The organism is Citrobacter freundii complex sp. CFNIH9, assembly GCF_002903305.1.
GTDB lineage: Bacteria > Pseudomonadota > Gammaproteobacteria > Enterobacterales > Enterobacteriaceae > Citrobacter > Citrobacter portucalensis.
In genome coordinates, this window is the sequence record NZ_CP026242.1 from 168084 (window position 1) to 283426 (window position 115343).

General features: G+C 49.6%; 107 protein-coding genes (2 of these 107 cut by a window edge). 65 read left to right on the forward strand and 42 right to left on the reverse strand.

Going from position 1 to position 115343, the window contains the following annotated elements; translation table 11 throughout:
* From trbJ to C2U43_RS29975, 11 genes are all read right to left on the reverse strand, one after another.
* Nucleotides 1-620: the 5' portion of a P-type conjugative transfer protein TrbJ gene (gene trbJ / locus C2U43_RS28215; RefSeq protein ID WP_004883101.1), read on the reverse strand. Its footprint begins 118 nt before the window's first position; 620 of the gene's 738 nt are visible here — the first part of the coding sequence; the start codon lies at nt 618-620; the stop codon falls past the left edge of the window.
* On the reverse strand, nt 617-3067 hold the full coding sequence (gene trbE, locus C2U43_RS28220; RefSeq protein ID WP_004883099.1) for a conjugal transfer protein TrbE: 2451 nt from the start codon (nt 3065-3067) through the stop codon (nt 617-619). The genes trbJ and trbE overlap by 4 nt, the downstream gene beginning before the upstream one ends.
* A gap of 11 nt (nt 3068-3078) precedes the next feature.
* On the reverse strand, nt 3079-3351 hold the full coding sequence (locus tag C2U43_RS28225) for a VirB3 family type IV secretion system protein (protein ID WP_004883097.1): 273 nt from the start codon (nt 3349-3351) through the stop codon (nt 3079-3081).
* Nucleotides 3348-3731, reverse strand: coding sequence for a TrbC/VirB2 family protein (locus C2U43_RS28230; protein ID WP_004883090.1), 384 nt, complete (start codon nt 3729-3731; stop codon nt 3348-3350). The genes C2U43_RS28225 and C2U43_RS28230 overlap by 4 nt, the downstream gene beginning before the upstream one ends.
* Nucleotides 3728-4795: a P-type conjugative transfer ATPase TrbB gene (trbB, locus tag C2U43_RS28235; RefSeq protein ID WP_004883088.1), complete on the reverse strand. Its 1068-nt coding sequence runs from the start codon at nt 4793-4795 to the stop codon at nt 3728-3730. Before trbB ends, C2U43_RS28230 begins: the two co-directional genes overlap by 4 nt.
* A complete protein-coding gene (locus tag C2U43_RS28240) occupies nt 4792-5256 on the reverse strand; it encodes a ribbon-helix-helix protein, CopG family (protein WP_004883086.1) in 465 nt (154 codons plus the stop codon). Before C2U43_RS28240 ends, trbB begins: the two co-directional genes overlap by 4 nt.
* Nucleotides 5253-7268: a conjugal transfer protein TraG gene (locus C2U43_RS28245; protein ID WP_004883083.1), complete on the reverse strand. Its 2016-nt coding sequence runs from the start codon at nt 7266-7268 to the stop codon at nt 5253-5255. The genes C2U43_RS28240 and C2U43_RS28245 overlap by 4 nt, the downstream gene beginning before the upstream one ends.
* A gap of 282 nt (nt 7269-7550) precedes the next feature.
* A complete protein-coding gene (locus tag C2U43_RS28250) occupies nt 7551-7826 on the reverse strand; it encodes an EexN family lipoprotein (protein WP_004883082.1) in 276 nt (91 codons plus the stop codon).
* Nucleotides 7823-8767, reverse strand: a complete 945-nt coding sequence (locus C2U43_RS28255) for a LysR family transcriptional regulator (protein WP_004883081.1) — start codon at nt 8765-8767, stop codon at nt 7823-7825. The genes C2U43_RS28250 and C2U43_RS28255 overlap by 4 nt, the downstream gene beginning before the upstream one ends.
* Nucleotides 8768-8841: 74 nt before the next feature.
* Complete coding sequence (locus C2U43_RS28260) at nt 8842-9897, reverse strand: TolC family protein (RefSeq protein WP_223852552.1); 1056 nt, start codon at nt 9895-9897, stop codon at nt 8842-8844.
* Nucleotides 9839-10264, reverse strand: coding sequence for a hypothetical protein (locus C2U43_RS29975; protein ID WP_213191790.1), 426 nt, complete (start codon nt 10262-10264; stop codon nt 9839-9841). Before C2U43_RS29975 ends, C2U43_RS28260 begins: the two co-directional genes overlap by 59 nt.
* Nucleotides 10265-10373: 109 nt before the next feature.
* On the opposite strand from C2U43_RS29975, the gene C2U43_RS28265 reads away from it, so the two are divergent.
* From C2U43_RS28265 to C2U43_RS28290, 6 genes are all read left to right on the forward strand, one after another.
* Nucleotides 10374-11030: a TetR/AcrR family transcriptional regulator gene (locus C2U43_RS28265; protein ID WP_103286032.1), complete on the forward strand. Its 657-nt coding sequence runs from the start codon at nt 10374-10376 to the stop codon at nt 11028-11030.
* 50 nt (nt 11031-11080) lie between these two features.
* Nucleotides 11081-12196 (forward strand): efflux RND transporter periplasmic adaptor subunit, encoded by a 1116-nt coding sequence (locus tag C2U43_RS28270; protein ID WP_044256783.1) that lies wholly within the window; start codon nt 11081-11083, stop codon nt 12194-12196.
* Nucleotides 12197-12218: 22 nt separating this feature from the next.
* Nucleotides 12219-15335 (forward strand): efflux RND transporter permease subunit, encoded by a 3117-nt coding sequence (locus C2U43_RS28275; protein ID WP_004883075.1) that lies wholly within the window; start codon nt 12219-12221, stop codon nt 15333-15335.
* 190 nt (nt 15336-15525) lie between these two features.
* A complete protein-coding gene (locus C2U43_RS28280; protein ID WP_004883073.1) occupies nt 15526-15861 on the forward strand; it encodes a DMT family transporter in 336 nt (111 codons plus the stop codon).
* Between the two features lie 12 nt (nt 15862-15873).
* Nucleotides 15874-16491, forward strand: a complete 618-nt coding sequence (locus C2U43_RS28285) for a DUF3313 family protein (RefSeq protein WP_004883071.1) — start codon at nt 15874-15876, stop codon at nt 16489-16491.
* Nucleotides 16492-16790: 299 nt separating this feature from the next.
* Complete coding sequence (locus C2U43_RS28290; protein WP_023123864.1) at nt 16791-18101, forward strand: patatin-like phospholipase family protein; 1311 nt, start codon at nt 16791-16793, stop codon at nt 18099-18101.
* Here the strand turns inward: C2U43_RS28290 and C2U43_RS28295 are convergent.
* The 9 genes from C2U43_RS28295 to C2U43_RS29980 all read right to left on the reverse strand — a co-directional run bounded on the left by C2U43_RS28295 (nt 18094) and on the right by C2U43_RS29980 (nt 25755).
* Entirely contained in the window at nt 18094-20076 is a 1983-nt protein-coding gene (locus C2U43_RS28295) for a relaxase/mobilization nuclease domain-containing protein (RefSeq protein WP_004883068.1), read from the reverse strand. The genes C2U43_RS28290 and C2U43_RS28295 overlap by 8 nt on opposite strands.
* Nucleotides 20077-20512: 436 nt before the next feature.
* On the reverse strand, nt 20513-21112 hold the full coding sequence (locus C2U43_RS28305) for a S26 family signal peptidase (protein WP_004883067.1): 600 nt from the start codon (nt 21110-21112) through the stop codon (nt 20513-20515).
* Nucleotides 21109-21654, reverse strand: coding sequence for a DUF2840 domain-containing protein (locus C2U43_RS28310; RefSeq protein WP_004883064.1), 546 nt, complete (start codon nt 21652-21654; stop codon nt 21109-21111). The genes C2U43_RS28305 and C2U43_RS28310 overlap by 4 nt, the downstream gene beginning before the upstream one ends.
* On the reverse strand, nt 21651-21926 hold the full coding sequence (locus C2U43_RS28315) for a hypothetical protein (RefSeq protein WP_004883063.1): 276 nt from the start codon (nt 21924-21926) through the stop codon (nt 21651-21653). The genes C2U43_RS28310 and C2U43_RS28315 overlap by 4 nt, the downstream gene beginning before the upstream one ends.
* Nucleotides 21923-22561, reverse strand: a complete 639-nt coding sequence (gene parA, locus C2U43_RS28320) for a ParA family partition ATPase (RefSeq protein ID WP_004883061.1) — start codon at nt 22559-22561, stop codon at nt 21923-21925. Before parA ends, C2U43_RS28315 begins: the two co-directional genes overlap by 4 nt.
* Before the next feature lie 265 nt (nt 22562-22826).
* Complete coding sequence (locus C2U43_RS28330) at nt 22827-23669, reverse strand: replication initiator protein A (RefSeq protein ID WP_004883059.1); 843 nt, start codon at nt 23667-23669, stop codon at nt 22827-22829.
* Between the two features lie 26 nt (nt 23670-23695).
* On the reverse strand, nt 23696-23980 hold the full coding sequence (locus C2U43_RS28335; RefSeq protein WP_004883058.1) for a helix-turn-helix transcriptional regulator: 285 nt from the start codon (nt 23978-23980) through the stop codon (nt 23696-23698).
* A gap of 112 nt (nt 23981-24092) precedes the next feature.
* Nucleotides 24093-24860, reverse strand: a complete 768-nt coding sequence (locus C2U43_RS28340) for a DUF2285 domain-containing protein (protein ID WP_004883055.1) — start codon at nt 24858-24860, stop codon at nt 24093-24095.
* Nucleotides 24861-25203: 343 nt separating this feature from the next.
* The gene (locus tag C2U43_RS29980; protein ID WP_004883053.1) at nt 25204-25755 is read right to left on the reverse strand and encodes a DUF2958 domain-containing protein; all 552 of its coding nucleotides are present in this window, start codon (nt 25753-25755) and stop codon (nt 25204-25206) included.
* 118 nt (nt 25756-25873) lie between these two features.
* Between C2U43_RS29980 and C2U43_RS28350 the strand changes: the two genes are divergently transcribed.
* Nucleotides 25874-26167, forward strand: coding sequence for a helix-turn-helix domain-containing protein (locus C2U43_RS28350; RefSeq protein ID WP_064717570.1), 294 nt, complete (start codon nt 25874-25876; stop codon nt 26165-26167).
* Here C2U43_RS28350 and C2U43_RS28355 read toward each other — a convergent pair.
* Together C2U43_RS28355 and C2U43_RS28360 are read right to left on the reverse strand one after the other, a co-directional pair.
* A complete protein-coding gene (locus C2U43_RS28355; RefSeq protein WP_034138236.1) occupies nt 26164-26430 on the reverse strand; it encodes a hypothetical protein in 267 nt (88 codons plus the stop codon). The genes C2U43_RS28350 and C2U43_RS28355 overlap by 4 nt on opposite strands.
* Nucleotides 26431-26469: 39 nt before the next feature.
* Nucleotides 26470-26784 (reverse strand): DUF736 domain-containing protein, encoded by a 315-nt coding sequence (locus C2U43_RS28360; RefSeq protein WP_004883051.1) that lies wholly within the window; start codon nt 26782-26784, stop codon nt 26470-26472.
* Between the two features lie 69 nt (nt 26785-26853).
* Here C2U43_RS28360 and C2U43_RS28370 point away from each other — a divergent pair, with 69 nt between their 5' ends.
* Nucleotides 26854-27225, forward strand: coding sequence for a hypothetical protein (locus tag C2U43_RS28370; RefSeq protein ID WP_174330000.1), 372 nt, complete (start codon nt 26854-26856; stop codon nt 27223-27225).
* 369 nt (nt 27226-27594) lie between these two features.
* Here C2U43_RS28370 and C2U43_RS28375 read toward each other — a convergent pair whose 3' ends face one another.
* Nucleotides 27595-29661 carry a ParB/RepB/Spo0J family partition protein gene (locus C2U43_RS28375; protein ID WP_004883050.1) on the reverse strand — a complete coding sequence of 689 codons (2067 nt, stop codon included), beginning with the start codon at nt 29659-29661 and terminating at the stop codon, nt 27595-27597.
* Between the two features lie 80 nt (nt 29662-29741).
* Complete coding sequence (locus tag C2U43_RS28380; RefSeq protein WP_004883049.1) at nt 29742-30572, reverse strand: DUF932 domain-containing protein; 831 nt, start codon at nt 30570-30572, stop codon at nt 29742-29744.
* Between the two features lie 679 nt (nt 30573-31251).
* On the opposite strand from C2U43_RS28380, the gene C2U43_RS28390 reads away from it, so the two are divergent.
* From C2U43_RS28390 to C2U43_RS28410, 5 genes are all read left to right on the forward strand, one after another.
* Nucleotides 31252-31443, forward strand: a complete 192-nt coding sequence (locus C2U43_RS28390; RefSeq protein ID WP_004883046.1) for a type II toxin-antitoxin system RelB/DinJ family antitoxin — start codon at nt 31252-31254, stop codon at nt 31441-31443.
* Nucleotides 31444-31504: 61 nt separating this feature from the next.
* Complete coding sequence (locus C2U43_RS28395) at nt 31505-32914, forward strand: Shedu immune nuclease family protein (RefSeq protein WP_004883043.1); 1410 nt, start codon at nt 31505-31507, stop codon at nt 32912-32914.
* Nucleotides 32915-33019: 105 nt separating this feature from the next.
* The gene (locus tag C2U43_RS28400; RefSeq protein ID WP_004883041.1) at nt 33020-35158 is read left to right on the forward strand and encodes an AAA family ATPase; all 2139 of its coding nucleotides are present in this window, start codon (nt 33020-33022) and stop codon (nt 35156-35158) included.
* A 2-nt stretch (nt 35159-35160) separates the two neighbouring features.
* Nucleotides 35161-36960: a UvrD-helicase domain-containing protein gene (locus C2U43_RS28405; RefSeq protein ID WP_004883039.1), complete on the forward strand. Its 1800-nt coding sequence runs from the start codon at nt 35161-35163 to the stop codon at nt 36958-36960.
* Between the two features lie 288 nt (nt 36961-37248).
* Nucleotides 37249-37545 carry a hypothetical protein gene (locus tag C2U43_RS28410; protein WP_040113300.1) on the forward strand — a complete coding sequence of 99 codons (297 nt, stop codon included), beginning with the start codon at nt 37249-37251 and terminating at the stop codon, nt 37543-37545.
* Between the two features lie 5 nt (nt 37546-37550).
* On the opposite strand, the gene C2U43_RS28415 is transcribed toward C2U43_RS28410, so the two are convergent.
* On the reverse strand, nt 37551-38582 hold the full coding sequence (locus C2U43_RS28415) for an IS630-like element ISEc33 family transposase (protein WP_040113301.1): 1032 nt from the start codon (nt 38580-38582) through the stop codon (nt 37551-37553).
* A gap of 115 nt (nt 38583-38697) precedes the next feature.
* Here C2U43_RS28415 and C2U43_RS28420 point away from each other — a divergent pair, with 115 nt between their 5' ends.
* On the forward strand, nt 38698-39651 hold the full coding sequence (locus C2U43_RS28420) for a hypothetical protein (protein WP_139156502.1): 954 nt from the start codon (nt 38698-38700) through the stop codon (nt 39649-39651).
* A 239-nt stretch (nt 39652-39890) separates the two neighbouring features.
* On the opposite strand, the gene C2U43_RS28425 is transcribed toward C2U43_RS28420, so the two are convergent.
* The 7 genes from C2U43_RS28425 to C2U43_RS28455 form a co-directional block, all read right to left on the reverse strand.
* A complete protein-coding gene (locus C2U43_RS28425) occupies nt 39891-40958 on the reverse strand; it encodes a PDDEXK nuclease domain-containing protein (protein WP_004883035.1) in 1068 nt (355 codons plus the stop codon).
* Complete coding sequence (locus C2U43_RS28430) at nt 40955-42154, reverse strand: tyrosine-type recombinase/integrase (protein WP_022652142.1); 1200 nt, start codon at nt 42152-42154, stop codon at nt 40955-40957. The genes C2U43_RS28425 and C2U43_RS28430 overlap by 4 nt, the downstream gene beginning before the upstream one ends.
* A gap of 502 nt (nt 42155-42656) precedes the next feature.
* Nucleotides 42657-45113: an Ig-like domain-containing protein gene (locus C2U43_RS28435; protein ID WP_022652143.1), complete on the reverse strand. Its 2457-nt coding sequence runs from the start codon at nt 45111-45113 to the stop codon at nt 42657-42659.
* A 315-nt stretch (nt 45114-45428) separates the two neighbouring features.
* Entirely contained in the window at nt 45429-47816 is a 2388-nt protein-coding gene (locus C2U43_RS28440) for an Ig-like domain-containing protein (RefSeq protein WP_022652144.1), read from the reverse strand.
* A gap of 245 nt (nt 47817-48061) precedes the next feature.
* Entirely contained in the window at nt 48062-48238 is a 177-nt protein-coding gene (locus C2U43_RS28445) for a hypothetical protein (protein WP_022652145.1), read from the reverse strand.
* 14 nt (nt 48239-48252) lie between these two features.
* On the reverse strand, nt 48253-49929 hold the full coding sequence (locus C2U43_RS28450) for a DUF4942 domain-containing protein (RefSeq protein WP_015063091.1): 1677 nt from the start codon (nt 49927-49929) through the stop codon (nt 48253-48255).
* A gap of 265 nt (nt 49930-50194) precedes the next feature.
* A complete protein-coding gene (locus C2U43_RS28455) occupies nt 50195-51349 on the reverse strand; it encodes a ParB/RepB/Spo0J family partition protein (RefSeq protein ID WP_022652146.1) in 1155 nt (384 codons plus the stop codon).
* Nucleotides 51350-51760: 411 nt separating this feature from the next.
* Between C2U43_RS28455 and C2U43_RS28460 the strand changes: the two genes are divergently transcribed.
* Nucleotides 51761-52534 carry a DNA adenine methylase gene (locus C2U43_RS28460; protein ID WP_044256781.1) on the forward strand — a complete coding sequence of 258 codons (774 nt, stop codon included), beginning with the start codon at nt 51761-51763 and terminating at the stop codon, nt 52532-52534.
* 14 nt (nt 52535-52548) lie between these two features.
* Here C2U43_RS28460 and C2U43_RS28465 read toward each other — a convergent pair whose 3' ends face one another.
* From C2U43_RS28465 to C2U43_RS28480, 4 genes are all read right to left on the reverse strand, one after another.
* On the reverse strand, nt 52549-53370 hold the full coding sequence (locus C2U43_RS28465) for a hypothetical protein (RefSeq protein WP_015063094.1): 822 nt from the start codon (nt 53368-53370) through the stop codon (nt 52549-52551).
* Between the two features lie 266 nt (nt 53371-53636).
* Nucleotides 53637-54356, reverse strand: a complete 720-nt coding sequence (locus C2U43_RS28470; RefSeq protein WP_015063095.1) for a hypothetical protein — start codon at nt 54354-54356, stop codon at nt 53637-53639.
* Nucleotides 54353-54553: a hypothetical protein gene (locus tag C2U43_RS28475; RefSeq protein WP_022652148.1), complete on the reverse strand. Its 201-nt coding sequence runs from the start codon at nt 54551-54553 to the stop codon at nt 54353-54355. The genes C2U43_RS28470 and C2U43_RS28475 overlap by 4 nt, the downstream gene beginning before the upstream one ends.
* Nucleotides 54554-54570: 17 nt before the next feature.
* Nucleotides 54571-55644, reverse strand: coding sequence for a hypothetical protein (locus C2U43_RS28480; RefSeq protein ID WP_022652149.1), 1074 nt, complete (start codon nt 55642-55644; stop codon nt 54571-54573).
* Nucleotides 55645-56185: 541 nt separating this feature from the next.
* Here C2U43_RS28480 and C2U43_RS28485 point away from each other — a divergent pair.
* The 14 genes from C2U43_RS28485 to C2U43_RS28555 all read left to right on the forward strand — a co-directional run bounded on the left by C2U43_RS28485 (nt 56186) and on the right by C2U43_RS28555 (nt 72775).
* Nucleotides 56186-57061, forward strand: coding sequence for a RepB family plasmid replication initiator protein (locus C2U43_RS28485; RefSeq protein ID WP_015063098.1), 876 nt, complete (start codon nt 56186-56188; stop codon nt 57059-57061).
* A gap of 1050 nt (nt 57062-58111) precedes the next feature.
* The gene (locus tag C2U43_RS29525; protein ID WP_032610388.1) at nt 58112-58297 is read left to right on the forward strand and encodes a hypothetical protein; all 186 of its coding nucleotides are present in this window, start codon (nt 58112-58114) and stop codon (nt 58295-58297) included.
* Nucleotides 58298-58586: 289 nt separating this feature from the next.
* Complete coding sequence (locus C2U43_RS28495) at nt 58587-58940, forward strand: hypothetical protein (RefSeq protein WP_015063100.1); 354 nt, start codon at nt 58587-58589, stop codon at nt 58938-58940.
* A gap of 51 nt (nt 58941-58991) precedes the next feature.
* Nucleotides 58992-59309 (forward strand): type IV conjugative transfer system protein TraL, encoded by a 318-nt coding sequence (locus tag C2U43_RS28500; protein ID WP_022652151.1) that lies wholly within the window; start codon nt 58992-58994, stop codon nt 59307-59309.
* 11 nt (nt 59310-59320) lie between these two features.
* The gene (locus C2U43_RS28505; protein ID WP_022652152.1) at nt 59321-60106 is read left to right on the forward strand and encodes a TraE/TraK family type IV conjugative transfer system protein; all 786 of its coding nucleotides are present in this window, start codon (nt 59321-59323) and stop codon (nt 60104-60106) included.
* A gap of 2 nt (nt 60107-60108) precedes the next feature.
* Nucleotides 60109-61347 carry a TraK domain-containing protein gene (locus C2U43_RS28510; RefSeq protein WP_015063103.1) on the forward strand — a complete coding sequence of 413 codons (1239 nt, stop codon included), beginning with the start codon at nt 60109-60111 and terminating at the stop codon, nt 61345-61347.
* 1 nt (nt 61348) lies between these two features.
* Entirely contained in the window at nt 61349-61789 is a 441-nt protein-coding gene (gene htdO / locus C2U43_RS28515; RefSeq protein WP_015063104.1) for a plasmid transfer protein HtdO, read from the forward strand.
* Nucleotides 61779-63137: an IncHI-type conjugal transfer protein TrhB gene (gene trhB / locus C2U43_RS28520; protein ID WP_022652153.1), complete on the forward strand. Its 1359-nt coding sequence runs from the start codon at nt 61779-61781 to the stop codon at nt 63135-63137. Before htdO ends, trhB begins: the two co-directional genes overlap by 11 nt.
* A gap of 8 nt (nt 63138-63145) precedes the next feature.
* Nucleotides 63146-63652, forward strand: a complete 507-nt coding sequence (locus C2U43_RS28525) for a hypothetical protein (protein ID WP_015063106.1) — start codon at nt 63146-63148, stop codon at nt 63650-63652.
* A 105-nt stretch (nt 63653-63757) separates the two neighbouring features.
* Nucleotides 63758-64510 (forward strand): protein-disulfide isomerase HtdT, encoded by a 753-nt coding sequence (htdT, locus tag C2U43_RS28530; protein ID WP_185757620.1) that lies wholly within the window; start codon nt 63758-63760, stop codon nt 64508-64510.
* Between the two features lie 9 nt (nt 64511-64519).
* Nucleotides 64520-65470, forward strand: coding sequence for a TraV family lipoprotein (locus C2U43_RS28535; RefSeq protein WP_015063108.1), 951 nt, complete (start codon nt 64520-64522; stop codon nt 65468-65470).
* Nucleotides 65471-65478: 8 nt separating this feature from the next.
* Complete coding sequence (gene trhC / locus C2U43_RS28540; RefSeq protein WP_040113303.1) at nt 65479-68160, forward strand: IncHI-type conjugal transfer ATPase TrhC; 2682 nt, start codon at nt 65479-65481, stop codon at nt 68158-68160.
* A 2360-nt stretch (nt 68161-70520) separates the two neighbouring features.
* Nucleotides 70521-71774: a ParA family protein gene (locus C2U43_RS28550; protein ID WP_015063110.1), complete on the forward strand. Its 1254-nt coding sequence runs from the start codon at nt 70521-70523 to the stop codon at nt 71772-71774.
* Nucleotides 71771-72775, forward strand: coding sequence for a ParB family protein (locus C2U43_RS28555; RefSeq protein WP_022652164.1), 1005 nt, complete (start codon nt 71771-71773; stop codon nt 72773-72775). Before C2U43_RS28550 ends, C2U43_RS28555 begins: the two co-directional genes overlap by 4 nt.
* A gap of 185 nt (nt 72776-72960) precedes the next feature.
* Here the strand turns inward: C2U43_RS28555 and C2U43_RS28560 are convergent, their stop codons facing one another.
* The 4 genes from C2U43_RS28560 to C2U43_RS28575 are packed head-to-tail and all read right to left on the reverse strand — an operon-like array spanning nt 72961 to nt 75650.
* On the reverse strand, nt 72961-73353 hold the full coding sequence (locus tag C2U43_RS28560) for a hypothetical protein (protein ID WP_022652165.1): 393 nt from the start codon (nt 73351-73353) through the stop codon (nt 72961-72963).
* A complete protein-coding gene (locus C2U43_RS28565) occupies nt 73350-73871 on the reverse strand; it encodes a hypothetical protein (protein ID WP_015063113.1) in 522 nt (173 codons plus the stop codon). Before C2U43_RS28565 ends, C2U43_RS28560 begins: the two co-directional genes overlap by 4 nt.
* Complete coding sequence (locus tag C2U43_RS28570) at nt 73864-74703, reverse strand: hypothetical protein (protein WP_015063114.1); 840 nt, start codon at nt 74701-74703, stop codon at nt 73864-73866. Before C2U43_RS28570 ends, C2U43_RS28565 begins: the two co-directional genes overlap by 8 nt.
* The gene (locus C2U43_RS28575) at nt 74703-75650 is read right to left on the reverse strand and encodes a metallophosphoesterase (protein WP_015063115.1); all 948 of its coding nucleotides are present in this window, start codon (nt 75648-75650) and stop codon (nt 74703-74705) included. The genes C2U43_RS28570 and C2U43_RS28575 overlap by 1 nt, the downstream gene beginning before the upstream one ends.
* 372 nt (nt 75651-76022) lie before the next feature.
* On the opposite strand from C2U43_RS28575, the gene parM reads away from it, so the two are divergent.
* The 11 genes from parM (at nt 76023) to trhN (ending at nt 90862) form a co-directional block, all read left to right on the forward strand.
* On the forward strand, nt 76023-77057 hold the full coding sequence (gene parM / locus C2U43_RS28580; protein ID WP_015063116.1) for a plasmid segregation protein ParM domain-containing protein: 1035 nt from the start codon (nt 76023-76025) through the stop codon (nt 77055-77057).
* Nucleotides 77058-77082: 25 nt separating this feature from the next.
* Nucleotides 77083-77760 carry a hypothetical protein gene (locus C2U43_RS28585; RefSeq protein WP_015063117.1) on the forward strand — a complete coding sequence of 226 codons (678 nt, stop codon included), beginning with the start codon at nt 77083-77085 and terminating at the stop codon, nt 77758-77760.
* A gap of 564 nt (nt 77761-78324) precedes the next feature.
* Nucleotides 78325-78777 carry a hypothetical protein gene (locus C2U43_RS28590; protein WP_015063118.1) on the forward strand — a complete coding sequence of 151 codons (453 nt, stop codon included), beginning with the start codon at nt 78325-78327 and terminating at the stop codon, nt 78775-78777.
* Nucleotides 78767-79201 carry a hypothetical protein gene (locus C2U43_RS28595; protein WP_022652166.1) on the forward strand — a complete coding sequence of 145 codons (435 nt, stop codon included), beginning with the start codon at nt 78767-78769 and terminating at the stop codon, nt 79199-79201. The genes C2U43_RS28590 and C2U43_RS28595 overlap by 11 nt, the downstream gene beginning before the upstream one ends.
* Nucleotides 79202-79203: 2 nt before the next feature.
* Nucleotides 79204-79761: a hypothetical protein gene (locus tag C2U43_RS28600; RefSeq protein ID WP_022652167.1), complete on the forward strand. Its 558-nt coding sequence runs from the start codon at nt 79204-79206 to the stop codon at nt 79759-79761.
* 121 nt (nt 79762-79882) lie between these two features.
* The gene (rsp, locus tag C2U43_RS28605; protein WP_040113304.1) at nt 79883-84181 is read left to right on the forward strand and encodes an IncHI-type conjugal transfer protein RSP; all 4299 of its coding nucleotides are present in this window, start codon (nt 79883-79885) and stop codon (nt 84179-84181) included.
* Nucleotides 84182-84459: 278 nt separating this feature from the next.
* Nucleotides 84460-84972 (forward strand): IncHI-type conjugal transfer protein TrhF, encoded by a 513-nt coding sequence (trhF, locus tag C2U43_RS28610; RefSeq protein WP_015063122.1) that lies wholly within the window; start codon nt 84460-84462, stop codon nt 84970-84972.
* Nucleotides 84959-86467: an IncHI-type conjugal transfer protein TrhW gene (gene trhW, locus C2U43_RS28615; protein ID WP_015063123.1), complete on the forward strand. Its 1509-nt coding sequence runs from the start codon at nt 84959-84961 to the stop codon at nt 86465-86467. Before trhF ends, trhW begins: the two co-directional genes overlap by 14 nt.
* Before the next feature lies 1 nt (nt 86468).
* Nucleotides 86469-86600, forward strand: a complete 132-nt coding sequence (locus tag C2U43_RS30155) for a hypothetical protein (RefSeq protein WP_022652169.1) — start codon at nt 86469-86471, stop codon at nt 86598-86600.
* Between the two features lie 11 nt (nt 86601-86611).
* Nucleotides 86612-87667 (forward strand): IncHI-type conjugal transfer protein TrhU, encoded by a 1056-nt coding sequence (gene trhU / locus C2U43_RS28620; RefSeq protein ID WP_022652170.1) that lies wholly within the window; start codon nt 86612-86614, stop codon nt 87665-87667.
* 18 nt (nt 87668-87685) lie between these two features.
* The gene (gene trhN / locus C2U43_RS28625) at nt 87686-90862 is read left to right on the forward strand and encodes an IncHI-type conjugal transfer protein TrhN (RefSeq protein ID WP_015063125.1); all 3177 of its coding nucleotides are present in this window, start codon (nt 87686-87688) and stop codon (nt 90860-90862) included.
* Nucleotides 90863-90890: 28 nt separating this feature from the next.
* Here trhN and C2U43_RS28630 read toward each other — a convergent pair whose 3' ends face one another.
* Nucleotides 90891-91763, reverse strand: coding sequence for a hypothetical protein (locus C2U43_RS28630; RefSeq protein WP_015063126.1), 873 nt, complete (start codon nt 91761-91763; stop codon nt 90891-90893).
* 182 nt (nt 91764-91945) lie between these two features.
* Between C2U43_RS28630 and trhI the strand changes: the two genes are divergently transcribed.
* The 25 genes from trhI to C2U43_RS28760 all read left to right on the forward strand — a co-directional run bounded on the left by trhI (nt 91946) and on the right by C2U43_RS28760 (nt 114141).
* Nucleotides 91946-93754: an IncHI-type conjugal transfer helicase TrhI gene (trhI, locus tag C2U43_RS28635; protein ID WP_015063127.1), complete on the forward strand. Its 1809-nt coding sequence runs from the start codon at nt 91946-91948 to the stop codon at nt 93752-93754.
* Nucleotides 93755-94127: 373 nt separating this feature from the next.
* Entirely contained in the window at nt 94128-95003 is an 876-nt protein-coding gene (locus C2U43_RS28640) for a hypothetical protein (protein ID WP_015063128.1), read from the forward strand.
* 58 nt (nt 95004-95061) lie between these two features.
* Nucleotides 95062-95439 (forward strand): hypothetical protein, encoded by a 378-nt coding sequence (locus C2U43_RS28645; RefSeq protein WP_022652171.1) that lies wholly within the window; start codon nt 95062-95064, stop codon nt 95437-95439.
* 60 nt (nt 95440-95499) lie between these two features.
* On the forward strand, nt 95500-96486 hold the full coding sequence (locus C2U43_RS28650; RefSeq protein ID WP_022652172.1) for a hypothetical protein: 987 nt from the start codon (nt 95500-95502) through the stop codon (nt 96484-96486).
* Between the two features lie 59 nt (nt 96487-96545).
* Complete coding sequence (locus C2U43_RS28655; RefSeq protein ID WP_022652173.1) at nt 96546-97598, forward strand: ATP-binding protein; 1053 nt, start codon at nt 96546-96548, stop codon at nt 97596-97598.
* A gap of 38 nt (nt 97599-97636) precedes the next feature.
* The gene (locus tag C2U43_RS28660) at nt 97637-97906 is read left to right on the forward strand and encodes a hypothetical protein (RefSeq protein ID WP_032610391.1); all 270 of its coding nucleotides are present in this window, start codon (nt 97637-97639) and stop codon (nt 97904-97906) included.
* A 71-nt stretch (nt 97907-97977) separates the two neighbouring features.
* Nucleotides 97978-99105 (forward strand): DUF3150 domain-containing protein, encoded by a 1128-nt coding sequence (locus C2U43_RS28665; protein ID WP_015063132.1) that lies wholly within the window; start codon nt 97978-97980, stop codon nt 99103-99105.
* A 77-nt stretch (nt 99106-99182) separates the two neighbouring features.
* A complete protein-coding gene (locus C2U43_RS28670; protein ID WP_022652174.1) occupies nt 99183-101195 on the forward strand; it encodes a vWA domain-containing protein in 2013 nt (670 codons plus the stop codon).
* Between the two features lie 70 nt (nt 101196-101265).
* A complete protein-coding gene (locus C2U43_RS28675; protein WP_015063134.1) occupies nt 101266-101487 on the forward strand; it encodes a hypothetical protein in 222 nt (73 codons plus the stop codon).
* Between the two features lie 114 nt (nt 101488-101601).
* Nucleotides 101602-102834: a DUF7146 domain-containing protein gene (locus C2U43_RS28680; protein WP_032610499.1), complete on the forward strand. Its 1233-nt coding sequence runs from the start codon at nt 101602-101604 to the stop codon at nt 102832-102834.
* A 272-nt stretch (nt 102835-103106) separates the two neighbouring features.
* Nucleotides 103107-103631, forward strand: coding sequence for a hypothetical protein (locus C2U43_RS28685; protein ID WP_022652175.1), 525 nt, complete (start codon nt 103107-103109; stop codon nt 103629-103631).
* Between the two features lie 77 nt (nt 103632-103708).
* A complete protein-coding gene (locus C2U43_RS28690) occupies nt 103709-104587 on the forward strand; it encodes a hypothetical protein (RefSeq protein ID WP_015063137.1) in 879 nt (292 codons plus the stop codon).
* A gap of 67 nt (nt 104588-104654) precedes the next feature.
* Nucleotides 104655-105590: a hypothetical protein gene (locus tag C2U43_RS28695; RefSeq protein ID WP_015063138.1), complete on the forward strand. Its 936-nt coding sequence runs from the start codon at nt 104655-104657 to the stop codon at nt 105588-105590.
* Between the two features lie 77 nt (nt 105591-105667).
* Entirely contained in the window at nt 105668-106588 is a 921-nt protein-coding gene (locus C2U43_RS28700; protein ID WP_022652176.1) for a hypothetical protein, read from the forward strand.
* A gap of 73 nt (nt 106589-106661) precedes the next feature.
* Nucleotides 106662-107597: a hypothetical protein gene (locus C2U43_RS28705; RefSeq protein ID WP_022652177.1), complete on the forward strand. Its 936-nt coding sequence runs from the start codon at nt 106662-106664 to the stop codon at nt 107595-107597.
* Between the two features lie 176 nt (nt 107598-107773).
* Nucleotides 107774-108730, forward strand: coding sequence for a hypothetical protein (locus tag C2U43_RS28710; protein WP_022652178.1), 957 nt, complete (start codon nt 107774-107776; stop codon nt 108728-108730).
* A gap of 408 nt (nt 108731-109138) precedes the next feature.
* Nucleotides 109139-109408: a hypothetical protein gene (locus tag C2U43_RS28715; protein ID WP_015063142.1), complete on the forward strand. Its 270-nt coding sequence runs from the start codon at nt 109139-109141 to the stop codon at nt 109406-109408.
* Nucleotides 109409-109517: 109 nt separating this feature from the next.
* Entirely contained in the window at nt 109518-110054 is a 537-nt protein-coding gene (locus C2U43_RS28720; protein WP_223203164.1) for a hypothetical protein, read from the forward strand.
* Between the two features lie 7 nt (nt 110055-110061).
* Nucleotides 110062-110319, forward strand: a complete 258-nt coding sequence (locus C2U43_RS28725) for a hypothetical protein (RefSeq protein ID WP_015063144.1) — start codon at nt 110062-110064, stop codon at nt 110317-110319.
* Between the two features lie 73 nt (nt 110320-110392).
* Nucleotides 110393-110929, forward strand: coding sequence for a hypothetical protein (locus C2U43_RS28730; RefSeq protein WP_015063145.1), 537 nt, complete (start codon nt 110393-110395; stop codon nt 110927-110929).
* Nucleotides 110930-110945: 16 nt separating this feature from the next.
* Complete coding sequence (locus C2U43_RS28735) at nt 110946-111392, forward strand: hypothetical protein (protein WP_015063146.1); 447 nt, start codon at nt 110946-110948, stop codon at nt 111390-111392.
* Nucleotides 111385-111993: a hypothetical protein gene (locus C2U43_RS29985; RefSeq protein ID WP_015063147.1), complete on the forward strand. Its 609-nt coding sequence runs from the start codon at nt 111385-111387 to the stop codon at nt 111991-111993. The genes C2U43_RS28735 and C2U43_RS29985 overlap by 8 nt, the downstream gene beginning before the upstream one ends.
* Nucleotides 111983-112942 (forward strand): DNA replication terminus site-binding protein, encoded by a 960-nt coding sequence (locus C2U43_RS28750; protein WP_022652180.1) that lies wholly within the window; start codon nt 111983-111985, stop codon nt 112940-112942. The genes C2U43_RS29985 and C2U43_RS28750 overlap by 11 nt, the downstream gene beginning before the upstream one ends.
* A 10-nt stretch (nt 112943-112952) precedes the next feature.
* Nucleotides 112953-113861, forward strand: coding sequence for a hypothetical protein (locus C2U43_RS28755; RefSeq protein WP_022652181.1), 909 nt, complete (start codon nt 112953-112955; stop codon nt 113859-113861).
* Nucleotides 113797-114141, forward strand: coding sequence for a hypothetical protein (locus tag C2U43_RS28760; protein WP_015063150.1), 345 nt, complete (start codon nt 113797-113799; stop codon nt 114139-114141). The genes C2U43_RS28755 and C2U43_RS28760 overlap by 65 nt, the downstream gene beginning before the upstream one ends.
* A 24-nt stretch (nt 114142-114165) precedes the next feature.
* On the opposite strand, the gene C2U43_RS28765 is transcribed toward C2U43_RS28760, so the two are convergent.
* Nucleotides 114166-115343: the 3' portion of a tyrosine-type recombinase/integrase gene (locus C2U43_RS28765; RefSeq protein ID WP_015063151.1), read on the reverse strand. 4 nt of this gene lie beyond the right edge of the window; 1178 of the gene's 1182 nt are visible here — the last part of the coding sequence; its start codon lies off the right edge, out of view; it ends in the stop codon at nt 114166-114168.

Consider the following 115343-nt stretch of genomic DNA (forward strand, 5'->3'; position numbering starts at 1 on the left):
GCCGCCCTGTCTTGTGTGATCTGGAGCTGCTGGGCCTGGATGGACTGCTTGGCCTGCAAGGCGAGAAGCTGGTTCGTTGCCTGCATCGCTTGCAGCGCACCCGTGGCCGATTGGCTTTGGCTCACGAGGTCGGCCAGCGCGCTTTCGTCTTGCGTCAGGTTCTGCGACACCTGCGCCTGCATCCGCATCGCGGTGTGCAGGCCGTCGAGCGTGTTCTTCCAGCGTTCGCGTGCGTCCTGTGCCATGCGGTCGCCGCTGATGGTGGCGGCGTACTGCTCCGGGTACAGGCGCGAGAACGTGGCATCCATGCTCTGCACGTCGTAGGCCAGCCCTTGCGCCTCGGCAATCAGGCGTTCAGTCGTGGCGAGCGTCGAGCGCAGCCGGTTGACGATGTTGAAGTCGAGATTCGCCAGGTTGCGCGCCTGGTTCATCAACATCTGCGCTTCGTTCTGGAGCTGGTTGATCTGGTTGTTGATCTGCTCCAGCGTGCGGATGGCAGTCAGCGTGTTCTGCACCAAGTTGACGGGATCAACGAAAGTGAGCGCCGCCGCTGGCTGAGCGAGCATCAGCGAGCCGGCCAGCGCGGCGGCGAGCGAAACGGAAAGTACACGGGTCTTCATGGCGAAATCTCCAGGGGTTGAGTAGCGAGGAAAGAAGCCGCCGACGGCGAGGACGGCAGCAGGTCGGCGGCCCAATCGAGGCCGCGATGGCGTAGCCACGCACCGGCGAAGCCGGGAGCGCCGGCCTGCGTCAGCACTCGGTCAATGTCGCGTTGGTCTTGCGGTGTGGATGCGCCCGAGAAGGCGAGCGCGGCTGGCCCCAGGTCGAGGTCGAACAGACGATTGCCCAGGCGCGATTGGTAGTAGTAGTCGCGCTTGGGCTGCGCGGTGGCGACGATTTCGATTTGCCGACTGTTGAGGCCAAAGCCCTCGTAGACCGTGCGAATCTGCGGCTCGGTCGCCTGCGGGTTGGGCAAGAAAATCCGGCTCGCGCAGCTTTCGATGATCGCGGGCGCGATGGTCGAATCCTTGATGTCGGCAAGCGACTGCGTGGCGAAGATCACCGACACGTTTTTCTTGCGCAGAGTTTTCAACCATTGCCGGATGCGTGCCGCGAAGGACGGTTCATCAAGGAATAGCCAGGCTTCATCGAGAATCAGCAGCGTGGGAGCACCGTCGAAACGTGCATCGAAGCGGGCGAACAAGTAGCGCAGCACCGCTTGCACGGCGGCGGGGCTGTGCATTAGCTCTTCCATCTCAAAGCCCTGCACGTCGCCGCTGCCGAGCCGGTCGCGGTCGGCATCCAGTAGCTTGCCGTGCGCGCCGCCCAGCACATACGGCGACAATGCCTGCCGCAGCGCGTTCGATTGCAGCAGCACCGAAAGCCCGGTCATCGTGCGCTGCTCCACCGGCGCACCAGCGAGGCTGCCGAGCGCCGACCAAATGGCGGCTTTCTCGTCGGGGCCGACGGTCACGCCTTCATGCAGCAGGCGGCCTTCGATCCACTCGGCGGCCCAGGTGCGATAGCCTTCGCTGTCGATACGGGCCAAGGGCTGAAAGGCAATGGCGCCGTCCGCGCCGAGGTCGTAGTGTTCGCCGCCCAGGCCCAGCACCGTCGCCCGCATGGATCGCCCCATGTCGAAGGCGAAGATGCGCGAGCCGCCATAGCGGCGGAACTGCAAGGCGAGCATCGCCAGCAGGACAGATTTTCCCATGCCCGTCGGCCCCGCGACCAGCGTATGCCCCACGTCGCCGATGTGCGTCACCAGCCGGAACGGCGTCGCGCCATCCGTGCGCGTGACGATCAGCGGCGGGCCGTCGAGATGGGCGTTTTTCTCCGGCCCAGCCCACACGGCGGACACCGGCATCATGTGCGCCAGATTCAGCGTCGAGACGATGGGCTGGCGCACGTTGGCATAGGCATTGCCTGGTATGGACGACAGCCACGCATCGACTGCATTTAAGGTTTCGGGGATGGTGACGAAGCCACGTCCTTGGATGACACGTTCCACCATGCGCAGCTTTTCGTCGGCTACGGCAGGGTCGTCATCGAACACCGTCACCGTGGCGGTGAGGTAGCCGAAGGCGACTTGATCGCTGCCAAGCTCTTGCAAGGCGGCATCCGCGTCGGCCGCCTTGTTGCTGGCATCCGTGTCCACCAGCGGCGATTCCTGCTGGAAGATGGTTTCGCGCAGTAGCGCAATGACATTCTTCCGTTTCGCAAACCACTGGCGACGCAGGCGGCCCAGCTCCTTTTCCGCCTCGGCTTTATCGAGGCAGAGAAACCGGGTACTCCAGCGATAGGCAAAGCCCAGGCGATTGAGGTCGTCCAGCAGGCCCGGCCAGGTCGAGGTCGGAAAGCCCCGCACCGACACCACGCGCAGATGCTGGTCACCCAGCATGGGCGCAAGGCCGCCGACTAGGGCGGAATCGGCCAGCAGTGCGTCGAGGTGGAAAGGCACCTCGGGCACGGCCAGCCGGTAGCGCCGCGTGGACACCGTGGCGTGAAGATAAGTCAGCGTCGCGGCATCGTCCAACCAGACGATTTCTGGCATCACGCCATCGAGCAGGTCGAAAACCCGATCCGTTTCTGCCAGGAAGGCGTCAAGCCGACCGCGCCAGTCCACACCATCGCCCGGCGCGTGCTCGTAGAGCAGCTTGGCTGCACGAGCGCGGGATTCCTCCGGCGGCAGATAGGCTAGCGTCAGGTGATAGCTGCTTTCGTAGTGGTTCCCCGATTCCTCAAAGGCAGCGCGGCGTTCTTCGTCCACCAGCCAGGACAGCGGTTCGGGAAAGTCGGAATGCGGATAGTCCGCGGCCGACTGGCGCTCGGCTTCCACGAACAGCGCCCAGCCCGAACCCAGCCGGCGCAACGCGTTGTTTAGCCGTGCCGTCGTGGCGATCAATTCGCCCTGCGTGGCGCTGTCCAGATCAGGCCCGCGAAAGCGCGCCGTGCGCTGAAACGAGCCATCCTTGTTCAGCACCACGCCCGGCGCGATCAGCCCAGCCCAGGGAAGCCAGTCGGCCAGCAAGGCGGGCCGCTGGCGGTATTCGGCAAGGTTAAGCATGGCGGCGTCTCCTACACGTCCAGCAGCGGCTTGTGCTTGATGTGCCGGGCGAAGACCTGCATGAACTGCGGATCGACCCTCGCGCCCCACACGGCCAGCGAGTGACCGACGATCCAGAGCACTACGCCAGGAATCCAGAGTTGCAGGCCCAGCCCGACGGCAGCGGCTAGCGTGCCGTTGGCAATCGCCACCGTGCGCGGTGCGCCGCCCATCAAGAGCGGCTCGGTCAGCGAGCGATGTAGCGGCACCTCGAAGCCGGCCGCGAAGCTATCCGGGCCACTCATACGACAGCCCCGCCGGAGAAGCTGAAGAACGACAGGAAGAACGAGGACGCGGCGAACGCGATGCTCAAACCGAACACGATCTGGATCAGCTTGCGAAAGCCGCCCGACGTGTCGCCGAAGGCGAGCGCGAGGCCCGTGGCGATGATGATGATGACCGCGACGATGCGTGCCACCGGCCCCTGAATCGACTCCAGAATGGATTGCAGCGGGCCTTCCCACGGCATCGAGGAGCCGGATGCCTTCGCCGTGCCCGCCGTCATCAGCATGACTGCGGCCAGCAGCAGGCCGTGGTGCGCGGGGCCGGCCAGCCGCCGCAGGCGTGCGATGGTTGAAACCGGATTTACGGAATTACGGAAAGCGTGAACGTGCATCTGCGTCATGGCAGTTCTCCAGGTAGGTCAAGGGACGAGGAAGGCGCAGCGGCATCGGCTGCGAGAGGAACCGGCATCAGCTCGGGAAACGGTGTTTCCAGCGCGTCCGCCAGGCGATAGCCGGTGCCGTCGAAACCGACGACACGGGCGATGCTTTCGACGCGGCGCTTGCGGCCACGCCCGGCGATGTGGATCACGACGTTGACCGCCTCGGCGATCAGCGCACGCGGTGGGTTCACCGCCACTTCAAGAATCAACTGTTCGAGGCGCAGCAGCGCGCCCAGCGCGGAACCGGCGTGGATGGTGGCGATGCCGCCGGGGTGGCCGGTGCCCCACACCTTAACCAAGTCCAGGGCTTCGCCGCCGCGTACCTCGCCGACGATCACGCGGTCGGGGCGCAGGCGCATCGTGGCCCGCACCAGCTCGGTCATAGACACGACGCCAGCGCGGGTGCGCAGCGGCACATGGTCGCGGGCTGCGCATTGCAGCTCGATGGTGTCTTCGAGCACAAGCACGCGGTCGCCCGTGGCGGCGATCTCCGCAAGCAAGGCATTGGCGAGTGTGGTTTTGCCGCTGCTCGTCGCCCCGGCGATCAGGATGTTCTGGCGCTCACGCACGGCGCGGCGCAGGAACTCGGCCTGGCCTGTGGTCAAGATGCCGTCGGCCACATAGCGATCCAGCCCGATGATGCTCACGGCGCGCTTGCGCAGCGCGAAGGCTGGGCCGGGCGCTGCGGGCGGCAAGATGCCCTCGAACCGCTCGCCGGTTTCGGGCAGCTCGGCGGTCAGCAGCGGCCGCCCGCGATGCACCTCTGCGCCGACGTGCGCAGCCACCAGCCGGATGATGCGTTCGCCATCGTCTTGGGACAGCTCCACGCCCAGCGGCATGCGGCCCGATGACAACCGATCCACCCATAGGGTGCGGTCGGGGTTGAGCATGATTTCCACCACGTCGGGGTCGGCCAGCGCAGCGGCGATGACTGGCCCCATTGCCGTGCGCAGCATCTGGATACGGCGATCCAGAGAGGTTGCGGCGGATGAGAGTTCGGGCGGGGTTTGCGGAATGGCGCTCATGAGGCACGCTCCTGCGCTTCAGCCAGTGCCTCCGCGTCATCCATTCGCGCCGGGTCTGGGTGCAGTTCTTCCACAACGTCGCGCACCAGGCTGCGGCCACGCAGCAGGTGGCGGCCGAGCCGCTCCACGAATTGCTCGAAACGCGCTTTGCCTTGGGCGCGAGCTGCGTCCTGATGGGCTTCGGGAATCGGGGTGCTGACGGTCAGGAAGTAGCGGATGAACAGCGCCAGTGTTTCGATCTGGATGTTCTGGTCGCGCTCCATGCGCTCGGCCTGCCGCGACAGGCGATCGAGCCGCTTGGCGATGGCCGCCTCGCGCTGGTCGCCAGCATCGGGCGATAGCCACGACGCGAGCGCCGCCGCGACAATGGACGACTTGGACACGCCTTTCTTGGCGGCCAGTTCTTCGAGACGCTTGGCGTGCTCGGGCTGAATGAACAGATTGAGGCGGTATTGGCTCATAAGTCGATTCCGTCGTTGGGGTCGAGGGAAGCCAGCCGGGCCGTGCGCTGCATGGCCGGGTCGAGCTGGCCGGGAAGCGGCAGCGGCAGGTCGTCGTCGTCATCGAGCAGAGTCAGGTCATGGCCGGCGAGCAGCGGTTCGGGGCTGTATTCGCTGACTTCGGATAGCTCCGGCTGTCGGCGTGGGCCGCCGTCATCGGCGGTGCCTGTGCCATCGCCGGACAGGCCCGCAGCCCGGACCGTTGACACGGCTGGGATCGATAGGCCGCTCCAGTCGTCGGGCCGGGCCGGTGGCGCGTCCGCGTATTGCCCGGCCGCGAGCACAGGCGGCGGTAAAACGCGGTTCTTGAAATTCGCGTCGGCGTAGTAGCGCAGCTTCTTGGCCTTGATCGGTGCCACGCTGGACACCATCACCACAGCTTCCTCAGTCGGAAGCTGCATCACTTCACCGGGCGTCAGTAGCGGGCGGGCCGTCTCCTGCCGCGACACCATGAGGTGCCCCAGCCACGGTGCCAATCTGTGCCCGGCATAGTTGCGCTGCGCGCGCAGTTCGGTAGCGGTGCCAAGCGTTTCGGAGATCCGTTTCGCAGTGCGTTCATCGTTGGTGGCGAACGTCACGCGGACATGGCAGTTATCCAGAATCGAATGGTTCTGGCCGTAGGCTTTGTCGATCTGGTTGAGCGATTGGGCGATAAGAAAACTGCGGATTCCGTAGCCCGCCATGAAGGCAAGCGCCGTCTCGAAGAAGTCCAGGCGGCCCAGCGCCGGGAACTCATCGAGCATCAGCAGCAGCTTGTGGCGGCGTTCGATGCCGTCGCTGCCGTCGAGCGATTCGGTGAGCCGTCGGCCGATCTGGTTGAGGATCAGGCGAATGAGCGGTTTCGTCCGCGAAATATCCGAAGGTGGCACTACCAGATAAAGCGACACCGGATGCTCGGACGCGATCAGGTCGGCGATACGCCAGTCGCAGCGCGAGGTGACTTCGGCCACCGTGGGGTCGCGGTAGAGGCCCAGGAACGACATGGCGGTGCTCAACACGCCGGAACGCTCGTTGTCCGACTTGTTGAGCACTTCGCGCGCCGCCGAAGCGACGACTGGATGCGGGCCACCACCTTCCACGTTCACGAGGTGCTGTGTGGTCATCATCCGGTGCAAGGTCAGCTCGAAGGGGCTGGCCGGATCGGAGAGGAAATTGGCGACGCCGCGCAGCGTCTTGTCCTCGCCCGCGTAGAGCACATGCAGGATGGCCCCGACCAGCAGCGCGTGCGAAGTCTTCTCCCAATGGTTGCGCTTCTCAAGCGCGCCTTCTGGATCGACCAGAATGTCGGCTATGTTCTGTACGTCACGCACTTCATGTGCGCCGCGCCGAACTTCTAGCAGCGGGTTGTAGGCCGCCGACTTCGCATCGGTCGGATTGAACAGCAGGCAGTGTGAGTAGCGTGAGCGCCAACCTGCGGTGATCTGCCAATTCTCGCCCTTGATGTCGTGGACTACGGCGGATGCAGGCCAAGAAAGCAGCGTCGGCACCACAAGGCCGACGCCTTTGCCTGAGCGCGTGGGCGCGAAAGTGAGGATGTGTTCCGGGCCTTCATGCCGAAGGTACTTGCCATCGTGCTGACCGAGGAACACGCCGATCGGCTGCGTAAGGCCGGCTTTGCGAATGTCCTCCGTACTTGCCCAGCGTGCCGAGCCATAGGTCGTGACTAGGCGTGATTGACGAGAGCGCCAGATCGACATGCAGACTGCGACCACCACCGCCAGCAAGCCACTGCCACCCGCTATGGCACCGCCCGTGTCGAAAACGCGTGGCGCGTAGGCATCGAAGAAGAACCACCACTCAAACAGCTTCCACGGGAGGTAGATCGGTGTGCCGAGGAAATCAAACCAGGGGGAGCCAAGGCGTACCTGATAGCCAAGGGCTGCTGCCGTCCATTGTGTGGCGCCCCACACACCCGCGATCACGATGCCGAATACCACGGCTATCTGACCGAACAGCACATTCGTACCTTGCATAGCCCCGCCTCCAATCTCTCCTACGCTGATTCCCTTGGGAAACGCGGCTTAGAAATGTGCCGCAGGCGTCAGGATCGGTGCTGGCTTAGTGCCGGTCAAAGACCGTTTGGGGCAGAAAGGTCGATAAGAAAGAATGAATTCGCGCTGTGTCTAGCCAGGGAGTGACTCCGTAAGCGCCGGCGAATATCAGCGTGCCGAACAGAAGATTCAGGCAGACTAGCGAATTGCTGAATTGCTGAATTGCTGAATTGCTGAATTGCTGAATTGCTGAATTGCTGAATTTCAGAATTTGGGGGATTCTTTGGGCGGTGTGTATGGCGTTTTTCCGTCACCGTAGAACCGCTTACGTGTTGCCTCCGCTACCCGGTTGCAAAGCAGTTCGCCCAAAGTAGGCCGATCCGTCTTGCATTGCTGGCGCAACTTCTTGAGCTGTTCCGGGTCTGCCACCAGCTCTTCTACTGTCGGGGTTTTCTTTTCTGCACTAGTGGCTTTGTGCGGTTTATCAGATTGACCGCATGCGACTAGCATTGCAGCGACGAGCGTGATGGCGAGTCTCATGGCATCAATTCCTCCGGAAGATCGGGATTTCGGCTTTTTGTTGACCTGAGAAACTCTGGCAATTCGATGGCCTGTACTCGCTGAATGAAGCGCGCAAGCTCGTCAAACGGATCGCCTTCAAGTCTGAGTAGATAGGTCGTCAAAGGTGGTACGCGTGTCGAAAGCGGCCTCGCCACGACTCCTGGCTCTCGGGAGGCTGCAATGTGTGCAGCCCCTGTAAGTCCGAGTGCAAAACCGGCAGATACCAACGCCATCATCAGGTCGAAAGTGGTAACCCGCTCGGCAACTAGAGGCTGCATTTCAGCCCGGCTAAGTACTCGCTCAATGTGCTTGGCGTGGCCCTCGCACACTTGAGGATCAGATAGCACTAGCGGGTAGCGCAGCAGTTCATCCAATGGAATTCGCTTAAGAGCCAGCAACGGATGCCGAGCTGGCAGCGCCACCATAAGCGTGTCAGTCCACGCGGGAAGTGCGACGATTCCATCACCTACGTCGTCGGACTGTGCAAAGCCGACGTCATACAGGTCGTCGTGCAATCCTTTGATTTGTTGGGATAGTGGCACCTCAAAAAAGCGAATCTCAACCTCGGGCTCCTCCTCGCGACACAACGCCAATAGGGCTGGTAAGCACAGTAGTGTTGCGCCGTCTGACAAGGCGACGCGGAGTTGTCCATGAAAGCCATTTTTTGCTGCCTTCACGCAGTCCCGCGCCTGTTGCAAGGATGCGAACACCCGAGGTGCGTGCTCCATGAGCATCAACCCAGCTCGTGTCAAACGCGTGCTTCTCGTGTTCCGAATAAAGAGCTGTGCTCCTAACTCCTCTTCGAGTTCTTTGATCGTGCGAGACAGTGGGGACTGCTCAATATGCAGTTTCGCAGCGGCGCGAGCGAAGTGAAGTTCCTCGGCGAGCGCCATAAAACAACGTAGATGTCGAATTTCCATGCGTCCCCTACTAATCGTCGATCTATTCAGTATTTAAAACTCGCTGCCATGCTGCGTTCTTCCAACTCAAGGACTCAGGGTGAAGATTGCAGATTCACATGCTCTGGCGAACCAGAAAGCGCTTTAGCGAGAACACCCCATTGCACGGCTGCGTCGGCGCGAGCACGGACCAGAGCCGCTCGCTGGGACAAGGTGCCACGCTCCGCTTCTGCAACAACGGTCGCATCCACCTGTCCCGCCTCAAAGAGGCGTCGACTGCGGTCAAGGAGTCGATCAGCGACGACAAGACCATCGACCTGATGCTGCAGAGAAGTCCGCTGGGTCTGCCAGCCCAGATAAGCGTTCTCCACATCCTGAAGCGCAAGCAAAACCGTGCGTTCCAGGTCAGCCTGTGCGCCGCGACTGCGTGCTGAGCCCTCGTCGATTCCCGCTTGTATTGCTCCACCGTCAAAGATCGGAAGCGTCACACCCAAGCCCAGAGAGAAAATGTTCCCTGCCACACGTGTTCCGTTGTTCTCGAAGCGTTGGCGCCCACCACTCAAATCGAGCACAAGTTTGGGGAGCCGCTCGCCTTCTGCTGCGTTCCATCGCGCCGTCGCCGCTGCAAGACGCGCCTGCGCGGCTCTGACGTCGGGGCGCTGCTGCAGCAATTCGCCTGGCACGCTTCTGGGAGTCCAATCGGGCATGGTGAGAGAGGCAAGCGCAGGACCGCTGCCAAGCGCCCCCGGAATCCGGCCAACGAGCACATCCAAGGCATGCGTTGCTTCGCCGCGTACGCGTCGCAACTGCTCTTGCTCCACCCGGAGGGCGATGACCTCGGAACGCGTGCGTTCAATGTCAAAGCCCGTAGCTTGACCTGCCTTGAACTTCTGCTCTGTCAGACGCTCAAGGCGCTCGGCGACTTGAAGTCGCTCTTTTGCCAGATCTTCCAGCTCTGCCGCCTGCCGCTGCTGCAGTGCAGCGGACACTGTCTCAAAGGCGATCTGCCAACGTGTCGCGAACCAGTTCTGTTCGACAGCAACTGCGTCCATCCGTGCGCCATCAGCGGCATGCGAGAGGCGGCCCGCTAGATCAACTTCCCATGAAGCCGACAGCGGAAGCCTGGCATCGCTGCTGATGGTCGGTGCCAAAGAAAAGTCGCGCGCGCGTTGCTTGGGGCGTGAGCGCCAAGCTAGGGAACATTGAAGCGCGTGTACGTCGGGTGATCGCCACAGCTTCATCAATCCGCGCTCTTGCAATAGCGAGATCGGTGTTGTGCTCCAGCGCGTTGCGCACCAGCGCGTCAATCAGCGGATCACCGTACGCCGTCCACCACTCGGCCGGGAGTGCTTGTGCTGGCACCTGCTGCACAGCCAGACCCGCTTCGTTCATGAATTTGGCCGGAACCTCAACGCGTGATGTCTCCACCCTGTGAGGCGAGTGGCTGCACGCGGCGAGAAGCGTGATCGATAGGAATGCAACAGCAGTAAGGCCGCGGCGGGCGTAGGGATCGGACATGTTGAGCCACTAGGTTGTGAATTGAGGAGGCCGTCTTGACGGGCATAGTTCATGGCGTGTACTATACCGTCCAGACGATTCAAAAATCAAGCATCTTTGGAGTTTCACCATGGCAACTCGTATGAAATCAAGCCCAGAGGAGTCGCATTCGGCGGACAACGGCGCTGAAGCCCCCTCCATCTCTAAGAAAGCGCAACAAACACGGGAGCGCATCCTTCAAGCTGCGCGTGACGTAGTCATGGAGGGAGGTGCCGGGCACCTAACGCTTGACGCGGTCGTTGCACGGGCAGGAATGAGCGTTGCACGGGCAGGAATGAGCAAAGGTGCGTTCCTGTACCACTTCAAGACCAAGCGCGATCTGCTCCTCACGATGATTGATGACCAGGTCTCGGCGTTTGATGGCGGGCAGGAAGAGCGAGAGCTGCCATTCGTCGGCGATCCAGACCCTTGGCTATCCAGCCAGGTCTCGGCTATGCCTGACGGCGGGATGCAAAAGATGAGCGCTGCATTGCTGGCGGCCGTGGCTGAAGACCCCACGCTGCTTGAGCCTGTGCGCGGCTGGTACCGCAGGCAGTACGAGAACGCGAGCAAATCTCCACGCGGCACCGATATCGCCGGAATCGTTCTATTTGCCTTGGACGGAGTCTTCCTCGCCGAAATGATGGGTTTTCCGACGTTTGCTGCCGAAGACCTTTCTCGACTCATGCACACCCTCCAGGCGCTCGCCCGCGGCGAACTGGAACTCACCCCTATTGATAAACGCTGATGAAAGGCCTTCCCGTGTCTTGCACTCCCTTTAAATCCCAGTCCTGGCAAATGCAGAAAGTCGGCCTCGCGTTTGTTCTGCTCGCATCGCTTGCCGGCTGTGATAGTCAGAAGGAGCCTGCTTCCGATCCACCGCGAGCGGTCAAGCTGCTCACGGTGGGGGATGTAGGTTCTGTGGCCAATCGCATTGAATTGAGTGGTCTAGCTCGCTCCAGTGAGCGGAGTACCTTGGGGTTCGAGACTGGCGGGCGTATCAGCAAGCTTCATGTGGACGTGGGAGATCGCTTCTCTCGCGGACAGCTTCTGGCTGAGTTGGATGTTCAGCCCGAGCAACTCCGCCTAGAACAGGCTCGGGCGACACTCGCTGCTGCGGAAGCCGCATTGGCAGACAGAATCGTGCAGACAACGCAGCAAAGGGGGCTGCTTGAGGGCAACGTAATCTCCCCGGCTGCATTCGAGAGTGTGAAAGCACAGTTGGTTGCAGCTGAAGGCCAGGTGCGCAATGCAAAGGCCGCATTCGGCCTTGCCGAGCGTGCGCGAAGGGGGGCCGCCATTCATGCGCCATTCGACGGCGTCGTCGCGGAGAAACTCGCTCTGCCGTTCACAGATATTGCAGCCGGAGCGCCGGTGCTTCAAGTGGATGGACTACGCAGCGGCGTAGAAGTCCTTGCGACTGCATCGACGACCCAGGCGGCAAATATCAAAATTGGGCAGGTCGCCGAACTGCGCCTGAGCGAGTCAGCAAGTCCCGTTCGTGCTTCGGTACAACGCATCGGCTTGCGTGCTGAAAATGGCTCACTTTTACCTGTCGTGCTCGTTCCTCAAGATGCTACTCTTGCGCGCAGTCTTCGACCCGGGTCTGCCGTTCAAGTATTGCTGAAGGCACCGGAAGCGAAGGATGCCTCACCAGATCGTCTGATGCTTCCCTATTCGGCACTGGTGCTCAGTGAGAAAGCAGGACAAGCCGCAGTGTTTGTATATGACGTGACCGGAAAGAAGGTGCACCGCCGGGAAGTGCAATTCCAGAGCGAGCCAGGCGGCGACAACGTTCGCGTTGTGGGCGGCCTGAAGCGCGGCGAGATGGTAGTCGCGGCTGGCGCGAGTTGGCTGACGAACGAGCAACAAGTCACCCCACTCAAGGCCACGACCCAATTGGCCGGACGCTGACCCGCTACAGGAAGACTTCGCTATGAAGATCACAGAAATGGCGCTGCGCGCCAGCAGACTCACCTACCTTGCCGCGGTCATCATTCTTGTTGCCGGCATTGCCACGTTTCTCAATTTCCCTTCGCAGGAAGAGCCATCGGTCACGATTCGAGATGCGGTTGTTGCCGTTCTGAACCCTGGCATGCCAGCCGAACGTGTTGAGCAGTTGATCGCGCGTCCGATCGAGGAGCGTTTGCGGGAGCTGGCCGAGGTCAAGCGTGTAACCACAACCGTTCGCGCGGGCGGGGCCGTCATACAGGTCACGATCTGGGAGCGGTACACCGACCTAGCCCCCATATGGCAGCGCGTTCGCGCGAAGGTTGCCGATGCTCAGCCTCTGCTTCCACAGGGTACGTTGGGGCCATTTGTCAACGACGACTTCGGCCGTGTTGCCGTGGCCTCCATTGCGGTGACCGCGCCGGGCTACTCCATGGGCGAAATGCGTGTGTCGTTGAAAGAGATGCGCGATCGCCTATACGCGCTTCCCGGCGTTGATCGCATCAGCTTCTACGGCTTGCAGGAAGAGCGCGTCTATCTCGAATTTGATCGACCAAAACTAGCCCAGCTTGGATTGACCCCACAAGGGGTGATCGATCAACTCGTTAAACAAAACGTCGTGCTTTCAGGCGGGCAAATCGCCATCGGTGGCATCAACGCTTCGCTGGCTGTTAGTGGAGAGGTTCGCGACGCCGCTTCGCTGCGCGCGTTGCCGATCATGATGGCGCAAGCTCAGGGTGCGCGCGGTGCTTCGCCTGCTCCTTCAATCTCACTGGGAGAGCTTGCGCGCGTGCAGGTACAACCTGCAGATCCTCCCGAGTCTGCTGCAGTCTATAAGGGCCAGCCTGCCGTAGTGATGGCAGTGTCCATGACCTCGGGCCAGAACGTGGAGCAATTCGGCGTAGCCCTCAAATCCCGTGTGGCCGAGCTTGAGAAACTTCTGCCCGCAGGTTTCGAGCTCTCCTATGTGACATTCCAGGCAGACGTCGTCAAACGTGAAATGGGCAAGATGAACCAGGTGATGATCGAAACGATTGTCATCGTGCTCGGCGTCGTCGTCCTTTTCCTGGGATGGCGCACAGGATTCATCGTCGGGATGATCGTGCCGCTTACCATTCTGGGGGCACTGATCGTGATGCGCGCGCTGAACATCGAGCTGCAAAGTGTTTCGATGGCAGCCATCATCATCGCTTTGGGGCTCTTGGTAGACAACGGCATCGTGATTGCCGAAGACATTGAACGGCGCTTGGCAGCCGGTGAAGACCGCAAACAGGCTTGTCTCGAAGCGGGTCGTACCCTCGCACTGCCGCTGCTGACGTCCTCATTGGTTATCGTCATCGCCTTCTCCCCGTTCTTCTTCGGCCAGAGTGCGACGAGTGAGTATCTGCGCTCTCTCGTCATTGTCCTCGCGCTCACGTTACTCGGATCTTGGCTGTTGTGTCTGACCGTCACTCCACTGCTGTGCTACCACTTCACCAAAGTGCATCATCAACCGGCGAATGACGCGCAAACCTACAACACACGCTTCTATCGCGGCTATCGCAAGTTGCTTGAGTGGGTGCTTGACCACAAGGCGATCTACGTTGGTGTGATGACGGGTGCATTGGCCGTAGCTCTGTACGGATTCACGACACTGCCATACGACTTCTTGCCGAAGTCCGACCGAGTTCAATTCCAAATACCGGTGCAGCTCGCCCCTGGAACGGATTCACGGCTCACTCTTGCCAAAGTGAAGGAAGTGAGCGGCTGGCTCGGTGATCAAGAAATCAACCCCGAAATCACGGATCACATTGGCTACGTCGCTGACGGTGGGCCGCGCTTCATCCTTGGGCTCAATCCCCCATTGCCAGCATCGAACATCGCGTACTTTGTCGTGACGGTCAAGGCAGGCACCAACATTGACGTCGTGATTGCCCGAACTCGGGCTTACTTCGCGCAGCATCATGGAGATGTACGCGCAGAGCCTCAGCGGTTCTCGCTAGGCACTACCGAAGCCGGCACAGCCGTCTACCGGGTCAGTGGGCCGGATCATGAGGTGCTGATGAATGCGGCGGCGAAAATTGAGTCCGCGCTACGGGAGCTGCCAGGTACGGCCAACATCAAGAACAACTGGGATACCCGTGTCGGCCGTCTCGATGTTCGGGTCGATCAAGATCGTGCGCGACGTGCTGGCGTCACCACCGACGACATAGCTGCCTGGCTTGGCACCCGCTACATCGGCCAGTCGATCTCTGTGATCCGAGATGGCGATACCAGCGTGCCAATCGTGATGCGCGGGACGTCCAATGATCGGCGCAGCACTGCGGACGTTGGTTCGACGACCATCTATCCAGCGTCGGGTGGCCAGCCGGTTTCCCTGGCGCAAGTGGCCGATGTCACGCTCGCTAGCGAGCCGTCTGTGATCCAGCGCCGCAATCTCATTCGTACAGTCACAGTTCAGGGGCAGAACACCGCATACACCGCGCAAGAGATCGTGGATCACCTCGCACCTCGGATCGCCGCAATTGAACTACCTGCAGGCTATGCCATAGAGCTTGGTGGAGAAATTGAGGAATCGGCTGAATCGAATGCATCGCTCACGCACTACATGCCGTTCGCTCTTCTGGCGATGTTGCTGCTATTCATCTGGCAGTTCAACTCCTTCCGCAAGCTGATCGTGATTCTCGCAACGATTCCCTTCACGTTGATTGGGGTCGTGATTGCACTGAAGGCAACAGGCACTCCTTTCAGCTTCATGGCGACATTCGGGGTGCTTGCGCTGTTCGGAATCATCGTCAACAACGCCGTTCTTCTGCTCGAACAAATTGAACACGGCCTCTCGGAAGGTCTCGCCCGACATGAAGCCCTGGTGGGAGCTGCGATGCAGCGGCTGCGTCCAATCGTGATGACCAAGGTGACCTGTATCGCGGGTCTCGTGCCCCTGATGTTGTTTGCGGGGCCGCTGTGGAAGGGCATGGCCATCGGCATGATCGGTGGTCTCGCACTTGGCACGCTCGTGACGCTTGGCCTGATTCCGTTGCTCTACGAGGTGCTGTTCGGAATGAAGTGGCCGGGCAGCAAACGGAGTCACGAGGCGGTACAACAACCAGTGCAACCGGTCTGATCCCTCAGCGTAACTGTCCACACGCTTCCCCCGATCTCTCTCGTGGCCGGAGAGATCGGGGAGACAGATTCTCGCCATCAGAGAGTTTAAGAAGAAATCAGAAGCAGAGCGAATTGACCGCCTACTGCCTATTCTTTGATGCTTTGATGCTTTGATAATCAATTTTCACTGAATAGATTTGGAGAAATATATGAACCCGTTGTCATGGAATCCATGGTTGGTTCTACTGATTGCCGGCCTGTTCGAAATCGGTTGGCCACTAGGCCTCAAGATGGGTGCGGCCAATGCAGCGATGCGCTACGTGGGGCCGGCGATTGCAGTTGCCTGTATGGCAGCCAGCGGCTTTTTCCTATGGTTATCTCTTAAACAGATCCCCATAGGAACAGCTTATGCGGTCTGGACCGGCATCGGTTCGCTGGGCGCGTTTTTCGTGGGCGTGTATGTGTTCGGCGATACCGCCTCCTTGATACGTTGGGTTGGAATTGCGCTGGTTGTTGCTGGCATCGTCTGTCTGAAAATGGGATAAATGAAAATATATATGAAACGCCCTATTTCATTAATCCATTTTGTGCTGCTGGCAGGCCTCACGGCAACCTTATCTGGCTGTGCTTCAAACGGAATGACTCGATCAGGGTTTCTTGGTGATTACGATGTATTGGGAAAAACGAAGTACGAAAATGTTCTGCTCTTCAAGGCGCCAGGCTTTGAACCCAGTCGTTACCGGGAAATATTAGTCGAGGATGCTCAGGTAGTGACGGCAACTGGACGCATAGGTGGGCTTGAAGCTGAGCAAGTGCGAGAGCTTCTCGATCACGTCAACAGTGAACTGCGACATCTCCAAACTAAGTCCGAAGCTCCCGCATCGTCAGGCCGCATACGTGTGCGTGTGGCAATTACGACCATTGAGACGCCCAATAGAGCAGTCAACACCCTAACGACGTTGCTTGTTGGACCAGTGACAACTGGGGGAGCTAGTTTGGAGTTTGAGGCAGTAGATGAACAAACAGATCGTCGGGTGGCTGCTGCTAGCTGCTTCGAGCACGGCAACGCTCTCGCGGATTTCAAAGGCTCCTACACACTGCTCGGGCATGCAAAGTCTGCAATCACCACCTGCCTTGAACGGATCAATAGCGCTTGGAGAAGTGCTGGCTCGTGAATAGCTGCTATTCCATAACTTCGCGCGGATCGCGAGGAGCCTCATCAAGGGGATTCGTAGGGTGCCGTTCTTGTAACGTCTGCAGCATTCTGGAGTGGCTCTGCTTCGTCGCAAAATTGCCGGCGTTTCTCGTTCTTGTCTATTCGAAACGCTGCGTGGTGCTGCTTGCAGAGGTAAAGCGCCTGGAGGTGTGTAAATTCACACGATGGAGTTTGGCCGGTGTGCTGGCAACGGTAGTTCTGACAGGGTGTTCCACTTACCGTCCTTGGATCAACCCGACACTTTCCGACGCCGCCTTAATGTCTCTCGCCGAGAACGACCAACGCATCAGGCCGTCGGAGGTCAACCAACCGGTGGTTGTAGCGGTGACACTGTCAGGCGGGGGCGCTCGGGCGGCGGCCTTCGGCCTGGGCGTGCTGCGCGAACTCAAGGCCACACGCTTCGCGCTAGAGGGCCAGGAGACCACTCTGTTGGATCAGGTGTTCCTGGTCAGCGGAGTGTCGGGGGGCAGCATCCTTGCCGCGCACTTCGCGGCCTTCGGCGATGCCACGCTGACTCGTTTCGAGCCGGATTTTCTGCTTGTGCCTTTTGAGGGGCGACTCATACGTGAAGCTCTGTGGCCTGAGCGTCTTTATAGACTAACTTCACCTTGGTTTGGGCGCAGCCAGATCCTGGCTCAACGCTTGGACGAACTTTTTGAAGGCCGCACCTTTGGTGACGTGCGCCGACGACCGGGCGCGCCCGAACTGATGATCACGGCAACCGACCTCACGACCGGTGCCCCTTTCGATTTCACCACCGAGCAATTCCGGCTAATCTGTTCCGACCTCGATGCAACGCCGCTGTCTTTCGCGGTGGCGGCCTCGTCGGCAGTACCGCTGGTGCTGTCGCCCGTAACGGTGCGAAACAACGCCAATACCTGTCCGCCGCCTCTCCGATCTTTGCCTGTCAGAGGGCAAAATTACAGATCACGCATCCTGCAAAGCGGCATAGACAGCTACCTCAATGCGCACGATCGGCCCTATATCCACCTCGTGGACGGTGGTGTCTCCGACAACCTCGGCGTACGTCTGATGCTAGACCGGCTAGTAGCTTCGGGCTCAATGAGCGCCAATTTCTCGGAGGTCAAGCCCGGAAGCTTGCGCCGACTCGTGTTGGTGACGGTGAACTCCGAACGAGGACTGAGCGAGAGAGTGGACAGTAGCGACCGAGTTCCCAGCACGACGCAAGTACTTGAGTCGCTGATCTTCGGTGCCGGCGCTCGCGAGACCCAGGTGACGCTGGCCATGCTTAACGACGACCTGCAACACTGGCGTTCCGAGATTGTCCGCACCCGTGGCCAAGCGGACAGCCCCTTTGCGGCCGACGCAGAAATCTACGTAGTAAGCGTAAGTCTGAACGACGTGCCGGACGACAAGATCCGGCATTCGCTGCTGCGCGTGCCCACAGCCTTCACGATCGAGGCTACGGATGTCTTGGACCTGCAAACTGCGGGAGGCGAAGCACTGAGGCAATCCAAGGAGTTTATGGCATTGATTGAATCTCTAAGAAGAATCACAGCAGCCAAGCAGACTGCGCCTGGTACTCAGCTTCCCTTGATATCTAACTGATACCGATACTGGGCTTTCGTCCAAGTTCCCAAGAGGCACTTCCGCCGATAACCTTTGCGGCAAGCTGTTGTCCCAGTCGCGGCTCAATTACCGGCCGCCACGGCACAAGGCTGAACCCCATGCCGTCATCGAGCATCGCGTAGCGCCCGCTGGCGAGCATAATGGAACGCCGGTAGATACCGGCTACGCGCTGCCCGTCGGCCACCGGGCGATGCTCTAGGCCGGTTTCCGCCGCAATGTCTTTCGCGGCCTGCACTAGTTCCCGATTGCGTAGCGTGCCCAGCAGGTTGCGCGCGAGGATGACGCGCTGCCCGCGGCGCTGTGCCAGCCCCTGTTCTTCGAGGAAATCGGCTCGCTGCTGTATGGCCTGCTTGGTATCACCGCCAAAGCCCAAGTTGCCCAGCCCACGGCCACCGCCGATCAGTTGCTGGTCAAGCCAAGTCGCGCCGATGACGCGGGCCTGCCGTTCAATAGGAAGGTGTGATTTCAGCTCTACGGCTACATCGCCCAGCCGTTGCGCGTCGTATTGGCGGCCACGCTCGGCCAGGTCGTCCGGTACCTTCCATAGCCCTTCGGCCACGCGCTCCACGATGCAAGCCCGGCGCAGGGCTTCCAGCCGCCGGACATGAGCGGCGACGACTTCCTGCGGGTCGCGTCCGGGCGTAGCCCGGCCCTGCTCGATTACCAGGTGATGATCGGTGCGGTACAGGCCATCGCTCGCCAGCGAGGCGATGTTCTTGTCGGCCGTGCGCACCTCAGTCGAACCCTTCACCTCTACCACAGCGCCCGTGGGATAGTTCGCCAGTTCGTCGCGGGCGTTCAGTGCAACGTAGTGGGCCTTACCGTCCGTGCCGTCGATGATCAGATAGCCTCGGTCGTGCAACTCATCGGCAAGCCCCTTCGCGGCCACGCGGCCGATGAGGCTGCGACCATCGTCGCCCGGCTCGAACACCGCCAGCTCACGCGGCTGGCCGCTCATGGCCCGCTGCATCGTTCGGATGATGTCGCCACGCTCACCCAGGGCACGCAAGGTCTTCTCGGCATCGGCATGAATGGCCCAGGTGCCGGGCTGCACCTCGTCGGCTAGGCCCAGGCGCTGCAAGCGTTGCAGGCGGCCGATCAGCAGCAGGCGCTGGCGTTGCAACCTCGGCTCGTTGAGCCGTTCGACATGCACCCGGCCATCCTCGCCGGTCTCGCGCTGCAAGGTGCGATCCAGGCTCGTCCACCGCTCCTGTTCCACCTCGCGCCTCAAGGTCTGCTGAATCTCCAGTTCGGTGCGCGGCCCCAGCCACTCGGTCGCCAGCTCGGCGGCGCGATGGCGGAAGCCGTGGGCGATGTAGTCACCCGCGATGATGAGGTCTTTGCCGGTGTCGTCGCGCCCGCGCACGATCAGGTGGGTGTGCGGGTTGTCGGTGTTCCAGTGATCCACCGCCACCCAATCCAGCCGCGTGCCCAGGTCGGCTTCCATGCGGCTCACCAGATGCCGGGTGTAGGTGCGCAGGTCGTCCAGCTCGGCCCCGTCCTCGGGCGAGACGATGAAGCGGAAATGGTGCCGGTCGTCGGCGCAGCGTTCCTTGAAGGCGTCCAGATCGGCTTCGTCGGCCTGTGGCCCGTAGCCCCGGCCCGGTTCGCCATCGCGACCCGCGCCGTCGCGCTCGATGTAGCGCAGGTGCTTGGCGAGCGATTGCGGGCTGGCCCGCTGGTGATTGACCAGCAAGGTCTTGATGGTCACGCGCCGCGACATGGGCATTAGCTTCGCCCCGGCGAAGCGCGCCGCCGTGTGGCCACGTCCGAGCCGAGAGCCGGGCCGCTGGCCGGTGCCAGCCGCGCCAGGACGGCGTACTGCCGACTTGCCGCTGCTGGCTTTGCCGGCCTGCTTGAGCACCTTGGAAACGAAGCTCTGCCCCTGGCCCTTGCCCCGGTTCTTCGGGGCGCTGGGGCGCACGCGAAAGTCGTCGTCGCGGCTGTCGGTCATGGCTGCGCTCCCCGCAAGCTTGGGCGTGTCCTGTCGTGCGAAGCACGCGGACATGCCAGCATTGGCGCGACCCTCGCGCCAAACGCGGCACGGTGGCGAAGCCGCTCCGTGCCGCGTTCCCCCCATGTGCTGACTGGCTTTCGACGCGGCCAGGTGCCGCGTCCTTTTGTCTTGCCTTCCGCCTTTGCCCTTCGCTGTCGCTCCAGGCAACGGCGGCCCGGCGGCGCTGCTGCGTGAACAGACAGCGCGCCGGCGAAAGCGCCAATGGCCGCAGGCCGGGCGCGTTCGAGGCAAGACGCCTGAACGTTGGACGGCTGCGCCGGATGCTGCGCGACGTGCGGTGCGAATGCACCGGCACGACAGGCGCAGCGACACTGAAGCAGCCAGCAGAACGACATGCCCGATGGCACGTCAGAGCGCAGCGAATCGGCGGCCATCATGGGCGTATCTCCGGCCACACCGGATGCGCAACGCCGATCACGGCGGATGCGCTGACCGGGCCGAAATAGCGGCTGTCGAACGATGCTGGATTCGTCACGCTCAACAGGAGCAGTTCGCCCGGTTCAAGGCGGCGGCAAAGCTGCAAGGACGGCAGCGCCCGGCCCAGCCGGTCGGCGGGCAGTACGGCGGCCGAAGGCACGCCGTCGATGCGTACCTGACCGGCGACGATGCAGACGTGTTGCGGCGCGACCGCGCCCACACGTTTGAGCAGCGGAACGCGCGTCGGCAGGTAGCCGCGCTGCGCAGCGAGCGCGGCAGCCGTGGCCGGAAGCGGCACCAGCACGATGCTGTCCACGGACAACGGACGTGGCAGCGAGGCGGTGCGCGGGTCGAACGGGTCAATGCGATACCAGCCGACCGCCACGCTGTCGGACGGGTTGTAGGTCAGACGCGGCAGCGGCGACACGAAAGCCGCCCAGGCCAGCGCAGCGAAGCCGATGGCGGCCAGTGTCGCCAGCACGATGCGAGCGCGCAGGCGTGAGCGAGGACGCGGCGCCACGTCGGGCGCGTTGGGTGTGGTGGTCGGGGCGGTCATGGCAGCACCTTCCCGGCCAGCCAGGCGGTATGCCGCTCGGTGGTGTATTCGGGCAGCGCAAGGCGAGCCGCAAGACGGTTGCCCAGCGTGCGCCAGTACGCCGGCGACACGTCGATGGCAGCGATGCCCAGCGCCTCGATGCCGTCGATGCGCTCCAGCACGGCGCGCACGTTGGCATCGCCTTCGGTGTGTAGGAGCAAGCGCGCGCCCGGCTGAACACCGGGGATGCGCTGCGCCGCGTCCAGCGGTGTGCAAGCCTGCATCACCATGAGTTGCCAGCGGATCGTGCCGTAGTCGTTGGCCTGCCAGCGGATGCGGCAGAGCATCGCGCCCGGCAGGAACACCGCGCAGCGCCGCCAGCGGTCGAGCTGAAGCGTGCGCGCCGGTTCGCCGAAGCGCAGGTAGAGCTTGAAGCGATGTTCGAGGTAGGCCAGCGAAACGCGCGTCAGCGGCACATTGCCGGCCTGTCCGGCGAGTGCCGAAAGCGCAGGCAGCGGCGCAGCCGGTGCCGCGTTCGCGGCAGGCCAAGCGAATGCGTTCATGGTGTGTTCTCCGGCGGAAACTCCCGCTCCAGCAGGCCGCGCAGCAGGTCGGCCACGGTCACGCCTTGCGTGAAGGCCGACACCTTGATGCGCGCCCGCATGGCGGGCGTGATGTCGAGCGTGAGGCGGGCCGTGTAGAGGTCGCCTTTGCCCAGCGCGTCGGCATCGCCCTGACGAATCCACGCCTCGGCGTGCGGATTCGCGGGCGGACGTGCGCCGATGCCGACGCGCTTGCCCGTGCGTTTGCTGTTGGGTGGCTGCTGCGCTGTCATGTCGGCCACCGCAGCAGTTCGTCCACCAGGGCGGTGATTTCGCGGGCGGCGGCACTGTCGGGCGCTGTCTCGCGTGCGAGCCGGCCAGCGGCCACGCTGTCGGCGAAGACGATGCGCTGATGCACCTCCGAGCGCAGCGCGGGCAGCGGCTGTTCGGCGAGCGATTGCCGCGCCTCGCGCCCGATGATGGTGGTGCTGACGCGCCGGTTGATGACGAAGGCCGCGCGGAGCAGCGGCCGGAACACCTGCGCCTCGCGGATCAGCGAAACCATTTCCGAGCTGGCCCAGAGGTCGTAGGGGCTGGGCTGCACCGGGATCAGCACGCGCTCGGCCGCCAGCAGCGCGGAGCGCGCCAAGGCGGCGATGCGCGGCGGCCCGTCGATGATGACGTGATCGGCCCGCCTGGCGAGTTCTGGCGCTTCCTGATGCAGCGTTTCGCGTGCGAGGCCCACGGCGCTGAACAGCCGTGGCAAGCCTTGCTGGCTTCTGCGCTGCGTCCAGTCCAGGGATGAACCCTGCGGGTCGGCATCGAGCAGGACGACATGCTGGCCGCGCATCGCCAGTTCGCCCGCGATGTGCGTGGCGAGCGTGGTCTTGCCGACACCGCCTTTCTGGTTGAGCAGAGCGAGGATCATGGCGCGGCCCTCCCTGCTGGAAAGCCGGGCTTTACCTGCCGTGCAAAACGCTGTTCGCCGTGCCGTTTCTCGGTTGTCCACCGAAACGGCGCGCTTCTACTAAAAGTTATGTATTTCTTGTTAGGGAAGTTAGAGGGGCCGCAAACCCGCGCCGTTATTGGCTTTCCGGCGTTTTCGTACTCCTGATAGCACGATAGGCGTACTCCCGATAGCACGATACCCGGTACTCCTGATAGCACGAGGCCGTCCACACCTTTTCCACGAGTTATCCCCGTGCCGTGTGCAGCACGGGCCGGAAGGTCAGCAGTTCTTGTCCGTCGTCCGGCATTCGCTCGATGCCCAGGACGTAGCCGGGCAGCGACTGCCGCGCCACCAGGACGCGCAGGTCGTAAGCGAAGTCGGAGAAGCGCGCAGCGCTGCCCGACTTGCGGTGCAGGTGCCGGAAGTCGAATTGCCAGCCGCCCGGCTGCTTGCCGCCGTGCTTGCGCACCAGGCGGTACAGCCAGCGCTCGATCCCGCCCTTCAAGCGGAAATAGGCTGGGTCGATGGTCAGCACCAAGGCGGCATCGAGCACGCCCGCATAGAACCAGTCCGGCAGGATCAGTTCGATGCCCAGCGGCACGCCGCTGGCATCGGCCAGTTCCTTCCACTCGTTGATCCACGAGAAGCGATGCAATCGCCTTCCCGTGGTTTCGCGGATGGACGTGGCCACCGTGGTCGATTGCAGCCGGTCGAGCGCGGCTTTCAGGCGCAGGTAGTCGTTGAGAGACGTGCCGCGCCCGATGAAGCGCAGGATCTCGTAGGGAGTGGCGCGTATCCAGCGCGACGGGCGCAAGCCCGCGTCGCGCGCCTCCACGATCTGCGAGGCGGCCCAAATCAGCAGGTCGGCATCCCATATCGTTGCGATGCCGTGCTCCTGCGTACCCTCCACGCGGATGGTGATGCCGCCGGCGCGGAAGTCGATCGGCGCGGTACGCCGCGACTTCGCCAGCGAGAAGAACGGAAAGGCCATCAAGTCCTGGCTGTCGCGGGGTGCCATGTCGCCCGGCAGCGCGCGGAACAGGTCGAGCTGTTCGCGCTGCAAGGCTTGCCCTGGCGGGCTGGACATGGCGACGGCCACCCACGCGCCAGCGATCAGCGGCCATCACGGTAATCGCCCGCGTGGCGTTCGGCATATTCCGGGTCGGAAGTCGCCTCGTAGCTGCGCTGGTCGGCCCAGGCATCGAGGTCGGACACCGCGTACATGACGCGGCGGCCGAACTTGCGGAACTTCGGGCCGCCGCCGATCACGCGCTGTTTCTCCAGCGTGCGTGGCGACAGGCGCAGGTACTCGGCGGCTTCGTCGTTGGTCAGGTAGCGTTGGGGCTGCGCAGGCGCAGCGACAGCAGCGGCGGCAGGCCGCAAGGGAGCGGGTCGCATGGGATGTACCTCCATCAAGCCCGGCCACACCACGCGGCCGGTTAGAGGCACTTTCAAGAAAGCGAGGCTGCTTGCTAAGGGACGATCTACGGGGGACGCGAAACGTCCCCCCCTACTGCAACGGCGGCGGAAGCTGTGCCAGGCGGCGATAGCCGCCACGCATCAGCGCATCGCCACGACGTACCAGCCGCCGCACGCGGGCACGTAAGGCGCTGTCCTTGTGCCAGTCGGCGGCGACGGCATCGGCGCCGAACAGCCCTTCGGCCACTTCGCGCAATGACGCGCCCGCCAGGGTCGCGTCGAGCGTCTGCAAGGTGTGCAGTTCCAGCACCGCGGCCGTCGTGGGCCTGGAACGGGCCGCCGCCGCAGGCGTGGCAACCGTGGCCACGGCCAATGCGTCCAGCTCGGACGCGAGCGTGCGATAGCGCGCGCAGGGCGTGGCGCAGGCGCGGGTGGCGTAGAGGTAGGCCATGCCGTCTTCCAGGCCCGGCGCGAGCGCGAGCCGCAGGCAGCAGCCGGGCCAATGCGACACCAGCACCAGGCGCTTGCCGTCGTGGATCAGTTGCTTGCGGCCAGGGACGCGCCAGAACTCGAAGGCATGGGCTTCGGGTGGCGGGTCATCGTCCGGGTAAACCTGCACGACGGCATCGTGATCGGGAAACCAGGCCGGATGCGCGTCGCGCGCATCCAGGGCTGGGTCTTCCAGCAGGCGCAGGCCCCACGCCTGCGCCGTGTCCGGCCGGCGGCGGCGGCGCAGCCAGTCGCGGCGGTAGTCGGGATTTCGGCGCAGGTATTCCCACGCCAGCGCAGGGCCGTCAAGGTGCAGAACGTAGAGATAGGCCGCTGTCGGATACCAGTGTTCGGCGCTGCGATCAGTCATGGCGAAACCTCCCTCTGTTTGGGATGCGTCGCCACGATTTCCGCGATGCGGGAACTATCGAAATGCCATCAGGTCGTCATCAAAATTGGTTAGGCTGTAACTGTCGGTGTCAAGACCATTTGGCTCTGCGTGTTGCGGAAATCGTCTGAATGCGACGGCTACGCCTTCAGGAAAATGACGCGCAGCACCGAACACCGTGCCGCAGCCCGCGCCCAAGATCAGGACTGTTTTCAACAGGATCGCACCACTTCGGTGCAAGAATGCGGATTCAGACCTGCACGGTCTTGATCAAGATTGAAATAGTCACGATGCGCCCCGGCTGGCTAGGCCGCGCTGGTTTTCATCAGTCCGTGATCGCGCCGTTCTCCTGCGCCAGCCGGACGTACTCCGATAACGGGCGCACCGCCTGGAAATACCGATCCCGCCGCACCGGCAGCTTGCGCGGCCCGACGATGCCCGCCAGGTCGGACAGCTTGACCATCCCGAGCTCAGGCATACCGATACCGAGGTCGATCAGGCCGTAGGCCGTGTCGCCATCCGCCGGGTCGAGCGACACCAGCAGCCAGGTCACATGCGCGTCCGGGGTGAACAAGCGCACCACGGGCAGCGGGTCGAGCCGCTGACCAGCGGCGAGCGCCGCGCCGTGGGCCAGCAGCCGGGCGCGTTCATCAGCGGTGACAAGCGGCAGGGTCATGGGCAGCTTCTCCACGAAACCGACGATGCGCGAATGCGCTTTGGTGCCGAAGCGCAGAACTGCCGAAACGCATCCGTGCATTCGTGTGGAAGCACCGATGTGCAAGCCATCGCATCCGTAGAAGAACAGAAGCGCCGAAGCGGAATTGTCGGAAGCCGGAAAGACACGGATGCGATTCCCCGGTTCTGTCGGAATCCGCATCTGCGGATTTCCGTAAAAGCACGAAAGCGGGCCTTTCAGCCATGAATGAACACTATAGATTGTAGCCCTATAGGGCGCAATGGGCTGTCATCTTGGTTTTTATGGGGAAACCAAGTTAGTGACAGCGAAACACTCATTGGCAACGGCAATACGGACAGTCAGGAAGGCGCGAGGCTTGAGCCAGGAAGCGTTCTCCGACGTGTCCAGCCGCACCTATATGAGTACGCTGGAGCGCGACTTGAAAAGTCCGACCCTGCACAAGCTGACCGAGCTGTGCGAGGTCATGGAAGTGCATCCGCTGACGCTGTTGACGCTGGCCTACGCCGGCGACGACACGCACAAGGCCGACGAACTGCTGGCGCGGGTGCGCCAGGAGTTCGAGGCCGTGCTGAAAGAGCGCGACGCGCCCTAGCGCGTCTGAATGCCCGCAAGCGGAGCGCGCAGCGCCGCCAGGCGCGAAGGCGTGAGGGATTGAAGCCGAATGGACATGACGCCATTGGCGGCATGGGGCGCAGCCCGAAAGCCCGGCGGCGCAATGCGCCGACACGCCATGCTGTTCCTACTGCCACGGGCTTCGAGCCATTCGACCATCACCAATGCAATGCTGGCCTTGGACATGCGGGACATGGGGCAACTGCCGAAACCCTGTGCGTGCGATGCTGCGATCAGCAGCACCGCGCCCCGCCGCAATGGGCGGGGCGCGGTGGGCGGCCGTCAGGCCGCCTTGGGCTTGCTGCGCGACCAGATGAGGTCGTGCGTGTCATTCTCGCCTTCGATCAGGCGGGCATAGACCGTCGCCGGGAATGAAGGATCGTCGATGGCCACCGACAGGTAATCCCGCCCGGCCTCGCTGGTTTTCTTCCACGCCGCGCCGAAGTCGTGGCCGGCCGCTTGCAGGCGGAAGTCCGGGGCGCTTTCGTTCTCGCCCTTGTCGTTGGGAACCAGCTTGACCTTGAAGTTGAGGGTCAGGGTGCGGAGCTGGCCGGTGAAGCCGTCTTTCTCTGCGGTGAAGGTGCCGATGTTAGCCATGATGATTTCTCCTTTCGGGTTGAACAAGGTCGCGCCAGTGCGTCCTTGTTGTGATCCGTCCGGCGGGGGATGGGCTGGCCGCACCGCGCAGCGGTCGCAACACCGTGGAGAACCTGGAAGCGAAAAGAATTTGTCCCGCGAGGAATGCGCGCAGCGCAGGGGGAATTGTTTTCGCTGGAAGGTTGCGGCCATGAAGCCCAGCCACCGCCAGGATTCACAACAACACAAGGACGTACTGGCCGCCCGCTCCCGAATGGAGGCATGGCCGACTCGGCATCCCCGCGCGACGGCTTCACCGGCCTGCGCCCTGACACGGGCAAGGACAATGCCCAGCGACAAGGTGAAAGCGTCCCTACTGCTGCTTGCGGCCCTTTGCGTGAGGCGTGGCGTGGAAGCTCCATTGCAAGGCCGGGCGGCGTGTCGGTGAACCGTCCTTCGTGACGTACAGGCGACGAACCGCCAGCGTCGAGGACGGCACGCTTTCGTGCAACCTGCGGCAGCAAGCCGGGGCGTAGCCCCACACGCCCGTCCATTGCGGTGGGGCGCGTTCGGAATGTCGTCGGCGCTGTGCGCCGACGCACTTATGGGCTTCGAGGGTTTCCCGCGCACAAGGTCACTTGTGCGCCGCCCCTTCGCCGTCCGCCCGAAGGCGGCGAAGGGGCGTTCTGGCTTTGGGCTTGGAAACCGGGCGCGGCCACCGCCGCGCCCGGATTTTTGACCATCGGCACCAGGGCGGAACGGCCTGGGGCCGATGCTGATGGAACAGCGAAGCGCCCCGGCCGAAACCGGGGCGCTCGGTGGTGGTGAAGGTCAGGCGGCGAGTGCGTGGGCCTGCTGCTCGTCGTCGTTGTCGATGGCTTCCGGCTCGTCGTTCGTCACCGCCTGCGGCGCATCCTGCGCCGTGGTGTCGTCGGTGCCTTCGGCCTTGAAGATGGCAGGCATCCAGCCGGTGCCATCGGCCAGCCGCTCGGCTTCGCTGGCAATGTCGGCCTTCTTCAACTTCGCCAGCCGGGTGACGTGCGCCGGGGCGTACTGCTCCACGGCTTCCAGAATCGCGGCCTTCGGCACATGCCGGAAATAACCCTCATTGGTGGGCTTCCACCATGCGGCCATGTCCAAGCCGACAGCCTGCGCCAGTTCCGCGCCCGGTTGCTGCGGCGTGGCGCGGGGTGTCACCACGTCCACCGTGACGGCCACGGATATCGCCAGCAGCCGCACCAGTTCATCTTGCGACTTCGCTAGCAGCACGGCGAACAGTTCGGCGCTGTCCTCCGGCAAGCCTTCGCCTGCTACCTGCTGCAACTCGCGCAGCGCCACGGCGGCGGGCGAATCCGGTATATCCGGGGCGATGCCTTCCAGCCGGTCTTGCGCTTTCAGGCTCACGCCCAGCGGCAAGTCGTGGCCGTAGTGGCTGCCCTGCAAGACGGTCTGCACCATGCCATGCACCAGCGCGGCCAGCGCCACTTGCGGATGCCGGGCGACTTCGATTTGCAGCGCGGCGGTGCGGTGGGCGCTCAACCGCTGCGCCAGCTTGTCGGACATGGCGGCGGTCTTGGGCTGCTCGTCGTCCTCGCCTTCGTCGTCGTTCCCGGCTTCGCTTTCGCTGCCGAAACCTTGGCGCAGGCGTTCCAGTGTGCGCAGCGCCTTGGCCTCGGCCTCGCGCATCAACCCGCGATGAATCACTGCCTGCCCGTTGCGGTCGATGGTGACGATGGCACCGGCTGCGGCCTTCACGGTCGTGCCGTAGTCCTGCAAGCCATCTTCCAGCGCCTGCAACTGCTCGCCCACGGCTTCGCCTTCTTCCTGCAAGGCATCGGCCTTTTCCTCGTCTTCGGTATCAAGCGCGTCATCCACGGCGGCGGCCAGTTCGTGCATCTTGGTTTGCAGCTTCTCGATGCGCTGCGCTTCGCGCTTGTTCGGTTCGCGGCGCTCCCTCGGCGCACGCTGGAAGGCGTGCAGGTCGGCATGGGTCACGGCGGGGGTGGCATCCACCCACGCCCAGCCTTCGTCCTTCACCTCGGCGGCGATACCTGCCAGCTTGTCTTGCGCCAGCCGTTCCAGCAGCGCGGCATCGGTCAGATACACGCCCGCGTCACCTTCCGCGAACAGGTCACGGCGCACACCACCGCCTGCGGCTCCGTAGGTATCCAGCCCCACGAAACGCACCAGCGGATGCCGGTATGCGTCAATCTCGCGCTCGGTGAGGCGGTCGCGCAATTGGGAAGGGTTGCGCTGCCACGTCGGCGCGTCGTAGAACGCGGTTTCCTGCGCGGCGTGGTCGTCGGTGATGGCAAGGGCCATCAACTGATCGAGCGTCACGGCTTCGGCGCGGTAGTCGGCCAGCAGCCGGGGCGAGACGTTCGCCAGCTTCAAGCGGCGCTGCACCACCAGCGGCGTGACGCTGAAATCGGCGGCTATGTCCTCGATGGGTCGGCCTTCGGCCACCAGCGCGGCGAATGCCTCGAACTGGTCGGCGGGGTGCATGGCTTCGCGCTGCACGTTCTCGGTGAGGCTGGCCGTGCGGGCGGTGCCATCGGCCACCAACAGGCAAGGCACTTCCCATTCCTTGCTGATGCGGCGCTTCTTCGCCAGCAGCTTCAACGCGGCCAGCCTGCGGCCACCGGCCACGACTTCGTAATGCTCGCCATCGGCGGCGGCAATGACGATGAGGTTTTGCAGCAGGCCGACACGCTGAATGCTCGCGGCGAGTTCGGGAATGGACATGCGCGGGGTCTTGCGCACGTTGCGGCCAGCAGGACGCGACACCAGCCGCGACAGCGGAACCAAAATCAGGTTCTTGGTCGGGTCGGCGGCTTCCAGCGGGATAGCGGCGGCGGTGTTGAGGGCGCGGGCTTCGGTTTGGGTAATGGCGTTCATGGTGATAACTCCTATCGGTTCAGGGATGCAGCAGCGAAGAAAGCGGCAAGGGCTGCTGCCTGCCCCTGCCGCGTGGGGAATCAGGCCTTCAACTGGCGCAGGCCATCGGCCAACATCCAGAGGGCGCGATTGAGGCGCACATCGGAATCAATGCCCTGCACGGGGCGGGTCTGCTGGCGGCGTCCGTTGGCGCTGCGGCCATGCAATCCGCCTTTGGTCAGGTTTTCTTGGGTGCGGTTGAACACGCTCCACAAGTCCGGGCGGCGGTCGTCGAACCGGCGCGGCATCAGGATTTGGCTTTCCGTGATGGGCGCGGGCTTGTTATCGGTGGGGTCGTACTTGAGGGCCAGCGCGGAACGGGCGAACACTTCGGCTTCGCCTTCGTCCAGCGTGATAGCGCGCATCAGGTCGCGGGATTCCTTCACGCGTTCGAAGCCGCTCAACACCTCGAAAGCGCCTTCGATGACAGAACCGGCCACGTCGCCCTTGTGCGGCACGCGCACATCGGCCACGGTATCGCCGCACACAAGGCCATTGCTGCAAACGAACCGGAACATTCCGGCCAGCATCTGATAGCTGCTGGTGCCGTCGTGCGAGTTCAGCAGCACGATTTCATTGGCTTCCGCGCCGTTGATCTGACTGGCATGGCGCAGGCGAATCATGTGTTTGGTGTAGTCGCGGCGGTCGTCGTGCCGCACGCGGGTTTGCGCTGCCATGAAGGGTTCAAACCCTTCCTTGCGCAGTTCCGCCAGCACGGCGGCGGTGGGAATGTAGGCGTACCGTTCGGAGCGGCTATCGTGCGGGGCCTCCGCGAAGATGGACGGGGCTACGCGGCGGATTTGGTCGTCGGACAGCGGGTAGTCACTGCGCAGCGTCGGGGAATGGGAAGCGAATCGAGATGCGAGTTGCATGGTTTTCTCCAATGAGTTGCTGTGGTTTCAAAGCTGACCGGATTCCAAGATTCGGAGCCCGTTGTGGCTTCGGTTGGTTCAGCGCAGAGACCTGGGCCGGTCCTGTTTGCCGCCGTCTTTCCTGAGTTCATCGCCCGCGAAAAACCGGGCCAGCGAGGGACTGGCCGTCAAGGGAGAAGCGCAGGGTTGGTGCGGCCCGCAGCGCAGCGAGGACTCGGCCCTGCGCGCCTTGACGGCCAGGCACCGCGGGCTACGGTCGCGGGAAAAAGCGATGAACTTGGGGAAAGACGAACAGCGGCCAATGGGCCAGGGGGTGCGCTGAAACCAACGCCGCGCGGCGAGCGCCCCTGCGTGCCAGCGGCACGCCTAGCTGGATGGCTGTTGGTCGATCAGGTGCAACCTGTTCGGTGCATGCGAGGGGCGCCAAGCAAGGCGCGGCGGGGATGGGCTGTCCAGCCGATCCCCTGGAGGGCAAGCGCCGCGCGCAGGCCAGGAGCGAAGAGACGGCCGGAGGCATCAGGGATCAAAGCCGCATGGCCGCGACTCGGCACGAGGCGCGGGGCAACGCCCGCGAGCCCGACGGCGGCACGCCGGGATGCTCTACTGTTCACAACAAAATGTAAGTGACGCAATAGTACTTATGAGCCACAATGTAGCTACATCTATTGTGAGCGCAACAATGGCAAGTAACGACGTCGTTCGTGCCCGGATTGACGGGCAGATTAAAGAAGCCGCAACTGTTGTTCTGGCTGAAATGGGGTTATCAATTTCGGATGCGATTCGGATGCTGCTGACCCGAATCGCGGCAGATAAGGCACTCCCCTTTGACATCAATCGTGTGTCGTCCGATTCTGATCGGAAGGCACCATAAGGTTGCGCTGAGGCAAGGCCCGCAAATCGTTTCTCTGAACAGTAGGGATCAAGAATAGTTCATGGCATCTATCAGACCTTCAGCATTCAATCAACGTGAGCGTTTGGACGGCGGCCCCTTCCTTGTCATTGAAGCAGCCGAACCGGAAGAGGAAGGCATTAACGTTTTCTTCACTGATATTCCCGCAGCGGAGCGCAAGCCGGATTCGCCAATAGCGAGACTGCTCAATGTGTGTCCAGACAGATTGACCATTTGGCCTCTTAATATTCGAGAAGATCGCGACGATTACCTGCAACCTAAATACGGCACCCTTGAACGCATCGTCGTCGCTCGGCCTGTTATCGAGCCCTACATACTGCCAGAGACTACTGACGATGTCGTTGGGCTTCTTGAGCAGTTGCCGGATGGGTTTGCCAAAGATTTTCGATTCGGTTTGGGGCTTCTGTGGGAATATCGGCAAATTTGCGAAACAGCCGCCAGCTTAGAAAACGTAAGCATACTCATTGTCCACAAAGGAAATGACGCGAAAATTGATTCGCCATTCTTTATTCTCGGAATAAGAAGATTTCATGAATTAAGAAAAGAATTAAATCGCATAGCCTCTCGCCACCAGAGAGACGCGCGCAAGGACAAGCAATTTCATGTCTACCAGACCTTATTACATGCTGCCGATTCAGCACAATTTCCCGCTCTAAAGAAGAGCGTAAGACCTGATGCACTAACGGAAATGACCGATGGTGGGCGGCAGCATGTGACGCTTTCCAAGCGTGATCGGCGCGCCGCTGTTCGCATGGTTCAAGACAATATAGAAGCACTGGCGGAATCTGAGCCGCGCTCGCTGCTGGCATTAAAGAATGATATTGAGCTCATCACACTGAATCAACTGATTGAGCGATACCAGGAAATGCTTGGAAAAGGACTGACGGAAAGCAAGTGGCAAAGCTTCTTTCTGGAAAATCCTTTCATACTTAGTCTTGCATTTGCCGTTCCAGCCATGCTGGTTCAGGGGCAAGCTTATGCAGGTGGCAAGCGACTTAACGGGTCCGGCGGAAAATTTTCAGATTTTCTATACGCATCCGCTTCCACGGGCAATCTTGGCCTCATTGAGATAAAAAAGCCGCAAACCGAACTGCTAGGAAAATCTCCCTATCGTGGAGATGATGTTTTTGGCCCATCGACAGAATTGGGTGGAGCGATTGCTCAAATTCTAGATCAGCGTTTCAAATTGCAGAGTGAACTACCCGTCATAAAAAATAACATGAACCGATACGACCTCCACAGCTATGCGGTTCGCTGCATAGTTGTCGCTGGCATGACGCCACAAGAGCATCAGCAAAGAAAGTCATTCGAGCTCGTTCGAAATGCGTTCGCAGAGATCGTGATCGTGACTTTCGATGAACTACTTGCAAGGCTAACCGAGATTAAAAATGCGCTCCAACCGATTCCTACCTTAGACACGGTGCCGTTCTAAAACCAACTGACAGTTGGCCATTCCGTAGTTGGGATCAATGGCTGCAGTGTTCAACCAATCCATCGGCCGATCGGCATGTGGATTTCAACAACAAGATTGAATCAAATGCATATATCCAAGCTCAGCCTGGTCAACTACCGGAACTTTCCCAACACGAAGCTGCTGTTCCAGAAGGGTATCAACACTGTCATCGGCGAAAATGGATCTGGCAAAACCAATCTCTTTCGCGCAATCAGATTGCTGCTTGATGACAACATGATTCGCTCTGCCTACCGGCTGGAGCATACCGACTTTCATCGCGGCCTAGGGCGCTGGCAGGGACATTGGATCATCATCAGTCTTGAGTTTGAGGAAATCTCTGCGGATGAATCAGTGCAGGCGCTCTTCCGACATGGGACGGGCGTAATTGAGGAAGAGGCGAACGGCAAGGCCACTTACAACCTGATCTTTCGTCCGAAGAAGGAAATCAGGCTGCGACTTTCTCAATTGAACGATGGTGATCAGGCAGGCCTCGACGCTATCCTGAACCCGGTCACCATCGACGACTATGAAACGATTTTCACAGGTCGGAGTGAAGCCGACTTCAACGACGAGGCCTTCTATAAGGATGTGGTCGGCGACTTCGCGAATGTTCGATTCAATGAAGAGGTTGAATTTCGTGTTATCGGCGCGAAGATTCCGAACGTGCTGTCCGTCTCCAAAGAAATTTCGTTCACTTTCGTCCAGGCGCTACGGGACGTCGTCTCCGAATTTCACAACAACCGGACAAATCCGCTCTTTTCGCTTCTGAAGGGCAAGAGCGGCGATATCGACCCCGTGGCGTTCCAGGCTATCACCGACGGGGTAAAGGCATTGAATGACTCCATCGAAGCGTTGCCAGACGTGCAGGTCGTCCGGACGGATATCAGAGACACCATCAAGGATGCGGCGGGTGAGGCGTATTCGCCGTCTTCTCTTTCTATCAAGTCGGATCTGCCAGACGAAGCTGACAAGTTGTTCCAGTCGCTCAAGCTGTTCGTTGGCGAATCGGGGGAGAGCCACGAAGGACCGATCCACGAGCTGAGCCTTGGTGGAGCAAACCTGATATTCCTCACGTTGAAACTGCTTGAATTCAAGTATCAAAAGGCTAAACAGTCGATCGCCAACTTTCTGCTTATCGAAGAGCCGGAAGCTCACATTCACACACATATCCAGAAAACACTGTTCGACAAGCTCAAATACGACGACACACAGATCATTTATTCGACCCATTCGACGCACATCTCTGAGGTCAGCAATGTTCAGAACGTGAACATCCTCGGCAGAGAAGGTGATCGTTGCGAGGCATACCAGCCTGCAATTGGCCTAAACCCAGAAGAGATCGGCAACATTCAACGCTACCTGGATGCTGTCCGTAGCAACTTGTTGTTTGCCAAGAGCGTCCTCTTAGTGGAGGGCGATGCAGAAGAAATTCTCGTTCCGATCCTGATCAAGAACGTGCTAGGCGTCAGCCTTGATGAACTCGGCATCAGTTTAATTAATATCCGCAGCACTGGATTTCAGAACGTCGCGGTTCTTTTCGATGATGCCCGAATCCGGAAGCGGTGCAGCATCGTCACCGACCTTGACAAGTCCATCATTGACACAACGCCGGCGGCGGGAGACTCCGAAGGGCTGCTCCGGCGCAAGGGCAAGTATCAGGCATCCCAGGAAAAAGGGGTCGCCAGGAAAGCGTTATTGGAAGACACCTTCAAAGATAACGGGTGGGTTTCTCCATTCTTTGCCCCCCATACCTTCGAGGTCGACTTCATTGCCGCCGGCAATGCGCGTAAGGTGGTCGGCATCCTTCCTGATGTCTACAAGGATGCACCAACCATCGCGACGGCCAAGGCGGAGCTCGAATCAGCGGACATCGCGTTGTTCGGTCAGCGCGCATTGACCATGGCGGACAACTACGGCAAGGGATGGTTTGCCATCTTGCTGGGAAAGAAGATCGATCCGCAGACCGCCATTCCGAAGTACATCTTGGACGCCATCGCTTTTGCGCATCCGGTGGTCACTAAGGAAGTCTGGTTTAACGTGCTGAGCTACCGCGTGAACTACATCGATGCAGAAGATATCTTCACTGCGTCTGCCGTATTCGACGACTTTAGGGCCAAGCTGCTGGCCTTCCGAAATGGAGACATCGACTTCGTCGGCATCCGAAACGAGATGCTTGCCACGTTCCCAGATGATCGCATCAACGATGTACTCGCGGTGTTCTGATCATGTTCATGTGGAACAAAGATGATCTGAATCCCGAGCAGGAAGCAGCCATTCTGAAGCCAGGGAGCGTCTTTCTCATCGCTTGCCCGGGCAGCGGGAAAACGCGCACGCTCACCTACAAAATCGCCTATGAGTTGTCCAGGCTGAAATCGAACAAGCAGTTTGTCGTTGCCATCACTTATACGCACCGTGCCGCCGACGAAATCCACGAGCGCATTGAGAGCCTTGGGGTGGATACATCCCGATTATGGATAGGAACGATACATTCGTTCTGTCTTGAATGGATATTGAAACCGTACGGCATCTATCACGAAGCGTTGGATCGAGGCTTCCGTGTGATCGATCAGCATGAGCGCGAGAAAATCCTGGAGGCATTGTGCAAGCCTTACCAGAAGCCAAAAATAACATTCTGGGATTGTGAGTTTTATTACACCGAAACTGGATATGTGCTCTCCTGCCCACAAGATTGGAAGCATTCGGGTCTTCACGTCATATTGGGCAAGTATTTTGAGATTCTGCACGAAAGTCGGCAGCTAGACTTTGAGCTCATTCTTTACTATGCGTACCAACTGATCGCACGTCATCCTGCGATCAGCACTCTTCTGGCACAGTTGTTCTCTTTCGTGCTGATCGACGAGTATCAGGACACCAAACGAATTCAGTATTCGATCATCACCGCCATTCTGAAAGCTGGTCAAGGTGCGACCAAGGCCTTTATTGTCGGAGATCCTAACCAGGCGATTTATCAATCGCTTGGCGGATATCCGATTGCCTTCGAGGATTTCAAGGCGATGGCCAATATCGATTTGGACGAACTCGAACTGTCGCGGAACTACCGTTCTTCTGAGCGCATCATTGAGTACTTCGGAAACTACAACGTTCACAACACACGCATCGAAGCCGCATCCGAGGACAAGGCGTACCCAAGCCTTATTTCATTCGACGACACAGTGAGCAAAAATGATCTGGACGCTGAGCTCATCCGGCTCATCCGTTTCAACATTGAGACTATGGGCATCTCACCTCACGAGGTGTGCATTCTCGCGCCACAGTGGACGCATCTTGCAAGCATGACACGTCGTTTGGTCGCCAGCATGCCGGAGTACTCATTCGATGGCCCCGGTATGGTTCCCTTTGCACGGGACACAGAGAATTTCTGGTACAGGCTTTCTAAGATTGCACTTACTCAGGCATCGCCGGGAATGTATGTGCGCAGACTGCGGTGGGCCGGGGAGATTCTGAATGACCTAGAGGCGGCCGGGGCTAGCGTGTCGAAGCTCACGCGGAGGTCCTTGTTGAGGGAGTGCAATGCAATTAAGATCGATGAAACAGATGGTCTTACCTACTTGAGCGCATTTTTCGAGCGTCTGTTTGCAAACTTAGCAATCGACTTTCGCCTTTTCACGCTGCTTCAAGAGCATCACGTTGCCTTCTTCGATAGTTCGCAAGCCCGGGTAAATCGATTGAAGAGTGAAGGTAGCGAATTTATAGGCGATATTGAGACATTCAGGAAGGTATTTCAGCATAGGACTGGAATCACCATCTCGACGATACACGGCGTCAAGGGAGCCGAGTTCGATGCAGTGATCGCTTATGCATTATTAGAAGATATGGTGCCGCATTTCAATGATCCGAACGGTCAAGAAAGCGCGATGAAATTGCTGTATGTCATTGGTTCGCGGGCAAGGAAGAACCTGCACCTTGTTTCGGAACGAGGTCGAGTTCGCCAGTATTCTGGCGAAGAGTATCAAGTAACTCGCAAGCTTGCCTCATGCAGTTTTGGATACGATCAAATTCCATAGAAATCACGAGTAGCGCAACCGCGCTCTCTATGGGATGCCCTACAGCTTTGTTTAGCGTTTGGCTGAATCATCTGCGCGCGGCTCGCTCTGCATGCCCTGCTGTCGCCAGCTCAACATGCAAGCGGAGCGCGCAGGCCCGGATCACAGTGTCGGGCCGTGGAGGGCTGGCGAATGCCAGTCCCGTCAGGGATGAGCGAATAGCGAACGTGGAGCAGCGCGATCCACAAAGTGGAGACGCTCAAGGTTCCGTCGCTTACTATTTGGACTACGGCGAGTTGAGTAAAAAATATGAAAAATATCTTTGAAGAAATCAATGAATTTTCTTCGGAAAAAATCGCGTTATTCAGCTTTGGGAAATTTTGCTACGTCTTTCTTAATAAAGACCCGATCTTTGTCAAGAAATTGCTTCCCCTCATCCAAACCTCTCTGGCAAATGAGAGCTTTCAGGCAGACGTAATGCGTGCTTATACGGAGGGCTGCATGAATGAAAAGGCGGCCATTCTGAAAGAATTTGAAGCCAAACGCGACCATCCAAACGCAGCCAAGTTTTATGGGCCACAGCTTGATCTAAATAGCTGCGCCTAATACCGCTACACTTTTGCCTGACCATGTTTTCCTCCGGGGAATGGGCTGGCGGTTTCCATAAAATGGCGGACCTTTTTCAGTAACTGCCACATTGAGCGGCACTGATGATTGCGGGTTATCGTGTCATGAAGTGCCTGCCATAGCCGTTCCACATGATTCACCCACGGCGAGTAAACCGGCTGGTAAATTACCCTGAACTTGGGATTTGCTTTCAACCAGCGCTGTGTTTCGCGGCTTTTATGGATAATGTAGTTATCAACGATCAGCGTGATTGTTTTCGCCCGCCGGTAAGTGGCTTTCAGGTGCTTCAGCAGAGCGATAAACAGCGCTGAACTTTTGCTGTTGCCGCCCACGTAGCTGACTTTACCCGTGCCACTGTGCAGTGCGCCGGCCAGATAGTATTTTTCGTTCTGCCCCGGCGTCACTACCCGTTTCTGCTGTCCGCGCAACTGCCAGTCCGCACCGATTTTAGGATTAAGGTGGATATCCACTTCATCTTCATAAAATACCGGATGCTCTGCGCTGCATTCATCCAGCGCTTTGTGGATTACCGCCATCTTTTCATCTTTATGTGGGTCACGGATACGCAGAGTTGGCGCGGCCCTGCGCCATACAAGCCCCGCAGATGGCAACCAGCGGCGAACGGTTCCTGCATGTAACTGGCAACCGGTTATCTCATTGATTTTTAATGCCAGTAATTCGGTGCTCCAGCGTGAACGTTGATAACCAAAATCGCCGGGAGAATGCTTTATCAGCTCACGTAACAGGGTGCAGATATGTTCAAAAGGCCAGCGTCGGGAGCGCCCTGCGGGTAAGGATTTCAGGCCTTCAATACCTGAGTGCGTAAACCAGTTAATCCAGCGACCAACGGATGAACGGGCACAACAGAGAGTTCTGGCAACATCGCTGACCCGTTCACCCCGATGAAGCATTAGCATGGCCGTGAGTCTGCGGGCATGATTTTTATCACGCGTTTTATGAATAGCTTTCTGCATCAGGCGTCGTTCGCCACGGGGTATTGGTACTATGATCGGCATCGCTCAGCCCGGTTGGTGATTTTGGTTGGTTTGGCGATTGATCAGATCGCACAATCCGGGCTGAGTTCCCTTTCAGTGATCTACTATTCCGCGCAGCTATTTAGTGGACAAGCGATTGGCTATAAAGACAATCCAGCATTTAATGGACTACTTAAATAATTATCTCAACGAGTATCCGGGATCGCTAGAAATTCTCAACAATTCCTACAAGCATATCCATGACGAAGATGGTGTTTCGTACATAAAAGAAAATTACGCAAATTATCGCATTGGCTGCATTTTTTATTCCAAGCACCAATCAATCATGGGGAGGGCTGAGATGCTGGAGCTAAAATATTCCAAGGTAGTTGAACGTGAGTACGAGAAAATTGGAATTGACATAAGAAAGGAAGATGCTCAGTTCTCTAAATATAGTCTTGTCAGCCTGAACGAGAATATTCAGATATTCAACGACAAGGATAGTCAGACAATACGCGATGAACGCATAGGGCGACACTTCTGGATAAAAGTTCCGAGGAAGCTGCTTACCTCTATCGAGGAACTCATTGAAAAAGGAATGCTGTCCGAAATAGCATTCAGGATTGATTACGTCTCCGATTATGTCCCTGCAATGGAGGAGATGGAGTTTGGCGCTCCGTTGCGATTGAAAATATCTTCCCTTCCTAGATTGTCAAAGTTCTACTCCACCGATAAATATGAGAACAATCTATGGATTCACCATGACGCAGAGAAGCTAAGTTTGACTTTTGAAGAATTGATGGAGGACTTTGAGGTGGCAGGCGACGACGTCGTAACGCAAGTCATCCATCTTGAATACAGTTCAAAAGGCGATGATTTTTTTATAACTCACTTGGATCACGAATTTATCGTATATACGTTGGATAGCTATCAAGAAAGATTGAGCAATGCCAACATCAAGGGGCATAGAAAAATAAAGACATTCAAAATAGATAACTCAATGATCCCGTTTGATATAAATATTAGCGGGGATCTTTTTCTGTTTCAGGTTCTCGATTCGTATTTAAAAAATGATGACTTGATTCGTGAATATTTTGAAAAAATTAACTGACTTTATAGTTTGAGATATTTAATTAAAACAGCGATCGGCATAGAACATGGCGCTGCTGCCCGCGATAATCATGTGATTGGGCGCTCGCGCCCACTAGCCCCAGCGCATCCTTGAGCCGCAGGCCAGTTCCTTATCGGCCTATGGCGATTCCACACTAGCATGGAGCCTCGATAGAGCAAGAGATCCGTTGCCACATGCTCGTGCTGTGGTTTGGGTGTACGGTTGGACAGATGCTGCTGTCAGGACTTCTCGCCAGGCTGCCGCTGCTCGATCTGCAACCGCGCCCGTTCGGTCGCCTGCTGCAACCGCTCCCCCAGCACCGCACGCGGCGGCAGGGTCGTCAGGTATTCGGCTACGTGGATGCCCGACTTGTCCAGCTCCAGCAACTCGATCTGCTCTGACTTCTTGCCGGTACAAAGAATGATGCCCAGCGGCGAGGCTTCCTCCGGTTCGCGTTCGTGCTTGTCGAGCCAACGCAAATAAAGCTCCATCTGCCCCTTGTATGCTGCCTTGAACTCGCCGATCTTCAACTCCACCGCCACCAGCCGCCGCAGCTTGCGGTTATAGAACAGCAGGTCCAGGTGGAAATCCTCGTCGTCGATCTGGATGCGTTTCTGCCGGGCTAGGAAAGAGAAGCCCGCGCCCAACTCCAGCAAAAAAGACTCCATTTCGCGGATGATCGCGGCTTCCAGGTCGCCTTCCTGCCAGGTATCGCGCAGGCCCAGGAAGTCGAGGATGTACGGGTCGCGCATGACCAGCGCCGGCGACATGCGCTGCGCATCGCGCATCGCCGCCAGCTCTTGCGTGATCGTCTCGTCCGGCTTCTTGGACAGCGCCGTGCGCTCGTATAGCATCGAGTCGATGCGCTCGCGTAGCGTCCGCACGCTCCAGCGTTCGGCGCTGGCCATTTGCACGTAGTAGTCCCGCTGGAGCGGGTCTTTTAGCGGCAGCAGCGCCACGAAATGCGACCAGCTCAATTGTCGTGACAGCGTCACGACAATTGGCTCGTCCGAGAAGGTGGCGGCGAACTGCACCATCCGGCGCAGGTTCTTGTCCGCGAAGCTACGTCCGTAGTCGCGGACAAGCTGCGCCGCCAGGGTCGGCAGGATTTCGTCGCCGTACCCGGCCCGCTGCCCGGCAAGCACTTCCGTATGGATGCGCTGGCCAATGCGCCAGAACAGCAATGTCAGCTCGGCATTGACCGCCGAGGCGACGCGCTGGCGCGACGCTTCGATCAGTGCCCGGATGTCGCCCAGCAGCGCGGGCGGCGCTGCTGGCGCTGAGACGGATGCCTTGCGCCGGGTCATGCGGCCACCTCCTTGGCTCCCTGCATCCCGGTGATCGTCTTACGCCGATTCGCCACCAGTTCGGCCGCCTCTCGCACCGGCTTATCCTCGGTGTGGACGTAGCGCATGAACATGACGACGGTCTTGTGCGCCGTTAGCGCCATGCCGACCTTGACCGGGATGCCCGAATTGGCAATGTCGGTCGCCGAACGGTGGCGGATGCCGTGCGTGCCCACGTGCGTAGCGCCAGCCGCCTTGAGCGCACGGCTCCAGCCACCGTAATACTCGCCCGTGGTTAGATGCTTGCCAGCGTGGCTAGGAGAAGGCAGCACATAGCGGCTACCCTCCTGCCGGGGTGCCGTCGAGAGTAGCCGATAGGCTTCCTCGCTCATGGGCTTAGACATGCCGCCTGTCTTGCTGTCAGGCCAGACGACGCGCCGGTTCTGCAAGTCAACCCAGTTCCATTCCAGCGCGATGATTTCCGAGCGGCGGCCGGCGAACTCGAACTGCAGGCGGATTCCCAAAGGGATGACGTAGTTCTCCAGCCCCTCCGACTCGATCTTGTCGAGCTGTCGGAACAGGTTGCCCATTTCTTCGTCGCTGATGAGGTGAGTCGATTTGCCGGCAGGGAACATCGGGACGTGACGGCAAGGGTTGGTACCGTCGGGCCGATAGCCCCATACCTCGGCCATGTTGAACATCTTGCGCAAGACGCTGAATACCTTGTTCGCCTCGGTCTGCTTGTACGAAAGCTTTTCCATCAGTCCGGCGATTTCAGGACGCTTCACGTCCTGAACTTTCTTGCGTCCCAGCAGCGGAATAATGTTGCGATTGATGACAGCCTGATAGCCGGCTTGGGTGCTGAGCTTGTTGCGCTTCTTGGAGTAGTCCTCCATGAACTTCGTGCATAGCTCCTTGATCGTAGGTGCCTGGCGCGCCTCCGCCTTCTCTGCGGCGGGATCTCCGCCTCGGCGGACTTGGGCCAGCCATTCCTGCGCCAGCGACCGCGCCTGTTCGACGGTCAGCTCCCCGTACAGTCCTAGCGAGGGCTTGCGGCGCTCGCCAGCGTTCGTCCGGTACTGGAGCATGAACACCTTGCGACCCGCCGGGGTAATCTTGCACAGGAAGCCGGGGACCAGCGTGTCCCGGAGTTCGACGGCCTCTGCCTGGGGTTGCGCCGCATCGACAGCGGACTTAGTGAGTTTGATCTTAGCCATGATGACTCCTTGGAAAGACCTGGATTCCAAGGGCCGGATAGGAGTCAGGCGGTCGGAAGTCAGGTCAGGTTTCGGAAAGCACCGGCATATGTTGAACTCGCTTAAGTCATTGATAAACCTGCTGTATCGGGCTGTAGCGTAGTCCAGCGAATTTCGGTGCTGGAGTCATGGTGAAATAAAAAAGCCTCCCGTTTAGGCGCCTCTTAAGGATGGGTTTTCGTGGCTAAAGATGAAAAGCAACACGCTTCCCGGTTAGGAGAGTTGCCCAAATCCACTATGCCGGGTGAATGATGTGTTGATCCATGCTGACGGGTAGGTGTATGGGCAGATCCGCAGAGAGCGGCAGGCCAGTTTCATTTGCGGTTTTAGTGATGGGACATCAGGTTATCCACAAAAACGGTGCATAAACCTGTGACCGGAATCTGGATAAGATGGGATAATCATCATCGCGGTGCCATTACCTTGAAAGGGTGACCCGGTACCGGGTCACCCTGCCTCGCTTTTACTTCAGTTCCTCGATATTCAGCATAAATTCTGACGTTCCGCTGACGCCGGAAATCGATGGGAAAATCGGGAAGCTGCGGCTGTCACCCAGACCCAGATCCAGCTGAACGTTTTTGCTCTCCCCTGGTGCTGCGGAAACCCCATTCACCGTAACGCCGAAGGCCGCATCCTTACGTACCGTCAGTATCGCGTCCTGTTTCCCTGTTGCGATAGAACCGTCCTTCTTGCGCAGCTGGCTGGCATACAGTACAGCCAGCGGCGTGTTGTCGGACGTTTTCAGGGCGGTACTGACGGAGATGGTCTTAAGGTTCTCCAGACGTACCAGGTTGTTCGGCAGGTAGTTAAATTCGACGGCGCTTTCTTTAACGTTGTTCATCTCGTCTTTGGCATACACGGTCAACGTGTAGGTTTCACCGTCATTAAGTGACGGGAAGATCTTCGGGTAATTCGGTGTATAGAGATCATTTCCGAGATTTACCCAGGACAACTCAACAGCATCAGATACCGGTCCACCTCGAAGCGTCATGCGAGTTAACGAGGGTTTGGTCAGAGTATCTGCGAGCTGAATTCGGACGTTTTCCAAGCCGAACACTGTCACGTTGCTGGTGATAGGTTTGTTTTCGTAGTTGATACTGATGGACGGCGGCGAGTTATCGACCGTCACGGTTTTGTAGGCTAAGCTTCCCGTGTTGCTGAAAGAATCCTGGGCGTTGAGCTGCACGTTATAGCTGCCCTCCGGGATCTGTTTCAGGTTGAAGTCGTAAGTATAATTCCCGGTTGCTGTGTTACGCCCCGTTTGTTTTCCTGTCACGTTGATATCCGCGTTATTGCGGGATTTGTCAGACAACCACACCCGGCTCAGTTTAACGGCATCGAAATACCATCCGTCTCCTGGCTCGTTGACGAATACCTGAAGAATGTTGGTCGCATCATTGTAGTTGTAGCCAGTAACTGTGGGCCCCTTTGTATGCCAGGCGATGTTTTCCCAGAGCGGCATGAAGAAGGTGGACTCGGTTGTCGAACGCACTTCATAGGCAGTATGTATATAGCCGGTGGTACCGTTTGTAATCGCCTGTGTCAGGTCGACAGTACACGACGTTGACCCGGCAGGGATCTTGCAGGTGGCACTGCCGGTAATTGCTTGTTCGTAGGGGCGTGCTTGCACAGTGAAACGGATCTTGGTTAGGTTCACCGGCATATCTGAAGCCAGAAAATTTTTCCAGTCGACGCTATTGAACCAAGTGCCGTCAGACTTCTGTCGCTCAATCGCAGGACTCCCCCACGCAGGACTTTTTACCGCCGCCGGGTCCCAGTTCAGCCAGGAGGCGTACTGAGTCAGACCGCCACCGGCCCATTGGTACCTGTTCACAGGGCGATAGTAGTTTCCATCCAGAGTACCCTGTGGGAGCTTCACTTCTACGTACACATAGGTCGTGTCTTCTGAAATAACCTTAGAGCCGCCATAATTGTTAAGAATGGTGATGCCGCCGTTACGGTATGGCTGCCAGTTAGTTCGGGGAATACGAATGACCATCCGGTACGGGTTTTCGAGTACAGAGAGCCCCCGCACAAACGGTACGTACCCTGAAGAGATCCCTGGAACCACACTCGTACTGACTCGTGAGTCATGGACCGCAAAGGGCGTATATTCACCTATCTGGTCATCAAATAAAAAGCGCTGCGGAGGAATATTCAGCGTGTTTCCGGCCTTATCAGTGATGATAAAATTGAAGGTGAATTCTTCATTGAGATCGCTGGTGGGCATGCCAGGTTGAGTGACCGCTTCCTTTATCCAGGGGTAAAAGGCACGTTTTGCCGCCGTGTCGTAGCTGAGTGTATTATCGGAAACGACTGTTCCATTGCTGCGCTTGATGACCAACCGGATCTTGTCTATGCCATACGCATCATCAACGCCGTCAGCAAAGATGGAAAACTGGCCAGAACCTCCGCGACCGAGCTCCCAAAGTGGTCCACTCAGGACCATGTCATAGCCTGCGTTCTGGCTTGGGTATATGCTGGTGTACTTCGGCGCTGTAGTATCGATGGTGAAACGATACGTTGTGGAACTTACGACGGCTTGCTGGAGATCTAGCGTGTCATTGATTACCGTGAAAGACCCTTCACCAAGTGCAGGTAACCCCATGTCCTTTCCGTAATACTCTGTGCCGTCGGCAGCAACAATGCGGTCTGCAACACTTATCTTGGCCGTTAGTCCCGAATACATAACCTTTTTATCACTGTCCCTGGTTACAGTCACACGTTCGTACCGGTCTAGACCGGAAATTAAGTTTAGGGTCAGGGCGCCAGCCGGATTGAGATAGCTCTGCGTTGCAGGCTTAAGCGTCATTGCCAGCTGATTGGTGTCGGTATAGGAATAACTGAAAATCTGAGCCGCCGCCGGATAAGTTGAAGAGATGGCCGTGGCAATGATACAGCCTGTCAGTATTTTACGCATGTGATGCTCCCGGGATGTATTTGTCCCTATTTTACAAAATCATTTCTTCTGACCTTGCTGGTTATCAGAGGTATTTCATAGCTTTAAACTTTTGAAAATGTCCGTTATAACAACTTTGGCGAGGTAAAAATTGGCAACGGATTGACTATTGAGATGGATCTTCACCAGGACGAGAAAAAGTGACTTTTCGTACACGAACAAGTAAGCAAGAATTCATGTTTTGATGTAAATGCCACAGTGCGGGAACTGAAAGATATGGGTGGAGGTTTGGCTATATTTCAGCAAGGTGCCGACTTAACGACACCCCAAAATTATTCAGAACTGCGGGAATTCCACGGCAAACTCAGATGTACCAGAAACGCCACTCTTTCCTGGTGTGACAGAATAAATACGTTCTTCACCCTGCCCCATATCAAAAATGATTGCCTTTGTCTCTCCTGGCGCAACGGTTACGCCAGCTACACTTACCGGGAAGTCAGCATCTTTCCGCACGGACAGCGTACCGTTTAACTGCCCAGTAATGACAGAACCATCCTTTCGGCGAAGTACGCTTGTCCGGATAAAAGCCAGTGGCTGGTTATCCGTGGTCTTTAGTGCAGCCGCAGTAGCAAGGGTACGTAGCCTGTCCAGAGTGATCATGTTTGCTGGTTGATAGAGGAAATTGAGCTTTTTCGAGGACCGGTTTCCAGAGGCATCGACTGCGTGAGCTTCAATTGTATAAATGCCATCCTCTTTTGCTATTACGGGAAAGATACGCGGGTACTCTGGCGTATAAACTCCTGAGCCCTGACTGGAATAAGCTAATGTCACCTGTTCACTGTTTGGTCCACCGCTCAACACCAGTGATTCAAGCGAGGCGTCACCTGAAGGGTCAGCTACACTAATTCTGAGGTTTTCTAGTCCCTTAACCAGTTTGCCTTCAGGATCATCATTCAGATACCGGTAGGAAATTAGAGGGGCAGTGGAGTCAATGGTAAGCAAATCATTTATCACGTAGTTTGCCGTGTTGCCCACAAGATCTCTTGCATAGGCGGACAGAACGGTATATTTGCCGTCCGGCAGATCAGCATAGGAAATGACCGCGTTTTTTGTTTTAAAATCACTCTCTGTCCATGTCCTGGCGGGTAGGTCAATCACATTCCCCGTTTCGGTTTTAAGCACCACGCCAAATTCTCGGGTATCCCATGCTCCTATTTGCCATCCATTTATCCGGTCATCATCAGTAACCGTCATGGTTACATTTTTATCCATACGGTTAATTTTTACGGCGTTAATAACCGGTGGGTTGTTATCCCAAATCACTACGAATGCCCCAGCCAGATTATCATAAATAGCAGTACCGTCTTTACCTGAGACCAGATGGATGTATTGCATCCCCTTATCGGAAGTAAAGGTATAATCCACGTTCATGGTACAACCAGTGCTTCCTACCGGGATAAGGCAGTACCAGTTACGGTTCGAATTAGCTGCAACCCGTTGTACATAGTTACGAGGTTCGGTAGTCACGCGTATTTGGGTAAATTTGGCAGTTCTTACATTCCCAGTAGCACTGCTCCATTTACCGGTATCACTACGAAAAATTTCTTTGCTTGTGACCTTTGGTGCAAGTTCCATGGTTGGGGAAGGAGTGAAAGATAACTCAGAGTGATGGTACCGACGAACGCCTCCCGCAAGTGTCTGGAATTCGTGATAAATATCACCGGTACTGGGGAAAACAAAATTGAACGAATAAATATTATATGTGCTGTCAGAACTTTGATAATTGGCATCTGCCCACCCAAAGCTTGTTTTATTAGCAGCAGTAAAGTTACTTTTATTCCTGAGTACCCGCAATGATATTGGATTACTGTAAACAGTTATCCCAGCTGAGTAGTTTTCCCAGGTATTTGTCCTGGTATTAAGCACCTGTAGAACAGAAGGAGGGTTGACCCGATCAATCACACTTTGTCTGCTTACTGATGCTTTATTTCCTGCCTTGTCATAAACATAAAGGCCCATACGGTATTCAGACTGAGAAGCTGGCGCCAGGGCTGGATCGCTCGCAGTAGTATTTTGGACGGTTACTGAATTATCGACCAGGTTAATTACAGCCCCTCTCTTTCGTTCAACGCCGTTCGAATCGACAAGAAAGTACTCAGCCCGGTCGAGACCAGAGCGACTGTCTGAAAGGCCTGAAAAGACGAGAGCCTGAACAGAGGCATACTGCATACCTGAAGGAACGCTGGTAAAGATGGCTTCGCTACCATATTGCCATCCATTTCGCGTATATCCAATTGTGCTAGTTTTAGGGGGAGTGCGGTCGATAGATATAACGTAGTCCCGGCGAGAAATTTCATTATTTTGGAGATCTGTGATCACTTCCCTCAGGGTGTAATTATCTTCACCAAACGCAGGGACACTTAACCTTTTTCCATAATAGTCATACCCGCTACTGGAGGTCATACGGTCATCAACCGTAACTTTGCTACTTTTCGTGCTCCACAAGCTTGCACCGTTGACATTAAGTAACGACAACTGGACGTACCGGTCTAAGCCGGAGATTACATCAGCCTCGAATGAGGTTGCTGGATTAATCCACTGCACAGATGGAACAACAATCTTTGGTTGATTCTGAGTGTCATTGAATCTTAACTCTGCAATCTCAGCTTGTGCCGTAAACGAAAAAGCTATGAGTGGTGCTAAAAGTATCGCCCTGCATTTCATGATTATCCTCCCCCAGTCAGGTATCAATAATACCAAGTGAGCAAGGCTAACTTTTCTGGGAAGGGGATATAAAAAACAAGAAAAAAAGAGTGAAATGTTCGCCAATAAAAGCAGGAATGCGAAGTGCTTAACATGCACTATTAATCACAGTTTATCTCATCCTGAGTAATAACCACTGCTCGGGCTCCCCGCTATCTTGTAGGGAGCCCATAAAGGGAGCAATCTGTACCAACTCCTTTAACAGGTTAGTTTTCAAACCAGGGCGAATCGGCAGCGTTGGCGGAGTCTTCACTTTGCGGTGACTCTCCCAGAAATTGCACTTCATGTACCGGTTTACTTTTCCCCAGGCTCTGCTGGAAATCATCCATCATAAATTCAACATCATTTTGGTCCTCTGGCAGGCCAGGTGAGATTTCAGACATGGTCTTTCCTTCAGTTAAAGGCATTCTACATACAGAACACGGACGGAGACGGCAGTGTTGTCAAACTCGTTATCGAAGGTGTCCATCCATTCAGCACGGTATCCCTCGCCCAGCAGGTTATCGATCCCCTGAAGGGATAGCGGCAGGACGGCCGCTAAACGCCCGCCGGAAACGAGATGAGACGCAGCGGCCAGTAGATGGAGTTTAGCCCGGTTGTCAGCAAAAGGTGGGTTCATCACCACGCAGTCGAATTTCTGATTTGGGTTCGCTGCTGACCATGCCAGAAAATCGGCCTCCGTTGTATCGTAACCTTTAGCTCGGGAGACCAGACAATTTAGTGTATCCAGTTCGATGCCGGTAACGTTGACGCTCTTAGGAAAACATTGCAGCAAATCCCCGTGCCCGATGCTTGGCTCTAGCAGTCGCTCCCCCTCCCCGGTCGCAATAATGGATGCGACGTATTCACTGAGTCGCAGCGATGAAGGGTAAAACTGGTGGGATACAATATCGGGCATGGCACCCATATGACCGATGAAGCGCATCACTTCGGTCGGGTCATAATCAAATGTCACATGGTAGCTAGTAATCCGGGCACCGAGGAACCGCAGAACCTCCGCGTTCACCTGCCGCGTTTTATCAGCGAACTCACCGGCATAACCGAGCGATGTCCAGCTGGACCATTCCTTTTCATTCCGAGTGAATTCCAGCTCTGCGAGCTGCATCCGTGAATGAAAATCGATGCAGCGTTTCAGTGCCGGGAACTCCTGCAACGTGGCTTTGTAATGGGCTAAGCGTTCAGTAGGCAGCGCCAGAGGGACAATGGCAGCAAGAATGTTGTTAAGCCGTTCTGCAATATCAGGATGTACATCAATGTGCATCGAACCATTCTTGTAAACCCGAAAACGAATACTGTTGCCATCCAGGCTGATCCAATTTCTGAACCCAGCATGACCAACCATATTCTCAACCATTTTTTTCGTGTCATAGACCGGTTTAACTGTTTCTCCCCGGAAATAAGAACAGATCACCCGCAGTTCCGACAGTGGCATGAGTCCTGATTCTTTGAATTCAACTTTAAGTTTTACCCACTTGTCTTTCACCCCTTCACAGACACCGACGGTGATCATGCGGGTTGAGAAACCAAAAGCTTTATTGGTTTTGTGGTGACGGCTTAATGATTGAAAAACGGCATAGACGCGCTCTTTAATGAACTGATGCCGGTCATTGAGCAATGTGACAACCGTGGCAACTACTGCGTCGAGTGTAAACTCAGGGATCTCTTGCGGAGGCCGGTGATACCGGTCAGCAGTAAATTGCTTGTCCCATTCGTTCTTTTTTTCGTCAGACATCACGGACAGCACATCGGTAAGGGCCATTACCCGCTTCCAGTACTCAGAACGAAGTGCATTTTCTGCGTACAGGGCATCTGTTTCTGAAATGAGATGGTTATAGCCCGAGAGGTAGGAATAGAGCTTCTGATTTCCGTATTTCATAAACTGAGTGGACATGGACCTCAGTAAACTAAGCTCTTCGTTATAGGATTCGACCTGGCTGGCAATGATGCCAAGCTCTTCCCGCATTTCGGGCAGAAAGTTATCCTCGTTAACACTGAGGCCAGTTAGGGGCATACAAGCGACCAGAGAGTTCCCTGGGGCGCCAATTTGGGGGAAATTAGATTCAACAGCAGACATAGTATCAGTCCTTTATGTAGGAATTATCTATTACCAGGATATCAACCTCGTTCAAAAAGCTAATAGGTTGGGCGACATAAAAATCTCGAAAGTTGCGCTGCGGGAGGTAGGACAGACAGATGTCGTTTTAATGAAGAGAAAGCGTGCCGGAGACAGGACAAAAAAAAGCCCCTACTTAGTAGGGGCAATGGGCGAGAGCCTGGGTGGCTCGTTCTTGAATATCGTACTTCTAATTATGTGCTACTCATAAGTTGAAATGCTTAATTCAAGCCTGTGCTGGTGGTGCTTCAGATTGTGGTTCTCCGCCAGTATTTGTGTTTTTCGCGGATTTGTAAGTCACTTTCTCCCCTTTCAATCGAGCTTGCCGATTTTCGACCCGGCGAAGCTGCTTGTTTTCTGCTTCAGTGATCTCACTTTGCAGGTTCTTGAGCATCTCCAGCATGCTTCGGTTCAACGTAAAGGAAATTTCTTCATCTTCGCTGGAGTCGGTCACTTCGGGAAGTTGGATATCACCGAGTTTCTGCAACAAACTCGTAGTGATGAGTTTGACCCCTTCTACGGCTTTTGTGGCGAGAACAGGTGGAACACGTGCCGGTTTAAAATCGGAAGGGACAACACGAATACTGCCACGTGGCGTCTTCTTAATCTTGATACCGCTTGAATCAGCTTTCTCAAGCTCGGCGATCATTTTTTCGATACGAGAGATGGCTTCCGTTTCACCGAACTCATCAATAAGGGATAGGACTGCAACATAGGAAATAGCATCGGCATGGATTAATTTTTTGATGTAGACAGAGCATCCGGTCAGACGAATGAGAGCAGCAATGGTTGTACTACTCTTGCCCTCACGTTCGGCAATACGATCAAGCGACCATCCGCCCAGCGCCTGAAGACGTCTGTAGGATTCACCCAGTGCCACTGGAGAAAGAGCCAGACCACGGTTCCCGTCAATTGTCGTCAGTTCGCAGCTGATCTCATCGGCTTTCATCTCGATGCAAAGAATGGTGAGGTCAGTATGTCCTTCTGCCTGAGCCATTAAAGCCGCTTTTAAACGGCAATGGCCCTGGCAAACGTACGGAATACCGTCTTTGATCAGAACGCGTATAGGGTCAACGTAATCACCCCGGATGAATGCACACTTGATGTTATTGAGATGATCTACGACTTCCGGCAGCTGGTAATATGCCTCCCCCATCCCCATCTCACGGGAGTTGAAGCCTGGCGAGATTTGAACCACTGAAGGGTTGATAGCCCAAGCTTTTTGTTCAGTGACTTCATTACAAAGGTCAGGGTTCGCGTCGCGGAACTGCTTCATGCCACTGACGAATCGGCCGGAACCTGTCACTGTTGAAAATGACACGAGGGGTGATTTAAAGACCCGTGAGTTAGTTTGCTGGGAATCAGTCATCAGATCACTCATAGATACTCCGTTGTATTCTTTTTTGCCATACCTTTCATCTGTGCGTGAATACTACCGGAAAAAAAAATCTCACTTTTTCGTTAAAAAGGTACTTTTGGGGTTTATTCCGAATTTCGCGAAGCAAAACGTTCTGATGCTCAGACCTAAAAGATTAAATAAACAATTAAAAACAAATGTTTATGCGAGCTAAGAAGGTAGTTAACTTTTTTGCCAAAAAGTGAAAAAAAATAAAAAAATGTGTCGGAATGAAAATTTCTTTCACAACACCCGCGATTTTCCCTGCTTAAACCTTGTTGGTTGTAATCCGGCTTTCGGTACCATAAGGGTGACATACCGATAATGCTTAAAGGAGAATACGCGTTGCGAAAACATACACCAATCATCAAATGGGCGGGGGGTAAAACCAAACTGATGCCATTCATCAGTCAGCATTTCCCACATGATCAGAGCCGTCGGTGGGTCGAACCATTTATCGGCGGGGGCGCTGTGTTCCTTAACATGTTTGCCACCGATGCACTCTTGGCAGACAGTAATCCGGATCTAATCAATCTGTACCGCAACATCCAGCGGAATAAATCGGCATTCATCAGAGAAGTGAATCTTCTGGCGGAAAGGGAATTTGATAAAGAGGATTACTTAAAGCTGAGGAACACGTTTAACAGCACCAGTTTGGATGATGCCCCGCTGCAACGAGCAGTCCTTTTCTACGCAATGAACCGACTCGGATATAACGGCCTGTGTCGTTACAATCTGAAACGTAAGTACTCAGTTCCGTGGGGGAATCGATCCAAGTTAACTCTGGACCCCCAGAAAGTCGATTATCTCTCATTCAGACTTTCTGGCGTTGAGCTGACAACCGCAGATTTTGGTCTGACGTTGGAGAGTGCTGGTGGTTGTGACCAAATTTATTGCGATCCGCCTTATGATAAAATCAGCAAAACCAGCTTTGTCAGTTATGACGGCATACCGTTCAATAAGAGCGCACATGTTAAACTGGCGGATATGCTGGTGGCAGCTCATCGTAAAGGGGCTTCAGTGGCCATATCCAACAGCTTGACTCCCTTTACGCTGGAGCTCTATGAAGAACGCGGTTTTGAAATTCATACTCTCAATGCTTACCGTTCTGTCGGCAGTCAATCAAAATCGCGAAAAAAGGAAAAAGAGATCCTGGCTGTCCTTCGTTAAGTGACAGTCAGTGGTTAGTCGATCGGGCTTATCCATTCCTCAAAGCTCAAAACTTCGGAATGGTCCCGACTGGCATAAGGAATAAACTGAAGCTCTTCGATGGACCGCTCCCCTCTCTTACCTTCACAAATAAACGATATAAGCCCCAGATCTGCAAGTTGGGTAAGAACATGCATGATTCGTACGTTCACCGTCTGCAACTGAAGAGCGTTAGCAATATCGGTAATTTTATGGGAATGGCGCCGAGACTTTCGCAAATATTCAAAAATGACAAGTTGGGTATTACGTCTCTTCAATAACTTCTCGGTCATAAATTCCTGAATTAACCCCCCAAGTAACACCAAGATCGGCCGCAGCACACCAGGGAACATCAAAGTATAAGACTGTGATGTTTTGATCAGTGTAAAGGACGTCAGAAAGCTAAAGTTCAGGCGCTTCTTTGAATACGGGATATATACGGCCAATGTAGTCGACAAGTGAGTAAGTAATTCTTCCAGATGATCCAATGTGATCATTGCTGTTTTATCGGTATTACGCAGACCGTGATAATCAATAAATGCCACTCTGGCACGACTCAGCCATTCATGTATGTTAATGGATACAGTGAACGGAGCATTTTCATCGACAACGTTGGCGGCATGATCAGCGAGCTGGTTGTGGATTAGCATAGACAGCTGGTAAAACGGAAACCGGCAGGATGGATGACACTGTAGTCCCGTTAGGGTAAGTTTTGTAGTACTCGAGCCATTTAGCGGAAAAGTAACTTTCCGGGATATAATTTTTGCTGACGCTCTTGCTGACTTGCAGATGAACCCAAGTCCAAGATCATTTTGCATACATCACTCCGTTTTAACAAAATCGCCTTAACCTGAATGTTAAGGAGAATAAAATTAAATATATAATTAATAAGATTATCATTTTTAATTTAAAAGATTAGTTAATAACGGGTGTTGAATTTAAAGAAATAGGCATATTTTTCGGAGTTTAAAACCGGGTAAAAACCCGATGCGTGAGCAACAAATTTGACGTGAGTGAGTCGGCACGACAGTGCAGAAAGCCTGTGGCTAATGAATAAACACCCTGTATTTGGGAGTTCTGTTCACTACGCACTAGGCTTTGTGGTTAATTTAAACACCGTCAGTAATGCGTAGGGCACAGAGTCAAAATAGTGGATCTTTCTCACCCTTCCGGAAAGATGATAGCTATGCCCCAATAAAACATGATCCTGCACATTACCTGTTAATGCGAATCCATCATTCTGCTTTTTGCCTGTAAAAGTAAAAAAGTAGCTGTGGGAGCCTTTTGAAAAAGCAGCTCGCACTTCTGTAAAAATGATATCAATACTCACTACATCACCAATGCTGAAAGAATGCTCAACAGGTACATCAGCGTTTTCTGGCAAATCTTTAGAAACGGGTTGGTAAGTTGAGTAGAAAGATTCTAACTGACGAACTGTTAAAAAGAGATTGTTGTTTAACTGCTGTGAAATGCTTACTGCAAACTTAGAATTATCGGCTTGTAACAATGCCAGGTGCCCGCTGTGCCTACGTTTCCAAGCGTCTAGATCGGGATTGCAGCGAAATTCCGGGATAGTTTCAAGAAATTCGATGCCCTCTTTCAGTACCAGTTTTTCCTCTGTGGCCGGTGACGTTTTGCTTCCATTACATGTCACGCAGACGGCGTTTGCGATTTCTCCTGTCCCTCCGCAGGCAAAGCATTCACGTGTGATCATGGCATAATAGTGCCCATCGTTACCGTGGAAAGGCTTTACGACCGCTGGCAATAAATAACCATCGTGAGTAAAAAAAATTGAATGTTTCATTTTTTAAGGTTCTCCAGACGTCCCTCCACGATAAGTAAAGCGTCAGTCACTTTCTGTACATACTGATCATGTCCTTCTTCAAAATGATCAAAGCGCTTACCAGCGTTGATCTCAACAATGTTACGGTCGAGCGAGGCTTTCGCAATAAGTAAATCGTTAAAAGTATTAATGACGGTAAAATGTACAATCTTGTCCATAAATTATCCTCAGCTATCTACTCATTTGTCAAAAGGTCACGAATTTCGTTCAGTTCTGTAACCTTAGATTTTGGAATGATGATTGCAGTATTTTCATCATTTAGAAGACTTAATACAAGTTGAAGTTTTGCTTCATCTAAAGTGATCTTTACACTTTCATTTGTTTTTGTGATTAAAGTGTTACTGACGTTCATAAATAAATTAGAATGCTGTCCGTCTAAAATTAATTCTGTCAGTTTATTATTGTCTGACATTGTTGACCCTACATTATCAATCAAACCAATAAATTCATTTTTTAACCGTTCAGTTTTTTTATGTGAAAGACGTTTAATACCTAACGAACTGCGAGTGATAGACTTTGTTTTAATGTCTTTAGGGTTAATATGTACAGGAGGTTTTTCCTGTTCTTCGAGTGGCTCACTGTTTGTTGCTGTTTCAACGGTTGTTGGTTTCGATAAATCAAGTACGCCAGAAGATGGCACTAAAAAAGAACAGGACTCCAAGTGTGCAAGGACTTTTGCATGATCATTGGAATACTTCAACATGATTTCAATCGCGAGTGTTTTTTTAATAAGGTTTAGGCTGATTAAACGTTGCAGTTCTAAAGGCATATCAAGGATTTTAAGCTGATTGCGAATCGCTGTGCCAGACCGCTGATAGCGCATAGCAAGGGATTCAACGGTAGAGCCAAGCTTCAGGGTCTCTGCGAGTGCGTAAGCTAGTGCAACGGGATTGAGACTGTTATTCCTGTTCCCATCAAGGTTCTCTAGGTATTCTTCGATTTTATCCTTGTAGTGCATAAGTACGACTGAAAAGAGCTGGATGTCAGCTCCTTCCGCGAGAGCAAGCAATAATGCTCTGTAACGACAATGCCCTTGCCGGACAACGTACTTGGAGTCCTTCTTTACTACCTTAATTAAATCAACACGTCGCCCCTCTTTATAGGCTTGCTTGAGAGAAATAATTGCCGATTTTACTGGCTCCTGTTCGTAACAAAGATCACCGATTACCGCTTCCCGTGGATTAAATCCAGGCTCGATAATAAGATCTTTTGGGCTGATTTCAATAATCTGATAGTCGCAATGATTCATATAAGCACCTTTTTTTATTACATGATACATTAATGCTCTCAGATTCAAACAACTCTGAAGGCATAAAAAACAAAATTTCTTTTAGTGGTTAGGTATCTTACTAATTCAAAAATAGACTGTTTTAAAAATTAAATTAAAAAGAAAATCTGAATAGTTTGAATTTATCTTTCTTAATAACTTCATGCTAACTGATATTTTTCCCGGCTGCATTCTATACAGGGTTTGTATCCAATCCTAAATTTGTAGGGCCAGAGCTCTTTCTCAGAGGGAATTTATCCCCGTTTTCCACAAGATAGATCAATTCTTTAGATCAATAGAGATCAATAGAGAACAATAAAGATCACGACCATTGTAACGTGATGATTTTTAAAAGAAATAGCAATGATCCGGCATTCAGGTGCATGCGAAAAGCATTTGATCGAATAAGAAAAGCATTTACTTGAATTGAAAAGGCATTTAGTTTAATGCGTGAAAAGCATTTGGACGAATAATCTATTCACAGCTAAATGTAGAAAGGGAAAAACATGGTGGGTAAGTTTAAATGAGTGATAACAATGAGTTAGCACATCCGTTTGATGTGACCAACACGGATACAGGGAGGACTTATCAACTGAGTCCAAACTCTTCGAAATCGGTCCAACCCATTGCTTTACTGCGCTTAAGTGTTTTTACCCCGGTGGGAACTAAAGAGAAGCGATTCAGAAATTTTGAGGTTGATGCTTCTGATGAGTTGTCGAGCATGGAACTGGCCCGGTCAGAAGGATACGATGACATCCGGATCACTGGCCTTAAGCTTTCGATGTCCACGGACTTCAAGTGTTGGCTTGGGTGCATTATGGCGTTCAGTAAATATGGATTCGCCTCCGAGAAAATAACATTGTCGTTCAATGAGTTTGCAAAAATGTGTGGTATCAGTTCTACAAATATCAACAAGCGAACCCGTTCACGATTTCAGGAAGCGCTGGCAAACCTCGCGTCCGTTGTTATTTCTTTCCGTGATTCTAAAACTGAACGCTTCACTGTCACACACCTTGTGCAGAAAGCTATGATTGACCCTAAGAAGGACACAGTAGAGCTCGTGGGTGATCCCTCGATGTGGGAGCTTTACCGGTATGATCATAAAACCCTATTAAGCTTACAGGTACTGTCGGTTCTCGCCAAAAAAGAAGCTGCACAGAGCCTGTACATCTATTTTGAGGCAATGCCTGCCGGAACGTTATTCGTTAACATGAAGCGTTTGCGTGAGCGGCTTCTTTTGACGACTCCAGTACGTACTCAAAACCAGATCATCAGAAAGGCTATGCTGGAGTTAAAATCAATAGGATACCTTGAATATCAAGAGGTTAAGAAAGGTAGAGATATTCAGTTCCAGATTTTTAAGAGAAGTCCAAAGCTTGCTCTGGCAAAACAAAGCTGATCCTCTGGTTCAGTTCGCAGAAAAGTAACTTTGGATGTAATGAGGCGTACGGGCATTCATCCAAATGCTTTTTTGGACGCCTCTGCTGATATGAATACCCTTCCCTGCTTCCCTGCTTCCCTGCTTCCCTGCTTCCCTGCTTCCTTTCTTACTTTTGCTTAAGCACCCTGGGAATTTTGAGCATTCGATCGAATGCTTTATTTAACTAATTTTCACTGAGTTAGATAACGAATACTAAGCAATTGATTTTGAATGATTTAATCAGAAGTCATTCATCCAGATGCCTTTAGATAAAACTACCCATCAACGTTTGTGCATAGTGGCTATACGTGAAAAATCCCTGTCCTTCTCATGTCACACTGAGATTTGCACAGAAAATTAAAGCCTGTAATTGTCTGGGACATGATTAGAACAGAGGCGTTTTGATAAATATCCAGTTCAAAACAGAGGTCCCATAAGTAAACATAACCTCATGAAAATAAAAGCAAATCGTTTAAAAATCCCATAGTGGTGGTGAAAAGCATTTGCTTCAATGGGGGGAGAAAAGTGACCTTTGTGAAAAGCACTTGCTTCAATGGCGACAGAAAAGTGCCTTTTGTATAAAAGCATTTGCTTGAATGAGTTTGTGTAAGGTGCCTACGTTGGAAACCCCTGGCATGAATGAGGCGGGAAGATGCCTTTAGCTGAAAAGCATTTGCATGAATGGGACAGTAAAAAGGTGCCTTTAGCTGAAAGCATTTGCATGAATGGGGCCGCAAACGGTGGCATTGGTCGAAAAGCATTTGCATGAATGGTGCAGCAAACGGGGCATTGGTCGAAAAGCATTTGCATGAATGGGATAGTAAAAGGTGCTTTTGGTTGACAGGCATTTGCATGAATGGCGCCGTAACGGTGTCTTTGACCGGAAAGCATTTGGATGAATCGACCTGAAAAGGTGCCTTTGGACTGAAAGTACCTCTCTTAATGGGATTCGATAGCTGAATTTCACCAAAAAGCATTTACATGAATGGAATAGTAAAAGTTGCCCTTGGTCGAAAAGCAACTGCATGAATGAGCCCGGAAAAGGTTCCTTTGGTCGAAAAGCATTTGCATGAATGGGTTTCGGATATGTGTCTTTGCTACAAAGGCATTTGCATGAATGAGGCTGGAAAAGGCGCATTGTTTGAAAAGCATTTGCATGAATGGGGCGACACACAGGATGTGGCTGAAAAGCACTTGTATCAATGGGAAAAGTGACTTTTTTAGAATGACATCCTTACACAGAGCTTTCTCAAATATCGGACTGGATGGTTATCACAAAAATGGTGAAGAGATAGACGATGAACTTCTTCCCTATAAAGAAAAAATAACCTGCCTCACCTTCTTCAATCCGATATACACACGGTATTCACATGTGACATTCATAGGCTAAAAAAACACCAGGCGCAATTAAGGGAAAAAAAGGGTGGTTAACAGAAAAATGAAAGAAAAATAAAAAGTATTATGCAAATGCGTTTACGTGAACTCAAATCAACACGGAGTAATTATGGAACTGACATTGAATACTAACGTTGAAAGAGAACAAACTAACGCTTTTGCATTTCTGAAGTCTAAACATGCAAAAGTGCCTTTGTTTATTCTCCTGTTTTTAGCAAGTTGCGGTTTAGCGTACGCGGGTTCCGACGACGGAGCCTTCGGCGATATCTGGGCCTACATGAGCGAAGCATTAACTGGTGCGCCGGGTAAAATCATCGCTTGCGGCATGTTGTTCTCCGTAGCTTATTTCGGCGTTGTAAAACCTAACCTTGGTTTGGCGCTGGTTTCAGCATTAATGATGCTGATTATGGCAAACGGTGAAAAAATTATCAGCACGTTCCTGGATGCTGGTATCCCGCTGTGATTTGTTAGAACAATAACGATGAGGGGGATATTCCCCCTCTCTGGAGTTTTTATGACAAGTCAGTACGAGGTACCTCCACATACCTATCGTTTCCCTTACAGAATTAATATGCCTTTGTTGATTCTATTCTGGGATGCAAAGCAATTGGGTATAACATTCGTGACTATCGCGAGTGGTAATATTTTTGATTTCTTTATAACTTCTGTAGTTGTTGCGGTTGTGTTTTGGTTTGCATATAAAAAAGCAGCTGAAGAAGGAGTTAGAGGAAAACTCAAACACAAACTGTGGTGGTTCGGCTTGTTTCCAGGGAAATCAGTGTTTAGTAGTCGTTACTTTACCGATCCATTTATCAGAAACCTCTATTCTTGATGGAGCTAAGAATGAAACTTCTCAGCAAGCTTAAAATTCCATTCATTAAAAGTGCCAGTAATGGCGATTTTGATAAAAAGGACGAGACTTCGCAAAATGGAGGCGAAGACTCAAAAGGACGCTTTCGGGATTCTAAAGCTCGCTTTAGTAAAGAGATTGAAGCTTCTGAAATTGGAATTACTTATAGTGCATTGATTAAACGTGACGAAAAACTCTTACGTGTGAATTCAATTGCTATATTAGTCATCGCAGTTTTAGTGGTAAAAAATCAATTTCTTACCGATCCTGTGACTATTGTGCTTCCGCCTAATATGACGGAAGAAGTTAAAGTTGTGGGAAATAAAGCCTCAGAGTCATATAAAACTCAATGGGCCTTATTCTTCAGTACTTTAATTGGGAACATAAACCCAACAAACATAGGCTTTGTAACAACAACCATATTGGATGCGCTTTCTCCGGATTTACAGGCGAAAACCCGTGAGTCATTACAGCAGCAGACCAATATTATGCAAGCTCGTGGTGTTGAACAGTCATTTAAACCGATCGATATGTATTATGACACCAAAAATGACATGGTCTATGTCTGGGGAACGAAATCAACGCGTTTGATTAATGTTCCGGACAAAACAGAATCATCAAAATGGACGTTTGAATGGGTGCTGGGTATGAAAAACGGACGACCACGCATAGCCTATGTAAATCAGTATTCTGGTACACCAAATATTAAGAAAATTACAATCAACGGCAAAGAACAACTGGCAACACTCGATAATCCCCCGCCGTCTACAGGTAACTAATTATGACTTCTAAAAAGGGCTTTCGCTGTCACGCGATTACAGCAATGATCTTGCTGGCAACTTCGAATGTAGTCTTTGCTGAAGACTATCAGTTACCGGCGACAGTAAATAACCCGGTTGTTATGCCTGTCGGGGCAGATGAATTTCAGAATGGTGTGAAAAATGCGATTATTAAAGAATCTGGCACCGGCCCCGCGCCTGAGACGTCACAAGCAACAAAACCGACCACTGAACTACCAAGTCTTTCACCTGCAAGTAGTGCCTCCCCAGCTGTCAATGAGATAACTGGCGCATTGTCAAAAAACCCTACGCTTGTCGGTTATCAGCAACAGGTTAAATCCGGAAATTTTGATAGTTACGGAAGACCGGCAGGGAAAGAGCCTCAACAAAATGCACAAAGCACCGGGGCCCCTTCAAAAGCAGATGAGTTATATGTAGAGGCTCGTAATCGCTACAAAGAAGTGCAGCGAGTAAACGTCCCACCGGGTGGGAATATTGTACTGCCAGTTTCACGGGGTCTGCAAAACAGAATTTCAACTTCATTTAAAAACGCATCTGTAAGTACTTCAACGCCAGGTGATGAAGCCAGTATTTTCGTTAACGGCGGCGATGTATTTATTTCAACAAACACGGATAAGCCAATTGGAATAATGCTTTCAGAAGATTCAGTGCCTGAATCGACTTATAACCTGACACTGGTTCCACTGGATGTTCCTGGTGCAATGATTTCGGTCACAACTTCTTTGAGCCCGACAATGCAGGCGAAACGTGAGACATCTTTGGATAAACATAATTATGATGAGATGCTGGCACGATCCCAGTCAGAAGAGTTGGCACCATCTGACCCTCGTCAGGATGACCATAAACAGCGGATCATTGATTTACTGACTCCGGTTGCGCTAGGTGAGGTTCCTTCTGGTTTTAGTTTACAAGAAGACCGCTTGTCACGTATACCGAGCTCAGAGCAGTCCCCGTGTAATTTCAATATGTATTCAAAGTTAGGGCAAAGACTTGTGGGATCTAGGGAATTGATAGATGTCATTCTTGTTAAAAATGACAAGCCTTACGGACAAGTTGTCGCTGATCAGCAATGTATAACTGAAGGAGTAATTGCAAGTGCTTTGTTCGATAAAGCATTTCTTCAGCCTGGAGAGGAAACCGAGCTTTACATTGTGCGGGATAAATTATTTAAAGAGCGCCAGACTCGTGTAACCACACGACCAAGCCTGATTAAAAGATAAAATGAGAAAAGCTACTTTTCTTACAGGGGTCTCATTTGGACTAGTCGTTTTTTTGGGTACCAGTTATTACTACCAAACTGAGTACATTCCAAAAGGAACAGTGAATATAGTTCCCGATGACCACCGACCGGGTGAGACAGTTGACGATGCGTTTGAAGAACATACGATAATTATAAGCGACCCTACCCTTGCGCAAAAATTCGTTGGAAGCTCAACCGAGTTTGAAAGTCGGCGCGGAGTTAAGGAAATTAAAGAAGTTGGTTCGCTTAATAATGGTAAGGATTTTGCCCCTGTTGAATCCGATAATTCAGGATTGAATTTTAAAGATAAATGGCCCAGGGCGGGTGAACCTTATATCGTGCCTCAGATGACAGAAAACGAACGAAATTTGAAAGTTAAGCGCTTCCAGCAACCAAAGAGTGGAGTTAATAATGGACATTAAAAATGCCTGGGAAAATAAAACTGTCAGAATCTCAGTAATTGGTGCTGCGTTGATTGTATTGATTATCGTTATTAGTCAATCAATTTTTTCCACTCCGGTTAAAAAAGAGAAGAAAACCCAGAAAAAAGATATGCAAACTGGGTTCCTGATTGATGATTCACAAATGACTAAGCTGAGTAACGAGGAAAGCCAGAAGACTTATAACGAAATGGTCAGGCAGAACCGCATTGATCAGAATGCGGCAAAGGCAGATCGTGATAAAGCTGAAAAGGCCCAGCAAGAAAGCAAAGTACAGATTGCCAACCTTGCTTCACAAGTCCAGCAGCTCTCGACGCAGTTGACTGACATGCAGACCTCACGAAACGGTAATCGTAATCTCGACGCAGGTGGGTCACGCAAAAACGTCAATGAGCAGGCCCCAGCAACGCCATACCAGCTAAATCCAAATGCTGCGGTGAATGGGGCTAGTTCCGGATACGCTCCGATCACACCGACCCGAAATAGCCCAATGCGGACTATCACGCAGAGTTCAATTAAGACAAATGGTTCTGATGGTGTCATTCAGGTTATGCCGATATCCGAAAGCCGGATAAGAGAGGGGCGTGAGGTCGTTGCTGGCGGTGACAAAGCCCCGACACGAACTATTCGCGGCGACGGGACCGCTCCTGTAGACAGTAAAGCTCGGCATGCGGCACGTAAAGACGAAATGTTTCTCCCAGCGACGTCAATTATCACAGGGGTGCTAATTAATGGTCTGGAAGCCCCAACGAGTCTGTCGTCTAAAGCTGAACCCATGCCAGTCACTATGCGTATTAAAAAAGACATCATCATGCCAAACAATTTCACGATGGATTTGCGGGATTGTAATTTGTTGGGTTCAGCTGTGGGTGATCTGGCGTCACAGCGAGCATACATTCGGGCAACATCAATATCTTGTGTGAACTCGAAAGGAAAAGCTTTCGACGTCAAACTGGAAGCATACGCAGTTAGTGAAAATGACGGGAAAAATGGTATTCGTGGAAATCTGATAAGTAGAAATGGAAATGCGATCGCAGGTTCTGCTTTTGCAGGAGGCCTGTCAGCACTGGCTGGTAGTCTGAGCCCATCTAAGGTGTCTTCGTTAAATATCGATCCTAACTCAACGGCTGAATACCAATCGCCGAACATCGGGGCATTAGGAGCGTTGGCCGGAGCCGGAGCAGCTCAGGGCGGTCTAAACCGTCTTGTGGACTACTACACATCAATTGCTGAGCAGCAGTGGCCAATAGTCGAAGTTAGCCCAGGGCGCCCAATTACGTTTATCGTTCAATCAGGCGCAACAATACCTACAAACCTGACGAGTCGCTGAGGTTAATTATGGAAAATAACATTGAACCAGGAACAAAAAGTGATTCTGCTGAAAACGTGAAGCTTGAGGCGGCTAAACCTGTTGGGGGTATACGTACAACCAAAAAAGTAACTTTGGAAATAGATATCGAGAAAACCCTCAAGTATTTGATGCTAGCTGGCCTAGCTGTGCTTTTCGTGATCTATGGATACAAGGGGGCGAGTTTTGTTTATGAAAGCGTCAAAGCAATGTCGAATCCGTCCTACCAAATTGCAGTACTTGATATGCAAACTTTAAGGAAAGAATTTAATAAGCAGAATCCTGAGCCGGATTTGGTACAGTCTAAAAACAACTTTGAAAATTACTTTAAAGCATTAATGAAAGTTTACCGTTCTCGTGGCTATTTGGTTATTGATGCATCATTAGCAGTAACAATTCCAGATAATGTTCAAATAGTCTCTTATATCGACCTTGGTGGAAGTTTTGGTGAGGTACAATCTCTACAAGGCGAAACAAAAGAAAGTGAGATACGATAATTGAAAAAGTTACTTTTATCTCTGCTGGTCTCTATGATCACAGTGTGTCCACCCCTTACAAATGCTGCTGAAAATGTATTAAACAACACTGATGCAGCTGCATTAATGGAAAAAGCAAAAGAAGGTGGAGTGTCCACGAAACCTTTAGAGGGCGTACTGGCGAAAATGCAAAGCTATAAGCCTAAAGATGTTATTTACATCCCGACTGGAGGTCTTTATCTGTTCCAGGATGAACGTTCGCAGTTGATGGCTGTGACCACTGATGGACGTTATACAATAACGGGTGGTAGCGTCATGGACATTCTTCAGAGAAAGTCAGTCTTATCCGTAGAAGATGTACGAAAATCCTACTTTATTAATTTAGACGACGCCCCCTTTCCTCTTGATACTGTGGCATTGATCCCTTTAGGAAACCCAAAACTAAAAAGACAAGCCGCTATTTTTATCACGCTTGATTGTGATGGTTGCCAAGATTTAATAAAAAAATTCTATGACGAAAGAGAAAAATACCGGGTTGACATCATTTTAATCCCCTCCCCCGGTGAGCCAAAGCAAGAATTACGTCAACTATGGTGCAGTAAAGAAAAAGGCAAAGTGAATGACCTTGATATCTTGCGTTGGCTTATGGGAAATAAGACCGATATAGAACAAAGGCTCCTGACAAAAAAAGAGGCAGAAACATGTCCGGCTGAGCCATTGGTAGGATCTCTGATGCTGGCAGGTATTTATAAATTACAGGGCGTACCTTCAGTTGTGAGACAAGACGGACTTGCCGGTAATGGCATACCGAAAGATTTTGATTCATGGTTAAAACAAAGTGTCGAACCCTTACTCAAAAACCCATTTGCTACTAATTAAGGTAATGAAATGAACATTAAAAAAGTTATTTTCAGCGCTCTGGTTGTTGGTTCATCTTCATACCTAGCGGGTTGTACTATCGGCAGCTCAGAATCAGAATGTCCGGGAATTGAAAAAGGGGTCGTTTGTAAAGGCCCTCGTGAAGTTATGGAACTAACGAATAACCGTGATGATCTTTCCGGCCTTGCGGAGGAAGAAGCTAATTCGGGAAAGGAGAAATCGGCTGTCAATGACAGCCAGTACCCTGCCCAAATTTCGCCGCCTGGCGCTGTGCAATACCCTAAGTCTGCCGTCTTGGTAAATAAGCCTGTGACATACAAGACGACGCAAATTAAACCTGCTGGCCAAGTCCCCGTTATGTACGATGAGACATTAAAAATGGGCGCGCCAACATCAACAATCGGGCCACGGCCGATAAGCGGCGTTCCAGTTAATTCTAATGTAAGGATGACAACGAGCTACAGCTCAACAGGTGCATCCGGTAACCCTTTTATCCATCCGACTGCTGATGTCATGAAGCAAACAACACAGGTTGTATCTCCGGCACCTGTACCGCGCTACGTTGCGCCAAATTCCGATATCAGTGCTAGTAAAGACCTTTACTCCGTTAATAATGGACAGCCTGTAAACCCTACGCTCAGCTCTGGCCAGATCCAGCAATACCGTACACAAGGGTATAAACAGGCTGTGGTAGCTCCAGAACCGCTTGCTGTACTTCAGCAAGGCCGCGTCATGAGAATCACCTTTGCACCATACACGGACGATAATGACGCTTTAAACCTGCCTGGCTTTGTCTATGTGAATGTCAAACCCCAAACTTGGATTGCGGGTAAAAATTCGACATCAAATCCGGCGCGAATAGTTCCTTTGCAAGTTCAGGATGCCGCTCGTGAAAATATGCAACAGCAACAGCGAGCAACGAAAGCAGTTTCGTCTAACGGTATTATCAGACAACTCTGAGGTCGCGAATGAAATCTGCTAACATCTATAATAAAGAATTAAGTCGCCACCAGTTTGGTGGGTTTATTCCTGTATACGACCAGATTCCTGGCACGAATTATTTTCTAATAGACGGTAATCGGCTTGGGTTTATGTTTATTTGTAACCCCTCACCTGGTGTTTTTGATAATCAGCAGGATGTGTTAGCTGAATTATTTAAAATGGATTTTCCTACTGACACTATCTGTCAGACCTCATTAACAGCACTGCCGGACCTGACCTTGCATTTAAGTGCCTGGTCGGCAGTTCGTGGTGGTCGAATGGAAGGACATGATAAGCTTAAGGGGGACTTACTCACGGCCTACCAGCTGGATTATTATGATAGAAGTCTAAATGAACCCTTAAAACCGGATCATGATAAATTAATGCTTCGTGACTTTCAGATCTGGATGTCATTTTCTATTCCGTTGAAATCTGCGCTTCCTACTGAAATTGAAATTAATCGCATCGATGCACTGTACTCTGACCTAATCAGTAAGTTGAACACACTGGGCCTTTTTCCACATAAAGTTAGCGCCGAAAACTGGCTTTATTGCATGGATAAATTAATGCATCCGGGAAAAACATCACGTTGGGCTGAAGGTCATGTTGAAGTCAACACTATGAGGCGTCTTAACGAACAGCTAAATGTTCCGGGGCGAAAATATACAGTAACTGAAAATAATTTTTCATCTACAACGCAGAGTACTGATGTTTCTGAACATCGTTATTTCAAACAATTATCTGTGGTCAAGTTCCCAGAACATGTAAATTTTGGAAGCATGTATGAACTTGTAGTGAATTGGATGAATGGGCGTAAAACTATATTTAGCCCATTTATGATAACTCAAACAGTCCATTTCGCCGATCCCTTAAAATTAGCTAGAGATAACGTCAGATATAAGGCAATTACTAACAAACAAGCTAGTATCCCAACCGTCTTAACGTTTTGTCCAAGACTGAAGGACATGGATAATGATTACATGGCGGTAACACGTGAACTGGAAGATGGGGCCCGTCTTTTACACAGTTATCTGACATTTACCGTCATGGGGAATTCAGCATTAGATGTCCAGTCTGCCGCAGACCAGTTAAAATCATTTTATCTGGAAAGTCGCGTTAAAGTGGCTGATGATTCATACATCATCTTTCCATCTTTTGTCTCTTGCCTTCCAATGTGTAATGACCCCAAGACGATACTAGATCTGGACCGTTTTGAGGTAGTCAGTAATACTGGTGCAGCGCATATGACCCCTCTATTCGGCCCATGGAAAGGTAATACTGACAGACCTGTACTTAACCTCGTCTCACGAGAGGGCCAGCTGTTGGGGCTTGATATCTTCAAGACTTCTGCCAGCTATAATATGGTTGTTGGGGCGACTTCTGGTGCAGGCAAATCGTTCTGGGTTGCATACATCATTAATAACTATCTTGGTGCAGGGCCGCGTTCTAATAATCTGATCCATTATCGTGATACTTTTGAAGGTTTCAAAAACAATGCTTATGATGCATTTGACCCTGATGGAGCCCAGATTTTTGTAGTTGACGTTGGTCGCTCGTATCAGGGTATTTCGGAGCAATATACAAATAGTCAGTTTATAGATTTTGGTAAAAAGCCTGATTTTACTCTGAATCCGTTCGCATTTTTGACCGATGTCACTGTTGCAGACCGAGTTTTTGATGAAGCGCCTGTTTTCAATGACGACTCAAATAATAACGATGAAGAAAAGGATAAAGTTGCACAGACCATTATGGTCCTGAATCAGTTAAAAATAATGGCATCTGAAAAAGGAAATATTGACGACTTTCAACAATCGGTCATGCTTCAACTGATTGGTGATGAATATAACGAATCACGTAAAGTCGGAAGTACAGGCTCTATTACAGGATTTGCACGCCGCTGTTCTGCCCATGAAGATAAGCGTATTAAAGATATCGGTGAGCAATTAGGGCAATGGTGTGAAGGAGGCATTTACGGAAATCGATTTACCGAAAAGCTCCCGCCAATAAACTTCGGTAGTCGGTTTATAGTTCTTGAGCTTGAAGAGTTGAAGGGTACCCCTCACCTCCAGACAGTCGTGCTCATGTCGATCATTCAAGCTGCTCAGCATGCAATGTTTATCAAAAAGGACGGTCGCCGCCGGTTGTTCATCCTTGATGAGGCATGGGAGTATATTCGCCCGGATAATGCTTCAGGCTCCAGTAATCAGTCAAATCAGTTTTTCTCATCTTTCCTTGAAGCTGCCTGGCGCCGATTCAGGAAAACGAACTGTGCTGGTATTTGTATTACCCAGTCCTTTGAAGATTACTTCACCTCCTCGGTAGGTCGAGCCCTGACGGCCAACTCGCCGTGGAAGATCATCATGAAGCAGGAAAAGGAGAGCATAGAAGCCATGAAGGCTAATAACTACTTCTCCACGACTGATGCTGTATATGAGCGTATGAAAAACATACGAACGATAAAGCGTGCATTTTCTGAGATGCTCGTCCGATTCGAGAATTTCCAGGAGATATGTCGCCTCTATGTAGACAGGAAAATGGAGCTTTGTTTTACGACTGACAGTACCGACCGTGGAAAGCTATGGGAAATACAAAGCCGTCTTGATTGCTCTTACGGCGAAGCAATTGAGATACTGTATGAACAGGAAGTTGCTAGCAATGCAGCTGCATAACGTTTAAGTAGTACTGGATACCTCATCTTTACTGGATGAGGTATCCGTACTTTACTCAAAATACAGGTTTTTAACTGTGTTACACTGCCCTCCCCCGCAACAATTGTTCAGGTTCAGAATTTCTGGATCGAATTAACTCCCCTAAATATCCCTAAATATCCCTAAATTTTATTTGTAGATACTGTTGATTGGCTTCTCTGGGGCTTCTACTTAAGTTGATTGGTGATGTAGCTTTTATACGGCTGATGTTTAATCATGCTCGGCCTGTGCTGAGCTAAATTTCCTGCCTTGGATACGGATGTTGTGGTTGCAAGTGATAACCAAATTTGTCGCGCTACTGTATATTAGATATAAACACTATCTTTATGGTTAGCTAAGCAACCCATAATTTCTTATGTATCGATTTAAAGTTTGGTAAGGCATTGAAAAACAAACAATAACTCATGTCTTGTTGGTTTGTTTAACAAGTTAGAGATAATATTTGTGAGTTGGTTTCTTTTTGTTTTGTTAGTCAATTTTCGTATTTGTGGTTATCTAAACCAACCATAACTATTAAGTTGCAGTTTTGTTTTGAACTAAAATGAAATGCCTTCTATTTAGGTTGGTATAGTCAACCATTTTCAGCTTCAAGTGATTACTAGAATATGGTTAATCGAGATGTTGTAACTGGTTGCTATCTGTAAAACAAGCGTAGTGCCATTTACCAAAAAACCTGAAATTCGCATCTTGAAATTGGGGAAGTTTATTCCTAATAAAACAATTTACTGACGATCCAACCAATTCGCTCCGCCGGGTATGTGCGCCTTAATCTCCAAAATTGGTATATAAACACCTTAAAGTTTATCCCGGGTGTTGAGTAACATTGCTTTGCATAATTTAGCCAAAGGGTTATAGGCTCAGATTCGGCGTGCTTTCTTAGTATTCTGAATGCCATCTTTTGGATCACGAGGTAAGCAGGAAGGATTTAGTTCATTCCTGAATGGCGCCTTAGCCGTCGAAAATTTTGCGGGGGCCTGGCATATTCTACTCTTTTGCCCGGTATTAGAGTCCAGGCTTTAAATTCCAACAAAGTTCTAGCACACCGAAACCTTATTTCGAAAACACTAGAAAAGGTAAAGGAAATTAAATGTTAGTAACATAGAGATAATTAGAACGGCCTACGAGATTTCAGAAGAAGTAATCTGCACAAGTCTCCACAACTTTTGTGAGAACGCCCTCTTATTTTGCTGCGAAGAATTAACATTATTGTCTGGGTTCACGCCGAACCACACGGTACTCTTTCAGTCTGTGCGCTTCAGACCGGACGTCGTCTAACCAGCTTCCCATAAATATGTAGATTTATGTTTGCACCATAAGTCATTACCACTAACGTTAGAGAGGTCCAACCCGCGTTTCATATTTCAACTTTGTACTTTTCAGTTCTTACAACCAAACTTTAATGTTGTTTTGCTTTTATCGTAGGTCATGTATAGATCCCTCCCGGGAACTGATTCATATAACCCCTTAATCGCCAGCTCTAGGCGGGATACTGTCCGGGTGCCGGAACACATTTAACCCCCTTAATCGCCAGCCCAGGGCGGGATGCTGTTCGGGTGCCTGTATATTTAACCCCCTTAATCGCCAGCTCAGGGCGGGATACTGTTCGGGTGCCTGAATATTTAACCCCCTTAATCGCCAGCTCAAGGCGGATACTGTCCAGGTGCCGGAACATTTAACCCCTTTAATCGCCAGCCCAGCGCGGGATACTGTCGGAGCGGCGGTACATTGAACCCTCTTAATCGCCAGCTCAAGGCCGAATTCTGTCCGGGTGCCGGAGCATTCAACCTCCTTAATCGCCAGCCCAGGGCGGGATGCTGTTTGGGTGCGGGAACATTTAACCCCCTTAATCGCCAGCCAAGGGAGGGACGCTGTCCGGGTGTCGGAACATTTAACCCCCTTAATCGCCAGCCAAGGGAGGGACGCTGTCCGGGTGTCGGAACATTTAACCCCCTTAATCGCCAGCCCAGGGCGGGATGCTGTTTGAGTGCCGGAACATTTAACCCCGTTAATCGCCAGCCCAAAAAGAGATGCTTTTGAATACAGGGGAATTGACGTTAGTTGCCACATAGCTGACTCTTGTTAAGTCGGTAGTTTGCTATCGCCAATGTTGAAAGTCATTCCTTATAACTCTCTTTTTACACATAACAAAGTAAACCGATGAGGCTGATATCCCATAATCGACGAAAAAGAAACAGAACGTTAGCGTATAGTTAGAATTACGGTTACAATTAAACGCATAAGGCACGAATGTACGCATTATGCGTAAAGTGTACATATATGCGTTTAATTTCATTATTTAGGTTAAAAGGGATCGGAAGAGAATGAATCTAATTGATAAGATCGCCCTTGTCGGTCAACGAATGAAGAGCGAGCAGATTTCCCTGAAGGAGTCATTATTGGTCTCTTCAAGGGTTTCGGTCTCGGATGATAGTGTTGAAGGTGTAGATCGCCTCATCTATAACCATTGTTTGAATAAAAAAAATCTGTCAGATTTTTTTGGCAAGTCACGCGTCACCTTTAATAAAATCCTTGCCGATCTTGAAGATAGAGGTCTGGTTGGTGCTCCTATCTTTCAGAACAAAAACCATCTCTATACCAGGTGGGACGTCCAAAAAATCATGGATGCTCTGGGCTGTCCTCGGTACAGCGACTATTACCATAGCCGTGCAATCGTAACGCAGAACCATAAGGGCGGCACGGGTAAGAGTACAACTTCAGGGGCTCTTGCTGTAGCCGCAGCGCTTGATATGCATCTAAACGCAAGGACACTTTTGATCGAATGGGACCCACAAGGCTCAATTGGTAGCGGGATGATACAAAGTGTAGCGGAAGATGATGTTTTCCTCACTGCTATTGACGCCATCTTAGGGGTTTATGAAGAGGACTCAGATTACAAAAAATACCTTGATTTAGGGTATTCGGAAGAAGAAATCATTGAGAGTATGCCTTTTTCGACACACCTACCGAATCTTGATGTTATTACAGCATTTCCTACAGATGCGCGATTTAAAGATAAATACTGGCAGTGTTCCAGAGAAGAACGAACAGAGCTATTACTTCGATTCAAAGAAGTTATTCTGCCTGTTTTGAAGAAAAAATACGGCCTGATTATCATCGATACTCCACCAGAGGATTCGCCAATCACTTGGGCAGCTGATGAAGCCGCTGATGGCATTCTTGTTGCCGTATCACCTCGTGAATACGATTATGCTTCCACAACTGATTTCATGTTGACCATCAGCGAGCGTTTCAAACAATCGCCGAGCAAGGGCGAAAATCTGAGGTGGTTCAAAGTGCTGGCTGTTAACGTAGACGATAAGAGTCCATATGAAAAAATTGTTCTGGATAAACTGGTAAGAACAGTGCAGGAACTCTTTATGTCTGCAAATATTAAAAATTCCGAAGCGTTTAAAGCCGCAGCATCAAGGGGCAGAACCGTATTGGATATTAAAAAGTCTGAAGAGCTTTGCTCACCTAAGCAGCTTGATGTGGCTGAAGAATCTGTAATGGCGGTCTACCAGCAATTTATAAATGAGATTAAGAGTTTTTCTGTGAAAGAAAGGAGTAACGCATGAGTGATGAGCAGCATATCGGGAATGACAAATCCCGTTATATTAATGCACCTAAGCGTACTGAAGTCAGCCATCGCTCCGGGCTTCCAGGCCTGAAATCACAGCCTCGACTGAGGAAGCTGTTTGCTTTACATAATGGACGTAAGCTGGAAGCTGAACACATCATTGTACCGGCTGAGAAGGTGGAACTGGAAACCGCAGTACACCCTATGAACCCACGAAACCAGGAAGCTCTCACTGTAAATGCAGTTCGAGATATCCTGGAACAAATTAAGGTACGTGGTGTTGATACAGAAGGCGTTGCTGTCAAACGAAATGGGGTGTATCTGCTTATAGAGGGCAGTCGTAGGCGTTTCTGTTGTATTCAATCTGCGAAGGATTTGCCACTATGGGTGTTGCCGGATGAATTATCCCCGGAAGATATTAATTCCATCATTACAGCAGCACAGACATCACGGAGATTTTCTTACCGTGAAGTTGGATTCCAGTATTTACAGAAAATGAAAGACCTTGGATTTGCAACTAATGAAGAGCTTGCTAATTATCTCGGAATCAGCCATGTATCTGTTTCTAAGCGTATCCAGGCGGCGAAGATAGATAATTCTCTTATTGCTCTCTTTCCTGACTATGAAGGTATTCCTAACTCGTATTACAATCGCTTATCCCGACTACAGAAGTACGTCGAAAAGAATTTATTCTCTCTTGAGGAAGTTGTAGATAATGTTCGGGAGGAAATAAGGAGCTTGGATGTAACCGATATTTCCGAAGCACAGAAGACAGTAATAGATAAAATTACTACAGTAGTTGAACAGCTTGACATAAAACCTCCTAGCAAGGGGTGGGAAACTCGTGAATTAGCCGTGTTTGATAATAAAGATAAATATGCAAGGATTAGCAAAAATGCGTCTGGAAGAAAAATTAGGTTTGAATTTAATAGAATTAATAGCGAATTGATCGCAGAAATTGAGGAGTTTATAAAATCGAAGTTGAAAGAAAAAGAATAATTAAATTTTGCATTAATCCGCATCGCAAGGATGCGGATTTATTACTATGTTGACCTTAATTTCATTCCCTCCATTATCAATACTGTAAAGCCTTAATCATTCTAGATGCGTGTAACTGCATGATCTTTAGAACAAATATCCTTATAAATGAGATTGCAGGTCCCCATGACAGGGACCTAAATTAACTATTGAATGGGTTGATGTACAGGTTCAGAAAGAAAAGGCCTGAGATCTATGTGAACTGCTGCTGCATTACTGTCATTAATTACGTTTAAAGGGGCTTTACCTGGTAAAGACATTGTTGCAACGTCGGGACCTGAAACAGTAAAGTTATTTTCCGCGCTTGGCATTACTGTGAATATTTTTATTGCAACATTCTCATGCCGATACATAGATATCCCGAACGTGGAGCCTGCTTCAGTATTACTGACATCAACTTCAACCGGTGTCCTACCGATCACTTCATTGGTCAGTATATTTTTCACAATGGCACCATCAGGTGCTGTGTAGATGCGATAAGGATAAGCAAAAGCCACCTCGCAGCAGCAAATACAGATGACGGCCAATATAGATTTCATGATTGCTCCTGTTCCAAAAATGCAAGACTTAATGATTGCGTAACTAGCGTTGTGTTTGTTTCACCCGAGCCGGGAAATTCATATCTAATACTGAACAACAATGGCAATGTGGGTCCATCACTCGACTTTTGTGAAATTTTGGTAAATGCGTTATTAATAAACGTTAATTGGTCAGTGTTGTCGTAGCAAAGGCCGAGTAAACCAACAGTCGGAACAGTAAACAATGAAACTGAACCAGGTGTTAATAACAGTTTCCCACGCGATGAATAGGTGCAACGGCTTCCGGCTAGATTTAGATCCGATAACTCAATAAATTCCTTGGTACCATTCTTGGCGAGCAGCCAGACATCAGTGCCTGAACTCTCAATCAGAAAAGTAACTTTTCCGTCGGTATAGGATTCACTTTTGTTGCTCATCACAGGGTCGAAACCTACTGAGGGGAGGTCTGCAATTTTGCTTCCAACCGACTGACAGCCAGTCAAAAGACAGATAAAAATCACTCCGGCTGCTTTAATCATTACTAGCCCTCATAATCGTTTTCTGTATGGTGCTGATATCGAATTCTTCACCTGGGTAAACCGTCAAATTTTTGGAGAAATAATTAGAACCAACGAGGAAGCTGTTACGTTTACCAACCCAAACAAACTCTGAAAACATAAAAGACCTGAGTTTATCAGTCGCTATAATCTCGTAGGTATGTGAGGACGGTAATGATGCAGTCGCGACATCTGGGATTGTGACGGAAGAGTGAATTTTTTTGGGCACATTGAGACGTAGTGCGACTTCTGGTGAAGGGTCATACTCCTTTGAAAAATCCTGTGATTTTGAAGTTTGGGGGAGGGTGAATTTTTTACCCTGGTCTGGTCCAAAAATCGCAATAACGCTTTTATTCAATTTACTTACGGACACTATCGCCTGTAATGGGGTACTGGATAGGTCATTGACGAAAGAGATTGTCAGGCTGGAACCCGGCTCTAACCATAGAATTTTTTTACCGGCTGCATCTTCATCCAGGGATACAATATTTGATAACAAAACGCCATTTTTGGCTATAACGTCAAATGCAATTTTGGGTATCACAAGGTTCAAAGGCGTAAGTGTTGACTGATTTGCGATCTGGAGATAGTTACGCTTAGTCATGCTTGTTTTAATTACAGGTCTTTGTTGACCATTAACAAGCCACATACCGTCGACATATTTTGCAGAAATAGAAATAAATTCATAGTTAGCCTCAGATTTAGCAACTGACTGCTGAGAAGTAGGCATTGGTGTTTTAGTCGATGCGGTTGCATTGATTGATGGCCACACAAATGCCAGCACCGGTAAAATTATCAGTTTTAATTTCTGCATTATAAAGCAGCCTCTATGTTGTTATCTTTTAAATCCAGGTCAAGTGGTGTTGTGTTTTGTGTGTAAATGCCGTTCTTATTAAGGATCATTTGGTGGCAAATTAGGGTTGGTGTTGAGGCCAGTATCAACTCGACCAGCGTTATTGCCGGAACTGTAGTACGAGGTATACCTGGGGCTAGTAGTGCTGGATCGCTAATTGCTGACATGAACAGCGAGCCAGTATTGATATGGAGACAGTTGCCGACGAGTACAGGTAAGTTAGTCAAAGGTAACCCATGAGCCTTTCTGATGCTATTGACCGGATTCCGACCCAGTACAACGAGGTTGACATCGCTAATATTCATTGGGCTGACTGCGTGATCCATACCAAAAAGAAACTGACTCTGAAAGATATTCACGTTTGCCTGATTAAACGCGAGGAGAGCGTTATAGGTATTGTCGAAACCCTGTCGTATGTCCGTGTAGTCGGATGGACAAACACCGATAGTAATATTTCCTTTAAAAAGCACCTTCATCACCGTGGCCAGCTGGGTGGAGAGCAGTTTGCTGATCTCCTCTTCAAGATAACTGCGGTTAATTTGTTTATGCCAACGTCCGCCTCTTGCACACCACCGTTCGTTAAGAAATGTGCTTGGGTAATAAGTCCTACGATCATTATTTGTGGGTAAGAGCTTCTTCATCATCTCTTCACCAGCCCCGGCTGCTGAGAACACTCGCACAGAACGTCCATCAAAAATACCAGTGTTTATCGCTGTCATTAACTCCATGGGCTCAGGACCATAATCAAAGAGATTCCCGGTAGGGAAAATGATTAGTTCCTCATCTGGGCTCGATATCGAATGGATAAGATTACAAAGCGTCGAATAATGTCCATGGGGGTCTGCCAGAAAGAAAACCCTTCCGGAATAATTAGTCAGGTCAATTGTCTGGACGTGCTCAGATGCCATAAATGCCTCTTCTAGAAAGTACAGTAATAATACCGGATGAGTGTCGGCAATATTTTCGTTAAGAGGGCTAATTTCTGCGCTTAGGCAAAATAGAAGTTGAATTCATCTGTAGTATCCGCACAGAGAGACTTTTAAGTGCCGTCTTTGGATAGGATTTTTTAGTGTCGTAAAGCTGAAGAAAACGTCATTTATGTGTGTTTTTATCAAGTGTACATAAAGTAGAGCAAGACAATTTTTAAAAACGAAGGATTCTTTTTTAACAATAACTTACGTGTGTTTCTTGCCTCGTTTTTGTTGACCTAAAGCAACCATTAGTGTATAAATCCCATATCAAAAGTGGTGGGTTAATTAAACCAATTCGAGGGGTTCTGCATGACTGAATTAGTAAAAACAAAACTGGCTGTAGCTGAATCAAACTCTACTGAATTAGAGACACTTAAAGTTGTTATTGATGATGGTAGTAAAGCGGCAAAACTGGTTTGTGTTAACAATCAAGGTGACCTTGTTCCCTTATTGACTCAAAATAGTTTCGTTGCAGATTTCCGGGTAAGCCATGACGGGCTTATTCCGTTTAATTACCTTATTGATGGCCTTCAACGATTCTCTCATCACAGTGAATCTAGTAATGCCCTTGAAACTACCGACGTTGCGCATCAGTACGATGAGATCAGTCGTCTGAATGTTCACCATGCTCTTCATTCCTCTGGTTTAGAGCCGCAGGATGTTCATCTCTATGTAACATTGCCACTTAGTCAGTTTTATACCGCTTTGGGTGAAACCAATGACGAAAACATCCAACGGAAAAAAGACAACCTGATGAAGCCGGTTGAACGTTATATTGATGGTAAGCGTGTTTCATTTAATGTTGTTTCAGTTACCGTGTTTCCTGAGTCACTTCCGGCGGTAACTCGTGCAGATGAAATTGAGTTAATTGAATCTTTTGAATCAAGCCTGGTTATCGATTTAGGTGGGACAACACTTGATGTAGCAAGCATTACTGGTCAGCTGGAACAGATCTCCCGAGTCAAGGGTTTTGACCGTATTGGTTGTTCTATCGTATATGATGAAGTCCGTCGTTATCTGGATTCTTCAAAGCTGAACGCAAGCTACGCGTATATTCAACACTTGGTCGACAATCGTGATAACAAAGCCTCACTAAAGGTTTCTTCCGATGATCTTGATGGTGTCTTCCAAGCCGTAAATAGTGCCGTAGCGCAACTTCAAGAAAAAGTGATCAAAGCAGTCACTCAGGTGGAAGAACGTCCGCACAATGTATTCCTAGTCGGTGGGGGTTCTTACCTGATTGAACCGGCAGTGCGTGAACATTTTGATAAATCGAAAATCATCATGGTAGATAATCCGCAATTCGCTCTCTCACTGGCTATTGCAGATACTGTTTTTGCGTGATGATGGTTTTGTAAAGGGGGGGGGTATGACAAAAAAAACTGAGAAGGAAAACGATCGCATCCAGATTAGCGCGTTTTGGTTATCGGAAAGGCAATCTCCGTATGCCTATAATTTTCTAAAAAAAAGTGACTTAACACATCGTGGCGAACAGCTTTCCATAATAAGGTCTGCAATCACTACGGGGTTAGTGCTAAATAACCTCTTCCCCGAGCTATCAAGTTTTATTAATGGACTGAATGAGAGATTAACGGCTGCTGATCTAAATCGGTTTTTTAATGATGAATTTAAAAAGAGTGATTTAAGTAATGAACAGTTGAAAGAACAAATAAGTCTTATGCTTGATTCGAAATTCAACGATTTAATTTTAAAGATTAATAATTGCAAGAATCCTGCTGCTGTATTTTCAACTAATTGTCAAACTGATGTCAGTGATGCAGTAAAGCCTGAGACAGCAAAGGAACAGCGGTTGGAATTAATGTCTACAGAACTGGCCAAAAACTCCATGCCTGTGACTGTAGAGACCTTGCCGCCTGTTGCGATCGCAAATCAGAATGATTCAGTTCTAAAAACTAATCATGGTTCTCCGGACGTTAACTTAGCTCAAACCGAAACCATGGCGCTCAGTGAACAAGCGCAAGTGCAGGGTGTGACAACAAAGCAGAAGAAAAGGGCAAATGCAAACCTCGCAAATCTTGCAAAGTAAATATAGAAGTATCAATTGATTAAAATTTGTAATCTCTCAAAAAAGTCAGCTTACCAGCTGGCTTTTTTGTTGGTATATTATTAGTAGATGAGGTTGGATGGTGAACCGGTTACATGTAGTTAATGGAACACTCAATGCTGCATAGCAAGTTAAATAATTTCGTAGAATTATAGATCCAACTCAAAAACTCATTATGAACCTCTTTGGTTGTTTCAGGTCTAACCAGTTTGTTTTATGAAACCTAATTTTAGTTATGTATACTACTAAAAAAAAGGTGGTTTAGCTCCTGTTTATGGTTGTTCGTTTGCACGATTTAAGAACAGGTGTTAAAACGGGTACAGATTTGTCCTAAAGTATTGGTTGAAGTAAGAAATATCTTACTAAAATTGGTACTTATTTATTATTTTATGTAAAAAATCTCTATGCTTTACTGGTCAAGTTAGGTTTTTTTGTTACCCTAGCACCCTATGATCCTAAGAGTTTCTGCCGTGCAATCTGGATGAGCATAAAGAAACTAACGGCATCATGTGTAACTGTTTGATTATTATAATGAAGGCTGACTGAATGTTATCACGCAACTCACTAATACATGGTTTACGTCGAGATCAGTTAATCGAAGTTCTGTCTATTTCTGAATTCCCAGTTGTCCTGGTCGAGAATCCCTTCATTCAGCCTGAATCAACGGGCAAAAAACCTGTAATTTTTAATATTGATGAATTTCATGTTTCTATCGCTCCAATTTCCTCCCTTAAGTACGACTGGGAATGGGCTCCAATTGATACAATACTCATCGAAGTGGTCATTCCACCTGCGGAAGCAGACCTCGTAAGCGCCGAGAATGATTTTCTTCGCGATGCGGGTATTGGCCATATTCAATGCGAGCCTGGTGGTGTATCGATACGCCGTACAGTGACATTTGTTGGTGGTATCACCGCCGACAATTTGCTGTATCAGCTTAGGCTTATGTGCGTGAGTGCTTTACACCTGATTGGAGAGGAACTGGAGGATGAAAGTTAATTACAAGAAACTATTACCTCTTGTAGTGCTCGGTTTAACAATTGCGGGGGCTTACTCGCTTTTCAACGCAAGACCGGCGGAGCCCGACTTGTACGATTTTACTGGCAAAGTTCTTAAAGCCACGTCTGTTTTCCAACCCTGTGATAAAGAATCCACACCTTCGTTAAACGTTAAAATTGCAGATAACGGAAACATACATATCAATGGTGTTGCATCAAAAGTTACTTTTGTTGAAAAAGTTTCGCCTGATGAAATTTCTGTTAAGTGTGCTGGGTTACCAATCAAAAATGCTCGGCTTGTGCATACGAGCTCTTACACCATGATAATTTCGGAAGGAAAAGGTGGTTTTGTTATTTCGGATTTGATACGCATCCAGGATAATGAAGTCATCTCCGGTATATGGTTCTTTAAGAAGAGAGCATAGCAATGAAAGAACTGGAAGCTATTGGAACGAAGGCTCTACGGGCTAGGGTCTTCAGCCAGTCAGTGGCGATGGCATTTGAAGTGAACGTCGACATAAGTCGGTCTGCTGATAATTCAGCCTTCATAAGCGAGGCTGAAAAATATTACCTTACTCTCCAATTCGCCCCTCCGGCTGACAATAGAGAATATGGGTGGAATTCAGAGGGAAGTATTCTCATGAAACTATCCCAAAACGAAGCCATGGCGCTGGCTTCTGTCTTCCTGAGAATTAAACCTACACTTAAAATTGAAAAGAGAAAAACCACGCATCGCACACACCAGGCTTACAAAAATATCACTATCGGCCCAAATGACCGTGGGGGCTTGTTAGTCACGTCAGGCATTGTTCCGGTCGAAAGGGGTTCATTTAAACCCATAAATTATAATCTTCCCGTAACGCAAATGGATTGTGTTTCAACAGGACTTTTTTTGCTTGGATTCTTGACGCTTAAGATGCCATGGGTATCCTCAGAATCGATAATAACTGCTCTGCGCCTTTCGGAGTCGAAAAGCTGTCAGTGAGTTAAAAATCTTCAATTTTTAGCAAAAAATTAATATTTTTTTTTCCTCTTAACGAACAAGATTTCAGATTTTTTTATCGTAGAGTAATTTTAATTCTGCGTAAAAAAAACAGGTGTTCGTCATGAGAAAATCAGGTTTATGTTTAACCCTGTTGTTTTCTTTAATTGCCTCGATTAAGTCGGTACATGCCGAGGCAATTATGATTTCCGGAAAACTCCAGGCTGATATGCCTGCCGTCACGTTTAATCCCGGCCCGGGCGATTTTGTTGCATTCGTAAACAATAATATAATTACTGCCTCAGGCTCTGGAACCGCATGTAATGTGACGGTTGATGATCGTGCGACATCAACGGTGGATAATCTTGTCTGCTTCTTTGAGTGGCTTCCAAATAGCTCTGGATTTACTGCTAACGGGTTCACGTTAACCGGGATTCCAAACAGCTCAGGAGACCTAAAACTCCCTTACAAAATTTCCTATTTTTCCGGTACAGAAAGGCAAAAAGTAGAAGTAGTGAAAGGGGAGTATACAGTTAATGCTCTCGTACCGGTTAAACCGACGATCACCGGCCTAAAGTCGTCTATGAATGGGCTGGTTCAAGAGGGTTACACACTTAAATCTTATATTAAGGATGAAGTGATCAGGAGTTTTGCCGTCTCAGTAGAACCCCGCAATTTTGTGCAATATATTTCTATCGGATCGGGTTCTGCCTGTGAAGTCCCTATTGGTGGGACCAGTTGCACGATCGATGTAGGAAGTATTAAAGTAAGTGATTCGGATTTATTGATAGGTTCACGGGAAATAACTGTCACCGCTAATTCGAAAAATAATTACTTTGCCCCTCCTGAAGCGCAAAAGCTTACGCTGACCTGGGACTACCGTCCTCCTGTTGTTGACCATACTCTCTGGAATTTCACTGATGAAGCTAAAACTATCAGTATTGGCGGTCAGCAAATCTATACCGGCGCTAAAACGGTAGCTGTAGCCGTCAAAGTGCCCCAGGAAGAGACTGAAGGCGAGTGGTGGCTACCAACAGCTATGACGCTGACGATGGTGCCGGACGGGGTTTTCAAGCCGACAACAAAAGTAACTTTGGATGACGGTACGGTTATCGACTTTAAGCAATCCTGGGTAACACCGATACGGCGTACCCTCCAGCCCGTGAGCGGACCCCAGAAGGTCGGCGATGAGTATCTGTATATCTTTGACTTAACAGACCTGACGAATGGCTCTTATGCCGCCACGTTCACTATAGAGAATACTAGCAAGAATACGTCTACGTACAATGAGCCCGAAAGCAAACTGATGCTTTCTGATAACCCCACACTCATGGTACTTAAGGATGGGGCAGCGCTGGCAAAACGAGCACCTGTTTATTTCTTAAATGAAATTATTGTTGCCGCATTCCAGGGGCAGGCCGGGGTTGCGGATATTAAAGCCGTTACTATCGATAACAAAGTTGTTGAACTCACCCCAACGAACTACAAAGGCATTTATTATCTGCCGGTGGGGGATGATCTAGATGTGAATGCTGACCACGAAATCACAGTCGTGGCGGAAAACCTGTATGGCAAGATTGTGACATTCAATACCACTTTCACGTATCAACCGACAGGGTTTGCGCTTAAAAACTTAGAAAAAGACGTCACCTTGTATTCTCGCGTTCGGCAATATACCGATCTGATGAGTCAGACAGCCGGTGATAAATGCACTCTCTTTACTACGGAAGAGAACGCGCAGGCTTATCTTGAGTGGTATGGCGGCAAATCTGATATCACTGCCTGTTACCCTCAGTGGAACAATGTACCGGACGGGCTTGAATTTTACTTTAAAGGCAGGACGCCAGGACTTACGGGGTTCTTCAATAAAACTGGCGAAAACCTGCTCGATTACCAAGTCTATATGATAAACGGTAGAGGCTCTAAAGCTGTGTCGGCCAAATACCGCCGCGTATTGACAACTCAACTGCCATATAACCCAATCCTTACTTACAAGAAAAATAAGTTGGTAACTGGGATCAACCCTAACACTGCACTAGCGTACACGACAGGTGGGGAAGCTGCTCGCCTCTTGGCAAAAGTGGTACCTGCTGATGTGACAGTCTATGTTTCGCAAAACGGGGGTGAGAACACAAAAACGACGTTTAAAAACCGTTCATCAAACAACGATGCAACTACATTCGTTCAGCGTCTGAAAGTAGCCGCAGCCCCACTGTGGACGAAAAATGTATTCGACATTGCTGTAGAGTACTCGAAGGACCCGACAATGCGGACCGCCGATACACTTAACGTGTATACGGTCCCCGACTTCAGCATTCGGGCTACGATGGAAGTCGAAGACAAAAAGACGGCTACTACAATGGAATTACCGTTGAAGGTGTCAGTTGGGCGCTATAACAATTCAACTCGCAAAAGCTCATTTAGCCGGACGACAATGGGTGACTGGGATGTAACCATTTACGCTCAGAAAAGTATCTATGGTAAAGATCCAGAAACAGGCCGTTTTAAAACGACGTATGAACGTACCCCATTAACCGAGGCATTGCCGGTGAATGATGCCGGGGTAGTCGAAACAAAAATCAAAATCGAGAATATGGACCTTGGGAACATGCGTCTTGTCGGGATAGCTAAAGTCCGTTCGCCTTTCGCTGATTTTGAATTGACCCGGGAAACAAGTGCGGTCGGCATACGTGTGTATAAGGGTGAAGAGCTGGAGGGTAATCTCTCAAAGAGCCTGATTATCGGCCGTATCCCGCTCAGTACGCTTGTGAACTTCAAATCGGCCAGCACAGCTAACTCTGATGCGCTTGCTCCTACCGAGTGGCAGGAGTCGTCAGACAATGGGCAGACATGGACGATGCTTTCGGACATGACTGGGAAGAGAAGTATTTCAATCAGAAAAACTGACGTCGGTAAGTGGCTCTACAGGGCCAAGATGACCAACAAGTTTACGTCAAAAGTGTCTTATAGCGACGTGCTGACAGTTGTAACGTACAAACAGCCTAAGCTAAGTATTGATGTTGCGGAAATTCTTGAAGGCGATGATTTACCAGTCTCGTTGCTGGATAATGATGAGCCGATTCCGCAGGGTACGGCTGAAGTAATGTGGTCGGAAGATAAAATTAATTGGGTCGCGGGTGACACTACCTATACCGTGACTGCCGCTGAGAAGCTTCCGCCAACTATCTACGCCCGGATGCGCTATCTGGATTCAGACGACCTGGCTGAAGAGTCCTCCTGGAAAGAGACGTCTGCGCGGTTAACGGTCGCTAAACCCAAGCGCCTTTCCGTTTCAGTGAGCAGCATTTCAAAGGTAGAGGTGGGAAGTAAAGTTACTTTAGATGGTAAATACTCCAACCCGAACAGTCGGTACCAGAACGGAAATGACGTCATTGAAGAATGGACTGCCCCTGACGGACAGAAAATCAGAGGGCCTAAGTTGTCGATGACGCTGACAGAGGAGATGCTGGATAAGCAAGGCTATGCGGCATTTACATACAGTGCATGGCTCGCTGACAGCAAGGAAAGTACCATTTCCACGCGGAAAGTATCGATTAAGTCCTGGGTGTATAAGTTCCCTGAAATGAAAGTCAGTACGAAGCTAAAATACACTATGGCCCCGTCGACCTTACACGTCGCCCTGACCGGAATAAAAGACGGTGACTATCCGGGAGTAACTTATTCACGGGAGTGGATCTACGATAAGGAAAATATCTCCATTTCAAAAGATGAAGGAGATACGAAAGAGTTTGCAATTGCGAAGCCGGGTAAATATACGTTGATGATCGTTTTCCGCGATAACCGTAATAACGAACAGCGTATTGAAAATACCTTCGTCGTCGATGAGCAAACTCCGATGACTGTTGAAATGACCCCAAAATTCTCTAATAAGTTCATGAGGGCTCCTCTTGATGTCACACTAAGATCTAATATTAAACTGGCGCACTCTGCTGACAGTATTGATACGGTGACGTATAAAGTAAATGGAGAGGTTGTCCAGGGTAGTAAAAACTATTGGGCTCAGGGAATTCCCGGTCTTACTGAGAAAAAATATGAAATCACGCTGGATGTTGTCAGTAAAATGGGACAGCGTGGTACAGCATCAGTAGATTTTGATGTTGTAAAAAACGCCGCTCCGCAATGTGTGCTAAGCCATACAGAATCCAATATGAGCTGGAGTTTCACAAATAAATGTGTCGATACTGATGGCAAACTGGTTCGTTATGAATGGTATATCAATGATGAACTAAGGAATGTTTTTGGCAGCACTGCGACACTATCGAAAAATCTTAATCGTGGGAAGCAAGATATCCGTGTAGTCGCATATGATGATAGTGGAGATTCAGCAACACAGCGCACGGTCGTATATGGCCCAGATGAGGAAAAATCAAAGGCTGTAGAAACAACTGGTACATCGCAGTAAGACAAATTTATGTACTGAAATAGAAGCCGGGACAGTAATGTCCCGGCTTTTTGTCTTTGGTCTTTTGAATTGATTTCGTCGGAAAAGTTACTTTGCATGAACGGTGATACAAGTCTCATGAATCACCAATCAATGGCAATAATGAAAGAAAAAGAGGGGCGTAAATTATCAGAAATAACTGGCTTTGTAGAAATAATGACGGTCCAAAACATGGATAATAGGTATTAAGGTAATGTAAAAATTAGTCCTTTGGTTCCGGTATCTGAGAGAAGCAGGTTATGAGCGAATACATACCTAAGAAGCGTGGGTTACTGAGTTTTGATTGGTACGTGCCGATCAATTTGGCAATTCTGATACTGGTACTGGCCATCTTCTTTACTCGATTTACATTTGGACATGGGCTATTAAATGGTTGTTTACCTGCTGATTTTTACATGATTGACTTGAAGGATAAATCTGTCAAGGCAGGAAACATCATTGCATTTCATATGCCAAAATCAGTCCGATTTATACGTGAAAATGAGAAGGTTATTAAAATTGTGGCGGGGGTAGGCGGAGATCGCCTAAGAGTCACAATGGATGGCGTTTATAACGGGAGCAAGTTTTATAAAGCTAATGCCAGACGTATTTCAATGAAATACAACATACCTGCTGAGTCTATTGAAAGAGAATTAACTATTCCGAAAGGAGAAGTTTTTTTAATTGGCCAAACGGATCACTCATGGGACTCACGATTTTGGGGGCCGGTTAAGTTGACTTCAGTTATTGGGAAAACATATGCGATCTATTGAATTAAAAACAACGATTAAGCCTCTGGCCACCTGCCTGGCGTTTTACGCCTTGATGTCCACCGCTACGGCTAGCCCCCAGTATCAACAGGTTGCTGACGACATTGCTAGGCAAGCTCAAGTATTGGGCGCTCAGTCAACGCCGCCGGAAACAGCAGAAGGCCCGCTCTCGTCAGGCTCTCTGGATTCTCCGGATGTCCAGAAGTACGTCCGCCAGGCTGAAGCTTTGAAGCAAAACAGGGACATCAGTCAGCCAACGAATCGGGGCTATGTACCGGGTATGAATGCTGACAGTGTGCAGGCGGTTATCGATCATACTCAGGCTATACGCGCTCAGAATAATAATTCTGAAGCAGTTAATGACATTATTCGCAGACGTGATGAAATTCAGGGAAATATTCAGCTGAACGACTCAGCACTGAAGTCTGTCGAAAATAAACCAGAAGTAATGCGCAGCCAGTCGACGAATATCGAAAAAATGTTTGGTACCTCAGGGATCACCGCCGCTGACTTCGAACGAAAAATAGATAGCAGACGGGAAGAGGTGCTTTCGACAGAAAACGGTATCACTATCTTTGCGTCATTTAGCCTGCCTGATTACGTCCTAGAAGATCTACTCCGTACCGCGTCACAAAATAAGGCGAGAGTGGTTTTTAATGGTCTGAAGAAAGGCACGACGCGTCTTCCGGAGACTCAGGCTGCAATCAATCAGTTGGTGGTGAAGGGGAAGTTTGACTCTCCACTGATTACGATTGACCCTGATGCGTTTGACCAGTACCAGGTCACGCAGGTCCCGACAATTATCTCCCGTGAGGAATCCCGATTCGCTAAAATGGTCGGTTCGTTTAACGTTGATTTCTTCCAGCGAGAACTGGCCAGAAATCCCGATCAGGATATTTTACCTAATGCTGGTACGACCTATCCGGTCGAAGAGAAAAGCATTATTAAAGAGCTCGAAGAGCGAGCACAAAAGTATGACTGGGAGGGCGCCAAGAAGCGAGCTGTTGCAGACACATGGAAGAACCAATTCATGGTTAATCTGCCTCCGGCTCAGGAGCACAAGGAATGGTTAATTGACCCGACTATCAGGGTCACTCAGGACGTGAAAGATAAGCAGGGCCGCGTCATTGCTTCTGCGGGCGAGCTGATTAACCCGCTGAGCAGGTTCCCGCAGAACCTCACCATGATAATTTTTGACCCATTGAATCCGGGGCAGCTTGATTGGGCTGAGAAGCAATATCGCCAACTTCTTGGCAGCGGACAGGTTATGCCGATGTTTACGCGAATTAAACAGGAAAATGGTTGGGACCATCTGAATGATCTGCGCGAGAAATTTAACGGGAAAGTATTCAAAGTCAATGAGCAAATTATTTCCCGCTTCCAGATTAAAAACACTCCAGTGTTGATTTCAACTGAAAAAGATAAATTCCGGATAACGCAATTCAGTGAAGCTGAAATACGTGGTGTTGGAGAAAAAATCTCGGCAGAGGAGAACTGATATGAAGATCGGATTTATTTTAGGGGCGCTGCTGGCCACATGGCTGACTCTGAATTACCCGGACCTGATGAGAGAGTATTTCAACAAAGTGGTTACGTATATGGAAAGCGTGACAACATTCATTACTAAATAGTGAGCGTGCCGGTGAAGAAGCTAAAAAAGTTACTTTTGGAAATTTTGGTTGCTGTCATGCTGTCATTTTCCCTGCCTGCAATGACCATGGCCGCAGATACCGGCGTCCCGGGAGCAATGTGCCAGTCAGCTGGTGTGTGGCAGGGACTAATCAAAAATATCTGCTGGAGTTGCATCTTCCCGATGCGGATCATGGGAATTGGTGCGGCACCTGAAGGTGCCGCACCCTCACGCCCCGGCTGCTATTGCACAGACCAAAATGGGATACCAGAAATCGGATGGCAGTTAAGTTTTTTCCAGCCAGTTAAAATCGTAGAAGTAGTGAAAAGCCCATGGTGCAGCCCATTTTTGGAGGGAACCATGTTGCAAAAATCACAGTTCGATATTGGCAAGAGCAATACTAACCAGCCTATGACTGCTACAGAAGCCGGATTCTACGACGTACATCTCTGGGAATTCCCGATCATGACAATGTTGAAATTGCTGATAATCGGTGAATGTACAGCAGAACCTTATATTGATGCCAGTCTGACGTATATCAGCGAAGTTGATCCAATGTGGGAAAGTGATCTGTTGACGCTCGTGCTGAACCCCGAAGCTGTGGTATTTGCAAACCCTATTGCCTCAATGGTATGTGCTGCTGACTGCGTGGCAGTGACTGCCGGAAAGGATAATTTGGCTGCCTATTTTTGTGCCGGTTGTGATGGTAACTTGTACCCGCTTACAGGGCACGTCTATGCGAATGATGATGCCGTCAGAACCAGTTCCCTTATTACACAACGACTACTAACTAAGTTACATCGGCAAGGAATGCTAATGAGAACAATGGGAGCAGATGCAATGTGTGAGAAAACATGGGAATACTTCACTCCTCGTTCACAATATAGACTTTCAATGCTTTACCCAACGCCAGAAGCTAAAGGGCCTGATTGCTGCCATAGGCTTGGTGACTCCGTACATGATTGGTCAACGCTGAAAGGTGGACGAAAGAAAATAGGCATAGATAATTATGTCTATATGCTATGGAGATATAATGACTGTTGCGTGCGTTTTAATCCCGGCGCTTAATTGCAGGAGGCTTTTAATATGAAAACTAGGAAATTAATTGCTTCAACAATTATTGCGTCTATGCTCGCAAATACTATGAGTTGGGCATTTTACGTTTCGCTCATTAACATGGTTATGACACCAAAAATATACGCAGCTGATGCGATATTTGATCAGTTGGAAAACAATTTTGACCTTGCGAACCCCAACGCAAATCGAAATGCAACAACAAGTGCTCAGGATATTGTAGAGAAGTACAAGAATGCTGATTCCGGGGAAAACCTGAGCGGAAAAATATCAGATAAATATGTAGGTAAAGCAGATTCAATAAACTTAGACGTTGGGAAGTACGGGGCGCTGAACTCAAACGAAAGTGTTATGAGTAATGCTGCATCTGACGGCAAGTCGATCGGTAAGACCGTACAGTTACCGAGCATGACGGGCGGTACGATCAACTCTAATTATACGAAAGAGGGGGCAAAGTTACTTTCCAGAGACAGTAGCGGTAACATTGGTATAAGTAACAACACGAATACAACGGCAGGAACCAAAACCAGTACAGGAGAGCTATTCAGCTCAGAGCAGAAGCACAGTGATATTCAGTTTAATTCCGGTGGCCGGTATGGAGATGAGGATGGATTCATCAATGACATCAAAAATCGAAAAAGTCAGCTGTTTGAAGCGCAGAGTTACGATGGGGTTGCCTACCGTACACTGGTGAATGCAAATAAAGACAACCCAGCATCTAATATTAAACCTAACGACCCTATGTTCAATGCTGGCCGAAATGAAATTGGTAATGCTGTAGCCGGTACAGGCAACTGGCTACAGAGTTGCAATACGGAAACAAAAAAACAAACTATTACTACACACTATCCAGATTATAAAGAGTTTTACTGCAACTCACCCAAGAAAGATAACTTTAATAGTTGCACAATAACTCGTGATTTTTCCGTACCTGTTTATATCTCAGGTGGTAATGGTGATATGTCTATGTGCGGGGATAATTGTGTGAGGGTCTGGTTCGGCAGAAGAGACGACAACTATTGGAACGATGGAGTATATGACAACTCATTAACCTTAAAATTTCATCCTGATGCAAAGCTTGCAACTGCGAAAATAATTAATGCAGAGTGGGATGATCATATGAGGGTCACGCTTGATGGAACGCAGATTTTTGCTCACATAGATGGAGAATATAGAAGTAGCAATTATCCATCACCACAAGGGCCATGGGAGCTGAAAAAATCATGGAAGCTTGACAAAGTCTACGATATTACCGACCAGGTAAGAAACTCTGTATATCAGGAGGTGGACCGTGAAGTGACAATGGCGTCACGCGTTTGGGTAGGTGGCGGTGGGGAAGGCTATTTTGAAGTTGAGCTGACTTTTGAAAATATGAAGCTGGAGGATAAACATATACAGGAACCCGCAGGTTGTTTTGATGCAGTACAAACGCCGAATTCATTCTGTCGGTTTGACCGGTTTGTGAACATGGATGTCGGTACAAAGCGGCTCCCGGAAACTGTGCTTAAAATGGCCACACCGCTTTATAAAGGCGATACCGGGTTCTTAACCTGGAAAACAAACCTTGAAGGTTACTTCTGTGATCCCCTGGCGAAGGAAAAGCTGTGCTCATATGATGCGAAGGGAAACATCATGAAAGACGCCGCAGGAAAAGACCTCTGCTACAACTACGACGACATTAAAAATATGCCTGACGCTTGCGGCACATATAAAAATGATGCTGCGTGTGTGCTCGATACACAGACTTGTGCAGAAGGTTGGTTCGATGAAGGCACAAATACATGCTACATGTATGAGCAGAAATATACGTGTGACAGAGGTAAGGACGTCGTCAGAGAGGTAGAGTCACAGACTAACGCCTGTGTAGGTATGATCCCATGTTCTGGTGGAACATGCGAAACCGGCCCAAAAGAGGAAAACAATGATTTTGGGAAAGTGGCCGCGTACTCAAACATGGTTCAGTACATGCAGGGTGAGGCAAAATGCGAAGATCCCAACGACCCTAATTCCTGCTCCGTCTTTGAGGGGAAAGCAGAATGGTGCGGCAGGTCCGTTGGTTTTGTGAACGGGCTGGCCAAAACAGATTGCTGCGAACAGCCACAGGGTACCGCTGGCTCACTAGAGGCGATTATGCTGGCTGGGTCGATGATCCGAAACACGAACTGGACACGAGTGAATGCTCAGCTGGTAAGCTGGACCGGTGGGGAGAGTGGAACCTGGGCTTCAATGGCTAACTCGGTTGGTGAATGGACAGCATCGGCAGGTAAAACTGTTGGTCAGATGTGGAACAATGTCACCAGTTCGCTAACCAGCGTCTACGAAAATGTGGCCGGTAACCTTGGGCGAACAGTAGGTTCATCCACTGCTGGTGGAAGTGGTCAACTTGCTAAGGAGACAATGAGCTCTTTCGGGCTTGGTACCCTTAAGAAGATGGCCATGGAAAAAGCATATGACTTGCTTCCCGATACAGTAAGGGACTTCGTTTTTAAAAATGTAGCGACAACGGGTGGCGAAGTAGTCTTTTCAGCAGCAATTCAAAACTTTATGCTTGCATTAAATGTCATTGGCTGGATTTATACCGCATATCAAATAACAAAAATGTTGCTTGAAATGCTTGTGGCCTGTGATCAAAAAGAAATGGAAGCGTCTATTCATAAAAATCAGAAATCCTGTTTCACACTGGATACTGAACGCTGTGTTAAATATCTCAATATGGGATTTACAAAGAAGTGTGTTAAAAAAGCAACAGACATGTGCTGCTACAATTCAATGTTATCTCGCGTGATTATGCAGCAGGCGTATCCTCAACTTGGAATAGATCCGGTTGCTTCGAGTTGCGTTGGATTATCAATTAGTCAAATACAGAGATTAGATTTTGATAAGATCGATTTAACTGAATGGATTAACGATGCCGTCCAGGTCGGAGAAGTTCCTGATCAGTACGCTACATTCTCCGAGTCATCGATAACAGAAAATTTGCCATTTAAAAATGAAAATTACCAACTTCCATCCCAAAGAACGAAAGAATCAATGGGTGGTGAGGATAATATGATAAAAGCTAGACAGGAAAATAATCAGGCAATTAAAGAGGAGAATGTGGACTGTAGCTATCTACCACGGCCCGCGATTTGTGAAGTTGGGTCAACTTATGTAGACCCAATTACTGGGAAGGAATTACCAAAATACTAAATGTAGGGGCTGTAAAGCCCCTTTATTTTTATTTTGCTTTAAGAGTTTTTTCAGGGAAACCCTTCTGACCATATTCTCCTGCGAAAAGATAATAATCTTTACCGTTAATAGATGCAGCAACGCCACCTGGGGTAGTGAATTTTGGACTGTCAGAACGGAAAATAATACCTGAGAAGTTAGTACTAGATTCATTGCCTTTAAATGGAATGAATACGTAACGAACTACTGAATAATCACCGGCAGGTAGATTAAGTTGAGGGATTTCAGATCCAGACGCTGGGCGAATAACCTGGAAGCTGTACATGGACTTAGTCGGCATTACGTCGGCAGCTGGCTTTGAAGGGAGGTCGCAGGTACTCCATTTATTCATCACTGCCATATCAATCTTGCATGAAGCCAGAGCCGCACTTTGCTTCGAAGGATTGAACCCGAGTGCCACCTGTGACTCTTTGGTGTGATTATAAACATATGCAGCACCGGCACGTACTAAGCTTTCATCGTTATAAGGAAGTTTTTTAGGGTTCGGGACAAAGACGACGTATTGGTTAACCTGGATATATTCAGCGTCAGAGGAGCTGTACATTGATCCCAAACTCATAATACTTAATCCACTGAGCCCTCCTGTAACATAGCCCATAGAGCCACTAATTAGCAGTTTGGAAAGCAAGTTATCTGCATCGCCACCCGGCTGGACTGTTTCTTCATTAAAAGTAACGTCAAAACCGGCCAAAGAGTAAGCATTTTTGGCTACCGAGTCTTTAGAATTAGCATGCCAGTAGAGCCCATGAGTGTCGCTGTGCTGTGCAGAATTCGGGGTTTTACCAGCATCCCGGGCACAACCAACCAGCGATGCACTGGCAACAAAAGCAGAAACCAGAGATACAAAACGTTTAGTTTTCATTTGAGACCCTTCTTTGAATGATTTTTTTGTCTAGAAGCATTATTTCATACTCGTCAGTTTCTCAAACAACCAAAATGCAGAAAAAATGAAAAAATGTGAAGCGAACAAAAACCAGCCTTGTAAAGAAAAATCCCTCTAAATTAAATCGTATAATCAGTGGGACTAAATATTCAGAGGCTTTTATGGGTAAACCAACAGATGAGCAAAGGGTCATCATTGAAAATGCAAACGCAAATAATATGGTTATTGCAGCACCAGGGTCTGGGAAGTCATTTACGATGATCGAGGCTGTGATCTCAATCCTCAGGCAGTTCCCATATGCCAAGGTTGGAATGGTCACATTTACTCGCGCTGCAACAAATTCATTGGCTGAAAAGCTGAAAAGTCGGTTAAGTAAAAAAGACCAGGATAGGGTGCTGGTAAATACTTTCCACGGCTTTATCCGGATGCAACTGGACATGGTCAACTGGAAGGGCAAGATGCTGATTAGCTCGGCACAGCGTTCTGTAATTCATCGTGCGTTAAAGGAGTCAGGCGCGCCTTTCCGTTACCCGGAAGCTGAATTTGCTATTGATGCGATTGGAAGGGAAATGGATACAGACATCATTTCAGTTCGCCATACGCGTCAACAAATCCACTTGTTCAACACATACCAGGCAATATGTCAGAAAGACCACGTAGCTGACTTAAATGCACTCTCACGTTTTGTCGTGGGCCAGATGCACTCAGGAAAAATGCAGCCACTAAATTTGACGCATTTAGTTGTAGATGAGGTGCAAGACACCGACTCGATTCAGTATGCCTGGATCGCACTACATACAAGGGGTGGTGTTAACACGAGCATCGTAGGGGATGATGATCAGGCAATCTATTCTTTCAGGGCCTCCGGCGGGGTAAAAATATTCCAGCAATTTGAAAAACAATTCAGGCCAAACATATTTTATCTAAATACCTGTTTCAGGTGTGAACCAGAAATTCTTAAGGTTGCAGGGGCATTGATTGAAAAAAATGTTTACAGATACGTTAAGGATCTGCGTTCAGCTAAAAGTGGTGGTGGAAAAGTTAATTTCCGCTCATATGTTGATATGGATGAACAGATTCAAGGCATCCTCAATCTAATTAACCAAGACCCAAATGGCTGGGCAATCCTTAGCAGAGGTAATGCACATCTTGATCAGCTTGAAAGCCTCATAGAGCAGCCGGTTCTTCGTTATGGAGGCAAGTCCTTTTGGGATGAGAAAGAGACGAGCGACGTACTGCATCTGATGGCTTTCTTTCGGCAGTCCAACGATGTTCGATTAATGAAGAGGGTGCTGGCGCTTTTCGGTGAAAATGAAGAAGTTTTGGATCAAACAGCATTTAGCATGAAAGGGAGAAAAGTAACTTTTGGTGAACTGAGCATCCCAGATGCAAGTTCCCTGGAAACAAGAACACTTCACTCAAACTTCACCCGGTTTACACAGGAGACTCGGGATAAAGTTGAAATCGAAAAGCGCTTCGCAAATCTGATTAAATGGATGGAATTGTCATCAATAAAAATGAGGACTCAGAAAGGTTCACCTTCACTGACACGAATTGCGTTAGATACCTGTAAGCAATGGGCTGAGAAAAATGGCTGGCAAAACATGATAAATCGAGCTGCGGCGATGTGTTTGGGGCCTAAAAAGAAGGATGAGGAATATACGCCGGATAAAGTAGTTTTATCGACATTGCATGGTTCGAAGGGGCTAGAATGGAAAAAAGTCATTATTATGAGTTGCAATGCTGACCAGATCCCAAGCAAGAGATCAGTGGGGCAGGAAGCGATTGAAGAAGAGAGAAGACTTCTATTTGTAGGATTTACACGAGCAGAACAACAGCTGCATGTAATGTGGTACGGTGATCCGTCCTTCTTTTTAAGCGAATGCGCCGAAGAAAAATTGAAAGAGGCAGCGAATATGAGAATAGAATCAAATTTAACAGAAGAATTTTCCAATCAGTATTTACAATAATGACTCTATGTTGTATAAGAATATTGAGCTTTGTATTATCGCTCCCACATTTCAAGTAACTGACAAAAGTTACTTTGCGCATTAAGCGCGGATTCAGCCGTGAAAAGCGGCCAGCTTACTTAAGCTGCAAGGCACCACCGGCAAAATGTCACCTTTGTCGCTGGTGCCTTTCCTATGCCCGTAAAAAGGCAAACCGAATTTACCAAATCGTAACTAATTTAGCTCTTGATTGAGCTATTTTCGTTGCGTACTTCTAATGCCAGAAAGTATAAATCAGGCGGTTCATAGCTTACGGGAGATGAATGACAGGCTTTGCCTTTGTGTTGGAATATTCCATTATTCCTTCCTTCTTACTATATATAGGTGACCCCAAATGTCTAAAAGCAAAGCACGCAGTAAAGCCCTTCTTCTGGCCTTCGCCGATCTGATTCCGGATATGGACAAGGCAGTTAACAAGAAGTTATTGGAATCTCTGATTATTTACTCAGGGCATGATAATGACCTTATTGTTATTTTGAATGAAGACGGACCAACTATAATTGAACTGAACTCTTTAAAATCGGTTTCTATGCTGGCCCAAAAGCTTTCAGCTTTTTCAACTTATTATCATGTAGAAATGCAGCAAATTCATGTCAATCCAATTGACTTTGAGAAGGCTTATAAGCTACTCAAAGAAGCACCTGCAATTCCCATGTTTAAAACTTTAGCTGAACTGGATAAGTTTTTAAATGAAGAGTTTGAAAAGTATGGGTTGAACACATTCCTTGATGTGGATGACCTAGATTATTCACTCGATAAATCCAGAGAGTTAAAAAATGATCAGTTGATTGCCTGGGTTTCTGAAATTATTGTGAAGCGCGATAAATTAGCATTGCGTAATCGCTTTAATGAAGTGACAAAGGCACATTATGAAACTGTAGATGCATTGTATGCAGCCGTCCGTCCCTTAATGAAAGAATTAGGTTTTCCTGATGAACTCATGCTACATACCTTTAGTGAATTGAGCGTTTTCGATTCCAAAGGCTGGGACCATGCTATCAAATCTAAAATTGAATTTCTCACAAAACGAGAAGCGCAATATTTAGATGACAAAATGAAGGCAGAAAAACGGCAGTTAACAATTGATGAACTTTTGACTCAAGTCAATAGCGCTAAAACAGCTAAAGAACCAAGACCTTTTGGTCAGACGTTTTGTTTTGCTGTTCTTGGCATGATGTCATTGATGTTCATTGTAAATAAATTTATTTAATCCTGTTAAGGGGGAACCCTGACAGGGCTTCTCTTTGATTAAAATGAGGAGAGAAGAAATGTCACATCTTGAATATGTTAATGAAGTTAAAGTGTCCGGGATAGTTATCAGTGCAATGGAGAAAGAAATGACTGACGGTAACGTTGGGTTATTAATAAAGCTCAAAAACAGAATGAAGACTGAAATTAATGGTGAAATCGCTGAGAGAGAATTTTCTATTCAAATCAAAGTGTCACCAGAAATGTATTCAGGCTGTTTCACTGGTATAAATCAAGGTGATGAGTTAATGGTCTCCGGTTATCTTGTTGTGGATATTGTCACGTTGGAAGGGAGAGAGCACCCTCTTGACTACATGAGAGTCGTTGCAACAAGTAAGTTAGCTCACATACCTAAACCCCCCAAGGGTTTTGGGCAAAGTAGCTTTAGACAGATCTGACATTTAAACCACCCTAAAGGGGAGAAATCCCTTCATGGGAGATCTCCCTTTGGAGGCCCCATGAAACAAAAAATTAGCTCGACATCATTTATTGGTAAACAAATGGATTTTTTCTCTATATTCGATTTTGAAGAAGAGGAAAATGAAATAATACCCATAGTTGAGTCTCCGCTTGAATATATAAATAATGCAATAGCCCAAAAGCAAAGCATGCAATCAGAAGAAAAACATTCTGGCCCGGAACTGGTGCCTCATGTGTCGGATGATGTTGCATTGCTAGGTCATTGTTCCAAATTACTCAACAATCAAATTCTGCATGGAATTAGTTTTGCTTCTGAAACTGATTATCTCTTCACTTTAGAAGAATACAATGCAGAATTAGGTGGTCTGGTTATCGACTGGGCTCCTGAAGATGTATATCAGTTATACGTCGTCGCAATGGAAGAGTCGTTGGAAAACGTTAAATATCTTGTCTTTACAAAATCACTCTATACAACTGATGAATTCGGAAATATCAAAGTGAATCCGCTTCTTGAAGCAGAAACACGTTGGTATATGTCGCAGTCATTTGAGCTTACATGTGCCACTCATGGTATAGATGCTATTGAGTTTAGGTCAGAGCTTAAAAAAAGCTTGTATGAATACACGCACAGTTTTGAAAGTGAAAATGTTAAATTATCTCAATATCATCAGGATAAAGAGATTATTTTGCATGATTGTAAGGAAGATATGGGATGGGATATCTTTTTCGACCGTGACTATTTATTGGCAGAAAATAAACTGGCAGTAAAATGGACTGATCGGGATATAATGGATGTCTATTCTAAAGCATTTAAATCAACAATTAATTTGTTTGAAAAACTTGTCGTAAATAACAAGTTAACATTAAGGGATACATCAGGTTGGGTTATCGTAAACCCTACATTTGAGCGCCAGTTCGAATGGATTGAATCTGAAGTATTCGAAATTGTAGGGACTCATCTTGGTTACAACGTTGATGCTATCAGAAAACAGATGGTTACAGCGTGTAAGATGACCTTCAACTAATATGCCACTGGCAAACATCTGCCAGCGGGCGGTGTTTGCATTTTACCGGAGTTTTAAAAATGACTAACGCCGCAACTATATTAGAAACCGAAAATTCATTACTGGAAGAAAATATTGGTAATCTGTTACCCGCAAATGTTATATCTACAAAAGCATATGCGAATAAGGAACAATATTACCTGGTTAAGGCCAAAGATTTGTTTGGTATTCCTGAAATGTCCGAGGATATGATAGTTCCAGTATTTAAACGTTTATCTCCACATCGTGCAAACCTGAATAAGGATTATATACCGAATGCTCGTATACTTGAGCAAGTAGTACAATTGCTCGTAAGTAACGATATAGATTTAAGTGTATGCCTGAAAGGGGAGTCTGGTTCTGGTAAGACTGAAATGGCAATGTACATTAGCCATATGCTGAATTGGCCGCTAACCATAAAGCAAATCAACAGTAATATTCGTGCTGATGAACTTGAAGGTGAGCGTAGTCTCATTAACGGAAACACCAGTTTTGTGCCCAGCGAGCTTGTAACGGCGTTTCAGGAAGGCCACCTCATTCTTCTGGATGAAGTGGACAAGATTGACCCTGATACCGCCGCGAAGCTGCATATGCCTATAGAGCGTAAGCCCTGGTCACTAGCCGCCAACGGTGGCGAAGTGGTTAATGCCAATAAGTTTACGCGGTTTATGGGTACAGCAAACACAAACATGAGTGGGGGATCTCGTAAGTTCGTTTCATCACAGCGGCAGGATGCAGCGTTTATTAAACGCTTCCTGATTGTGGAGATGGAAAGGCCTTCAGAGGTTGCATTAACCAACGTTTTGCTTAAACGCTACAATAGCCTGCCTATGCTGGTAATTGAAAAATTCGTTTCGGTAGCCGTTGCAGTAAACAACATAGGAACTGAAGACAGTGTAATGGATATTCGTCAGCTTGTGGCATGGGTTGGAACGTCGATGACGTTAAAGACCATGTCCTTACTGGATACGTTTAAAATTGCTTTTGCGTCGGCTCTGCCTGCACATGCCAGTGGTATGGTGCTGGAAGCCATCGATTTAAAACTCGGTGACGATAAGAACCGTACAATGGAGTATTACACTGCAAAAAAGTAGTTATAGATGGGACGAGTTATCAGAAGGCTGAATGCCTTGTGACAGACTTTGCTCATCTTTCGTTTTACGGTTTTTTGAGTGCAGACGGGGATGAAACTTTCGCGATTGCACAGGAAGGAAATCAATATATAGGTCTTAAGCAGCACAATAATGACTATTCATTTATTTGTTATCAAGATTGTGACAAAGATATGGAAGCCATGATTAAGGGCCTTGAATCAAAAGGATTCATGTATCAAGGAAGTATTCAATCGACGTCTGTCGAGAGTGAATTTCCTGGAATTCTTTTAACAACACTTGAGAAGTAATAATCTTAACCCTATCGGGAAATCTTTCCCGACAGGGAGGTTTTCCCATTTTTTTAATCTGGAGAAAACCTATGACTTTCAATACTTCTAAACTTAATAAAGTTTCCGCTAAGCAAATCTGTGATAACTTTGTAAAAGCACATCCTGATTTGTTGGAAGGTGCTGTTATAACAAAAATCGAAATCAGTGGTTGTCAGGGCTCTCGGCGTACCGATAAAATCGAACTGTCCTATGGCGGCGATGATATAACGGACCAGAAGAGCGTGTCTAAAAGTGAAGTTCGCTGGATAGACATAAAGGCACTGAGTTTCAAAAGCACTATCACTAGTCGAATTTCAACACTCTGTTCACGGTTGTGTATCCGCTATAGCAATATGTGGATTTTGCCTGTCGAAAGAATGGAGGAGTTTCTGGAAGAGGCACAAGAAATTGAACGTGAATTTCAAGCCGGTATCCAGAATGTGGTTGATAACTATGACACTCATATTCAGGCTGAGAAAGATCGCAGTCCGTTGATGTCAGATTTAATCGACCAGTTGAAATTAACGAAAGATGATTTTATTAAATCATTCCGGTTTAATCTGGCGCATTTCATTCCGTTTTCACCGATTAGTGTGGAGGGGGATGAAACACAGGACTTTTATCAGGAACAACTGATAATCGATTTGGCCGATGAAGCTATGAAGGTTTATGCAAAAATCAGTAAAAATGATAATTTGCGTTCCAGCACGATTGACCGATTAAAACAGATGCAAGATAAAATCATTAGCTTTATGTTCATTCATAAAGAGGCGGTTGTTCTTGCAGAAGCTATCAAGCACGTCATGAATAATTTACCCAAAGGCGCCATTTCTTCTCCCCGTGATGTTGCGGTGTTAAAGCAATGGTTCTATTTCATGAGTGATGCGTCAATGCTGAAACGTATTATTTCTGGTGAGCAGAAAGTAACAGATTGGCTGGATTCCATTACCCGGTCATTCAATATTGATTCACAGGATAATACGGCTAACTCTCAGAATGCTTTTGAGGATGATGTTTTTTCTTCAGCAAATGTGTTCAGAGAAGATCCGCTTGAAGAAGTTGAGAAAAACGCAGTAACTGCACCTTTGTCTGCTGTTGTCCCTGAAGAAGATGTTTCCCTTCAGGCCAGTGGTAGTAATAGTGCTTTTAACAGCGAACTCGAACTGAACGGCTGGTGATTTAGTCTTGTAAAAATAACCCCAGATGGGTACTTCACCATCTGGGTGAGTACCCTTTATTAATTAAAGGTACTCAAATGAAATTTGATTTGAAATCTTCACCCCGCCATATTCAACGCCTGACGAATATAGCCAGCGTGATAAGCGGTATAAGTGGTCTTAATGTTGTAATAGACAATAAGGTACATACACCTTATTTCAACAGCGAAAAGAACGTTTGTGTATTACCTAATGGTGATTATAGCGATGAGAAATTCGTCAAGCTAATTGAAGGGTTTATATGTCATGAAGCTGGACACGGTCGCTATACAGAACATGAAGTATACCGTGAAGCTTTTGTTGGGGAACTGATTAATGCAGATGGCTTCATCAGTATAGATGATAAGCTGAACGCTGAATTTCAAACCCTTAAACAAAAGAAAATCGCATATGCCAGGGCTTACCGTCTACATGGACTTATTAATCTCTTTGATGATGTCCAGATGGAAGAGAAAACGGGTATTAACTATCAGGAGGCAAAAAAGCGCCTCGCGGTAAGTTATGCCTTGATGGTTGAAGCTGGGCGAATGACGGTTGATGTTTCTTCAAGCCCTCAAAACCCTGTTCAGTTTATTGAAATGTTCCTGCTTAATACATTGCGGGTTAACGTTCTCCAGCAAGAAGGGCATAAAGAAACGCTTGATCCATTTTTCGATTATGCAAAGAAAATCCTTGAGCCTGTAATTTTAGAAGTTGATGAGATTATTCATCAGGCTCTAAGTTGCAAAAGTACGCAAAATTGCGATTCTCTGGCGCGTAAAACCTTGGCTCTTTTAGAGCGTTTACGGGATGAAGCCAAAGAGAAACAGCAAGAAGAGGATCAGAATAAAGACCCGCAAAACGACACAGACAATTCATCTGGCTCTGAGAATGAACCTGATTCCGAAACCAATGGTGACAACCAGGGTGAAGGGGATGGAGATTCCGAAGAGCAAGACGATGATGCTGGTAATGGTAAAGCACCTATGGAAGATAATGAGCCGTCAGAGCAATCTAAAGGGGATGAAGAAAGTGCTGAGAGCGGTAACGGTGAACCTGATGGAGAGCCCGAAACCGATGAATCGGCTAACCCTGACTCGTATGATGCTGACGGAACTCCTTCCCAAATCGACAGTTCCAATGGAAATCCTTCCGATGGGGAAAGTAACTTTTCTCCTGAGCAGTGGAGTATCCTTGCCAAATTGCTGGATGATTTTCTTAACAGCGATGAGGAAAGTGAAGATTTTCATGAGGCTCTTGCAAATGAAATCTCCGTAATTGCTGCCAGTGTGTCGGATGAGGTTAAAGCTGAATTTGGTGCAAATGAGTGGGATCTTCCAGATTTGCTTATTGATCTGAATGTCTACAATGAAGCATTAAATATCAGTCAGACTCTTGGGGCAGACTTATCTGTTTTACAGCAGGTAAAAATGCGTGGTCAATTTAAAACCCGTGATAGAGGCTTGTCATTCGACATTAATCGATTGATCCAGTCTCCGATGGGTGTGAGGGATGTATTCCGGTCGCAAAGCGAATCTAAAAACCGGGGCCACGTCGGCTTGGTTATTGTTCGTGATATTTCAGGTTCTATGATTCTGGATCACCGTTATATCCACGCAATTAAGACTGACCTTGCATTAACTTTGGCGATTGAAGCTAATTCAAAAATGCACGTTGCTAATGTGATTTATCCGTTTGTCGACAAAGACTTTGAAGTTATCAAAACGTTTGATGAAAACGCGGAAGAGACGCTTTCAAAATTTTCACTCGGCTGTAAAGGGAATAATACCCCAACGGGTTCCGCCTTAATGGCTGCTGTAGAATTGTTACTTGAAAGCCAGTTTGACAGGAAAATTGTTTTCCTTATTACTGATGGTTATCCGACAGAGTCTGATTACACCATTAGTGATGTTCTTACGGTAGCTGAAAGTAACGGTATTGAAATCGCTGGTGTAGGCATTAAAACTGATGAGTTAATTGGTTTTGATGAGGGCACCTTCGTAAATGTTGATGATATTTCTTTACTGCCGAATGTGGTCAGTAAATTAGTACATCAAATTCTATCTAATTAACTCTACCCAATCGGGGCAAAATGACGCCCGGTTGGGTCGTTTTGCTCCCTGAAGGATTAAGGAGCAATATATGACTCAGATAAAGACTTACCGTGTCGAGTATGAAAAAGTCGGGATGATGCATCGTGTCCGTATTTTTGGTCGCATGGGTGAAGTTGTCAAAAGTGAATTGCCAAAAGAAGTAATTCTCCGGGATGTATCTATACCGGAGGGTAATGTAAAAATGGCAACATCAATGGTTGATGGTTTTATCCAGCGTCTTGAAAATAATGGCTTCAAGTCTGAAGCGTAATTGTTAAGGGCCATTATGGCCCTTATTCTTAGATTCTGCGTTGTGGGTTTCTCCCTGTTTTCTGCATCGCAGAGGGCATTGAGAAACCCACAATGCCAGATAAGAGAGAACAAAATGACTTATGCATCACCGGCTGTTAAGCGTACACCACATGAAGTATCTGAGCACTTTATTAAAATGGTTCACGCTCGTGTTGCGGAAGCCTCTGGCTGGCGCTATGTATTCGATAGAATACCGGCATTTAAAGATGCTTGTGATAAAGCACCTAGCCAGGTTCCTTGCCCCTTCACCGGGGACGGGAAATCAAAGTTCCGTTTCCGAAAAAAAGACCTCTATACCGGTTGTGCTATTCACAATGATTTCCCTGTGAATGCATTTTGTGACGGTATTGATGTGCTGGCAGAGTATTACAAGTTGAGCAAAACCCAGACTTGTAAGAAGATCTTGACTGATTTCTTTGGTATGGATCTGTACGCTCCGTTAACTGATGCGGATCTCGAAAGTGAACGGCGTTATAAATCAACAGTTCGTGCAACCGAAACGCTTGATAGCGATGAAGTTGAAAAACGGCTGCGTAAACTTGAAGTGTTATATCACTATACAGGTGAAATCAAGCCAGGGAGTCCTGTGGGCATGTATCTCCGAAATCGTGGTCTTAAACGAATTCTGAGTAATCTGCCTAAGGATCTTGGTCTGAACAACCGACTTTACTATATGGATAAGTCACTAGAGAAACCGTCAACTTACCCGGGAATGATCGCAATTTATCGTGATACACGGGGACGTCCTCTGACAATCCATAGAACGTTCGTAGAGAAAAATGGTGATAAGGCTCGGGTAGAGAATCCGAAACTGATGATGAAACCGCCTGCCGATATGACCGGCGGCTCAATTCAGCTGTACGACCCACACTACAACTCAGGTACCCGTACCTGGACGTTAGGTGTGGCTGAAGGCATAGAAAACGCGCTGTCAGTAACTGAAGCGACTTCAACACCGTGTTGGGCTGCGAGCTCTGCCTGGTGTCTTGAAAACGTTGAAGTGCCGGATAGTCTACTGCCTCCTCCGGATGTGAAAGAAATACAGTTTTACGTCTGGGCGGATAAGGATGTTGTGAATTCAAGAGGCGCTTGCCCGGGTATGGAGTCAGCAATACGACTTCAGGCCCGAATGGAAGAGTTTTTTGCAAAGCGATATCCCACTTCAGAGCTGACAATTAAAGTCTTTGAACCAGATTTCGATATTCCTGAAGGGACGAAAGGAATCGACTGGAACGAAGTATTGAAATTAACAGGACCTGATGGCTTCCCAGTAAAATGGGCTCCTGAATGTCTTGCTCAGCTTTAAACCCGATAACTCCCCCGCCTTTTTAGGTCGGGGGGGTTATCTCTTTAGTGTTTAATTTCATAAATACTAAACAGATAATTAGATTTCCTTCGTGAAAATCACCTGTTATTCAGGTTTTTTTTACGGCTGAGATGCTTGCTCAGTTAAATAAATGTGCGGTACATCTGGCTACGGTCGGTTGTATGACGTGGTATATCCATATAACTCAAAACCCCTGACGGGAGTATTACCGTTAGGGTGATGCTCATCGTTTAATATAAGAGAGCATTGTTATGAAAACTGAAAATCAAGACTTATTTAATAAGTTTGCTGCTGTGATTTCATCTCGTATCGTTGAGCAACCATCATCATGCTATTATCTTCATGATAGTGAAGTTGACCTTACGATTTTAAAACACAGCATAATAGATAAGGACAAAAACCTGTTGTATGTAATTCGCCCTTCAGGTACATGTTTGTTACGCTGTGATAAATATTTTTTTCCGAATTACTATCTTACCTGTCGTGGAGATTATAAAGCATTCATTTATGTGCATTTTAATCTTGCTACAGGAAAAGCGGAAGATATCACGTGGCAACAAGCTTTAGAAGTTTTGTCCAAACCGGGAAGGCCCCCATTGAGAGGTTCTCTTGGAAGATTTGATTATTTAAAACTTGTGGTTGATGATCTTCGTACCCGTGGTTATGCCGATTTTCTACCGGCATATAATCTGGATGGACTTCGTCATTTTGCAGTAAAGGATGAGCGACCATCTCTTGTCAGTTATATCGACAATGTCATAGCTCTTTGCGCATAAACATATCACATATTTTAACTACATCCCTGATGGCCAATCCCATCGGGGGGGCCCTCAGCATTTAACCTGGAGGCCTTATGAAATTAGCTACAGATCTTGTCAATGCAGTTCTGATAAAGGATGGTGTTGTACCGGTTTCCATTACTGAGATGCCTGTACAGTCTCTTGTAAATCCTTTGACACAAGTGCATCTCAGCCTGTACCTGAAAACAACGCATTTATCGCGGTTCGTCCCTGACTATGTCGAGACTCTGAAAGATTGTCCGGTATCGTATGATATCGGCCTTGAACTTCAGCAGTGTATCAGCAGTGCTGAATTGCTCTGCGAAGACATGGAATCGCTTGAATTTATCTCTGTATGGATAGAACTCTATACGTGTAATTCAAAGCAACAACGGTTTGAGGAAAGTAACTTTTCTCTTCGTTCCGAAGATATCGAGCTGGCTAAGATGCTAGCTTGTTCCCATGATCTCTTGATTAGCCAGGCTGCTTGTTTCTGGCTTTTATATTTTGATGACTTCATGAGATATGTGCGTAATAGACTCTGTACTTTACTCAGAGAAGTTTTAATACTGATTGCCGGACTGCGGAATGCATTCTTGCACCGTAATGAAGATCAGTTAATTAAGAGAGTGAAGTACGGGAATGAAATGCTGGAGGTAACTCTTAAAGCTATTGCACTATGTTCAATGGACCGGTATCTGAAATCATTTACCTCTTTACGAACAGAAGCGGCAGCTTCGGGTTTTATCAAATGTGTTAAGTCTTATATCAGTACAGGGTGGAGACATGGTTATATAGTCTGTCACTATTATCGAAATGGACAGTCTCTTGGTAAGTCATTACCACTTTTTATAAGTGAGACGTCTGAATACAGTATACAGAAACGAGTAAATCGTCTTATATCTTCCACGATATCAGGGCGAAATAAAGATTTAGGTCTTTCTGATTTCTGATTAACACTACCCATCTGGGGATTACTCCCCTGATGGGCGTAATCCCTTTTTATAACGAGAGGATTACATGAAAATTATCGAGAAAATCATTAATGCATTTCTGATGTCACGCAATCACGCTGTGAAGGTCAGCAATGTTATCTGCTTAACTGGTTGTGACGGTAAATTTACTGGTATACGCTGTGACGCCGATGTTTCATTTGATTTTCTTCATTCGTATGCTAACGCATACAGTTCAATATTTTTAGATATCCCGTTCCCTGGGTTCGAAGACCAGAACATTACGGATTGTGTTAAACGTCAGTTAGATGTAGTGAAAAATAAGCAGAATCGGTCTTTCTTTATTGACCATATTAGATTCCCGGTTACTGTCAAGGAAGGATTCACTCTACAGCGCGGTGGTAGTTACGACGTGACTGATAGTGAATATAACAAGCAACGATTGCTGCATTTAACTCGACATGGACGTTTTGGTGAAGACTATCTCACGTACAAAGAAGGACTGAGTCCCTTCTTTTCATTTGTGAATGTAGAATTACATGAAACTATGAAGGAAGGTATTCGTTTAGCACTTGATGTTTTAAATAAGATAACAACTGACCAACCTGACCGTCTTATAAAGGACTTTAAATATCATGACTGTTACAATAGTTATAATGTTCAAATATTTTGTAAGGGGTTGCCAGTTGATATTCTGGAAACGATGATCGCACCTGACTTTTTGTCATCCGACATGTCTGGTAGTCGTCAGATCATCAAAAATGCACGCCGCTATCTTAAAGGCTTTGCCCACAGTAATCGTGTTTACATGAAGTACGGTTGGCGCTTAGCGGATATCGACACGTCTGATTATGCTAAAGTCATGTCAGATAAAGAAATGCATGCCAGAGATGATCTTAAAATGTTTTGCGGTGTCTTTGTTAAAGAGTGCTTCGCATCCGGAAAAGATGAATACGAAGCCTACCTTCAAGAAAGACAACACGCTATTCGTTACGGGTATTAAAACTTATTTTCAACTTATCTAATCCCTGAGGGAACTCTTCCCTTGGGGAGAATTCCCTCTTAACCGAGGGCAATAAAATGAAAGCTATTTATAAATTAATTGAAGCGATGCTGGTGAAGATGGGTTTTGAAGGTGCTGCGATCCAAAGTGTCAATCTGGAAACCGGAGTCATTCAGAGTCTTGTTGTGAAGGTTGATATTCCAGTCCGGACTTTAAAACCGCATTTAATGCGTTATCTGCGCGACTGGGAGCCTTTATGGGGCCCTGACGTGGATAACCATCCTGTTGCACAATATTGCTCAGGAGCTGCGTTGTTGAAGGCTGGGCCGGTCACTCTTGAAACCTTGCAGTTTGAGGTTTCAGTGTCAGCAGCTCACCTGCGTCTTGTTGATGTTGAGCCAGACTGGCTGAATGAAGGTGTGAACCGTGAAAAACTGGACTATGTCTATTATCGTTCCAGCAATGCAGACAAGGATTTAATCCTTGGTATGGTTGAAAACGGTCACAATTTCATCAGCCATCTTCATGGCCAGTTACGGTCACGCTTATCTCAGGTTCTTCCGCTTATTTTCGCAGTTACAGAAAAGGTTGCGGAAAGTTCAGTTCCACAAGTGTTAACCAGGTTCTTCAGTGTTGACCATCAAATCAATACTCAGATAGTAGTTGAACCGGTACCCGTTTCAGTTGCAGACCAGATAATTTCTGCCAACTGGGATGTGAGTAGTATTTCTGGGGCTGACAAGTTCCTGAACCATGTTAATCGTTACCTGTCGGGTAGGGTGATGAAGCGGCGCATTTACGCTGTTATTGAATCTTGCAACGATGGCCCTTTAACTCTCGACGCGAATCTAGGTTGCTTTACTTCACCTCTTCTCGTCACTGAGTACAAAATGGTTCAATCGCATTCTTCATCGCTGTACAGAAAGGCTATAAATAACTCGCTTAAGCAAATCAATTCGTATGCTCCAGAGCATTCGGATGATCTGCTTTACATGTAATTAATAAATAACCCTAAGGGAAGCTCAATCCCTTTAGGGGATGCTTCCTTTATTCTTTCAAGAGGAAGTAGATATGTTTAATGAAAACGATGATATAAATTTTGTTAGCGCCATGCTTAAAAAACAACTTGGTCTGACAGTAATTCAACAGGATATTAAACTGTTTGATAAGTCTAATTTCTTTGAACAACTCTCATTCAAAGCAGAAGTGGCGACTGATGATTTGTTATTCTATCTTGATTCATATATCGAAGAGTTGATAAAACATAAAGCGCCGTATTCTGAAACCGAAGTTCTCCGGAATAAAATCAAATACCTTTTTAAAGTATATGAAAAGTCTGGGTTTCAGAAAATAACAATTCGTGGTTATCATAATGCGCATAGCACTATGAAATTTTTCGATATAGCAACATCAATATTGGCGGCCTCAGAATCGTTGCCTGAATATGATGAATTTCAGAAAGGTCTCAGAAAGGAAATTTATCAGAATAGAATGAGTGTTGACGGGAAAGTTCTTATTGCCCGGTATGCACTGAAGCAATTTTTCCATTCTGATTTTGGCGACTTTATCTATGAGTTTGAGAAAAAAATAACAGAGTGTCTATTTAATTCTCTTCAGGTTATCAAGTCTGTTAAAAATTCATTTCATAGTTTAGGTCAATATCAATATCACCGTCGTGTAAATCATGAACTGATGTTGCATCTTGAGCTGAACACTGATGAATACCCGGCTTGCATGCCTGATCTTTACATTGGTTTCAATGAGTCTGAAGGCACGACGGGGGCGTATTGCGATGATGAAAAACTCATTCGTCTTTATACCTGCGTAAGTTCCGGACACGATGTGCCGGTTATGATGAACGTTCGTTTCACTGGCAGTGATGGGAGTGTTAAGTGTGAATCCTCGCACGGAACCTTCTCTTCTGTGGGACCTTGTGGCCGAGTACAAATCTGTGACAGAGCAGCGTTGATCCATGAAGCGATTGAAGAGTTTCGGGACGGTGTTTAACCGGTCCTCATTCTCACCTCATCGTAAAAAGTAACTTTGTTCGACTAAATGATTGCGTTCACTTTCCTGTTTAACTGGCAGGATAGAATGATTTAGAAAAACATATTTTTATCCACCCACTGGGGAAGTTGCTCCCCTATGGGGCACTTCCTTTCAATTTTCCTGAGGAAGTGAAAATGACTAATTATACTGATAATCAAAACTACGTTCGTGCAGTACTGGCAGACATTGGCATTGATTTTGATGAGACAGAGATTCATATCAATGTCTCTCACTGCCAGGGCGACGAGGTTTCTTTTTCTTGCAGTATATCAGCCAGTGAATTAAGACAGTCTGTGGACCATTATGCGGAAACGCTTAATGCTACTCAACTGGATGGACTGGATGCTAATACCCTCAAGAAGCGCCTGGTTTACTTCCTTGAGGTCTTCGACCAAGTTTCCGGTCAGTATCTGGATATCTCTGGTAAACACTACGCGACTAGCCGCTTTGAATACGATGATGTCTGTTGTGATATCCTAAGTCTTTCTGCGGATAGCACACAACCTGGTGGCTATGATCGTGAAGAATACAAAAAACTGATGGAAGTTGATGGACAGGTTTTAATCGCCCGTTTTGCACTGGAACAATTCTGGAATACGCATTTTATTGGGCTTATCAACTATGTATCAGATGAAATAACATCCGGTCTTCATGATGCTTATCGCACTTTCAGTGATATAAGCATGGCCGCTTATACATTTAGTGAGTATTCATATTCACGTCGAATTACCGACGAACTGAGTCTGCATATTTCACTTCAAGAGGACGATTTCGACGATCAATTAACCGATTGTTATATGGATGAAACAACGCTGCCGTCCGGCAAAGTAGTTTTACGTCGTAATAATGAATCGATTATTGATATTTATGAAAGTTATGCTGCAAAATCTTACTTTCATATGGTTGCTCATGTTCGAGTCCTTGATCAAGATGGTGAAGTCGTTAATGAACTTTACCAAGGGGTGAATGTATCTGAATTGACTGGTGGCCGGGTTAAAATCCATGACCGTCAGGATCTAATTTATGAAGTATTCTCCACATTACGTAAACTCATCCCCGCTACAGAGGTTAAAGTCTCCGTTGCGGCATGAGTGCTGAAGATAGTTTTATATCTTCAGTTTTTTATACTCCCAAGAAGGCACGGTTATCCGTGCCTTTTTTTATTCCTCAAATCTGTTCTTTAATCCGCTATATTTCAACGTACTCATTGACCGATATGATTAACTGCATTGCTCTCCGGTCACAGCTCTTCATAAACCATCCGTTACCTTCCGCATCAACTCCAATCCAAAATGACACTCTTTCTGCTGCTTCCTTTCCTGCTCCGGTTAGTTTCAATTTTTTGACACGTGTTTCCGTTTCCGGCCGCAATCAGTCTACATGCTGGAGACTGCATAAATAAAATTTACTTACTTTGTTTTAGTTTCGCGAAAATAGGTCTCTTATCCGAAAAATGGAACGATAGAGATTTGTATACTGTTTAAAACAAAGGAGTGACTATGCCTGCCACCATAAGTCTGAGCAATATCCCTGTGAACTCGGTCTTTTCCCACGACCAAAGCCAGTTCTCTTATCGGCATGTTGATTTCAGTATTGAGTTGCTGCTTTCTTCGGGAAGTGACTCACAGCTGGAGTATCTTTTTCTCAAACCGGCAGCTGAAGTAAAGGCCGATCTACAGCGTCGTTTAGGCCGTGGGGAACTCTTTGTGACAACAGACAGTTGCGACAATTTTAGCGAAGTCTATGGCTGTATGGGACACGATTGCTGAGGGCTTTATAAAGGCAGGCGTCCGATTTTATAACAATACGAGACACAAGCACCTAATGATGACTGAATCGTTCTATGACTGGGTTGTGTACTGCATCACGGGCGTAATAATGGCGTCGGCGCTCCTCGAAGGAAAAAGAACCCGTTTCCCGGCTGCATTTTTTTACGGAAGCATTGTGCTTCTGGTTGTTTTGATTGTGGCCGGTGGCCTGAACTGGTGGTTTTACCGGTCAAAATTCGGCTCAGTCGTCGTTATTTTTGCTGCTACAACACTGTTAATGACCCGATTCAGGATGGTCATTTATGCGCTCAGGTTTCGGTCGCTGGTTGCAGGTCTGCAATCACACGTTAACAAGGGGTTCAGGATAATCCTCGTTTTACCCGAAAATGAGGACGAGAAGATCGTATTAATGAGCATGTTGTCTAAAAAAATACCCGCAGGCGCGTTGTTTTATACCCAAACTGCTCTGGGTCCATATTCAGGGGATCTACTGCATGCATTGGGACAAAAGCATCTTATGGGCGAAGGTTACCTGCTTCTCTGTGAGCAACAACTTCCTGCCCGAACCTGGCTAAGCACTGTGGAAAACGGTGAACCAGAGACGTCTCTTGCAGTCAATTTTCATTCGATCCCTGATATGGAGTGATACCCCTATGTACAATACCGATTCACAGACCGTACCAGCTGACACCCTGTGTGAAAGCAGTTCTCAGGTGAAAATTCAGTTAAGTCGAAGTGCCTCCCGGGCGCTGACGACGGCGAAAGAAATTCTTGAAACCCGGGGACTGGAATCTGTATCAACTGAAGATCTCGTTCGGGCATGCCTCGAAGAAAATCATCCTCTCGATCTGGCCAGCATCTATCTTGAGCATCGACTAAAACAGAAGGGGACCAGCATCTGCGAATTTTAGCGTTTTGCAACCTATTGGGGAAAATCCGGAATGTGTTTAAATAGCTGTAAATAAAGCAATCTACAGGTAAATCATGAAAAGCAATCTTCATCCTTTTGGAGCGTCTGGCACGAAACGAGTACTCAAAACGGACATTGCGTTGTCGCTGCTCTGTTGGATGTTTACCAGTCCCTTTAGCAACTGGACCGAAAAATATTTTACCGGCACAGAGGTGCCTGAAGCACCGATGCCCGAGTTGGGTCAGGCACCTGAGGCTATCTTTCGATTTGTGCTTAATGATGATGGTTTTGATGTTGGTTATGACGCTGTGGGTATGGATCTCTGCTGTTTCTCTATCCCACTATCTGCAATGCCAACAGTAAATCTCGACGAAGAAGAGACGTTATCCAGGCTGACTGGCGAAATGATCCACGGCGTACTGCTTTCTCTGCCTGAGTACCTTGAGATGCCAGACAGGCTTGTCTATCAGCTAAATGATGAGGTAATGGCGTTCAATTCACACTGTGGCAACGGAATTCTCCATGGATGGACGTCAGCGCAAGAGCTGTGGCGAAACGAGATCTTGCCACGCACACCTATTTTGATGCAGCACACCTCAGTCATTCACTGAGTTCCGGGGGCTCTGGATGAAAAAGCGACTTTACCTGTTGGAATGGAAACTTTGTGAGACACGAGCCTGGTTAGGATGGATGGTTTTTTGGTTGATCATCAGTTTTATGCTGTTATCTGCGATGTTGATGACAGGGCATTTGCTAAACAAGTTTGTCCTAGCGCCCGTCTGGCTGTTTATCTGGTGCTCTCCCTGGTTATGCTTCTTGTTGAAGGTACGCGTGACCGAGATTGATAAAGGGCTGGTGAATACCCTTCAGCTCGGAGGTTTACCGGTTTGTCGGTGGAGCCGTCCTGTAGTTCCCGGCATTTGGTCTGTTGATCGAATGAACGGCCGCTACAGGCTGAACCGTATTGGCACGGATGGCCTAACGGTACATTATCCGTGGCGCTTGCATTATCAGCCTTTGTTCCTGACTCCGGATAACCAGATTTCTGATATTAACGGGGGTAAACATGAATGAAAAATATGACGCTGTAGTGAGTGCAGCTACCTCCTGTCTGTTGTATGTCCGTGAAAACGGAAGGTCAGGCCTCGGGGAATGCCCGGTGGCGTATTCGAATGAACTCATCAACAGATGGCTTAGTTCGGCTGAACGTCGTAATTTGCATTCTCGTCAGTGTTTGCGTTCGATCCGAACCATTCTGAAGCAAGCCAGAAAGTGTCGTCAGCCTGATTTTAAGAGCGTGATGCATTTGCTGGTGGAAGGTAATGGCGTTATCCCGGATGTTACAGTATCGGATTTGGGTAATGTGCAGAGTATACGAAATGAACTTATTGGACTGGGCTGGTGGGTGAAGTTCGGTGTACCGCTGGACTGGCAGCGTATCAATCTGCAACACAGGCCTGTCAGTTTTGGCCTTTTGTCCGACCTTAATCGTTGTTTCAGGCATGACGGCCAGCAGGCTGAACCTCTGCCCCTTTATACAACAGGCAATTCCGATGAACTGCGGAAGGTGTTGGAAAAGTACAGCTACCGGCTGCGTATCGCATCTTCAGAAGTGGTTGAGGATGTAACGGTGTTGCGCTGTTTTATTGAAACCGGAGTGATGAATGTCCAGTGAAAATTTACCTTTCTACCGTGATCGGATTCTGGAGCGAATTGAACAGCTCAGAGCCTTTCTGAATAACCATCAGCCGGTGATGGCGGAACTGATGACTGTGGGGGCCGTCACGCGCCACGAAGAGCGGCTGAAAGAGGTTACCCCAATTGAGGTGAGTACTATTTCTGATGCCTCTGTAGATGACATTATCCGTGTATTTCAGGATTTTTGTATCGATGACATCGATGTACTCAGCAGGAATTCAACGAAAGTAACGACCAAATATCCGGGGCTGATTATTGTTCCTGAGGGTGCCGAACTGCTGAGCAGAATTATTCGCGATATCAACGACGCCAAAACTGACTTTGCCTCAGCTATGAAAAGGGTAAATGATCAGAAACACATCCGCTTTGAGGAAGTTCACCGTAAACTTCCCGGCCTTGTGACAGTGGCGTCTACTCGCAAAATTATGTTTGTGGAGGCACGGCTTAAAAAAGTTACTTTTTGCTGGCGACTAAACCGGAACCAGGTAAAAACCAACGCCAGTGAGCTCATCGCGATGCTGGATAAGCGTCGTACGGCAGCGGTCAAATCGCCAGCGACCACTGACCTGACAGTGGTTGCGAACATCGATAGGGCGAAGGCATTACTTGAAAGAAAGGTCCTACAAGACGGGGATGCGTTACGTCTTTGTCGGACCAATACCTTCCCGGTTCCGATCGCGCATCTGTTCTCATACCGTCCTGAAGGCACGGAGCGTGGAAGTAGCAAATACGCCGAGACGGATTACAAGGTGGTGAAAGCCTCACTGCCCATTTTCGCTGTTGGACAAAAGCCAGCATTTAAAGGTCTTCAGAACTGGGTGCCTGCGTCGGATGACGCACCGTCAAATGCACGAAGGATCAACCATAGCTACACGGAGCTTGTACCCGGTGCGGATCTTGGCATTTTCATTATGAGTAAGGTCTGAGGAGAAAAGCATGCAATGGATCTCCACTACCAGCCAGAAGCTCGATGAGAGACTTTATCGTGTCTGTGTCTGGGTGAAAAAATACCACGAGGACGCTATTAACCGTGTTGTATTGACGGTGGATCTCAGTAAAGCCCGACATGACCCGGGAGAGGATAAGGTACGGTCCGAGTTACTGTGTGGCCATTACTTTCTCATGAGGAAGGAAAACAATGCGAAATCGGCGCCAGCGGATCAAAACTTTGAATTTTTACCTGACGGCCGCAACCTGAGCTGGCAGACGTCGACCCCGGGGCTTCAGCAGCTTCTGCTGAACAATAATGTACCGGAGTCCCTCAGGACCCTGGCTGATTATATTCACATACGTCTGACCAAACTGACAATGGTCCCGATGTCGGGAACCATAATGAAAGCTGCACAGGAAGACAGTATCAGCTGGGTGAAAGTGGATCTGCGATATTTCTGGCAGTATGAACTGGTTGATTCCCATCTGGGACCTGTCCAGGTGTCTCATAAGGCGCTTGTGCGTTTTGGCCGTCTGGCTAAACACGATGAAAATGCCAGCGCTATTCGTATGCTTCGCCAGCGGTTGTCATCACCATTTATTCAGGAATATGAGATGCCTGAGGAGGAGCTGAAGCGTAAGCAACAGATCATGAATACCGCCGATGTGAAAATGCTTTTTCATGCTCATTATCCGGGGCAGAAATTGCTGTTGGCCCGGTATGCCAATGGCTGGGTGCTGGTGGATTGTTTCCTGTTCCACCATATCAAACCCAAAAAGAAGGCGAAAAACAAAACCAAAGCAGGCAAATCAGAAACACAAAATATAAAAACGACGGGGAGTGAGGATCATGGAACTGGGCATTATGGTGTGCATCGTGTTGTTACTCTCACTGGCAGCGGTGTGGATCAGTAACAAGGCGGTGGGATTACTGGAAATCCATTATTTTAAGCGACCGCTGAGCATGGAATATGCGGCGTGGCTGAGGGTGATGTGTGCCGGTTTGTTGTTTATTTTTATCCAGATGGCCCCGGCATTCACGTTTCTGTATACGCTTAAGCTGGTGGCACTGTTAAACTTGGGTGTGCAAACTATGAAGCTTAACGGCGTTTATAAAATGAAACGCACAGGTATGCTGCCGCCGAAAGACGCCCTTCAGGATCTGAACCGGTTTAATCCTTTCCGTAAGAAATAACCCTCAGCAGCGCCCGCATGGGCGCTACTCATCCAGCGCTCCGCGCATGAATTGCGTCATCGCTTTTTTACCAGCTTCAATGTTACGGATATAGCGTGAAACCATCTCCGCGTTGCTCCAGTTACCCATCTCCATGATCTGCAAGAGCGTATACCCGGCATGAGCAAGTTCGATGGCACCGCCTACGCGGACGCTGTGACCGGTCCAGCATCGGGTGCCCGTTTCCTGCGGATGAAGCTCTTCCCAAAGCGCTTCAAAGGCCCGGAGTAGCGTGTTCTTACTAAGCATACCCTCATCCTCGACGGGAATGGGTTCGCCATTTCCCCCGAGCGGGGTTCGGGTAGGCAGATAGGGCATGTTATGGTTTCTCAGCAGCGCATTGATTTCGTTACCCTGGCTTCGTAAACCCCATTCAGGTGGCATATATCCGTTATCCTGAAAGTTAACGGCCTGAAAGAGATAGTCCTTCGGATGGCTGTATTGATCCCTTCCGACCATACCCATCAGCCTTCTCAGTGTGGCTGTGAGGTTAGGGGTCAGATGATAGGTGAGCAGGGTACTGACAGTGGATTTTGTCCGGTATACCGTCAAGGTAAAGCTGCCGGTCTTTTCATCCAGCACAAGGTCTTCCATCCGAATTCGCCTGATCTCCGCTGAGCGAAGCAGTGTTTCAAACCCTGTCCAAATTAGGCAAAGGTCGCGGAGTTTGCGCACCGACTGCGTCGTACTGTGTGCTTTAATCAATGCCTTTAGATCCGTCACCATGAATGGCGTAGCCTGGCGGGTAACTTTCTGCTTTCGGGCTTCAGCCTGTTCGAGGGCCGCAAGAATATAACCCACTTCAGATGTGATGATCCCAGGCTGATCGAGTGCTTTCCTTTGGATACTGTTCAGGGCATGCAGGCACCCTTTAATACTGCTTCGTGACAGTGACTTCTGAAGATGGTCTAAATAGGCCAGCAGTGGAGTTTCAGTCACCGGGAGAGAGCTGGCGGGCCAATCTTCGTTCACCTCCTTTCCTGCATTTGCCTGATACCACTCATTCCAGGAACGCAGCCAATGGAGATACGTCTTAGCCGTATGGTATTTCAGGTGAGAAAAATAGCGGATGAGGCGCATCAGTTGCTTGTCATTAACTTTAACCGTAGACAATTGTTGATGGAGATCGTTGTCTGCAAACCGTCTGGTTACTGGCTGGCTAT

Excerpts from the sequence above, each read along its gene's own strand:
- trhW (WP_015063123.1), top strand. The coding sequence starts at position 84,959 with ATGCGATCTATTGAATTAAAAACAACGATTAAGCCTCTGGCCACCTGC.
- C2U43_RS28760 (WP_015063150.1), top strand. The coding sequence starts at position 113,797 with ATGGAACTGGGCATTATGGTGTGCATCGTGTTGTTACTCTCACTGGCA.
- C2U43_RS28735 (WP_015063146.1), top strand. The coding sequence starts at position 110,946 with ATGAAAAAGCGACTTTACCTGTTGGAATGGAAACTTTGTGAGACACGA.
- trhN (WP_015063125.1), top strand. The coding sequence starts at position 87,686 with ATGAAAACTAGGAAATTAATTGCTTCAACAATTATTGCGTCTATGCTC.
- C2U43_RS28270 (WP_044256783.1), top strand. The coding sequence starts at position 11,081 with ATGCAGAAAGTCGGCCTCGCGTTTGTTCTGCTCGCATCGCTTGCCGGC.
- C2U43_RS28565 (WP_015063113.1), bottom strand. The coding sequence starts at position 73,871 with ATGATTAAAGCAGCCGGAGTGATTTTTATCTGTCTTTTGACTGGCTGT.
- C2U43_RS28555 (WP_022652164.1), top strand. The coding sequence starts at position 71,771 with ATGAGTGATGAGCAGCATATCGGGAATGACAAATCCCGTTATATTAAT.
- C2U43_RS28470 (WP_015063095.1), bottom strand. The coding sequence starts at position 54,356 with ATGAAACATTCAATTTTTTTTACTCACGATGGTTATTTATTGCCAGCG.
- C2U43_RS28280 (WP_004883073.1), top strand. The coding sequence starts at position 15,526 with ATGAACCCGTTGTCATGGAATCCATGGTTGGTTCTACTGATTGCCGGC.
- C2U43_RS28360 (WP_004883051.1), bottom strand. The coding sequence starts at position 26,784 with ATGGCTAACATCGGCACCTTCACCGCAGAGAAAGACGGCTTCACCGGC.
- C2U43_RS28465 (WP_015063094.1), bottom strand. The coding sequence starts at position 53,370 with ATGCAAAATGATCTTGGACTTGGGTTCATCTGCAAGTCAGCAAGAGCG.
- trhC (WP_040113303.1), top strand. The coding sequence starts at position 65,479 with ATGAAATCTGCTAACATCTATAATAAAGAATTAAGTCGCCACCAGTTT.
- C2U43_RS28410 (WP_040113300.1), top strand. The coding sequence starts at position 37,249 with ATGAAAAATATCTTTGAAGAAATCAATGAATTTTCTTCGGAAAAAATC.
- C2U43_RS28400 (WP_004883041.1), top strand. The coding sequence starts at position 33,020 with ATGCATATATCCAAGCTCAGCCTGGTCAACTACCGGAACTTTCCCAAC.
- C2U43_RS28405 (WP_004883039.1), top strand. The coding sequence starts at position 35,161 with ATGTTCATGTGGAACAAAGATGATCTGAATCCCGAGCAGGAAGCAGCC.
- trhI (WP_015063127.1), top strand. The coding sequence starts at position 91,946 with ATGGGTAAACCAACAGATGAGCAAAGGGTCATCATTGAAAATGCAAAC.
- C2U43_RS28585 (WP_015063117.1), top strand. The coding sequence starts at position 77,083 with ATGACAAAAAAAACTGAGAAGGAAAACGATCGCATCCAGATTAGCGCG.
- C2U43_RS28430 (WP_022652142.1), bottom strand. The coding sequence starts at position 42,154 with ATGGCTAAGATCAAACTCACTAAGTCCGCTGTCGATGCGGCGCAACCC.
- C2U43_RS28495 (WP_015063100.1), top strand. The coding sequence starts at position 58,587 with ATGGAACTGACATTGAATACTAACGTTGAAAGAGAACAAACTAACGCT.
- C2U43_RS28570 (WP_015063114.1), bottom strand. The coding sequence starts at position 74,703 with ATGCAGAAATTAAAACTGATAATTTTACCGGTGCTGGCATTTGTGTGG.
- C2U43_RS28440 (WP_022652144.1), bottom strand. The coding sequence starts at position 47,816 with ATGAAATGCAGGGCGATACTTTTAGCACCACTCATAGCTTTTTCGTTT.
- C2U43_RS28245 (WP_004883083.1), bottom strand. The coding sequence starts at position 7,268 with ATGCAAGGTACGAATGTGCTGTTCGGTCAGATAGCCGTGGTATTCGGC.
- C2U43_RS28640 (WP_015063128.1), top strand. The coding sequence starts at position 94,128 with ATGTCTAAAAGCAAAGCACGCAGTAAAGCCCTTCTTCTGGCCTTCGCC.
- C2U43_RS28560 (WP_022652165.1), bottom strand. The coding sequence starts at position 73,353 with ATGAAATCTATATTGGCCGTCATCTGTATTTGCTGCTGCGAGGTGGCT.
- C2U43_RS29975 (WP_213191790.1), bottom strand. The coding sequence starts at position 10,264 with ATGTCCGATCCCTACGCCCGCCGCGGCCTTACTGCTGTTGCATTCCTA.
- C2U43_RS28375 (WP_004883050.1), bottom strand. The coding sequence starts at position 29,661 with ATGAACGCCATTACCCAAACCGAAGCCCGCGCCCTCAACACCGCCGCC.
- C2U43_RS28390 (WP_004883046.1), top strand. The coding sequence starts at position 31,252 with ATGGCAAGTAACGACGTCGTTCGTGCCCGGATTGACGGGCAGATTAAA.
- C2U43_RS28475 (WP_022652148.1), bottom strand. The coding sequence starts at position 54,553 with ATGGACAAGATTGTACATTTTACCGTCATTAATACTTTTAACGATTTA.
- C2U43_RS28295 (WP_004883068.1), bottom strand. The coding sequence starts at position 20,076 with ATGACCGACAGCCGCGACGACGACTTTCGCGTGCGCCCCAGCGCCCCG.
- trhB (WP_022652153.1), top strand. The coding sequence starts at position 61,779 with ATGGACATTAAAAATGCCTGGGAAAATAAAACTGTCAGAATCTCAGTA.
- C2U43_RS28425 (WP_004883035.1), bottom strand. The coding sequence starts at position 40,958 with ATGACCCGGCGCAAGGCATCCGTCTCAGCGCCAGCAGCGCCGCCCGCG.
- C2U43_RS28715 (WP_015063142.1), top strand. The coding sequence starts at position 109,139 with ATGCCTGCCACCATAAGTCTGAGCAATATCCCTGTGAACTCGGTCTTT.
- C2U43_RS28500 (WP_022652151.1), top strand. The coding sequence starts at position 58,992 with ATGACAAGTCAGTACGAGGTACCTCCACATACCTATCGTTTCCCTTAC.
- C2U43_RS30155 (WP_022652169.1), top strand. The coding sequence starts at position 86,469 with ATGAAGATCGGATTTATTTTAGGGGCGCTGCTGGCCACATGGCTGACT.
- C2U43_RS28225 (WP_004883097.1), bottom strand. The coding sequence starts at position 3,351 with ATGAGTGGCCCGGATAGCTTCGCGGCCGGCTTCGAGGTGCCGCTACAT.
- C2U43_RS28340 (WP_004883055.1), bottom strand. The coding sequence starts at position 24,860 with ATGACTGATCGCAGCGCCGAACACTGGTATCCGACAGCGGCCTATCTC.
- C2U43_RS28450 (WP_015063091.1), bottom strand. The coding sequence starts at position 49,929 with ATGTCTGCTGTTGAATCTAATTTCCCCCAAATTGGCGCCCCAGGGAAC.
- C2U43_RS28435 (WP_022652143.1), bottom strand. The coding sequence starts at position 45,113 with ATGCGTAAAATACTGACAGGCTGTATCATTGCCACGGCCATCTCTTCA.
- C2U43_RS28665 (WP_015063132.1), top strand. The coding sequence starts at position 97,978 with ATGACTTTCAATACTTCTAAACTTAATAAAGTTTCCGCTAAGCAAATC.
- C2U43_RS28705 (WP_022652177.1), top strand. The coding sequence starts at position 106,662 with ATGTTTAATGAAAACGATGATATAAATTTTGTTAGCGCCATGCTTAAA.
- C2U43_RS28630 (WP_015063126.1), bottom strand. The coding sequence starts at position 91,763 with ATGAAAACTAAACGTTTTGTATCTCTGGTTTCTGCTTTTGTTGCCAGT.
- C2U43_RS28310 (WP_004883064.1), bottom strand. The coding sequence starts at position 21,654 with ATGAACGCATTCGCTTGGCCTGCCGCGAACGCGGCACCGGCTGCGCCG.
- C2U43_RS28535 (WP_015063108.1), top strand. The coding sequence starts at position 64,520 with ATGAACATTAAAAAAGTTATTTTCAGCGCTCTGGTTGTTGGTTCATCT.
- C2U43_RS28575 (WP_015063115.1), bottom strand. The coding sequence starts at position 75,650 with ATGGCATCTGAGCACGTCCAGACAATTGACCTGACTAATTATTCCGGA.
- C2U43_RS28685 (WP_022652175.1), top strand. The coding sequence starts at position 103,107 with ATGAAAACTGAAAATCAAGACTTATTTAATAAGTTTGCTGCTGTGATT.
- C2U43_RS28485 (WP_015063098.1), top strand. The coding sequence starts at position 56,186 with ATGAGTGATAACAATGAGTTAGCACATCCGTTTGATGTGACCAACACG.
- C2U43_RS28755 (WP_022652181.1), top strand. The coding sequence starts at position 112,953 with ATGCAATGGATCTCCACTACCAGCCAGAAGCTCGATGAGAGACTTTAT.
- C2U43_RS28670 (WP_022652174.1), top strand. The coding sequence starts at position 99,183 with ATGAAATTTGATTTGAAATCTTCACCCCGCCATATTCAACGCCTGACG.
- htdO (WP_015063104.1), top strand. The coding sequence starts at position 61,349 with ATGAGAAAAGCTACTTTTCTTACAGGGGTCTCATTTGGACTAGTCGTT.
- htdT (WP_185757620.1), top strand. The coding sequence starts at position 63,758 with ATGGAAAAAGCAAAAGAAGGTGGAGTGTCCACGAAACCTTTAGAGGGC.
- C2U43_RS28675 (WP_015063134.1), top strand. The coding sequence starts at position 101,266 with ATGACTCAGATAAAGACTTACCGTGTCGAGTATGAAAAAGTCGGGATG.
- C2U43_RS28460 (WP_044256781.1), top strand. The coding sequence starts at position 51,761 with ATGCCATTCATCAGTCAGCATTTCCCACATGATCAGAGCCGTCGGTGG.
- trhF (WP_015063122.1), top strand. The coding sequence starts at position 84,460 with ATGAGCGAATACATACCTAAGAAGCGTGGGTTACTGAGTTTTGATTGG.
- C2U43_RS28725 (WP_015063144.1), top strand. The coding sequence starts at position 110,062 with ATGTACAATACCGATTCACAGACCGTACCAGCTGACACCCTGTGTGAA.
- trbE (WP_004883099.1), bottom strand. The coding sequence starts at position 3,067 with ATGCTTAACCTTGCCGAATACCGCCAGCGGCCCGCCTTGCTGGCCGAC.
- C2U43_RS28240 (WP_004883086.1), bottom strand. The coding sequence starts at position 5,256 with ATGAGCCAATACCGCCTCAATCTGTTCATTCAGCCCGAGCACGCCAAG.
- C2U43_RS28335 (WP_004883058.1), bottom strand. The coding sequence starts at position 23,980 with ATGCGACCCGCTCCCTTGCGGCCTGCCGCCGCTGCTGTCGCTGCGCCT.
- C2U43_RS29525 (WP_032610388.1), top strand. The coding sequence starts at position 58,112 with ATGAGCCCGGAAAAGGTTCCTTTGGTCGAAAAGCATTTGCATGAATGG.
- C2U43_RS28700 (WP_022652176.1), top strand. The coding sequence starts at position 105,668 with ATGAAAGCTATTTATAAATTAATTGAAGCGATGCTGGTGAAGATGGGT.
- C2U43_RS28650 (WP_022652172.1), top strand. The coding sequence starts at position 95,500 with ATGAAACAAAAAATTAGCTCGACATCATTTATTGGTAAACAAATGGAT.
- C2U43_RS29980 (WP_004883053.1), bottom strand. The coding sequence starts at position 25,755 with ATGCGGATTCCGACAGAACCGGGGAATCGCATCCGTGTCTTTCCGGCT.
- C2U43_RS28550 (WP_015063110.1), top strand. The coding sequence starts at position 70,521 with ATGAATCTAATTGATAAGATCGCCCTTGTCGGTCAACGAATGAAGAGC.
- C2U43_RS28285 (WP_004883071.1), top strand. The coding sequence starts at position 15,874 with ATGAAACGCCCTATTTCATTAATCCATTTTGTGCTGCTGGCAGGCCTC.
- C2U43_RS28315 (WP_004883063.1), bottom strand. The coding sequence starts at position 21,926 with ATGACAGCGCAGCAGCCACCCAACAGCAAACGCACGGGCAAGCGCGTC.
- C2U43_RS28330 (WP_004883059.1), bottom strand. The coding sequence starts at position 23,669 with ATGTCCAGCCCGCCAGGGCAAGCCTTGCAGCGCGAACAGCTCGACCTG.
- C2U43_RS28695 (WP_015063138.1), top strand. The coding sequence starts at position 104,655 with ATGAAAATTATCGAGAAAATCATTAATGCATTTCTGATGTCACGCAAT.
- trbB (WP_004883088.1), bottom strand. The coding sequence starts at position 4,795 with ATGAGCGCCATTCCGCAAACCCCGCCCGAACTCTCATCCGCCGCAACC.
- C2U43_RS28710 (WP_022652178.1), top strand. The coding sequence starts at position 107,774 with ATGACTAATTATACTGATAATCAAAACTACGTTCGTGCAGTACTGGCA.
- C2U43_RS28455 (WP_022652146.1), bottom strand. The coding sequence starts at position 51,349 with ATGAGTGATCTGATGACTGATTCCCAGCAAACTAACTCACGGGTCTTT.
- C2U43_RS28250 (WP_004883082.1), bottom strand. The coding sequence starts at position 7,826 with ATGAGACTCGCCATCACGCTCGTCGCTGCAATGCTAGTCGCATGCGGT.
- C2U43_RS28730 (WP_015063145.1), top strand. The coding sequence starts at position 110,393 with ATGAAAAGCAATCTTCATCCTTTTGGAGCGTCTGGCACGAAACGAGTA.
- C2U43_RS28680 (WP_032610499.1), top strand. The coding sequence starts at position 101,602 with ATGACTTATGCATCACCGGCTGTTAAGCGTACACCACATGAAGTATCT.
- C2U43_RS28305 (WP_004883067.1), bottom strand. The coding sequence starts at position 21,112 with ATGACCGCCCCGACCACCACACCCAACGCGCCCGACGTGGCGCCGCGT.
- C2U43_RS28595 (WP_022652166.1), top strand. The coding sequence starts at position 78,767 with ATGAAAGTTAATTACAAGAAACTATTACCTCTTGTAGTGCTCGGTTTA.
- C2U43_RS28275 (WP_004883075.1), top strand. The coding sequence starts at position 12,219 with ATGAAGATCACAGAAATGGCGCTGCGCGCCAGCAGACTCACCTACCTT.
- C2U43_RS28255 (WP_004883081.1), bottom strand. The coding sequence starts at position 8,767 with ATGGAAATTCGACATCTACGTTGTTTTATGGCGCTCGCCGAGGAACTT.
- C2U43_RS28380 (WP_004883049.1), bottom strand. The coding sequence starts at position 30,572 with ATGCAACTCGCATCTCGATTCGCTTCCCATTCCCCGACGCTGCGCAGT.
- C2U43_RS28230 (WP_004883090.1), bottom strand. The coding sequence starts at position 3,731 with ATGACGCAGATGCACGTTCACGCTTTCCGTAATTCCGTAAATCCGGTT.
- C2U43_RS28445 (WP_022652145.1), bottom strand. The coding sequence starts at position 48,238 with ATGTCTGAAATCTCACCTGGCCTGCCAGAGGACCAAAATGATGTTGAA.
- C2U43_RS28750 (WP_022652180.1), top strand. The coding sequence starts at position 111,983 with ATGTCCAGTGAAAATTTACCTTTCTACCGTGATCGGATTCTGGAGCGA.
- C2U43_RS28505 (WP_022652152.1), top strand. The coding sequence starts at position 59,321 with ATGAAACTTCTCAGCAAGCTTAAAATTCCATTCATTAAAAGTGCCAGT.
- C2U43_RS28655 (WP_022652173.1), top strand. The coding sequence starts at position 96,546 with ATGACTAACGCCGCAACTATATTAGAAACCGAAAATTCATTACTGGAA.
- C2U43_RS28395 (WP_004883043.1), top strand. The coding sequence starts at position 31,505 with ATGGCATCTATCAGACCTTCAGCATTCAATCAACGTGAGCGTTTGGAC.
- C2U43_RS28590 (WP_015063118.1), top strand. The coding sequence starts at position 78,325 with ATGTTATCACGCAACTCACTAATACATGGTTTACGTCGAGATCAGTTA.
- parA (WP_004883061.1), bottom strand. The coding sequence starts at position 22,561 with ATGATCCTCGCTCTGCTCAACCAGAAAGGCGGTGTCGGCAAGACCACG.
- C2U43_RS28510 (WP_015063103.1), top strand. The coding sequence starts at position 60,109 with ATGACTTCTAAAAAGGGCTTTCGCTGTCACGCGATTACAGCAATGATC.
- C2U43_RS28265 (WP_103286032.1), top strand. The coding sequence starts at position 10,374 with ATGGCAACTCGTATGAAATCAAGCCCAGAGGAGTCGCATTCGGCGGAC.
- C2U43_RS28720 (WP_223203164.1), top strand. The coding sequence starts at position 109,518 with ATGGCGTCGGCGCTCCTCGAAGGAAAAAGAACCCGTTTCCCGGCTGCA.
- rsp (WP_040113304.1), top strand. The coding sequence starts at position 79,883 with ATGAGAAAATCAGGTTTATGTTTAACCCTGTTGTTTTCTTTAATTGCC.
- C2U43_RS28690 (WP_015063137.1), top strand. The coding sequence starts at position 103,709 with ATGAAATTAGCTACAGATCTTGTCAATGCAGTTCTGATAAAGGATGGT.
- C2U43_RS28645 (WP_022652171.1), top strand. The coding sequence starts at position 95,062 with ATGTCACATCTTGAATATGTTAATGAAGTTAAAGTGTCCGGGATAGTT.
- C2U43_RS28415 (WP_040113301.1), bottom strand. The coding sequence starts at position 38,582 with ATGCCGATCATAGTACCAATACCCCGTGGCGAACGACGCCTGATGCAG.
- C2U43_RS29985 (WP_015063147.1), top strand. The coding sequence starts at position 111,385 with ATGAATGAAAAATATGACGCTGTAGTGAGTGCAGCTACCTCCTGTCTG.
- C2U43_RS28525 (WP_015063106.1), top strand. The coding sequence starts at position 63,146 with ATGGAAAATAACATTGAACCAGGAACAAAAAGTGATTCTGCTGAAAAC.
- C2U43_RS28290 (WP_023123864.1), top strand. The coding sequence starts at position 16,791 with ATGTCTCTCGCCGAGAACGACCAACGCATCAGGCCGTCGGAGGTCAAC.
- C2U43_RS28370 (WP_174330000.1), top strand. The coding sequence starts at position 26,854 with ATGGGCTGGCCGCACCGCGCAGCGGTCGCAACACCGTGGAGAACCTGG.
- C2U43_RS28600 (WP_022652167.1), top strand. The coding sequence starts at position 79,204 with ATGAAAGAACTGGAAGCTATTGGAACGAAGGCTCTACGGGCTAGGGTC.
- parM (WP_015063116.1), top strand. The coding sequence starts at position 76,023 with ATGACTGAATTAGTAAAAACAAAACTGGCTGTAGCTGAATCAAACTCT.
- C2U43_RS28480 (WP_022652149.1), bottom strand. The coding sequence starts at position 55,644 with ATGAATCATTGCGACTATCAGATTATTGAAATCAGCCCAAAAGATCTT.